The 115343-nt window shown below is 64.1% G+C and carries 102 protein-coding genes, 1 tRNA gene and 1 pseudogene (2 of these 104 only partly in view); 41 read left to right on the forward strand and 63 right to left on the reverse strand.

The genetic code is table 11. The annotated features are described in order from the left end of the window. The 8 genes from NCS67_RS18300 to NCS67_RS18335 form a co-directional block, all read right to left on the reverse strand. Nucleotides 1-759, reverse strand: the 5' portion of a protein-coding gene (locus NCS67_RS18300) for a TadA family conjugal transfer-associated ATPase (protein WP_008352923.1). 666 nt of this gene lie to the left of the window's left edge; the window shows 759 of its 1425 coding nt (coding positions 1-759); it begins with the start codon at nt 757-759; the stop codon falls past the left edge of the window. Beyond that, nucleotides 759-1979 carry a CpaE/TadZ family protein gene (locus tag NCS67_RS18305; protein ID WP_008352922.1) on the reverse strand — a complete coding sequence of 407 codons (1221 nt, stop codon included), beginning with the start codon at nt 1977-1979 and terminating at the stop codon, nt 759-761. Before NCS67_RS18305 ends, NCS67_RS18300 begins: the two co-directional genes overlap by 1 nt. A 20-nt stretch (nt 1980-1999) precedes the next feature. After that, nucleotides 2000-2386, reverse strand: coding sequence for a CpaD family pilus assembly lipoprotein (locus tag NCS67_RS18310; RefSeq protein ID WP_250436027.1), 387 nt, complete (start codon nt 2384-2386; stop codon nt 2000-2002). 10 nt (nt 2387-2396) lie between these two features. Continuing rightward, on the reverse strand, nt 2397-3785 hold the full coding sequence (locus NCS67_RS18315; protein ID WP_502801864.1) for a type II and III secretion system protein family protein: 1389 nt from the start codon (nt 3783-3785) through the stop codon (nt 2397-2399). Between the two features lie 245 nt (nt 3786-4030). After that, entirely contained in the window at nt 4031-4993 is a 963-nt protein-coding gene (gene cpaB, locus NCS67_RS18320; protein WP_008352917.1) for a Flp pilus assembly protein CpaB, read from the reverse strand. A 12-nt stretch (nt 4994-5005) separates the two neighbouring features. Then, nucleotides 5006-5515, reverse strand: a complete 510-nt coding sequence (locus NCS67_RS18325; protein ID WP_008352914.1) for an A24 family peptidase — start codon at nt 5513-5515, stop codon at nt 5006-5008. A 32-nt stretch (nt 5516-5547) separates the two neighbouring features. Then, nucleotides 5548-5733: a Flp family type IVb pilin gene (locus NCS67_RS18330; protein WP_250436030.1), complete on the reverse strand. Its 186-nt coding sequence runs from the start codon at nt 5731-5733 to the stop codon at nt 5548-5550. 473 nt (nt 5734-6206) lie between these two features. After that, complete coding sequence (locus tag NCS67_RS18335; protein ID WP_008352912.1) at nt 6207-6638, reverse strand: low affinity iron permease family protein; 432 nt, start codon at nt 6636-6638, stop codon at nt 6207-6209. Between the two features lie 54 nt (nt 6639-6692). Between NCS67_RS18335 and NCS67_RS18340 the strand changes: the two genes are divergently transcribed. After that, nucleotides 6693-7265 (forward strand): DNA-3-methyladenine glycosylase, encoded by a 573-nt coding sequence (locus NCS67_RS18340; RefSeq protein ID WP_250436031.1) that lies wholly within the window; start codon nt 6693-6695, stop codon nt 7263-7265. Between the two features lie 4 nt (nt 7266-7269). Here NCS67_RS18340 and NCS67_RS18345 read toward each other — a convergent pair whose 3' ends face one another. The 4 genes from NCS67_RS18345 to NCS67_RS18360 are packed head-to-tail and all read right to left on the reverse strand — an operon-like array spanning nt 7270 to nt 11858. Continuing rightward, nucleotides 7270-8460: an ABC transporter substrate-binding protein gene (locus tag NCS67_RS18345; RefSeq protein ID WP_008352910.1), complete on the reverse strand. Its 1191-nt coding sequence runs from the start codon at nt 8458-8460 to the stop codon at nt 7270-7272. A 31-nt stretch (nt 8461-8491) separates the two neighbouring features. After that, nucleotides 8492-9199, reverse strand: a complete 708-nt coding sequence (locus NCS67_RS18350) for an ABC transporter ATP-binding protein (RefSeq protein ID WP_284504114.1) — start codon at nt 9197-9199, stop codon at nt 8492-8494. Next, a complete protein-coding gene (locus NCS67_RS18355; RefSeq protein WP_250436032.1) occupies nt 9196-9981 on the reverse strand; it encodes an ABC transporter ATP-binding protein in 786 nt (261 codons plus the stop codon). The genes NCS67_RS18350 and NCS67_RS18355 overlap by 4 nt, the downstream gene beginning before the upstream one ends. Further along, nucleotides 9978-11858 (reverse strand): ABC transporter permease, encoded by a 1881-nt coding sequence (locus NCS67_RS18360; RefSeq protein WP_250436033.1) that lies wholly within the window; start codon nt 11856-11858, stop codon nt 9978-9980. Before NCS67_RS18360 ends, NCS67_RS18355 begins: the two co-directional genes overlap by 4 nt. A gap of 201 nt (nt 11859-12059) precedes the next feature. On the opposite strand from NCS67_RS18360, the gene NCS67_RS18365 reads away from it, so the two are divergent. From NCS67_RS18365 to NCS67_RS18375, 3 genes are all read left to right on the forward strand, one after another. Continuing rightward, nucleotides 12060-12251, forward strand: coding sequence for a hypothetical protein (locus tag NCS67_RS18365; protein ID WP_008352906.1), 192 nt, complete (start codon nt 12060-12062; stop codon nt 12249-12251). A 147-nt stretch (nt 12252-12398) separates the two neighbouring features. Continuing rightward, nucleotides 12399-13733 carry a glutamine synthetase family protein gene (locus NCS67_RS18370; protein ID WP_008352904.1) on the forward strand — a complete coding sequence of 445 codons (1335 nt, stop codon included), beginning with the start codon at nt 12399-12401 and terminating at the stop codon, nt 13731-13733. A 13-nt stretch (nt 13734-13746) separates the two neighbouring features. After that, nucleotides 13747-15123: an aspartate aminotransferase family protein gene (locus tag NCS67_RS18375; RefSeq protein ID WP_250436034.1), complete on the forward strand. Its 1377-nt coding sequence runs from the start codon at nt 13747-13749 to the stop codon at nt 15121-15123. Here the strand turns inward: NCS67_RS18375 and NCS67_RS18380 are convergent. Together NCS67_RS18380 and NCS67_RS18385 are read right to left on the reverse strand one after the other, a co-directional pair. Beyond that, nucleotides 15107-16003, reverse strand: a complete 897-nt coding sequence (locus tag NCS67_RS18380; RefSeq protein ID WP_250436035.1) for a LysR substrate-binding domain-containing protein — start codon at nt 16001-16003, stop codon at nt 15107-15109. The two genes, NCS67_RS18375 and NCS67_RS18380, sit on opposite strands and share 17 nt — an antisense overlap. Nucleotides 16004-16070: 67 nt before the next feature. Next, nucleotides 16071-17024: a 2-hydroxyacid dehydrogenase gene (locus NCS67_RS18385; RefSeq protein WP_250436036.1), complete on the reverse strand. Its 954-nt coding sequence runs from the start codon at nt 17022-17024 to the stop codon at nt 16071-16073. A 254-nt stretch (nt 17025-17278) separates the two neighbouring features. Here NCS67_RS18385 and NCS67_RS18390 point away from each other — a divergent pair, with 254 nt between their 5' ends. Next, nucleotides 17279-18661 (forward strand): MFS transporter, encoded by a 1383-nt coding sequence (locus tag NCS67_RS18390; protein ID WP_008352897.1) that lies wholly within the window; start codon nt 17279-17281, stop codon nt 18659-18661. 52 nt (nt 18662-18713) lie between these two features. On the opposite strand, the gene NCS67_RS18395 is transcribed toward NCS67_RS18390, so the two are convergent. Further along, complete coding sequence (locus NCS67_RS18395; RefSeq protein ID WP_250436037.1) at nt 18714-19349, reverse strand: TetR/AcrR family transcriptional regulator; 636 nt, start codon at nt 19347-19349, stop codon at nt 18714-18716. A gap of 152 nt (nt 19350-19501) precedes the next feature. On the opposite strand from NCS67_RS18395, the gene NCS67_RS18400 reads away from it, so the two are divergent. From NCS67_RS18400 to folE, 4 genes are all read left to right on the forward strand, one after another. Beyond that, nucleotides 19502-19933, forward strand: a complete 432-nt coding sequence (locus NCS67_RS18400; RefSeq protein ID WP_250436039.1) for a YybH family protein — start codon at nt 19502-19504, stop codon at nt 19931-19933. Nucleotides 19934-19947: 14 nt separating this feature from the next. Further along, the gene (locus NCS67_RS18405; protein WP_008352892.1) at nt 19948-20391 is read left to right on the forward strand and encodes a VOC family protein; all 444 of its coding nucleotides are present in this window, start codon (nt 19948-19950) and stop codon (nt 20389-20391) included. Between the two features lie 72 nt (nt 20392-20463). Further along, entirely contained in the window at nt 20464-20667 is a 204-nt protein-coding gene (locus NCS67_RS18410) for a hypothetical protein (RefSeq protein ID WP_008352891.1), read from the forward strand. A 91-nt stretch (nt 20668-20758) separates the two neighbouring features. Then, the gene (gene folE, locus NCS67_RS18415) at nt 20759-21409 is read left to right on the forward strand and encodes a GTP cyclohydrolase I FolE (protein WP_008352890.1); all 651 of its coding nucleotides are present in this window, start codon (nt 20759-20761) and stop codon (nt 21407-21409) included. 81 nt (nt 21410-21490) lie between these two features. On the opposite strand, the gene epsC is transcribed toward folE, so the two are convergent. Both epsC and NCS67_RS18425 read right to left on the reverse strand, forming a co-directional pair. Further along, nucleotides 21491-22483, reverse strand: coding sequence for a serine O-acetyltransferase EpsC (gene epsC, locus NCS67_RS18420; protein ID WP_239294389.1), 993 nt, complete (start codon nt 22481-22483; stop codon nt 21491-21493). Nucleotides 22484-22594: 111 nt separating this feature from the next. Beyond that, nucleotides 22595-22828 carry a hypothetical protein gene (locus NCS67_RS18425; RefSeq protein WP_008352888.1) on the reverse strand — a complete coding sequence of 78 codons (234 nt, stop codon included), beginning with the start codon at nt 22826-22828 and terminating at the stop codon, nt 22595-22597. 287 nt (nt 22829-23115) lie between these two features. On the opposite strand from NCS67_RS18425, the gene NCS67_RS18430 reads away from it, so the two are divergent. Continuing rightward, a complete protein-coding gene (locus NCS67_RS18430) occupies nt 23116-23730 on the forward strand; it encodes a DUF3005 domain-containing protein (RefSeq protein ID WP_175979519.1) in 615 nt (204 codons plus the stop codon). A gap of 75 nt (nt 23731-23805) precedes the next feature. Here NCS67_RS18430 and NCS67_RS18435 read toward each other — a convergent pair whose 3' ends face one another. After that, a complete protein-coding gene (locus NCS67_RS18435; RefSeq protein ID WP_008352886.1) occupies nt 23806-23958 on the reverse strand; it encodes a hypothetical protein in 153 nt (50 codons plus the stop codon). A 152-nt stretch (nt 23959-24110) separates the two neighbouring features. On the opposite strand from NCS67_RS18435, the gene NCS67_RS18440 reads away from it, so the two are divergent. From NCS67_RS18440 to NCS67_RS18450, 3 genes are all read left to right on the forward strand, one after another. Continuing rightward, a complete protein-coding gene (locus tag NCS67_RS18440) occupies nt 24111-24563 on the forward strand; it encodes a hypothetical protein (protein WP_175979520.1) in 453 nt (150 codons plus the stop codon). A gap of 107 nt (nt 24564-24670) precedes the next feature. After that, entirely contained in the window at nt 24671-25273 is a 603-nt protein-coding gene (locus NCS67_RS18445) for a short chain dehydrogenase (protein ID WP_175979582.1), read from the forward strand. A gap of 82 nt (nt 25274-25355) precedes the next feature. Then, nucleotides 25356-25781 (forward strand): GNAT family N-acetyltransferase, encoded by a 426-nt coding sequence (locus NCS67_RS18450; RefSeq protein WP_250436041.1) that lies wholly within the window; start codon nt 25356-25358, stop codon nt 25779-25781. Here NCS67_RS18450 and NCS67_RS18455 read toward each other — a convergent pair. The 5 genes and pseudogenes from NCS67_RS18455 to NCS67_RS18475 all read right to left on the reverse strand — a co-directional run bounded on the left by NCS67_RS18455 (nt 25778) and on the right by NCS67_RS18475 (nt 31519). Next, nucleotides 25778-26716: an SMP-30/gluconolactonase/LRE family protein gene (locus NCS67_RS18455; protein WP_250436043.1), complete on the reverse strand. Its 939-nt coding sequence runs from the start codon at nt 26714-26716 to the stop codon at nt 25778-25780. The two genes, NCS67_RS18450 and NCS67_RS18455, sit on opposite strands and share 4 nt — an antisense overlap. A gap of 28 nt (nt 26717-26744) precedes the next feature. Next, nucleotides 26745-27798: pseudogene (locus NCS67_RS18460) on the reverse strand (HipA domain-containing protein). Next, a complete protein-coding gene (locus tag NCS67_RS18465) occupies nt 27798-28052 on the reverse strand; it encodes a helix-turn-helix domain-containing protein (RefSeq protein WP_250436095.1) in 255 nt (84 codons plus the stop codon). Before NCS67_RS18465 ends, NCS67_RS18460 begins: the two are co-directional and overlap by 1 nt. A gap of 135 nt (nt 28053-28187) precedes the next feature. Continuing rightward, nucleotides 28188-29765 carry an aldehyde dehydrogenase (NADP(+)) gene (locus NCS67_RS18470; protein WP_008352875.1) on the reverse strand — a complete coding sequence of 526 codons (1578 nt, stop codon included), beginning with the start codon at nt 29763-29765 and terminating at the stop codon, nt 28188-28190. A gap of 224 nt (nt 29766-29989) precedes the next feature. Further along, nucleotides 29990-31519: an MFS transporter gene (locus NCS67_RS18475; protein WP_008352874.1), complete on the reverse strand. Its 1530-nt coding sequence runs from the start codon at nt 31517-31519 to the stop codon at nt 29990-29992. Nucleotides 31520-31857: 338 nt separating this feature from the next. Here NCS67_RS18475 and NCS67_RS18480 point away from each other — a divergent pair, with 338 nt between their 5' ends. Beyond that, complete coding sequence (locus tag NCS67_RS18480) at nt 31858-32577, forward strand: helix-turn-helix domain-containing protein (RefSeq protein WP_008352872.1); 720 nt, start codon at nt 31858-31860, stop codon at nt 32575-32577. Between the two features lie 165 nt (nt 32578-32742). Further along, entirely contained in the window at nt 32743-34041 is a 1299-nt protein-coding gene (locus NCS67_RS18485) for an SUMF1/EgtB/PvdO family nonheme iron enzyme (protein WP_250436045.1), read from the forward strand. An 18-nt stretch (nt 34042-34059) separates the two neighbouring features. Here NCS67_RS18485 and tatA read toward each other — a convergent pair whose 3' ends face one another. From tatA to NCS67_RS18500, 3 genes are all read right to left on the reverse strand, one after another. Further along, entirely contained in the window at nt 34060-34263 is a 204-nt protein-coding gene (gene tatA / locus NCS67_RS18490; protein WP_008352869.1) for a Sec-independent protein translocase subunit TatA, read from the reverse strand. 234 nt (nt 34264-34497) lie between these two features. Continuing rightward, a complete protein-coding gene (locus NCS67_RS18495; protein WP_250436047.1) occupies nt 34498-36714 on the reverse strand; it encodes a TonB-dependent receptor in 2217 nt (738 codons plus the stop codon). 242 nt (nt 36715-36956) lie between these two features. Beyond that, nucleotides 36957-38174: a PepSY-associated TM helix domain-containing protein gene (locus NCS67_RS18500; protein WP_175979524.1), complete on the reverse strand. Its 1218-nt coding sequence runs from the start codon at nt 38172-38174 to the stop codon at nt 36957-36959. A 261-nt stretch (nt 38175-38435) separates the two neighbouring features. Here NCS67_RS18500 and NCS67_RS18505 point away from each other — a divergent pair, with 261 nt between their 5' ends. Beyond that, entirely contained in the window at nt 38436-40601 is a 2166-nt protein-coding gene (locus tag NCS67_RS18505; protein WP_175979525.1) for a TonB-dependent siderophore receptor, read from the forward strand. 170 nt (nt 40602-40771) lie between these two features. Then, nucleotides 40772-41695 carry a sterol desaturase family protein gene (locus tag NCS67_RS18510; RefSeq protein ID WP_008352862.1) on the forward strand — a complete coding sequence of 308 codons (924 nt, stop codon included), beginning with the start codon at nt 40772-40774 and terminating at the stop codon, nt 41693-41695. A gap of 63 nt (nt 41696-41758) precedes the next feature. Here the strand turns inward: NCS67_RS18510 and NCS67_RS18515 are convergent, their stop codons facing one another. Continuing rightward, entirely contained in the window at nt 41759-43321 is a 1563-nt protein-coding gene (locus NCS67_RS18515) for an MFS transporter (RefSeq protein ID WP_250436050.1), read from the reverse strand. A 143-nt stretch (nt 43322-43464) separates the two neighbouring features. On the opposite strand from NCS67_RS18515, the gene NCS67_RS18520 reads away from it, so the two are divergent. After that, on the forward strand, nt 43465-44184 hold the full coding sequence (locus NCS67_RS18520) for a hypothetical protein (protein ID WP_250436052.1): 720 nt from the start codon (nt 43465-43467) through the stop codon (nt 44182-44184). Here NCS67_RS18520 and NCS67_RS18525 read toward each other — a convergent pair. Beyond that, nucleotides 44120-45298, reverse strand: coding sequence for a porin (locus NCS67_RS18525; RefSeq protein WP_250436055.1), 1179 nt, complete (start codon nt 45296-45298; stop codon nt 44120-44122). The two genes, NCS67_RS18520 and NCS67_RS18525, sit on opposite strands and share 65 nt — an antisense overlap. 117 nt (nt 45299-45415) lie before the next feature. Beyond that, nucleotides 45416-45823 (reverse strand): hypothetical protein, encoded by a 408-nt coding sequence (locus NCS67_RS18530; RefSeq protein WP_250436057.1) that lies wholly within the window; start codon nt 45821-45823, stop codon nt 45416-45418. A 267-nt stretch (nt 45824-46090) separates the two neighbouring features. Here NCS67_RS18530 and NCS67_RS18535 point away from each other — a divergent pair, with 267 nt between their 5' ends. Continuing rightward, entirely contained in the window at nt 46091-46348 is a 258-nt protein-coding gene (locus NCS67_RS18535; RefSeq protein WP_033536715.1) for a hypothetical protein, read from the forward strand. A 76-nt stretch (nt 46349-46424) separates the two neighbouring features. Beyond that, nucleotides 46425-48821 carry a phosphoketolase family protein gene (locus NCS67_RS18540; protein WP_250436058.1) on the forward strand — a complete coding sequence of 799 codons (2397 nt, stop codon included), beginning with the start codon at nt 46425-46427 and terminating at the stop codon, nt 48819-48821. A 1-nt stretch (nt 48822) separates the two neighbouring features. Here the strand turns inward: NCS67_RS18540 and NCS67_RS18545 are convergent, their stop codons facing one another. Both NCS67_RS18545 and NCS67_RS18550 read right to left on the reverse strand, forming a co-directional pair. After that, entirely contained in the window at nt 48823-51129 is a 2307-nt protein-coding gene (locus tag NCS67_RS18545) for a mechanosensitive ion channel family protein (RefSeq protein ID WP_250436060.1), read from the reverse strand. Between the two features lie 96 nt (nt 51130-51225). Next, a complete protein-coding gene (locus tag NCS67_RS18550) occupies nt 51226-51849 on the reverse strand; it encodes a TetR/AcrR family transcriptional regulator (RefSeq protein ID WP_008352853.1) in 624 nt (207 codons plus the stop codon). Nucleotides 51850-52121: 272 nt separating this feature from the next. Between NCS67_RS18550 and NCS67_RS18555 the strand changes: the two genes are divergently transcribed. The 3 genes from NCS67_RS18555 to NCS67_RS18565 are packed head-to-tail and all read left to right on the forward strand — an operon-like array spanning nt 52122 to nt 57894. Then, entirely contained in the window at nt 52122-53243 is a 1122-nt protein-coding gene (locus tag NCS67_RS18555; protein WP_250436062.1) for an efflux RND transporter periplasmic adaptor subunit, read from the forward strand. Further along, nucleotides 53240-56362 carry an efflux RND transporter permease subunit gene (locus tag NCS67_RS18560; RefSeq protein WP_250436063.1) on the forward strand — a complete coding sequence of 1041 codons (3123 nt, stop codon included), beginning with the start codon at nt 53240-53242 and terminating at the stop codon, nt 56360-56362. Before NCS67_RS18555 ends, NCS67_RS18560 begins: the two co-directional genes overlap by 4 nt. Beyond that, on the forward strand, nt 56359-57894 hold the full coding sequence (locus tag NCS67_RS18565; RefSeq protein WP_250436064.1) for an efflux transporter outer membrane subunit: 1536 nt from the start codon (nt 56359-56361) through the stop codon (nt 57892-57894). Before NCS67_RS18560 ends, NCS67_RS18565 begins: the two co-directional genes overlap by 4 nt. Here the strand turns inward: NCS67_RS18565 and NCS67_RS18570 are convergent. From NCS67_RS18570 to NCS67_RS18580, 3 genes are all read right to left on the reverse strand, one after another. After that, nucleotides 57819-59111 carry a chloride channel protein gene (locus NCS67_RS18570; protein ID WP_250436065.1) on the reverse strand — a complete coding sequence of 431 codons (1293 nt, stop codon included), beginning with the start codon at nt 59109-59111 and terminating at the stop codon, nt 57819-57821. The two genes, NCS67_RS18565 and NCS67_RS18570, sit on opposite strands and share 76 nt — an antisense overlap. 90 nt (nt 59112-59201) lie before the next feature. Further along, complete coding sequence (locus NCS67_RS18575; protein WP_250436066.1) at nt 59202-60203, reverse strand: sulfate ABC transporter substrate-binding protein; 1002 nt, start codon at nt 60201-60203, stop codon at nt 59202-59204. Nucleotides 60204-60298: 95 nt separating this feature from the next. Then, complete coding sequence (locus tag NCS67_RS18580) at nt 60299-60898, reverse strand: RBBP9/YdeN family alpha/beta hydrolase (protein WP_250436067.1); 600 nt, start codon at nt 60896-60898, stop codon at nt 60299-60301. A gap of 159 nt (nt 60899-61057) precedes the next feature. Between NCS67_RS18580 and NCS67_RS18585 the strand changes: the two genes are divergently transcribed. From NCS67_RS18585 to NCS67_RS18615, 7 genes are all read left to right on the forward strand, one after another. Continuing rightward, nucleotides 61058-61864: a GntR family transcriptional regulator gene (locus tag NCS67_RS18585; protein ID WP_250436068.1), complete on the forward strand. Its 807-nt coding sequence runs from the start codon at nt 61058-61060 to the stop codon at nt 61862-61864. Between the two features lie 68 nt (nt 61865-61932). Then, entirely contained in the window at nt 61933-63669 is a 1737-nt protein-coding gene (locus NCS67_RS18590; RefSeq protein ID WP_250436069.1) for a fumarate reductase/succinate dehydrogenase flavoprotein subunit, read from the forward strand. Nucleotides 63670-63679: 10 nt separating this feature from the next. Next, nucleotides 63680-63925 (forward strand): 4Fe-4S dicluster domain-containing protein, encoded by a 246-nt coding sequence (locus NCS67_RS18595; protein WP_008352838.1) that lies wholly within the window; start codon nt 63680-63682, stop codon nt 63923-63925. Between the two features lie 17 nt (nt 63926-63942). Then, a complete protein-coding gene (locus NCS67_RS18600; RefSeq protein ID WP_008352837.1) occupies nt 63943-65349 on the forward strand; it encodes an ABC transporter substrate-binding protein in 1407 nt (468 codons plus the stop codon). Nucleotides 65350-65353: 4 nt separating this feature from the next. Continuing rightward, on the forward strand, nt 65354-66172 hold the full coding sequence (locus tag NCS67_RS18605; RefSeq protein WP_208456974.1) for an ABC transporter permease: 819 nt from the start codon (nt 65354-65356) through the stop codon (nt 66170-66172). After that, complete coding sequence (locus NCS67_RS18610; RefSeq protein WP_250436070.1) at nt 66169-66999, forward strand: ABC transporter ATP-binding protein; 831 nt, start codon at nt 66169-66171, stop codon at nt 66997-66999. The genes NCS67_RS18605 and NCS67_RS18610 overlap by 4 nt, the downstream gene beginning before the upstream one ends. Then, a complete protein-coding gene (locus tag NCS67_RS18615) occupies nt 66996-67997 on the forward strand; it encodes a HEAT repeat domain-containing protein (protein WP_250436071.1) in 1002 nt (333 codons plus the stop codon). The genes NCS67_RS18610 and NCS67_RS18615 overlap by 4 nt, the downstream gene beginning before the upstream one ends. Here NCS67_RS18615 and NCS67_RS18620 read toward each other — a convergent pair. The 10 genes from NCS67_RS18620 to fdnG form a co-directional block, all read right to left on the reverse strand. Further along, nucleotides 67963-69762: a RecQ family ATP-dependent DNA helicase gene (locus NCS67_RS18620; RefSeq protein WP_250436072.1), complete on the reverse strand. Its 1800-nt coding sequence runs from the start codon at nt 69760-69762 to the stop codon at nt 67963-67965. The genes NCS67_RS18615 and NCS67_RS18620 overlap by 35 nt on opposite strands. Before the next feature lie 70 nt (nt 69763-69832). After that, nucleotides 69833-69928, reverse strand: a tRNA-Sec gene (locus NCS67_RS18625). A gap of 67 nt (nt 69929-69995) precedes the next feature. After that, nucleotides 69996-70613, reverse strand: coding sequence for a DedA family protein (locus NCS67_RS18630; RefSeq protein ID WP_008352832.1), 618 nt, complete (start codon nt 70611-70613; stop codon nt 69996-69998). Between the two features lie 22 nt (nt 70614-70635). Further along, complete coding sequence (locus NCS67_RS18635; protein WP_250436096.1) at nt 70636-72639, reverse strand: VTT domain-containing protein; 2004 nt, start codon at nt 72637-72639, stop codon at nt 70636-70638. Between the two features lie 27 nt (nt 72640-72666). After that, complete coding sequence (gene selB, locus NCS67_RS18640) at nt 72667-74574, reverse strand: selenocysteine-specific translation elongation factor (protein ID WP_250436073.1); 1908 nt, start codon at nt 74572-74574, stop codon at nt 72667-72669. Then, nucleotides 74571-76016: an L-seryl-tRNA(Sec) selenium transferase gene (gene selA, locus NCS67_RS18645; protein WP_250436074.1), complete on the reverse strand. Its 1446-nt coding sequence runs from the start codon at nt 76014-76016 to the stop codon at nt 74571-74573. Before selA ends, selB begins: the two co-directional genes overlap by 4 nt. Further along, nucleotides 76013-76987, reverse strand: a complete 975-nt coding sequence (gene fdhE, locus NCS67_RS18650) for a formate dehydrogenase accessory protein FdhE (RefSeq protein ID WP_250436075.1) — start codon at nt 76985-76987, stop codon at nt 76013-76015. Before fdhE ends, selA begins: the two co-directional genes overlap by 4 nt. A gap of 103 nt (nt 76988-77090) precedes the next feature. Beyond that, nucleotides 77091-77741, reverse strand: coding sequence for a formate dehydrogenase subunit gamma (locus NCS67_RS18655; RefSeq protein WP_008352824.1), 651 nt, complete (start codon nt 77739-77741; stop codon nt 77091-77093). Beyond that, nucleotides 77728-78672, reverse strand: a complete 945-nt coding sequence (fdxH, locus tag NCS67_RS18660; RefSeq protein ID WP_250436076.1) for a formate dehydrogenase subunit beta — start codon at nt 78670-78672, stop codon at nt 77728-77730. Before fdxH ends, NCS67_RS18655 begins: the two co-directional genes overlap by 14 nt. 10 nt (nt 78673-78682) lie before the next feature. Next, nucleotides 78683-81751 (reverse strand): formate dehydrogenase-N subunit alpha, encoded by a 3069-nt coding sequence (fdnG, locus tag NCS67_RS18665; RefSeq protein ID WP_144403755.1) that lies wholly within the window; start codon nt 81749-81751, stop codon nt 78683-78685. 250 nt (nt 81752-82001) lie between these two features. Between fdnG and NCS67_RS18670 the strand changes: the two genes are divergently transcribed. From NCS67_RS18670 to NCS67_RS18680, 3 genes are all read left to right on the forward strand, one after another. Further along, nucleotides 82002-83336, forward strand: coding sequence for a YihY/virulence factor BrkB family protein (locus NCS67_RS18670; RefSeq protein WP_008352820.1), 1335 nt, complete (start codon nt 82002-82004; stop codon nt 83334-83336). A gap of 325 nt (nt 83337-83661) precedes the next feature. After that, complete coding sequence (locus NCS67_RS18675; RefSeq protein ID WP_008352819.1) at nt 83662-84825, forward strand: porin; 1164 nt, start codon at nt 83662-83664, stop codon at nt 84823-84825. Between the two features lie 240 nt (nt 84826-85065). After that, nucleotides 85066-85998 carry a glycerophosphodiester phosphodiesterase family protein gene (locus tag NCS67_RS18680; protein ID WP_008352817.1) on the forward strand — a complete coding sequence of 311 codons (933 nt, stop codon included), beginning with the start codon at nt 85066-85068 and terminating at the stop codon, nt 85996-85998. A 6-nt stretch (nt 85999-86004) separates the two neighbouring features. Here the strand turns inward: NCS67_RS18680 and NCS67_RS18685 are convergent, their stop codons facing one another. From NCS67_RS18685 to NCS67_RS18700, 4 genes are all read right to left on the reverse strand, one after another. Next, on the reverse strand, nt 86005-86871 hold the full coding sequence (locus NCS67_RS18685; protein ID WP_008352816.1) for a proteasome-type protease: 867 nt from the start codon (nt 86869-86871) through the stop codon (nt 86005-86007). Between the two features lie 67 nt (nt 86872-86938). Continuing rightward, the gene (locus NCS67_RS18690) at nt 86939-87718 is read right to left on the reverse strand and encodes a transglutaminase family protein (RefSeq protein ID WP_250436077.1); all 780 of its coding nucleotides are present in this window, start codon (nt 87716-87718) and stop codon (nt 86939-86941) included. A 3-nt stretch (nt 87719-87721) separates the two neighbouring features. Continuing rightward, entirely contained in the window at nt 87722-88675 is a 954-nt protein-coding gene (locus NCS67_RS18695) for an alpha-E domain-containing protein (RefSeq protein ID WP_250436079.1), read from the reverse strand. Between the two features lies 1 nt (nt 88676). Further along, a complete protein-coding gene (locus NCS67_RS18700) occupies nt 88677-90083 on the reverse strand; it encodes a circularly permuted type 2 ATP-grasp protein (RefSeq protein ID WP_033536712.1) in 1407 nt (468 codons plus the stop codon). 139 nt (nt 90084-90222) lie between these two features. Between NCS67_RS18700 and NCS67_RS18705 the strand changes: the two genes are divergently transcribed. Continuing rightward, a complete protein-coding gene (locus NCS67_RS18705) occupies nt 90223-91797 on the forward strand; it encodes a 3'-5' exonuclease family protein (protein ID WP_250436081.1) in 1575 nt (524 codons plus the stop codon). On the opposite strand, the gene NCS67_RS18710 is transcribed toward NCS67_RS18705, so the two are convergent. Continuing rightward, entirely contained in the window at nt 91794-92537 is a 744-nt protein-coding gene (locus tag NCS67_RS18710) for an SDR family oxidoreductase (RefSeq protein ID WP_175979546.1), read from the reverse strand. The genes NCS67_RS18705 and NCS67_RS18710 overlap by 4 nt on opposite strands. Nucleotides 92538-92658: 121 nt before the next feature. On the opposite strand from NCS67_RS18710, the gene NCS67_RS18715 reads away from it, so the two are divergent. Continuing rightward, on the forward strand, nt 92659-93561 hold the full coding sequence (locus tag NCS67_RS18715; protein WP_033536698.1) for a LysR family transcriptional regulator: 903 nt from the start codon (nt 92659-92661) through the stop codon (nt 93559-93561). A gap of 126 nt (nt 93562-93687) precedes the next feature. Here NCS67_RS18715 and NCS67_RS18720 read toward each other — a convergent pair whose 3' ends face one another. The 3 genes from NCS67_RS18720 to NCS67_RS18730 form a co-directional block, all read right to left on the reverse strand. Further along, a complete protein-coding gene (locus NCS67_RS18720) occupies nt 93688-94149 on the reverse strand; it encodes an HU family DNA-binding protein (protein WP_008352802.1) in 462 nt (153 codons plus the stop codon). A 198-nt stretch (nt 94150-94347) separates the two neighbouring features. Further along, complete coding sequence (locus NCS67_RS18725; protein ID WP_008352800.1) at nt 94348-95115, reverse strand: endonuclease/exonuclease/phosphatase family protein; 768 nt, start codon at nt 95113-95115, stop codon at nt 94348-94350. Continuing rightward, on the reverse strand, nt 95112-97397 hold the full coding sequence (locus NCS67_RS18730) for a VTT domain-containing protein (RefSeq protein WP_250436082.1): 2286 nt from the start codon (nt 97395-97397) through the stop codon (nt 95112-95114). The genes NCS67_RS18725 and NCS67_RS18730 overlap by 4 nt, the downstream gene beginning before the upstream one ends. Before the next feature lie 134 nt (nt 97398-97531). On the opposite strand from NCS67_RS18730, the gene clcA reads away from it, so the two are divergent. From clcA to NCS67_RS18755, 5 genes are all read left to right on the forward strand, one after another. Then, on the forward strand, nt 97532-98857 hold the full coding sequence (clcA, locus tag NCS67_RS18735) for a H(+)/Cl(-) exchange transporter ClcA (RefSeq protein ID WP_250436083.1): 1326 nt from the start codon (nt 97532-97534) through the stop codon (nt 98855-98857). 68 nt (nt 98858-98925) lie between these two features. After that, nucleotides 98926-99954: an aldo/keto reductase gene (locus tag NCS67_RS18740; RefSeq protein WP_008352795.1), complete on the forward strand. Its 1029-nt coding sequence runs from the start codon at nt 98926-98928 to the stop codon at nt 99952-99954. 135 nt (nt 99955-100089) lie between these two features. After that, a complete protein-coding gene (locus NCS67_RS18745; protein ID WP_033536710.1) occupies nt 100090-100704 on the forward strand; it encodes a LysE family translocator in 615 nt (204 codons plus the stop codon). A gap of 284 nt (nt 100705-100988) precedes the next feature. Then, complete coding sequence (locus tag NCS67_RS18750) at nt 100989-101156, forward strand: hypothetical protein (RefSeq protein ID WP_160172929.1); 168 nt, start codon at nt 100989-100991, stop codon at nt 101154-101156. Nucleotides 101157-101376: 220 nt separating this feature from the next. Continuing rightward, nucleotides 101377-101538, forward strand: coding sequence for a DUF1328 family protein (locus NCS67_RS18755; protein WP_008352793.1), 162 nt, complete (start codon nt 101377-101379; stop codon nt 101536-101538). A gap of 68 nt (nt 101539-101606) precedes the next feature. Here the strand turns inward: NCS67_RS18755 and NCS67_RS18760 are convergent, their stop codons facing one another. The 8 genes from NCS67_RS18760 to NCS67_RS18795 all read right to left on the reverse strand — a co-directional run bounded on the left by NCS67_RS18760 (nt 101607) and on the right by NCS67_RS18795 (nt 111339). Further along, nucleotides 101607-102725, reverse strand: coding sequence for a diguanylate cyclase (locus NCS67_RS18760; protein WP_284504115.1), 1119 nt, complete (start codon nt 102723-102725; stop codon nt 101607-101609). 36 nt (nt 102726-102761) lie between these two features. Next, nucleotides 102762-103745: a chemotaxis response regulator protein-glutamate methylesterase gene (locus tag NCS67_RS18765; protein ID WP_250436084.1), complete on the reverse strand. Its 984-nt coding sequence runs from the start codon at nt 103743-103745 to the stop codon at nt 102762-102764. Next, nucleotides 103742-105967 carry a hybrid sensor histidine kinase/response regulator gene (locus tag NCS67_RS18770; RefSeq protein WP_250436085.1) on the reverse strand — a complete coding sequence of 742 codons (2226 nt, stop codon included), beginning with the start codon at nt 105965-105967 and terminating at the stop codon, nt 103742-103744. The genes NCS67_RS18765 and NCS67_RS18770 overlap by 4 nt, the downstream gene beginning before the upstream one ends. Continuing rightward, nucleotides 105964-106659 carry a chemotaxis protein CheW gene (locus tag NCS67_RS18775; RefSeq protein WP_250436086.1) on the reverse strand — a complete coding sequence of 232 codons (696 nt, stop codon included), beginning with the start codon at nt 106657-106659 and terminating at the stop codon, nt 105964-105966. The genes NCS67_RS18770 and NCS67_RS18775 overlap by 4 nt, the downstream gene beginning before the upstream one ends. After that, nucleotides 106656-107948, reverse strand: coding sequence for a CheR family methyltransferase (locus tag NCS67_RS18780; RefSeq protein WP_250436087.1), 1293 nt, complete (start codon nt 107946-107948; stop codon nt 106656-106658). The genes NCS67_RS18775 and NCS67_RS18780 overlap by 4 nt, the downstream gene beginning before the upstream one ends. Then, on the reverse strand, nt 107945-108415 hold the full coding sequence (locus NCS67_RS18785) for a chemotaxis protein CheW (protein ID WP_008352785.1): 471 nt from the start codon (nt 108413-108415) through the stop codon (nt 107945-107947). Before NCS67_RS18785 ends, NCS67_RS18780 begins: the two co-directional genes overlap by 4 nt. Nucleotides 108416-108427: 12 nt before the next feature. Beyond that, the gene (locus tag NCS67_RS18790; RefSeq protein ID WP_250436088.1) at nt 108428-110053 is read right to left on the reverse strand and encodes a methyl-accepting chemotaxis protein; all 1626 of its coding nucleotides are present in this window, start codon (nt 110051-110053) and stop codon (nt 108428-108430) included. Between the two features lie 110 nt (nt 110054-110163). Further along, nucleotides 110164-111339 (reverse strand): MBL fold metallo-hydrolase, encoded by a 1176-nt coding sequence (locus tag NCS67_RS18795; RefSeq protein WP_250436089.1) that lies wholly within the window; start codon nt 111337-111339, stop codon nt 110164-110166. Nucleotides 111340-111669: 330 nt separating this feature from the next. On the opposite strand from NCS67_RS18795, the gene NCS67_RS18800 reads away from it, so the two are divergent. Continuing rightward, on the forward strand, nt 111670-111939 hold the full coding sequence (locus tag NCS67_RS18800) for a hypothetical protein (RefSeq protein WP_239294385.1): 270 nt from the start codon (nt 111670-111672) through the stop codon (nt 111937-111939). 27 nt (nt 111940-111966) lie between these two features. Here the strand turns inward: NCS67_RS18800 and xylB are convergent, their stop codons facing one another. The 3 genes from xylB to NCS67_RS18815 all read right to left on the reverse strand — a co-directional run. Continuing rightward, nucleotides 111967-112734, reverse strand: a complete 768-nt coding sequence (xylB, locus tag NCS67_RS18805) for a D-xylose 1-dehydrogenase (protein WP_250436090.1) — start codon at nt 112732-112734, stop codon at nt 111967-111969. Nucleotides 112735-112744: 10 nt separating this feature from the next. Then, complete coding sequence (locus NCS67_RS18810) at nt 112745-114529, reverse strand: IlvD/Edd family dehydratase (RefSeq protein WP_008352778.1); 1785 nt, start codon at nt 114527-114529, stop codon at nt 112745-112747. A 104-nt stretch (nt 114530-114633) separates the two neighbouring features. Then, a protein-coding gene (locus NCS67_RS18815) for a LacI family DNA-binding transcriptional regulator (protein WP_250436091.1) crosses the window boundary here: on the reverse strand, nt 114634-115343 show its 3' portion. Its footprint extends 331 nt past the window's final position; only the last 710 of its 1041 coding nucleotides appear in the window; its start codon lies off the right edge, out of view — the gene reads right to left on this strand; it ends in the stop codon at nt 114634-114636.

Genomic DNA, 115343 nt, shown 5'->3' on the forward strand with positions numbered 1-115343 from the left:
GATGTTGAGGCGGCATGTGCTCGCGAGCTTGAGCACGGTCGCCATTTGCGCGGACAGGTTGCCCTGCGTCGCCATGCGATGCAGCGTGATGTTGCGCTTCGAGAACTTGCGGATGGAGATCGACGCGCCGTGGATCGCGAGCGGCGGCAGCACGACGTTTACCCGGCTGCCGTCGGCGAGACGCGCATCGACCATCGGACTGCTTTCGTCGACACGACGTCCGACGCCCGCCGCGATGCGCTGCGCGACGTTGACGACGTGCGCGTTGTCGCGGAACTTGCAGTTGGTCAGTTCGAGCCGGCCGTGCCGCTCGACCCAGACCTGATCGGGACCGTTGACGAGCACGTCGGTGATGGTTTCATCGGCGAGCAAGGGTTCGATCGGGCCGAGACCGAACATGTCGTTCAGCAGCTCGCCGACGATCTGCACCTGCTCCGCGATCGTGACGTTCAGGCGCTCGCGCTCCGCGACATCGAGCACCAGCGTTTCGACCGCAGGCTTCATCTGCTCGCGCGTCTTGCCGACGGCCGCCGACGGATTCATCGCCGCGAAGACGCCCGCGCGGATCGTCTTGAAGAGATCGGAGCGCACGAGCGCTTCGTTGCCGTCCGGCTGCTGCGAGCGCACGGGCGCAGGCGCGGGCGCGGCGGCCTGCTTCTCGACGAGCGAAAGCGGCGGCGCCTCACCTTGCGGCTGTCCGTTCGCGCCGTCGCGGGAATCGGACGGCGGCTCTGCGCGCACCTGCTTTTGCCCGAACATCACGCCCTCCGGAGCTTGAACTTGCTCAGGAACGAGCGCTCGACCGTCGCGTGCTGGCCGGTGAGGTCATTGGCGATGCGCGCGATAGTCTGCGTGAAGCCGTTCTGCGCGCGCTCGACCGGCGCTTCGCCAAGGTTCTCGGCGGTCGCGAGCGCTTTCGGCTCGAACTGCACTTCGTGCAGCACGGTGCGGCCGATCGCCGTCATGAAATCCGTTTGCTGCACCTTCCCTGCGGCCGCCGCGTTCGGATTGTTGAGCACCACGGAAGTCGGCGGATTGTTGTCGCGATCCTCGATGTAGCGCAGCATGCGGATCGTCTCGCGCGTCGCATGCACCGAGCGGTCCGCGACGAGATACACGCGCGACGCGTGATCGAAGGCTTCGGCGGCGAGCGGGCCGTTCGGATCGCCGATATCGAGAATCACGTAATGGAAGCTGTCGCACAAGAGCTCGACGACGCGGCGCAGCGCGCCCGGCTCGAACTGCTTCGTCGTGCCGTAGTCGATATCCGCCGACAGGATGAACAGGCGGCTGCCGTTCGAGACCAGCGTGCGTTCGACATATTGCGGATCGAGACGATGCACGTTCTGCAGCACGTCGACGAGGCCGTTGTTGCTCTGCGTGCCGAGCATGCTGTTGGCGGCGCCGCCGCACATCTTCAGGTCCACGTACGCCACGCGGCGATGCGTGTCCTCGGCGAGATAACGCGCGAGATTGAGCGCGAGCGTCGTCACGCCGACGCCGCCGCGCGCGCCCGCGAACGCGATGGTCTTGCCGGCGCGCGCGAGCGTCACCGGGCTCACCTTGCCCTCGGAGACGTTGACGGTGCGCTTGAGCAGCTCGACCGTCAGCGGCTTGACGAGATAGTCGCGCACGCCGATCTTGAGCAGGCTGCGGAACAGGCCGACGTCGTTGCGCTCCCCGATCGCGACCACCTGCACCGAGGGCTCGCACACTTCCGCGAGACGGCCGAGGTCGGAGAGCGGCATCACCGATCCTTCCAGATCGACGAGCAGAAAGAGCGGCGATCGCTCGATCTTCGACAGATGCGCGATGGCGTCGTCCACGTTGCCGACGGCGATGTGAACGTGCGGCATCGCCTGTTCGAGCACGAAGCTCTTCAGGACCTGCTCGGTCTTGCGGTCCGCCACGAACGCGATGAAGTCGGCGATCCGGACGCCCTGCTTGCCTTTGAAGAAGCTGATCTCGGTGGTGCTCATGTTCTCGGTCCGTGAAGGCGCTAGTTCGAATCGCGCGTCGACGACTTGTCGAGCTGGAGGACGTGGCCGGTTTCGTAGCGGCGCATCGCGCTGGCGGCGGTCGCGCCGTCGGCGGGGCCGAGCGGCTGCGGCGCGACGATATCGGCCGGATGCGCGAGCTGCGCCGCGAGATTCGTGTAGTTCGCGCAGCCCCATTGCATCGACGGGCGCTGCCTGCCGGCATCGGAGAGAACGGGCGGGCGCGAGAGCGCCGCGCAATCGGGCGGCACGGCGCCGGTGCCGTCATAGCCGATCACCGATTCGTTGGGCATGTTGCGCGGCGGGTGGAAACACCCGGACAGGCCGCACGCGAGCGCGAGCAGCACGGCGAGGGTCGAGACGCGGGTCGGGCGAAGTGCGAGTTTCATGGCTGGGCGCTCAGTAGACGTAGCCCGCCGCGCCGACGAGACGCGGTTCGGATGCGGACGGCTGCGCGCCCGCCTTGCGCTGGAAGCTGTATTCGACGTCGCTCGAAGGCGAGATCAGCGAATCGAGCGGCGAACGCAGCTTCGCGGGATCGGTCGGCTCGACGAGATACGGCGTCACCATGATGACCAGCTCGGTCTTGTTGTTCTGGTAATTCGACGACGAGAACAGCTTGCCGAGCACCGGAATCGAGCCGATGCCGGGAATCTGCGAAACGATGTCGGTGGTATTGCTCTGCAACAGCCCGCCGATCGCGAAGCTCTGGCCGCTCGCCAGCTCGACAGTCGTATCGGCGCGGCGCACCGAGAGGCCCGGCACGGTCACGCCGCCGGTCGTCACGCTCGCGGTCGAATCGATCTGGCTCACTTCCGGGCGCACCTTCAGGCTGATGCGGCGTTCGTTGAGCACGGTCGGCGTGAAGTCGAGCTTGACGCCGAACTGCTTGAATTCGACCGAGATCGCGCCGTTGGTCTGCGAGACGGGAATCGGAAACTCGCCGCCCGCGAGGAAGCTCGCCGTCTGGCCGGACATCGCGACGAGATTCGGCTCGGCGAGCACGGTGAGCAGGCCTTCCTGATTCAGTGCGTCGATGAGCGCGCGAATGTCCGTATTGCCCGCCTTGAAGCCCGCGAGAACGGAGAACGCGTTGTTGGACGGCAGGTTGATCGGATACACGACGCCGCCGTTCGAACCGACGATCGGCTGGCTCAGATTCTGGATCGCGCGGCCCGCGAAGAGCCCGCCGAGCCAGTTGCCCGAATTGCCGAGCGCCTGCCAGTTGATGCCGAGCTGCTGCGTCACGTTGCGGTCCACTTCCGTGATGCGCACGCGCAACTGCACCTGCAGCGGACGGTCCACCGTCAGGCGGTTGATGAGCACTTCCTTGTCGGCGAGAAACGGCGTCAGCGCCTGCACGATCGCATCGGCATCGCTGGAAGTCGGCACCTGGCCGGAGACGAGCAGCGAGCCCTGGCCCGAGCTCGTCTGCAGGTTCAGGTTCGGAAAGCGCGCGGCGAGCATGTTGCGCACCGAGAGCATGTCGCGCGCGACGACCACGGTGCGCTGAAGCAGCGTCTTGTTGCCCGGCCCGAGCACATACAAGGTCGTCGTGCCGTTCTTCTTGCCGAGCACGAACACGGTCTTGGGCGAAGGCACATGCACGTCCGCGATCGACGGGTCGGCCACGAACACCGAAGTCGCATCCTCGGGCAGGCGCAGCATCGTGCCCTTGCCCGCGTCGAGCGTAAGCGGGCCGAGCGTGACGGCGGCGTCCGCCTGGGCGGCGAGCGCGGTCCGCGCAGGCGCCGCGGCGCGCACGCGAGTCTGCTGCGCGAGCTGCATGGCGGGCGCGGCGTCATCGCCCGGCTTCGTGGACATGACCGGCTGCGCCGCCGCTACGGACCCCGCCAGCAGCGCGCCGGCGCACGCGAGCGCGATTCGTGCGTTCCGCACGGTTCGCGCGCTCCGTCTTTCGATGCTGCTGAAGTCCAACTGCGTTCTCATGAGATTCGATCCTGGCACTGTGCTGCCGTGACTTGATGCTGCTGCTCCATATCGGCGCCGCGTTCGGCCGCGGCGGACGATGCTCATCGGGCCGGCACGCTCGGAATCGGCGGCGCGGCGTCCGACGATCCGCCGACCTGCGCGACCGTCGCACCGGCTTCGCCCTTCTCCGATCCGCGATAGATCGTGACCGGACGCGCGGGCGCCGCCACGCGAACCGGCGCGCTGACCTGCGTCTGGCGCGAGCGCGGCAGATCGCGGACGGCGCGCGAGATGTCGCCGGCCCAGATCGGCGCGTGCTGCGCGGACGATGCAGGCGCCGCCGCAGTCGCCGATGCGTTCGGATCGCGCTTGTCGGTCGCGAAGCTGCGCAGCGCGAGCGAAAGGGAACCGAGGCGCGCCGCCACGGCGACGACCTCGCCCATGCGCGGCGTCACTTCGAGCGTCACGGTGCGGGCGCGCGCGATGGGCTCGCTGCTGTCGCCGTTGTTCTTGGGCCGCTTGATCTCCGAGCCGACGGCCAGCACGCGTACGTGCTCGACCACGGTTTCGCTCGATACGGCCATGTCCGGCGAATCGGTGCGGCGCTCCATTTGCTGCGTCAGCAACAGATCGACGTAATCGCCCGGCTGAATCAGACCTGCGTTGCCGGAGACGTCATCGACCGCGACGGACACGGCGCGCATGTCGGGCTTGAGCGTCGCGGCGAGAAAGCCGGGTGCGTTCGGCAAAAAAACATCGGCCGCGGTCAGCACCGCGCCGCTCGCGGCCGGATGGCGCAGCAGCGCGCCCTTGAGGTCGGGCGCGTTCTGCGCGCCCGAAATGATCGCGTTGGGCGGAATCTGGTTGGCGGGCATCGCCTTCCACGCGAGGTCTTCGTCGCGCAGAAGCAGGCCTTGGGGCAGATCAGCGGCGCTCACCTGCACCTTCTCGGTCGTCACGGGCTGATTGGCCGGGCGCGAAGCGCTCGCGACCACGACGCGCACGATGAGCGCGATGAGCAGCGCGCCGATCAGAAGCATGGCGAACTTGATGATGTTGGACATGAGCGCGCCGTCCTATCGGATCGCAAAGAAAGGCATGAGCGCCGGCAGCACGATCACGAGACCGCCGCCGAGCGCGAGGGCCACGCCGTACGGAACGCCGCGCGCGCCGGAGAACATCGCGAGCGCTTTCATGGGCATGAACCGTTGCACGGGGTCCATGTGGCGCGTCGCGAGGCTGATGAGGGACACGACGGTCCCGATTACGGAAATCAGGGTTAAGGCGGGCAAGGACAAAGCGAGTCCGGCCCAGAGAAAAATCACGGAGGCGAGTTTCGCATCGCCTCCGCCCAGCATTTTCGCCGCGAACAGCACGGCGCAGACCAGGAATACGCCAATCGCGAGCAGCAGATGCACGATGACATCGTCGACCGGCATGCGGCGCGCCAGCGCGTCGGCAAAGAAGAGCGCCCCGACGACCAGCACGATTTTGGTCGGCAGGCGTCGGGAGCGCACGTCGATGACCGCGAGCCAGAGCAGCACGCAGAGCACGATCAGGCGGATGGCAAGAGACAAGAGCTGCACGTTGGTCTCGTTGTTGTGTGGGCCGGCGCTTGTTAGTTCGCGCTGCTTTGTGCCGTCGTGACCTTGTCGAACAGGGTCGAGAACATCGAGCTGACACTGTTGCTGAACGTGCTCGCCATCGCGCCGAGCGCCAGCACGACGATGCCGGCCAGGACTGCATACTCCATCGCGCTAACGCCGCGCTCGTCGCGCACGAATGCCTTCATCAGTTTGCGCATTTTTCTTTCCTTCAAGGGTTTAGGTAGGTGTGGGCCCGGCAAAAGGAATACCGGGCAGGACCCATCCTAGCCATTTTGGGAAGGAATAACTTCGCGAATTAAAGCCTGAAATGGCCTCTTTCCGAGGTTTAGAAAAACGATGCGCGCGCCCTTTGTCGGCAACAATCCGAAATACTTTAGAGAGTGGATTTTTTCTTTTTTTATTTTTAACCAATCGACAAGACGGGCGCCCTATCGTTTTAAGCAGATCCCGCAAACTTTAGAGAAACCGTTTACTGATGTCTGGCGAAATGCGCTCGTAAGAAACGGCTCGACAAAACCTGAGCGATCCGGAGCCAGGCGCGCGGCGCAGCGCTGAGCGCGCCGCCGCGAAACCGAAAGATTACCTTTTATTACCTGCTTTTGTCACGCAGTTTGCGCAACTCGCAAGATTATTACCCAAGGCCCCTCTTTCATGCCTTTCCATGCAAGCTTTATCCATCGCGCTTCTCGTCTTGTGGAAAAGAAGGCATGTCGATATCGCTGCTTGCCGAGCGGAAATTATCGCGCGCTTCTTGCGCGAGCTTTTCATAACGCTTGCGAAAAACCGTGAGTTCCTTTTCATCGAGCTCTTCGAGATCGAGCAGCGCGTTATGCGCCTTGTCGATTGCGCGAATCAGTTCGTCGAGCTTGATCTGCATCGCTGCGGTGTCGCGGTTCTGCGTGTTCTGGATCAAGAACACCATCAGGAAAGTGACGATCGTCGTCGACGTATTGATGACGAGCTGCCATGTATCGCTGAAGTGAAAGAGCGGTCCCGAGACGGCCCAGACGATCACGAGCACCACGGCGATGACGAAGGTCGATGCGCGGCCCGCTAATTGCGCGAGCGCATTCGAGAACCTTAGAAACCACGAAGTCTTCATTCGGCGTCTCCTGAGCTTGAGGATCTGCTACGGGGCGCGGCTAGAATACCGCTTGTGAACACGAAGCCCAAACCCATCGATTTCCACGCGCCGTCCGAGATCGTCGCGCAACGCCTGATCGGCGCGATCGTGACCGTCGACGGTATCGGCGGCCGCATCGTCGAAACGGAAGCGTACGACCGCGAAGATCCGGCCTCGCATAGCTTCTCCGGTCCGACGCCGCGCAATGCAGCCATGTTCGGGCCGCCCGCGCATGTCTATGTCTATCGCTCTTATGGCATTCACTGGTGCATGAATTTCGTATGCCGCGAAGCCGGTCATGGCGCGGGCGTGCTGATTCGCGCGATCGAACCGCTCGTCGGCATCGATGAAATGCGCGAGCGGCGCGGCCTTGCGCCGATCAAACTGCTGTGCTCGGGACCGGGCCGCGTCGCGCAGGCGCTCGGCATCACGCACAAGAACAATGGCATGTCGCTGCTCGAAGCGCCGTTTCATATCGAGCCGCCCGAGGAAGAATGCGCGATCGTTCAAGGACCGCGCATCGGCATCAGCAAGGCGATGGACGTGCCGTGGCGTTTCGGGCTTGCCGGTTCGAAATTCGTCAGCAAGCCCTTTCCGAAGGATTGACGCTTCAGTCAGCCGGACGCAGCTTCTTCACTTCATCGTCCGATGGCTGCACGCTCGCGCCATCGACATAACGGAAGGACGTCATCACGCCCTTGCCGTCTTTCAGCCCGGTTACGCCGACATACGCGCCCATCGTCGATTGATTGTCCTCCTTGCGATACGTGATCGGACCGAACGGCGTATCGACAGGCAAGCCCTTGAATGCGGCCGCGAGCTTGTCGGCGTCGGGCGAGCCCGCTTTCTTCAGGCCGTTCGCAATCGACATCATCGCCGTATAGCCGACGACCGAACCGAGGCGCGGATAGTCGTGATACTTAGCCTCGTAAGCGGCGACGAACTTCTTGTTCGCCGGCGTATCGATCGAATACCACGGATAACCCGTCACGATCCAGCCGACCGGCGCTTCCTTGCCGAGCGGATCGAGATAATCCGGCTCGCCCGTCAAAAGCGATACGACCGCGCGATTCTTGAACAGGCCGCGCGTATTGCCTTCACGCACGAACTTGCCGAGGTCCGCGCTGAAGAGCACGTTGAAGATGCCGTCGGGCTTTGCATCGGCGAGCGCTTGCGTGACCGCGCCGGCATCGATGTTGCCGAGCGGCGTCGCCTGCTCCGCGACGAACTCGACATCCGGCTGCGCGGCCTTCAGCAAGCGCTTGAACGTGGCCACCGCCGATTGCCCGTACTCGTAGTTCGGATAGACGAGCGCCCAGCGCTTCTTGCCGAGCTTCGCGGCTTCGGGCACGAGCATCGCGACCTGCATGTAAGTCGAAGGACGCAGCCGATATGTGTACTTGTTGCCGTCCTGCCAGACGATCTTGTCGGTGAGCGGCTCGGCTGCGAGGAAGAAGATGCGCCGTTGCTTGGCGAAGTCCGCGAGCGCGAGACCCGTATTCGACAGATAACCGCCGAACAGCAATTTCACCTGCTCGCGCGCGACGAGCTCTTGCGCGACGCGCACCGTATCGCCGGGATTGCCGTTGTCGTCGCGCGAGACGACTTCGAGCTTGTTGCCGTTGATGCCGCCCGCCGCGTTGATCTCGTCGAGCGCGAGATTCCAGCCGTTCTTGTACGGCATGAGAAACGCGGGCTGCGCCTTATAGCTATTGATCTCGCCGATCTTGATGGTGTCGGCGTGCGCGGCGAACGCCATGCCCGCTGCGATGGCCGCGATAGTGAAGCGCATTGGCGCCATTGAATCTTCTCCTCTCCGTTTGAATGATCGTTTAAACGCCGAGCAACTCGCGGCGCGCGGCATCGTCGCGCGCGAATGCGTGCATCGGGCCTTCATGGCGAATCTGCCCTTTTTCCAGCACATAAACGCGATCGCTGACGAGTTCCGCGAAATGCAGATTCTGTTCCGACAGCAGTATGGCGAGCCCTTCGCGCTTCAGTTCGAGAATCATATCGGCCATTTGTTCGACGATGACAGGCGCGACACCTTCCGATGGCTCATCGAGCAACACGAGGCGCGGATTGCCCATCAGTGTGCGCGATACGGTCAACATCTGCTGCTCGCCGCCGCTCATGCGGCTCGCGCGGCGATTGCGCATTTCGCCGAGATTCGGGAACACGCGAAAGAGCTTTTCGGGCGTCCACGATGGCGCATCTTCGCGCGGCGGCTGCCGGCCCGTGTCGAGGTTCTCCATCACCGTGAGATCGCCGAACACGCGGCGATCTTCGGGCACGTAACCCAGCCCCTTGCGCGCGATGCGATGCGGCGCCATGCCCGCGATGTCTTCGCCCATGAACGACACCGCGCCCGATATGCGCGGCAGAAGACCCATGACGGCTTTCATCGTCGTGGACTTGCCCGCGCCGTTGCGGCCCATCAGCGCGACCACTTCGCCTCGTCCGACTTCGAAGCCGACATCGAACAGTATTTGCGCGCGGCCATGGAACGCATCTAACGCATCGACTTTGAGCAGCGTCATGACGATGCTCCCGCATTCAACGCCGCACGCGGCGCATACGATGCGCCCGTGCCGAGATAGACCTCGCGCACGCGGGCATCGTTGCGGATCGCTTCGGCATCGCCTTGTGCGATGAGACGTCCGCGCGCGAGCACGATCAGCTTGTCCGCATGTGAAAAGACCACGTCCATGCTGTGCTCCGTGAACAGCACGCCGATGTTGCGCTCTTTCGCGAGACGCGCGGTGAGCGTCATCAATTCATTGCGTTCCTGTGGCGCCATGCCAGCGGTCGGTTCGTCCATCAACAAGAGCTTCGGATGATTTGCAAGCGCGATAGCAAGCTCGACGCGCTTCACGTCGCCGTATGCGAGCACCGCGCAACTGCGGCGCGCATGCATCGCCATGCCGACGAGATCGAGCAACGCCATCGCTTCGTCTTCCCTCCACGACTCGACGCGCCCGAACAGCCTGTAGATGCGCCGCTCGCGCGACAGCAATGCCATCTGCACGTTTTCGAGTACGGTCATCGAATTGAAGGTCGCGGCGATCTGAAACGTGCGCGCGACGCCACGCCGCCAGATATCGCGCGGACGCATACCCGCGATATCGTGACCGTCGAAGCGGATCGCGCCGGAAGTCGGCTTGAGCTGACCGTTGATCATGTTGAAGCACGTCGATTTGCCCGCACCGTTCGGACCGATGAGCGCGAGCAATTGACCGGCTTCGAGATCGAATGAAACGTCGTCGACGGCGTCCACACCGTCGAACGACTTCGAGAGATGCGCGACGGATAGCAGGCTCATTGCGCCTCCCTGAAAAAGCGCTCGCGCACGAAACCCGCGATGCCTTGCGGAAACGCGATGACGAGCACGAGGATCGCCGCGCCGAGCAGCGCTTGCCAGTAGTCGGTCTGACGCGCGACGGCATCCTGCAGCCAGGTGAACACGCTCGCGCCGACGATCGGACCGGCAAGCGTCTGGATGCCGCCGAGCAGGACCATCACGAGGCCGTCGACGGAGCGGCCGACGCTGATCGCTTCCGGCGAGATGTTGCCCTTCGAGAACGCATAAAGCGAACCCGCGAGCCCGCACACGAGCGCCGCGACGATGAACGCGGCCCACTGCACGCGCGCGACGTTCACGCCGATCGCTTCGGCGCGCAACGGCGAATCGCGACCGGCGCGCATCGCGAGACCGAGCGGCGAGAAAAGCATGCGCCGCAAAAGCCATACGCCGATGACGGCGAAGAAGAGCGTGAGGTAGTAGAACGCGACGGGAGACGATAGCCACGGTGACGGCCAGATGCCCAATATGCCGTTGCTGCCGCCCGTCACGGCATCCCATTGAAAGACGACGGACCAGACGATCTGCGCGAACGCGAGCGTGAGCATCGCGAGATACACGCCCGATAAGCGCACGCAAAACCAGCCGAACACGATCGCGCCGATGCCCGCAATCAGCGGCCCGAGCACGAGCGCGGCTTCCATTGGTAACGCGAATACCTTGAGAAACAGCGCCGCGCCGTATGCGCCGAGGCCGAAGTACGCCGCATGACCGAACGAGTGCATGCCGCCCGGTCCCATGATGAAGTGCAGGCTCGCGGCGAACAGCACCGCGATCATGATCTCGACGAACAGCACGGGCATGTACGGAAACGCAACGGCGGCGAGCGGCGCGAGGGCAAGCGCGATCACGGCGATGAACGCCGCGATCCTCATGTTTCGCGTGGCGGGTAGCAAAGGCCGGTCGGCGGGCGCGGCGGAACGTGCGATCGTCTGCGGACGGCCGAAGAGTCCCCACGGACGCAGCACGAGCACGACCGCCATTACGACGAACTCGGCGACGAGCGTGAACTTCGACAGCGAGAAGCCGACGCCCATGATCGTTATGTTCCCGATGCCGATGCACATCGCCTTGATTTCGGCGATCAATAGCGCGGCGACGAACGCGCCCGGAATCGAGCCCATGCCGCCGACCACGACGACGACGAACGCATTGCCGATGGTCTCGATATCGAGCGAAAGATTCGCCGACATGCGCGGCACCTGCAGCGCGCCGCCGAGTCCCGCGAGCATCGCGCCGACGAAGAACACGCCGGTAAAGAGCCACGCCTGATTGACGCCGAGCGCGCCGAGCATCTCGCGATCCGCGCTCGCCGCGCGCACGAGCGTGCCCCAGCGCGTGCGCGTGAGCGCATACCAGAGCATGAACAGCACAAGCGGGCCGATGACGATCAGCGCGAGATCATAGGTGGGCAACGCATGACCGAGCAGTTGCACCGCGCCTTCGAGATGCGGTGCGCGCGGGCCGAACAGATCTTCCGGTCCCCAAAGCCACAGCGCCGCATCGCGAATGATGAGCACGAGCGCGAACGTGGCAAGCAGATGAAACAACTCCGGCGCGCGATAGATGCGCCTCAGCACGCTCACTTCTATTACTGCGCCGATCGCGCCGACCAATAGCGCGGCGCCCGCGATCGACGCCCAGAACCCCGCGACGCTTTCGCCGAAGCGGCTCGCCAGGCTGTACGCGACATACACGCCGAGCATATAGAGCGAGCCGTGCGCGAAGTTGACGATGCGCGTGACGCCGAAGATCAGCGACAGTCCCGAAGCGACGAGAAAGAGCGCAGAAGCATCGGCGAGGCCGTTGACGAGTTGAACGAGCAGGTTGGAGAGCATCGGCTCTGTGAGCATTTCGGCGGAAAGAGCCGACATTATCGATGAATTGCGCAACCTTCTCGTGGCGCGACAGAAACATCCCGCGTGAAAACCACTGGAAAAAACGTATTGACGGCGTTTATGTCTCGTATATGCTCGCCGAAGGGCAATTGTCGGCATGGGCAATCGCTCTGCAAATCCACTCGACCAACGAGTCTTATCGTGAAAGTCCAAAGCCCTCTGGCACGCAGGAGCCATCACTCCCGCGCCGATCGCTGCGGCAAGCTTCCCGATCGCCGCTTCCTGTCGGTTCTGACCGTCCTCTCCCGCCGCTGCGTGCGGCGTCGCAACGCGATTTCCGCGCGCGCGTTCATCGCGGTGCATTGCGTCGGCGCGGCTTCGCTGCTGCCGTAGCGCCTCCTCTCGTTTTCTCCTCGAGCTGCTGTTGGTCCGCGCGCGTGCGCCCGCACGCGTGAACGCGCGCGTCCTGCTTCTTCGCGCATTCGCGATGCATCGCGAAGGCCGTGGACGCGTGCGCCCTATCGAAACGTGAGAACGAACATGGAACGCATCGACGAATTCCTGCGAAAACATCGCATCACCGAAGTTGAAGCGATCATTCCCGACATGGCCGGCACCGCGCGCGGCAAGATCATTCCGCGCAGCAAGTTCGAATCGGGCGAAGCGATGCGCCTGCCGCAAGCCGTGATGATCCAGACCGTGACGGGCGACTATCCCGTCGATGGCAGCTTCACCGGCGTCACCGATCCCGACATGGTCTGCGTGCCCGATCCCGCGACGATCCGCCTGATTCCGTGGGCCACCGATCCGACCGCGCAAGTCATCCACGATTGCGTGCATTTCGACGGCACGCCTGTCGCCATTTCGCCGCGTCGCGTGCTGCGCGAAGTGCTTCATAAATTCGCCGCCAAGGGCTGGCGGCCTGTCGTCGCGCCCGAACTCGAGTTCTTTCTCGTCGATATGAATCGCGATCCCGATCTGCCATTGCAACCGCCGGTGGGCAGAACCGGGCGCGCGGAAACGGGGCGTCAGGCGTACTCGATCGATGCCGTCAACGAGTTCGATCCGCTTTTCGAAGACATCTATGAATACTGCGAGATGCAGGAGCTCGAAGTGGATACGCTGATTCACGAAGTGGGCGCGGCGCAGATGGAAATCAACTTTCTGCATGGCGATCCGCTCAATCTCGCGGACCGCGTGTTTCTTTTCAAACGCACGGTGCGCGAGGCCGCGCTGCGCCACAAGATGTACGCGACCTTCATGGCGAAGCCGATGGAAAACGAACCCGGTTCGGCGATGCATGTGCATCAGAGCCTCGTCGATGACGAGACCGGCCGCAATCTCTTCACCAATCGCGAAGGCGAACCGACGGGACTCTTCTATAGCTACATCGCGGGCTTGCAGAAATACACGCCCGCGCTCATGCCGATCTTCGCGCCGTATATCAACTCTTATCGCAGGCTATCGCGCTTCATGGCCGCGCCGATCAACGTGCAATGGGGCTATGACAACCGCACCGTCGGCTTTCGCGTGCCGCACTCGTCGCCGCAGGCACGACGCATCGAGAATCGCATTCCGGGCGTCGATTGCAATCCGTATCTCGCGATTGCCGCCACGCTCGCCGCGGGTTATCTCGGCATGACGCAACATCTCGAACCGACCGAACCGCTCGCGAGCGATGGTTATCGCCAGCCTTATCAATTGCCGCGCAATCTCGACGAAGGCCTCACGCTGATGGGCGCTTGCGAGCCGCTTGCCGAAATGTTCGGCGAGAAGTTCGTGCGCGCCTATCTCGCGCTGAAGGAAACCGAATACGAAGCGTTCTTCCGCGTGATCAGTTCGTGGGAACGCAAGCATCTGCTATTGCACGTTTGAAGGAGCCGACAACATGAACGATCGAATCGATTCGACGGCGCATTACCGCGCGCTCGACGCCGCGCATCATCTGCATCCGTTCTCCGATATGGGCGCGCTCAATCGCGCGGGCAGCCGCGTGATCGTGAAGGCCGAAGGCGTGTATCTGTGGGATTCGGAGGGAAAGCGCATTATCGACGGCATGGCGGGCTTGTGGTGCGTGAACGTCGGCTATGGACGCCGCGAACTCGCCGATGCCGCACTGAAACAGATGCAGGAACTGCCTTACTACAACACCTTCTTCAAGACGACGCATCCGCCGATCATCGAGTTATCGGCGATGCTTGCCGATGTCGCGCCCGCGAAGTTCAATCGCTTTCTTTATTGCAACAGCGGATCGGAGGCCAACGATACGGCGCTGCGCGCCGTGCATCGCTATTGGGCCGTGCAAGGACAAACGAAAAAACGCTATGTCATCGCGCGTGCGAATGCGTATCACGGCTCGACGATCGCGGGCGCAACGCTCGGCGGCATGAGCTATATGCACGAGCAGATGCCATCGAAGATGGAGCATGTCGCGCATATCGATCAGCCATACTGGTTCGGTGAAGGCGGCGCGATGAACGAAGAGGAATTCGGCATTGCGCGTGCGCGTCAGCTCGAAGATATGATCGTCGAACTCGGCGCGGAGAACGTCGCCGCTTTTATCGGCGAGCCGTTTCAGGGCGCGGGCGGCGTGATCTTTCCGCCATCGAGTTATTGGCCGGAGATCGCGCGCATCTGCCGCAAGCATGACGTGCTCTTGATCGCCGATGAAGTGATCGGCGGCTTCGGCCGCACAGGCGAGTGGTTCGCGCACGAGCACTTCAACTTCGAGCCGGATGTCATCACGATCGCAAAAGGTCTTACGAGCGGCTATGTGCCGATGGGCGCCGTCGCGCTATCGGATCGCATCGCGAATGCAATCGTGAATGGCGGCGAATTCAATCACGGCTTCACGTATTCGGGGCATCCGGTCGCGGCTGCGGTGGCCGTGGCTAACCTTAAGTTGCTGCGAGACGAAGGCATCGTCGCGCGCGTAAAGCACGATGCGGGGCCGTACTTTCAAAAGCGATTGCGCGAAGCGTTAAGCGATCATGCGATCGTCGGTGAAATTGCGGGCACGGGGCTCGTCGCCGGCATTCAGCTTGCCGAAGACCGCGCGACGAAAAAGCGCTTTGCCAATGGCGACGACATCGGCACGATATGCCGCGACTTCTGTTTCGCGGGCAATCTCGTGATGCGCGCGAGTCACGATCGCATGTTGCTTTCGCCGCCGCTCGTCGTCACGCATGACGAGATCGACGAAATCGTCGATAAAGCTCGCGCCGCCATCGATGCGACCGCGCGCGCGATCACGCACGCCGCGTAGCGAAGTAGTCCGCCGCCATGTGCCTAAACGCCGTGACGGCGGGATTGTCTTGATCGGCACGCCACGCCATGCTCATTTCGGCCTGAACGGCGTTGCCCGCAATTTCCCTGAACTCGACACTGTCGTAATGAAACCGTTGCGACGATGCGGGCAGAATCGATACGCCCAGCCCTGCACGCACGAGCGAAAGAATGGTCGGCGTCTGATCGATGTATTGCGTGAAGTGCGGCTTCACTTCATCGGCGACGAGCATGCTCATGATGCGGTCGTAGAAGTATTTGCCGTGCGAGGGCGAATGCATGATGAAGGGCTGCTCGTGCAACTGCGTGAGTTCGAGCCGGTCGAAACGGCGCAGCGCGTGTCCCGCAGGCAATGCGACGATCATCGGCTCGCGGTCGACGAGAAGAAACTCCACTTTCTGCCGCGAAGGCAGCGGCCGCATGAAGCCGAGATCGATCGCGTTTGCCTCGAAGGCTTCGATCTGCGCGACGGAAATCATCTCGAGCAGCACGACGTCGATATCGGGCAAATCGCGCTTCGCAGCGACGAGCAGTTCGGGTATCAGCTCATAGCCCGCCGCGCCCGTGAAGCCAATGCGTACGCGCCCCGTCTTGCCCTTGCTCGCGCGCCTCACGGTGCTTTCGGCTTGCTCGGAAAGATTGAGCAGGCGCGTTGCATCGGCGAGAAACACGCGCCCTTCGGTCGTCAGCTTGACCGTGCGCCCGACGCGCTCGAACAGCTTCACGCCGAGGTTTTCTTCGAGCAGATGAATCTGTCTGGAAAGCGGCGGCTGCGTCATGTTGAGCAGCGCGGCCGCGCGCCTGAAGTTCAGTTCCGTCGCGGCCGCAACGAAGCAACGTACTTGTCCGAGATCGAGCATTCGTAATCGACGTTGAGGTGATGGCCGATCATTATATGTTCGCCCCGGACGCGTTCATGCGCGTGCGTCAGGTCGTGAGGCTGCCTTCGGGGCGCTGTCCCGCAAGAGCCTGAGCGAGACTCGCGAGCACCATCTCGCCCATCGCCGTGCGCGATTCGACCGTTGCGCTCGCGCGATGCGCCTGCAGCACGACGCGATCCATGCCGAACAATTCGGCCGGCACATTCGGCTCATCGACGAAAACATCCAGGCCCGCGCCCGCGATCACGCCACGCGACAGCGCTTCGACGAGATCGCTTTCCTCGACGAGCTTGCCGCGCGCGATGTTGATGAGATAACCGTCCTTGCCCAACGCATCGAGCACGGCCGCATTAACGATGCCCTTCGCTTTATCGGCTGCCGCGGCGAGCACGAGAATGTCGCTCTCGCGCGCAAGCGACAGCAGATCGGGCACGAAGCGATAGTCGATATCGTCCATCGCGCGTACATCGGTATAAGCGATCGGACAACCGAACGCGGCGGCGCGTTGCGCAATCGCGCGGCCCACCTTGCCGAGGCCCACGATGCCCACGCGCTTGCCGCTGAATCGGCGCGACAACGGAATCGCGCTCGGGCTCGGGTTGTTCACCCACTTGCCGGTCTTCACGAAATCGTTGCCGGGGCAGATCTCGCGCAGCGTGGTCAGGATGAGACCGATGGCGAGATCGGCAACATCTTCGGTCAACGCGCCGAACGTACCCGTCACCGGCAAACCGCGCGAGCGCGCGAATTCGAGGTCGACGGCATCGGTGCCGACGCCGTTCACCGCGATCACCTGCAACGCAGGCAAGCGTTCGATGAGATCGTTGGCGATGCCCGTATGTCCGCCGGTAATCACGCCGCGAATCGAAGCGCCGTGTTCGCGGATATACGCGTCCTTGTCTTCCTGCTCGAACAGCCGATGCATCGTATAAAGCGCATTCAGCTTTTCATTGATGGCCGGTACGAGGATGGGATTGAGTTGCAGAATGCTCGGCTTCAATTCGCGTGCTCCATGGTGTTCGTTGCGATGTGGAGCGGATCATGTCTGCTTTCGGCGATAACGTCCAATCCCAAAACGCTATCAATTGATCCACGAATCGACGCATTGCATGCCGCGCTTCGATCGATTCAATCCGGGAATCAGGTAATAGCAATAAAAGATTGGACGCTCTTGCCCACGCTCCCCACAATTCGAAGCATCGGAAGGCACATCGACAATAAAGCCTTGCACATAACATCGGAGACAACAGCGCAATGAACAACGCTGACGGCATCGTCGCTTCCTCGAAAGCGGAACCTGTTGCGGAGAAACACACGAAACACCGCTGGGTCGTGATGGGACTGATCTTCTGCATCTGGGCGATCGCGTGCGCGGATCGCGCCAACTTCGGCATCGCGCTGCCGTATCTGAAGAGGGAATATCACATCACCAATACCGAGGCCGGTCTCATCGTGAGCCTGTTCTCCTTCGCTTATGGCTTCGTGCAGATTCCCGTCGGCCTCCTCTACAAGCGACTCAGCGAAAAGACCACCGGCCTGCTGTTTTCCGTCTTCATGATTCTCACGTCGGTATTCACCGGATTGATGGGCACGACATCGTCGGTGTTTCTGCTGATGGCGTATCGCGTGGGTCTCGGCTTGTCGGAAGGACCGCTCGGCATCGGCTGCACCAACGTCATCAACCGATGGTTCCCCGCAAAGGAAAAAGGGACGGCCACCGGCCTGTGGATCGCCGCATCGAAGCTCGGGCCGCTGATCGTGCCGTCGGTGTGCATCATCGTGATCCAGTTGTGGGGATGGCGCGAGATCTTCTATGTGTTCGCGGTGCCGGGCATTCTGCTCGCCGTCGTATGGATGTTCTTCGTGACGAACTCGCCCAGCGAGAATCGCTTCTGCTCGCCCGCCGAGCGCCGCTACATCGCCGATGAAACGACCGTCGGCAGCAACGGCGGCAAGTCGCTGTCGCGCGCGCGCATGACGCCGATGCCCCGGCTCGACGCTATCAATCGCACGAAGCGCGTGCCGCAGCTCGAAACGATTCGCCAGGTCTTCGGCTCGTGGAATATCTTCGGCATCGCGCTGGGCTATGGCTGCATGATCGGCATCAGCAACATCTTCATCTCGTGGATTCCCACTTATCTCGTGACAGTGAAGGGCTTCGCTTCGGTGAAGATGGGCTTCCTTGCATCGGCGCCTTTCATCGGCGCGGTGACGGGCAACATGCTCGGCGGCATCATCTCCGATCGTCTGCTTGGCGGACGCCGCAAACCGATGATGATGCTCGGCGCGCTCGGCACCATGGTGATGACCTTCCTGCTGATCGATGCGCCCGACAGCGTCGCCTATCTCGGCGCGGCGCTGATGCTCGCGGGCCTGATGCTCGGCATCGGCTTCGCAGGCTACTCCGCGTATCCGATGGGTCTCGCAACCAAGGCCACCTATCCGACGGCGTTCGGCATCGTGAACTCGGTCGGACAAATCGGCGGCGCCTGCGCTCCGCTCGCGGTCGGCCTGCTGCTCGACAGCTATAACTGGACCGCGGTCTTCCTGTACATGGTCGGGACCGCGACGCTGTGCCTGCTCTTGTTGCTCAGCGTGGTCGAACCGATAACCGACTCATCGGAACCGGCGAAATGAAATTCAGTTGATTCGATGATGCTTCGCGCCGCTCCGTGCGGCGCGATTTCTTTCAGAGACCGCCCTCGACCATATCGAGAAGCCGCTCGGCAAGCGGTTCGATCTGCGTGCGCTTCAGCCGCTGCAAAGGGCCTTCGATCAGCAAGAGCGCGAAGCCGTGCACCGCGCTCCATGCTAGATATTCCGCTTCGGGCCGGCGTTTCGCTTCGAGCGCGCCCGCCTCGACCATGTCGTCCAGCGCGCGGCTCAGCAACTCGAACGGATCGAGACCGCCCGGCCCCGCGCCATAGGTTTCCTCGTGTTCCGTCCATTCCGTTTGCGGCGCCGCGAACGCCGTGCGAAACAATCCCGCTTCCTTTTGCGCAAAACGAAGATATCCCGTGCCGATGGCGCGCAAACCCGCGCGCGCCGCATCGGCACGGCGGCGCTTCTTCGGGCGCGACGCGAGTTCCTCTTCCATTGCTTGCGCGACGAATGACAGCGCCGCCGAGCGTACCGCCGATAGCAATTCCTGACGGCTCCCGAAGTGACGATAGGCCGCGTTCGGGACGACGCCCGCCCGGCGCGTGGCTTCCCGCAAGACGATCGCGTCGGGGCCGCCTTCGCGCGCGAGTTCGATTCCCGCATCGATCAGCGCGCGTCGCAAATCGCCATGTCGATAGGTGCTGCGCGGCTTGCCATTTGTCATTTTGATTCGTGTGACTTCGATTATGTGGACACTGTCCATTATCTCTGCTACTTTTTGTGGACGGTGTACACAACACAAAAAAATAGTTCTGCATCGGTGTTTGCCGTTGCATTGTCACGACGCGGCGGCATCGTATGCGAAAGGAGGTTCGCATGGCGAATACAAATGATCGTACGGATCCGCATGACGATATCGCGCGCATGCGCGAAATGATCGAGGCGTGGCGGCAGGCAGTGCTGGCGAAAGACGTCGATACGCTCGTCAGCCACTACGCGCCGGATGTCGTCGTGTTCGACGTCGTGCCGCCCGCGTCGATCAGGGGCATCGAGCACTATCGCGAGAACTGGCGGCGCTGGTTCGACAGCATAAAAGCCCCGCTCTCATTCGAAATGCGGGAAGTGGAAGTCGCCGCGAGCGGCGATCTGGCTTACGCGCACTCCGTCAACCGCGTCGCCGTGGGCGAACAGGAGGACATCGTGCGCGCGACCGTGTGCTTCAGAAAGATCGATGGCGACTGGCGTGTCGTGCACGAGCACGCATCGGTGCCGCTCATGATGGATATGGACCCTGACGAAACGTCATAACTCAAGGAGCAGTCATGCAAGTGCAACCCTATTTGTTTTTCGAAGGCCGCTGCGAGGAAGCGATCACGTTCTATCGCGAGAACCTGGGCGCGCAAGTCGTCATGATGATGCGCTTCAGCGAAAACCCCGACGCCGGCAAGGCCGAAGCCGCGAGCGGTTGCGGCGTGCCGTCGGGATCGGAAAACAAGATCATGCATGCGGCATTCACCATCGGCGATTCAATGGTGATGGGCTCCGACGGCATGTGCAGCGGCAACACCGAATTCAAGGGCGTATCGCTTTCGCTCACGGCCGATGACGAACAGCAGGCGGAAAAATACTTCAACGCGCTATCGAACGGCGGCCAGGTGCAGATGCCGATGACGCAAACCTTCTTCGCCAAGCGCTTCGGCATGGTGACGGACAAATTCGGCGTCAACTGGATGGTGCTCGGCGGCGTCGAAGGTCAGCCGCAATAAGCATGCGACGACCGTCCGGCTGGAACGCGGCTTGCGCGCCTTTCATCGCATCGATTCGAAAGGAGGCGCACCATGAGCAACTACGCCGGACGTTCTCAGGAAGACCGTATCGCGCAACGCAAGGGCAATAAGCAGACAGCGCAGGAACAGCCGGGCGGGAACATGGCCGAACCCGGCACGGAGCCCAACAAGGACCATAGCAGCGGCGTGCTGACGGAAGAAGGCAAGCAGGTGTGGCGCACGGGTTCGGGCATCGACGGTGGGGGAAAGACCTGACATCCGTATCGGCCTTCTGAAACGTGAAACAATGGCGGGGTGCCAAAAATAACGCATGTACTATTTGCACCTTGACTCATAGGAGCTTTCGATGAGCGCCCCGCGCAAAAACAATCTTTCAGGTTCGGACATGCCTGCTGATGGAGCCGATCGTCCGACCCGCGAGGAAGCCGAAGCCGCTGTCCGTGTTCTGTTGCGCTGGGCGGGCGACGATCCGCGCCGCGAAGGCCTGCTCGATACACCGGGCCGCGTCGTGCGCGCATATGAAGAGTTTTTTGCGGGCTATACGCAGAATCCGCATGACATCCTCGCTCGCACGTTCTCGGAAGTGCAAGGCTATGACGAAATGATCGTCCTGAAGGACATTCGTTTTGAGAGCTATTGCGAGCACCACATGGTGCCGATCATCGGCCGCGCGCATGTCGCTTATCTGCCGAACAAACGCGTCGTCGGCATTTCGAAGCTCGCGCGTCTCGTCGACGCCTTCGCGAAGCGTCTGCAGATTCAGGAGAAGATGACCGCGCAGATCGCCGATACGCTGAACGAAGTGCTGCAGCCGCTTGGCGTCGGTGTCATTCTGGAAGCCGCGCATCAATGCATGTCGACGCGAGGCGTGCACAAGGCGGGCGTGTCGATGGTCACCTCGCGCATGCTCGGCTCATTCCGCGACGATCCATCGACGCGTCGCGAGTTTCTTGCCATCGTCGGCAATCAGAACGCGTTCAGCGTGTCGAATACGTAAGGCCGCCGCAAGCAAAGCGCACGCGCGAACGCAAACGCAAGCAAACGCAAGCAAACAAAAAAGGGCCTCGCGGCCCTTTTTTCATGCGCCGAATCCGTTGCCCGGCGTGCCCGGTCCCGAACCTTCGCGAATCTTGCCCTGCGATACGTTGCTGCCCGGCGGCACGCTATGCGTGAGCCACACATTGCCGCCGATGACCGAGCCTTTGCCGATGGTCACGCGGCCGAGAATTGTCGCGCCCGCGTAGATGACGACATCGTCCTCCACGATCGGATGCCGTGCGTTGCCTTTGACGAGCGCGCCATCGCTCGTCGAAGGAAAGCTCTTCGCGCCGAGCGTCACGGCTTGATAGACGCGCACATGCTGGCCGATCACCGCCGTCTCGCCGATCACGACGCCCGTGCCGTGATCGATGAAAAAGCTCGGCCCGATGGTCGCGCCCGGGTGAATGTCGATGCCCGTCAGCGAATGCGCGATCTCGTTGATAAAGCGCGCGAGCAAGGGCACGCCGAGCTTGTGCAACGCATGCGCGAGACGATGATGCGTCATCGCCCAGACGCCCGGATAACACAGCAGGATCTCGGTGATGTGCTGCGCCGCCGGATCGCCGGTGAAAGCAGCTTGTATGTCGCTTACGAGCAGCGCGCGGATATGCGGCAACTGCGCGCCGAACTCGCGCGCGATCGCGAAGGCTTGCGCGGAGAGATCGGCTTCGCTCGTATCGCGATGTTCGGGCAGGAAGCGCAGCGCGCGGCGAATCTGTTCGCGCAACAGACGCAAGTTGGTTTCGAGCGTTTGCCCGACATAGTAGTCGACGCTTTCGTCGGTCAGATCGGGCGCGCCGTAATGCGTGGGAAAGAGCGCCGAGCGCAGGCCGTTGACGATCCCGACGATGGCCTCGCGTGAAGGCAGTTCACGTATGCCGAGCGGATGCCGCGTGCGATGAAGCTCTTCGCGCGACTGGCGCAAGTCCGCGACGATGCGGGCGAGGCCCCATTCCTGAGGCGTGTCGAGCGCGGTGTCGCGGGATGTTTCGAGCGGCGGTACTGCGCCGAACGTGGGCATGTTCTGCATGTCGGGCAAGAAGCGAGGGACGGATTAAACGACAAGCGTAACCGGTTTTGCGAAAGCCTGCCGTCCGGCCGATCGCGCACCCGCGTCCCCGATGCTCGCGCGGAACATCGCTCAGGCTGTGACGTTGCTTGCGTCGATCCAGCGCACGGCCCAGTCGCGCGCGTGCGCGATGGCTTCGCCTTCGTTGCGGAATCGCAGCTCCGAAGGAAAGAATCGGTTCGCGACGAGCTCGCCATCGCTCGATCGCGAGATCACCACGTACGGCTGGTAGCTGCCATCTCCGGCCCGGGCGGGCGCGCAGTTTAGAAGGTAGCCTCGATGTGAAAAGGCTGCATCGTGTTGCATGAGTCACCTGTGTGAAAGTGCCCTGCTCGTTCGAATCGCATTGCTCTTTTTCGACGGCAAGGTAACGCGCCCTCCTGATTGCTCGAGTTTCGCGTATTGCGCTTTGCCGCCGACAGGTTCCAAATAATACTTGCAGGAAATCGGCTTGGGGTCGAAAAAAGGCCTGAAATTTTAGGTATCCGCGAAGGCGCTCTCCGGCAAGGCTCGCGGTTCCGTCGCCAAATATCCGGAACGAGTCTTGCGTGAGGGCTTGGTCAATTCAGGTCCAACTGCAACGGAGCAATGCGATGAACAACGCTGAATCAAACGATCCGCAGAACAAGCAGAAGGAGCAGGTCGCCGACAGTCCGATCAAGACGCCCGGCGCGGAAACCGCTCACGTGAAGATGAGCGATGCGAACAAGGCCGCAGCGGGCGGCGAAGCGCACGCGGGCGCGGGCGCCGGTGCGAAGACGGAGACGACGAAGGCAGGCATGCATGTCGGCCCGCAAGGTCTCTATGAGAAGCCGCCGCGCGGCGTCGATGTCGCCAACGACGACGGACTCGACGACACCGTCGATGCCGACGCGAAGAGCATTCATGCGCGACGCGAAGCGGAAATGCTCGCGCGCGAGCCGGATTCCGTCATCACTTCGAATGCGACGACCGTGAACTTCGTACCCGAACCGGGCGACGGTCTCGGCGGCTTCGACAGCCGTCCCGGCCGCAATGGCGTGTTGCTTGCGCTGGAGCGGGGCTATCGCCTGATCGATCGCGGCATGGTCGCGCCGACGGTCCCCGAGGTCGAAGACAAGGTGCGTTTCGAAGGACGCGACCCGCACGGCCACACCTTGCGCGGACGCAAGCACTACGCGCTGAATCATCTGCGTCCGTCGCGGCTCTTCGAGCTCGAACGGAAATGAGCACGACCGCCGTCGCGCATAAGCAAAGAGCCGCATGGACTATGCGGCTCTTTTTACTTGCGTGGGCTTCGCGCGTTACTTTTTTTCTTCCTTCTCGTCATCGGTTTCGATGCGCGTCACGCCGCCCGTTGCAGGCGGATCGCTCGCGGGGAACGTGTCTTCGACTGCCTTGTCGAGATCTTCGTCGTCACGTTCCGAATGCGGATTCTGTTCCTTCAGATTGCCCATCGTCTGCTCCTTTGCTCGTTGCTGATCGACGTAATGCGAAGCAACGCGCGTTCCTTGAGCGTGGCACGGCGTATGCTCAGGGACACGGCGAACGAAGCGCCGCAGCGCAACATACATCGCCGGCGCACGAGAGTCGATAAAGGGGAAACCACATGACGACCCACGCATACGACGGTTACACGCAAGAGACCGAAGAGACCACGCAACTTGAACCGGCTACGCGCCACGCCGTTACGCCCGAGCAGCGCTTTACATCGGCGATCGCGTGTCTCGGCGCGGCCTGGGCGCTGTCATGGGCCGAGTTCGCATTGACGCTCGCCATCGGGCTTCCAGGCGATGCATCGAGCCATCCGCTCGCCGCGATGGTCGCGTCGCGGGTGCTCGTCGGCCTGCTCTATGTGTGCGTTGCATCACGCCTGCAATGGGCGCGCTGGCTGACCGTCGTGCTCGGATTCGTGTCGGTCGCCCTCGTCGCGCCGACCCTTGCGCTGCAATGGCATATCTTTCCGGCGGCCGCGTTCGTCTGCGGCGTCGGACTCGTCTGCAAGTTCGCGGCGTCGCTCTATCTTCTTTCGCCGATGCCAGGACGCCTCGCGACGCACTAGCCATTCGTAACTCGCGGTTTGCAATCCTTGAAGCGGACGCGGCTTTTTCGCGCGTCCGTCCGCTCGCACAATGCATGACCACCTTCAACGTCATCCATGCGAGCCCGATCATGAAAATCGCTGTCATTGGTGCAACCGGCACGGTCGGCCAGGCGGTCGTCGCCGAATTGAAAGCCCGTCACGAAGTCATCGAAATCGGTGCGACGCGCGGGGCGCATCGCGTCGATCTGCTCGATCTCGACAGCATCAGAAAGCTCTTCGAAACCATCGGCAAAGTGGATGCGATCGTCGCGACCGCCGGTCATGTGCACTTCGGCCCGCTCGTGAAGATGACGCCGGAGCAATTCCGTCTCGGTCTCAACGACAAGCTGATGGGCCAGGTCAATCTCGTGCTCACCGCGCGCGATTACCTGAACGACGGCGGCTCGTTCACGTTGACGAGCGGCATCGTCGGCGCGGAGCCGATTCGCGAGGGCGCGAGCGCGGCGGCGGTCAACGGCGCGATCGAAGGCTTCGTGCGCGGCGCGGCGATCGAACTGCCCCGCGGCCTGCGCATCAACGTCGTGAGTCCGACGATGCTCGAAGAGGCGCGCGAAAGCTTCGGCCCGTATTTTCGCGGTTTCGAGGCCGCGAGCGGCGCGCGCGTGGCGCTGGCGTACAGCCGCAGTGTCGAGGGCGCGGAGACGGGGCGCATCTATACCGTCCACTGACACTTGCGCGCGCGAAGTGTGCATGGAGCGCGACGCATCGATCGCTTATGCTCGGCGCTTCGAAAAACTCATGGAGCGCGCGATGCAATGGACCCGGGACGGCTATCGGCTGAGCACGGACATCGACGAATTCGACTTCGATGTCGTGCATCGCTATTTGAGCGAAGTGGCGTACTGGTCGCCGGGCATCGCGCGAGAAAAGGTCGAGCGCGCCGCGCGTCATTCGCTCGCGTTCGGGCTCTTTTACGGCAACGCGCAGATCGGCTATGCGCGCATGATTACCGACACGACGACATTCGCCTATCTCGCGGATGTGTTCGTGCTGCCCGAGCATCAAGGCGCGGGCCTCGGCACATGGATGATCCAATGCGTGATGGCGCATCCCGATCTTCAGGGGCTGCGCCGAATGATGCTCGTCACGTCCGACGCGCACGGGCTCTACGCGCGCTTCGGCTTCGCGGCGAGCCAGCATCCCGAGCGCATCATGGAGAAGATCGGCAAGGCTTAACCGCCTTTCACGCCTTGCGTATTGACGTAAAGCGCATAGAGCCCGTGACTCGCCGCCATGAACAACCGGTTGCGATGCCGTCCGCCGAAGCACACGTTCGCGCAACGCTCGGGCAAGTCGATGTGGCCGATCGCTTCGCCTTGCGGCGTGAAGACGCGCACGCCGTCGAGTTCGGCGTCGCCCATGCCCCAGCCGCACCACAGGTTGCCGTGAATATCGACGCGAAAGCCATCGGGGGTGCCGGGGCCCGCATCGATGAGCGGGCGCGCCTCGCCTAGCCTGCGGCCGCCGTCGAGCACGTCGAACGCGTAAATCTTGCGCGGCGTCGCGCGCGATTCCACCACATACAGCACCGATTCGTCCGGCGAGAACGCGAGACCGTTCGGGCCCACGAAGGCGTCGATCATCATCGTGATTTCGCCGCCCTGGCCATCGACGCGATAGACGCAGGGCTTCAGTTGCGCCTCGTTCTTTTCGCCTTCGTAGAAACCGTCGATGCCGAAGGTCGGATCGGTGAACCAGATCGAGCCGTCCGACTTCACGACGACATCGTTCGGCGAATTGAGCGGCTTGCCGGCGTAGCGATCGGCGATGACGGTGATCGATCCGTCGTATTCGGTGCGCGTCACGCGCCGCGTCAGATGCTCGCAGCTTACGAGCCGGCCTTCGCGATCGCGCGTGTTGCCGTTCGCGTTGTTCGACGGCTTGCGAAACACGCCGACTTCGCCGCTCTCTTCGTCCCAGCGCAGGATGCGATTGTTCGGGATGTCGCTCCAGAGCAGATAGCGGCCGTCGCCGAACCAGACCGGCCCTTCGGACCAGCGCGCGCCCTGATACAGACATTCCACCGACGCCGATGCGATGCGCAGTGCATTGAAACGCGGGTCCAGCACGCGCACGGCGGGGTCGGGATAGCGGCGGTCGGGGTGGGTCATCTTTCTTGTCTCCGGTTGGGGGTTGTCTTCACGGTTCGCCGGCGGCCACGCCGGTCAACTCGGCGATCGATCTGTTCAGGCCATCGAAGATACGCTCGGCGACCCGAGGCGGAAAATCGCCGGGCAATTGCGCTGTCACTTCGTCGATGACCGTCGGCGCGGGTTCGACGATGTGCCGGATGATCGGCTCCGCGCTGTCGCCGAAACCGCATCTCTGCGCCATCGCGTCGAAGTGCCGGCGCTTGATCTCGCGAAACGCGTAGCGCCTGCTCGCACCGGGGATGGCCATCGCCAGCTTCGCCTTGTCCCACGACCATTGGTTGGCGCCGTCGCCTTCCCCTGGCCAGATCGACATGACGTCATAGAGCGGCGTGAGGCGGTATTGTCCGCCCCTCGCCAGAAGAATGCTGAAGTTCTTCGCGTGACCGTCGGGCGCGGCCAGCAGCCAGAACAGGATCTGCGCGCTCACGAGCGTTTGCACGTCACGGCGCGCTTCGGTCGACTGTTGCAGCACGCGCGCGAGATCGCGTCGGCGTCGCGCCATGGGGCTTGAGCCATCGTCCGCCGTGCCGCAGCAGCGCGGTCTTTTCCTGCGCGCCCGCGAGCGAAATGCGGAAGTCGTCGTCATGGTCGGTGCCCAAGGGCATGCCGCCGGCCACCTGATTCAGCAGGCTTTCGACGTCATCGTCGCTGAACGGCGTTCCTTCGATGCTTTCGATGTCTTTCGGCGCTTCGTCGTCGGCAAGCAGTTGCACGGCACCGACACAATCGCGACCGATGGCCCGCAGCAAGTCGAACGCATCGGCGCTGTCGGTCTGAAAGCGCTGCGCGATGCGGCGGCGAATCGGCTCGCTGTCGGGCAGAAGATTGTCGACGTAGTTGAGCACGGCGTCGCCTTTCAGCGGCGCGCCGTCGAGACCGATCGGCAGCGACAGCGAGAGCGGACGTGCCTCGTCCGAGCGAATCCACTCGGTGTCGTATATGAGTTCCGCCGGTCCGCGCGTAGGCAGATTCCACGTTGCCACGCGCTTTCCGTTGGCCCATACGAACAACGCGCGGGAACGAAGCCGACGCCCGGCCATTACCAGTCGGCCTCGTTTGCTTCGATCAGCGACGTGTCGGGCCGGGCCTGCACCAGCAACTGGAGGCCGTAGACGCCGAACATCGCGAGGAGTTGATCGAGCGTCAGCGAGCTTGAATCGCGCTCCAGGGTAGAAAGCCGGCTTTGGCTGATGCCGAGGCGCGCCGCCGCCTGCGTCTGCGTCAGTCCGGCCTGCTTGCGGCCGGCCGCGAGCACATGGCCCATCTGCGCGACTGTTACGATAACTTGTTGCATGGCGCGAAATATCTGTGTGGCGAATAAAAGCAGTTTATTCGCCACACAGATAATCGGTCACCTACAAATCAGAGCGAGTATCTGCGAGAAGAATAAATGCCGTTTATTCGTCCCGCAGATATTCGATGCCGGCGCTCAGTTCGGCCCCAGCTCTCCATCCCTCAGACGCCACAAGTTCAATGGATTGTCGTCCGCCAGCGCAGCCGGCAACAGCGCCGCCGGCAGATCCTGATAGCACACCGGGCGCAGGAAGCGCTCGATCGCCATCGCGCCGACCGACGTGGAACGGCTGTCCGATGTGGCCGGGAACGGCCCGCCGTGCACCATCGCGTAGGACACTTCGACGCCCGTCGGAAAACCGTTCGCGAGAATCCGGCCCGCCTTGCGCTCGAGCACCGGCAACAAGCGCCGCGCAAGCTCGACGTCGCCCTTTTCCATCAGCAGCGTCGCGGTGAGTTGGCCTTCGAGATGGCGCGCGACGGCGATCATCTCGTCCTCGTCGCGGCAAATGACGATCACCGACGTCGGTCCGAAAATCTCGCCCGACAGTTGCGGCTTGGCCAGAAATTCCTCCGCATTCACGCGATACAGCACCGGCAGCGCGCCGCTCGATGCGTCGCCCTTCACGCCGGTCGCGATATTGCGCGCGCCGGACGCGTCGCGTTCCTGGATCCCGCTCGCGTAGGCCGCGGCGATCTGCGCGGTGAGCATTGTCTGCGTTTCCTTCTTCATGATCGCGGTGGCGGCAAGATCGATGAAGTCGTCGAGATCCGGCCCCTCCAGCGCGATCACGAGGCCCGGATTCGTGCAGAACTGGCCGACGCCGAGCGTCACCGAATCGATGTAAGCCGCCGCCAGCGTGTCGCCGCGCGCTTCCAGCGCGCCCGGCAACGCGAAAACCGGGTTCACGCTGCTCATTTCGGCGAAGACGGGAATCGGCACCGGGCGTTTCGCCGCGATATCGACGAGCGCGAGCCCGCCGCGCCGCGAGCCGGTAAAGCCGACGGCCTGAATCGCCGGATGCGCGACGAGCGCCTCGCCGATCGCATTGCCCGCGCCGACGACGAGCGAAAACGTGCCCTCGGGCAAGCCGTTGTCGGCGACCGCCTTCTGCACCGCGCGGCCGACGAGTTCGGACGTGCCGAGATGCGCCGGATGCGATTTCACGACCACCGGACAGCCCGCCGCGAACGCCGAGGCGGTATCGCCGCCCGCCACCGAAAACGCCAGCGGAAAATTGCTTGCGCCGAACACGGCGACCGGGCCGAGCGGAATCTTTTGCAAACGCAGGTCGGATCGCGGCAGCGGTTTTCTGTCCGGCTGCGCGGAATCGAGCGTCGCCGAGAGCCAGCGGCCCTCGCGCACGAGCGATGCGAAGAGCCGCAACTGCCCGACCGTGCGGGCGCGCTCGCCTTCGAGACGCGCCTTCGGCAGCGCGGATTCGGCCATCGCGCGCTCGATCAGCGTATCGCCGAGCGCGATGATGTTGTCCGCGATCGCTTCGAGAAACTGCGCGCGCGTTTCGAACGGCGCGTGGCGATAGTCGTCGAACGCCGCTTCGGCCAGCTCGCACGCGCGCGCGACTTCCGCCGCGCCGCCGCCGCCGAACTCGGGTTCGAGATCGGCGTTGCGCGCGGGGTCGAACGCGCGGAGCGTGGCATCGGTGCCCCGCACGGCCGATGCCCCGATCAGCATCTCTCCGGTGATCTTCATTTCAGCTCCTCATCTCTTGTTGGCGATGGGCGGCGAGCGCTAGGCGCGGCCGCCCGCTAAAGCGAGTGACCCGCGCCCCGCGCAAGCGTTCCGCGCGAGGCGTGCGAGTGGTCATCGAGAGCGGTGAAGCAAATGCGGTGCGCGGTCGAAGCCGAAGCGAAAACCGGTCTTGCGTTGACGCCAGAAACTATAGGCGCGACGCACCACTTGCGAAAGGAAGCGCCTCAGGTTTTGGCGACGGGCGTCGCGGACTTCCTGAACGTGATGTGCGCGATGCGCCGCACCAGCAGCGCCGCCACGAGCGCGGCGACGGCCGTCAGCAGCACGCCGATGTGGATCGACTGCACGAGCGCGTCGCGGGCGGCATCGAAGAGCGCGGGCCCGTCGAGACCGGCCGCGCCCAGTTCGGCAAGGATGCGCTCGCGCAACGCTTCATCGACGAGAATGCGCGGATCCGACAGCCGCGGCAGCCACTGCGCCGACACCGACGGCCCGAGCACGCTCACCGTGCGCGCCACGACGCTCGCATAGTGATGCGCGACGATCGTCCCGACGATGCTCGTGCCCATCATCCCGCCGACCATGCGCGTCGATTGCAGGAGCGCCGTCGTGATGCCGAAGCGCTCGCGGCCCGCGATCTCCTGCCCGAAGATATTCATGTTGTTGAGGATGAAGCCGAGGCCGATGCCGGTCGCGGCCATCGGCAATTCGATCCACACGTGCGGCGTCGATTCGCGCGCGAACGCGAGTCCGACCGACGCGATCAAGAGCAGCGTGAAGCCGATCGACAGGATATTCACCGGCTTCTTCATGTGAATCACGATGCGCGTGTTGATGAAGCTGCCGAGCGCGATGCACGCGGCGATGGGCGTCGCGAGCAGACCCGCGGCCTGCGGCGACAGGCCGAAGCCGCCTTGCAGCAGGAGCGGCGCGAAGAAGATCAGCGAGAACATCACGAAGCCCGCGAGAAACGAGAGCGTGAAGAGCGTGTTCATCTGCGCGTCGCGGAAAATGTCGAGCGGGATGATCGGATGCGTCGCGCGCCGCTCGCAGATCAGGAGCGCCACCGCGCACACCGCTACGCCGATGCCGAGCGCGACATTGGCGGCCGTCAGCCCGTCCTGCGGCAGCGCCTCGATCAGCGCCTGAAAGCCGCCGAGCACCAGCGCGACGAGCGCCGCGCCCGTCCAGTCGATCTTCACGCCGCCCTCGCGCGGCCGATGCAGGTTCGGCAGATGCGCCCAGATGAAATACAGCGCCGCCGCGCCGACCGGCAGATTGACGAGAAACGTCGAGCGCCAGCCCCAGTGCTGGCTCATCCAGCCGCCGAGCGACGGCCCGGCCGCCGTGCCGATGCCGTAAGCCGCCGCGAGCACGACCTGCCAACGCACGCGGGCGCGCGGATCGGGGAACAGATCGGGAATCGACGCGAACGCGGTGCCGACCATCATCCCGCCGCCGACGCCCTGCAGCCCGCGCGCGAGCACGAGGAACAACATGCTGGGCGCGAGGCCGCACAGCACCGACGCGACCGTGAACGTAATCACCGCGGCGATCACGAAGCGCTTGCGGCCGAAGTAGTCGCCGAGCCGCCCGAACACCGGCACCGTCACGACCGACGCCAGCAGATACGCGCTCGCGATCCACGCGTAGAACTCGAAGCCGTGCAGCTCCGCCACGATCGACGGCAGCGCGGTGCTGACCACCGTCTGATCGAGCGCGACGAGCATGTTGACGAGGCCGATGCCGAGCATCGCGTAGAGAGCGGTTCTGAACGGTAAAGCAGGCGGCGATTGAGTCACGGTCGGGCGGGCGGGATGGAGAAGTGCTAAAAAGAGATCGCGCCGCCGTTTGTTAAGCGGACGCTGATGTAGAAGAACCACGAATTGTACGGCCTGCCTTGCGCCAGATCGACCTATCGCAAAAAAGCATCGGCGCTGATTCGGTCGACCATTGGCGATCTCGGTAAAAAAGCAACCCAGGAAGGTAAAAAAGTTTGACCGATGCCGTGCCCGCGTCAATTTTTCACGCGGGCCAATGGTTGCCCTATGGGAGAATCGTTTTGTCATTCATCAACAAAACGAAGCCCAAAATGTCCGTCGTGTCCGAACTTTCCCGTGCGCGCCGCAATTCGGCGCACTGCTCCACGTGCGCGATGCGTCATCTGTGCATGCCCGAAGGCCTGTGCGCGAACGACATCGCCAAGCTGGAGAACATCATTTCGGTGACGCGCAAGGTCAAGCGCGGCGACGCGCTCTTTCGCGCGGGCGACCGCTTCGATGCCCTGTTCGCCGTGCGCTCCGGGTCGATCAAGACGGTCATCACGCACGACGGCGGCCGCGAGCAGGTGACGGGGCTGCTGCTCGCGGGCGATGCGCTCGGTTTCGAAGGCATCGAGGAAGGCGAGCATACGTGCGATGCGATCGCGCTCGAAGACAGCTCCGTCTGCGTCGTGCCGTATTCGCTTTTCGAGCGCATGTGCCGCGAAACCGACGCGCTGCAAAAGCGCCTGCATCGCATGATGAGTCACGCGGTGAACCGCGAGGCGAATCACGTCGTGCGGCTCGGCATGCTGCGGGCCGACGAGCGCGTCGCGCGGCTGCTGCTCGATCTTTCGTCGCGGCTGTCGAAGCGCGGTTACGCGTCGTCGGAATTCACGCTGCGTATGACGCGCGACGACATGGGCAGCTATCTCGGCATGACGCTCGAAACCGTGAGCCGCACCCTGTCGCGTTTCGACAAGGCGGGCCTTATCGAGACGCAGGGCAAGTTCATCCGCATTCGCGACTTCGACGCGCTGCGCGCCGTCTGACGGGACATCGTCTGCGATTATTGCGTCGGCCCGAATAATCGCCGCCTATTTTTCTGTTGGCATGCGCTTCGCTACGGTTTAGTCTTTTCGATTCGACCGACGCGCGCTACGGCGCGCGTTTTGGTCGATTGCGAAGCCACTGGCCAGCCACGGAGATTGGGCGACATGAACCGCGAACCTTCCCTGCGTCATCCGCTGCTCGAGCGCCTCGCCGAAGCGCGCCGCGTCACCGACGAGCTTTTCAATGTCGTCAAGCCCGAGCACCTTTACGACAGGCCGATCGCCGAGCGGCATCGCATCGTTTTCTATATCGGGCATCTCGAAGCCTTCGACCGCAATCTGCTCGATCAGCGGCTCTTCGATCTGCCGAGCCCGAATCCCGCCTACGACCAGCTTTTCGCTTTCGGCATCGATCCGGTGGACGGCGGCCTGCCGACCGATCAACCGTCCGACTGGCCTTCGCTCGACGAAGTGCGCGCGTATCGCGACACGGTTCGCGCCGAGATCGACGCGCATTTCGATCCGATCAGGATCGCCGCGGCGCCGCTTTCGGCAGACGAGCCGCCCGCGAAGCTGCTCGAAGTGGCGATCGAGCATCGGCTGATGCACGCGGAAACGCTCGCGTACATGCTGCATCAATTGCCGGTCGATAGAAAAATCGCGCCATCGAATGCGTTTTCGGAACGTTCGTCGGATCGCGATCTGTCACACGAAAGCGTGCGCGTGCCGGCGGGCAGCACGACGCTCGGGCTGACGCGGGAAAGCGGCCTGTTCGGCTGGGACAACGAGTTCGGCGAGGAACGCATCGAGGTGCCCGCGTTCGAGATAGACCGCCATATGGTCACGAACGGCGACTATCTGCGTTTCATCGATGCAGGCGGTTACTGGAATCGCGATTACTGGGACGACGCCGACTGGGTGTGGAAGGAAGAGCAGCGCATCGCGCACCCGGCGTTCTGGATTCCCGGCGACGACGCGAACGCATGGCAGCTACGCACGATGTTCGACGAAATCGCGCTGCCGCCCGACTGGCCCGTCTACGTGAGCTACGCCGAAGCGAAGGCGTACGCGCGCTGGGCGGGCAAGTCGTTACCGACCGAGGCGCAATGGCAGCGCGCCGCATCGGGCGCGCCGCATGTCGCGGAAGGCAACTTCGATTTCCGCCGATGGGACCCGGCGCCGGTGCAGGCGCATCCGGAGAATCGCAGCGAGTTCGGCGTCGAAGGGCAATTCGGCAACGGCTGGGAATGGACGTCGACGGAATTCGGCCCGCTGAACGGCTTCGAGCCGTTTCCGTTTTATCTCGGCTATTCGGCGAATTTCTTCGACGGCAAGCATTTCGTGATAAAGGGCGGCTCGGCCCGCACGGCGGCGTGCATGTTGCGGCCGAGCTTCCGCAACTGGTTCCAGGGGCATTACCAGTACGTCTATGCGGGATTTCGCTGCGTGAAGAACATTGATTGAGCGATCACCGCGCGCAACTTATCGTGCGGTCACATCCTTGGCCGGGACGTCGATGGTCGCCGTTGCATTGGCGGCCGGCGTCGCGCTTTCGCCCACGCCATCCTTGAAAGCCTTGACCGCGCCGCCGAGATCGGAACCGACGCTACGCAGCTTTTTGGTGCCGAAAACGAGCGCGACGATAGCCAAGACGATGAGCCAATGCCCGATGCTGAGACTTCCCATATCACCTAACCTCACAGAGATAAACGTTGAAACCGGGCGGAATGCGCAAGATTTACTCGACGCCCCGCTCGCACTTTGCGTATTCTGTCATAAAAATCAACAACTTATGTGACCCCGTTTTGAACTGCGCTCGGTAAACGGCCGGCTCCCGAGTATTTATTGCCTCTGGCCCCAAAATGGAAACGCCGCGCGTCCTCACGAACGCGCGGCGTTTTTCGCTTGCTATCGACGAGATCAGAAATCCGTCGTCACCGACAGCAGCACCGTGCGCGGCGCGCCTTGCGTCAGATAACCGCCGATCGTCGAAGCCCAATACGACTTGTTCGCGACGTTGAGCACGCTCGCGCGGAACGTCGTCGGCTTGCCATAGATCACGGTCGCGTAACGCGCGCCAAGGTCGAAGCGGTTCCAGTGCGGAATCGACAGCGTGTTGGTCGTGTTGAGATACTGCGACCCGGTATAGATCCAGCGCGCCGTCAGCGTGAGGCCGTTGAGCATCGGCACGTCGTACTCCGCGTTCACGTTGAACATGAACGTCGGCACGCCGATCGGCTTATTGCCGTCCAGGGAGGCGTCGCCGAGACCGTATTGCGTCGCGTGGATATACGTCGCGCCCGCGATCAGGCGCACGCCGCGCACCGGCTCGCCGAACACCGACGCCTCGATACCCCGATGGCGCTGCGTGCCGTCCGAGACAAAAACGTTCGACGTGTTCGTGTAGGTCAACGGCTTTTCGATCTGGAACGCCGCGATCGACGCGCCGTACTGACCGTTGTCATACTTTGCGCCGACTTCCCATTGCTTCGACTTCTCCGGCGGCAGCAGTTGCCCGGTGTTGACCGCGGTTGACGGCGCCGCCTCGCCTATCGTCAGCGCTTCGCTATGGTTCGCGAAGAACGACACGTTCTGCCACGGCTTCACGACGAGACCGAACAGCGGCGTCGTCACCGAGTCGTTGTAGGCCTCGGTCTGAACGCCCGTGTAGTCGAAGTTGTTCGCGTGGATGTCCTGATGACGCACGCCGACCGTGAACAGCACGCGGTCGTTGAGGAAGCCGAGCGTGTCGGAGATCGAGACGCTGCGCAGCAGGCTGAGCGACGTGGTTTGCGGATCGGCGAGATTGCCCGCCTGCCCGATCGTCGCCGGATACGGAACCTGCGGCGTGTCGTAGATGCTCGACGCCCAAGAGCCGCTGTACGTGTACGCCGACCTCGAATCGACGCGCACGATCGACGCGCCCGCCGTCACGAAGTGCGACACCGGGCCGGTGTTGAAGTGACCGCGCACGCCGGCTTCGGCGGAAGTGCCGTCTTCCTTGTGCGGCACGCCGAGACGCGATTGCGTGACGCCCGTCGTATTGATGCTCGGCGACGAATACTCGCCGTGCTCGTCCGTATGACGCACGCCGCCCGTCACGTAAGCCGTCCAGCCGGGCAGGAAATCGTATTCGGCGCGCAGGATGCCGACCGTGTCTTCGATCGAACTGTAGTTCCACGACTGCCCGTAGTTGTACGACGCCGACGGCGGTTCGGGAATGTAGTTGGCGTAGTCGTAGACCGTCGAGCGGCCGCCGTTCACGCGCTGGCGCTGATACAGGAAATCGGCGTACAGACGCAGTTTGTCGCCGCGCCAGTCGAGCGCCACGGCGGTCGTGTTATCCCGCCGATGTTCGTTGTCGATCGACGTCTCGCCGTCGTGATTCGCCTGATTCACGCGGATGCCGAACTGCCCTTCGCTGCCGAATCGGCGGCCGACATCGACATGCGCGCCGATCGTACCGGACGTCTCGCCATCGATCGTCACGCGCGTGAGCGGCTTGTCGTCGGCGCGCTTGAGTTGCAGATTCAGCCCGCCGCCCACCGCCGAGCCGTTCGGCGATGCGCCGTTCAGAAACGCGTTCGCGCCCTTGAATACATCGACGCGTTCGAGCGCATCCGTCGAGACGAGCTGACGCGGCGTGATGCCGTAGAGACCGTTGAGCGAGACGTCATCGCCTTGCAGCTCGAACCCGCGAATGATGTACACCTCGGAGAAGTTGCCGAAGCCGAACGCCGTACGCACCGCCGGATCGTTCGCGAGCACGTCCGAAAGCGTGCGCGCCTGCTGGTCCTCGATCAGCTTCGACGTGTACGTCGTCATGCTGAACGGCACGTCGATCATCTTTTGCTGGCCGAGCACCCCGAAATCCGCGCCGCGCGCGACCTGGCCCCCAGCGTAGGTCGGCGCGAGATCGCCGGGCAACTGTTCCTTCGACGCCTGAACCTTGACGGCCGGCAGCGTGCTCTCGGCGGGCGAATTCGCGCCTTCAGCGTTGCTTGCGCCGGACGATTGCGCGTGAGCGGACAAGGAAAACACCGCCGCGACAGCCGCGACGATGGCTACGCTCGACGCGCGACGGACGAGCGCCTTCGCAGGCGTGGCCTGCAAGGTGGAAACACGGGAAACGGGCATGAATCAGAGGAGGAACGTCGAAGTTGGTCGGTCTTCCGTCCCGGGGCGCGAATGGAATCCGGGCGGCATTGTTCTGAGCGTCGAAGCAAGCCGCGCAAGCGCGCGGCAGCCCGAGGCCGTTGTGCGCCGCATTATATTGCAAATAAGAGTCGTTATCATTCCGATAACGAGAGATTTGTCGGAACGCAACGTCTGACGCGCGTCAGGCTTTTGAATCGCGCTTTATGCGAGGGTCTTCGGATTTACGAAGTCATTGAACGTGCCGACCGCGCATCGGCGACGGCGGCCGAATGACGGCGCGCCGCGCGCTTCCTGAACCAGATGATGAGCCCCGTCGCGCTGAGCACCGCGACCGCGATGCCCACGGCGCTCACGAGAATCCGTCCGCCGAGGCCGACGATGCGCCCCGAGTGCAGCGGAAACTGCGCCTGCATGAAGATGTCGCCGGCCGAGCCGCGGCCCGGAATCGTCGATCCCGCGAGCGCGCCCGTCTGGGCGTTGTAGTACAGCCAGGCGTTGCCGAGACCAACGTCGCCGTGATCGTGCCCCGGCGCGAAGAAACCGACGCCGTAAGCCTTGAACATCGGCGCGTAGTAGAGCGCGCCCGGCGGTTCGGTCAGGTTCTCGCGTTTCGCGTCGCGGGCGGCCATCTCCAGAATCTGCTCGCGCGTCGCTGGCGCCTTGCCCGGCGGGCCGGCGCGCACGAGTTCGGGGTTGTCGAGGAAAGAAGGCGAAAGCTTCGAGAACATCGATACGACCGGGCGCATCACGGGTTCGGAAAGATTCATCGAGATCGAGGTGAGCGCCATGACGAGCAGAAGGCCCCAGATCCACACGCCGCCGGAGCGATGCAGGTCGAACGTCAGCGCGTAGCCGCCGCGCTTCACGCGGAACGCGAACGACTTGCGCCACGCCTTCACGCTCGGAAACGACAGAATCAGCGCGATGCCGCTATCGAAGAACCAGAGAATGCCCACGATGCCGATGAGCCACGTGCCGATATCGAAGCCGCCGACGACCGGCAAATGCAGCGTGTAGTGCAGCTTGTAGAGGAACGGCATCAGATCGATGCGCGCGAGCGACACCGCGCCCCACATGCGCTGCGCCTGCACCTGCCCCGTCGCGGGATCGACGGCGATCTGGTTGTACGGCACGTCGAACGGCGCGTTCGTCGCCGGATTCGTGCGCGGCATCACCATCATCTGCGCGGTGTGCCCCGGCTCGATGCCGAGCGGCAGGTACGTCACCTCGACGCGCGGATCGGCCGCTTCGACGCGCCGCGCGAGTTCGAGCGGCGGAAGCGCGGGCGCATCGGTGCGCGCGTTGAAGAACGACGGATTCAGCAGCGCGTCGATCTCGTGATCCCACGCGATGATCGCGCCGGTCAGACCCGAGACGAAGAGAAAGAGCGCGGTCGCGACGCCGAGCCAGCGATGCAGGCGAACCAGAACCGGCCTCATGCCCGCGAGTCCTCGGAGCGATAGTCGTGCGCGACGGCGATCATCTTTTCGACGTGATGTAAATAGGAATTGTTCGCAATTCTATCGACGACTGATCGGCCACACAAGCTTCTCGTAAGCTGCTTACCGATTTTTTGTCGCGAACCCGTGCCGACAGTGGAGCAAAAGTTTACAAGCTCGCGATGTTCAGGGCAGAATGCCGTCGCCCGATAATGCGAACGATTCGCATTTAAAACAACTTCAAACGACGAAGGACAGACCATGAAATCAGCGACGCGCTCGCGCGCATTCCCGGCCACATCGACGATGCGGCCTTCGACCCTCGCCGCCCTGCTGCTCTTCGCGATGAGCCAGTCCGCGATGGCGCAAGGCAGCGACGGCGCGCAAGCCGCCGATCAACCCCACGAGGCGTCGCTGCCGGCGGTGTCCGTCACCGCGTCGCAGGACACGCTGCAGCATCTGCGCGACGACGTGTCGAGCGGCGCGCTCGGCTCGCGCACGCAACTGGAGACGCCCTTCTCGACGACGATCGTCACCGGCGAGGAGCTCGCCGACCGGCAGGCCAACAAGCTCGGCGACGTCTTCGCGCAGGACGCGTCCGTGTCGGACAACAGCAATCCGTACAACGCGTGGGCGAGCTACATCACCGTGCGCGGCATGCAGCTCGACTGGCAGAACGGCTTCAAGCTCGACGGCCAGCCGTACAACGGCTACGGCATCACGATGCCTTACGAGCAGCTCGAAAGCGTCGAACTGCTGAAAGGGCTGTCGGGCTTCATGTACGGCTTCGGCGCGCCGGGTGGCGTCGTGAACTACGTGACGAAAAAGCCGCCCGCGACCGACAGGCAGATCGCGAGCGTCGATGTCGGCTATCGCTCGACGTCGGTCTGGACCGAGCATCTGGATCTCGGCGGGCGCGTCGGCCCGGACAGCGTGGTCGGCTACCGCTTCAACGCGACGCACGAGGAAGGCAAGACGTACAACGACGGCAACGTGCGGCGCGATTCCTTCTCGCTCGCCGCCGACGCGCGCCTGACCCGCGATCTCACCGCGACCTTCGGCGCGCTGTATCAGGAGCGGCATGCGTCCGGCATCACGACGGCGATTTCGACCGCGCGATATACCGGCACGTCGCTGCCGGCGACGCTGTCCGGCGGGAGCAGCACGCTGCAGACGCCCGATCAGCATCTGAACACCAACCTGCAGATCTACACCGCCGGCCTGCAGTACAACCTGAGCCCGGACTGGACGCTCTCGGCGACGTACAGCTTCAGCAAGAGCACGCGCTATCGCAACGAAGGCACCTGGTATCTGCTCGATCAGGCAGGCGATTACGACGACTATCGCTTCGAAGGCAAGGAAGGGCATCAGCTGAACACGTTCCGCGTGATGGCCGAAGGTCTCGTGAAGACGGGACCGCTCAGGCATCAGCTCGTGTTCGGCGCTGATTACCAGAAGCAGACGACCGACTACGGCGCGAACTCCTTCTATGCGCAGCTCGGCACGGGCAACCTCTATCAGCCGAACGTGAATCGTTACGACAGCTCCGGCTTCTACACCTATCGCGCCGCCGACGTCACGCAGAAGGCGCTGTTCGCGAGCGACACGATCGCGCTGACCGAGCGCTGGTCCGTGCTCGGCGGCCTGCGCTACACGAACTACGAGCAGCACGGTTACGGCCTCGACGGCAGCACGTCGTCGACGTACACGCAAAACGGCGTGCTCACGCCAACCGTCGCGCTGATGTACAAACTCACGCCGGGCACGACGCTCTATGCGAGCTATGTCGAATCGCTCGAAGCGGGCAACGTCGTCGGCGACACCTATGCGAACGCCGGGCAATTGCTCAAGCCGCTGCGCAGCAAGCAATACGAAGTCGGCGTGAAGAGCCAGAACGCACGCTGGAGCGCGACGGCCGCGCTGTTCCGCATCGAGCGCGGCGCGCAGTATGCCAACAGCGACAACGTCTTCGTCGAGGACGGCGAGTCGATCTTTCAGGGTGCCGAAGCGGGCGCGGACGTGCGTCTCGGCCGGGACTGGACCGTCGGCGCCGATCTGATGTGGATCGCGACGCACTACGAGAAAGGCTCGACCAACAACGGCAATCGCGTCGCGGGCGCGCCGGGATTCGTCGCGGCGGCGCACGTGAATTACGCGGTGCCCGTCGTTCCGGGCCTGACGCTCGGCGCCGATGCGAAATTCACCGGCAACACGAGCCTCAGTCCGTCCGGCGACATCAAGGTGCCGGGCTATCTGGTGATGAACCTCGGCGCGACCTACACGACGCGCATCGCCGGACATAACGTCGGGCTGCGCGCGGCCATCGACAATCTGACGAATCGCCGTTACTGGGAATTCCAGTATGCCGATTACATCCAGCCGGGCGAGCCGCGCACGCTCTCGCTCAACGCGCGCGTCGAATTCTGAGCCTTGCCGCGCGACATGCCTTGAAATAACTGGTCCGAGAGGCCCGCCCCTTGTGCCGCAAGGCTTGGCGGGCGGGCCGTGACATTCCGTGAAATAGTTTGCGCGTGGTTTTTAACCGGGCCGATCGCCACAATGGGTTCATTCGCAACCACCCACCAAGGCGAACAATCATGGAACTGGAACTGCTCGGAAAAATCTCGATGTACGTGATGGGCATCGTCCTCACCGCGTCGCTGCTCGAGGCCGTCGTCCTGCATTTCAAGTACAAGGGCACCGACAAGGCGTTCGACTGGCACGAGACCTGGATCTCGCTCGTCGATCTCGTCGGCCGCAAGCTCCTCGCGTTCCTGCCGCTCTCGCTCGCGACGCCCGTCTTCAACTTCGCGTGGGAGCATCGCATCCACACGGTCACGACGAACACGGCGCTCACGCTGTTCCTGCTCTTCATCGGACAGGAGTTCTGCTACTACTGGTATCACCGCGCGTCGCACACGATCCGCTTCTTCTGGGCGAATCACGCGGTGCATCATTCGCCGAACCAGTTGACGCTGTCGTCGGCGTATCGGTTGGGCTGGACCACCAAGATCGCGGGCTCGGCCATCTTCTTCACTCCGCTCGTGTGGTTCGGCGTGAAGCCCGACGTGGTGCTCGCGGTCGTGTCGATCAACCTCCTCTATCAGTTCTGGCTGCACGCAACTTGGATTCCGAAGCTCGGCTGGCTCGAATATGTGTTCAACACGCCGTCGGCGCATCGTGTGCACCATGCATCGAACGCGACATATCTCGATGCGAACTTCGGCGGCGTGCTCGTCATCTTCGATCGCCTGTTCGGAACGTACGTGGAAGAGCGCGCCGATGAGCCGTGTGTCTACGGCCTGACGACGCCGGTGACGTCGCATAACCCGATCGTCGTCGAGATGCAGCACTGGGTCAGCCTCGCGAAGGACATGTACAACGCGAAGAGCGTGTCGGATGCGGTCGGCTTCCTGCTGCGTCCTCCGGGCTGGCTGCCGAACGGCGAAGGCGACACCACCGAAGAATTGCAGAAGCGCGCCAAGTCGATCGAACAACAACCGGCCCACGCGGGCCGATAACGAAAGCCTCCCAGCGGTACTTTCGAATCCCGATGTCCGGTTCAGCGCCGGCATCGGGTTTTTTCATTTGCGGCGCTGGATCGTCGCAGCCGCCGCGCCCGCCGCCGCAAACGCGCACGCGGCGGAGAGCGCGGCGACGGCGCGCAACGCATCGGCGATGGCATCGGCTTGCGCGCGGGCGAGCGGCGCCGATGACGCTTCGGACGTCGGCTGGGCGTCCAGCGCGCGCATGCTGTCGCGCGGTACATGCAGCCGATCGAGCCGCGCCCACAAAGCCGCGTCGTGCGACCACACGAACACGATGCCGAGCACCGCGATCGCGAGCAGGCTCGCCACGCGCGCGACCGCGTTGTTGATGCCCGACGCGATGCCCGCGCGCTCGCTTCCCGCCGATGCCATCACGGTCGTCGTCAGCGGCGCGACGGTGATCGTCATGCCGAGCCCGAGCACGACGAGCGCTGGCAGAAAGCCCATCCAGTAGCTGCCCGCGACGAACGGCAGCGCGAGCATCGCGAAGCCCAGACCCGCCACGCACGGACCGGCGATCAGGAGCGCACGCGCGCCGAAGCGGCTCGTCAGCCCGCCCGTGAAACGCGACAGCAAACCGATGATGAGCGGCATCGGCAACACCGCCGCGCCCGCTTCCGTCGCGGTGAAACCGTATGCGCGAATCAGCGTGTACGGCAGGAAAAACAGCACGCCGCCGAGCCCGAAGTACAGCAGCAGCGTGACGATATTCGCGCCGCTGAAATCGCGCGAACGGAAGATGTCGAGCGGGACCATCGGATCGCGCGATTTGGCTTCGATCGCGATGAACGCGGCGAGCAGCACGATGCCCGCGCCGATCATCCCGAGCACGAGCGGATAGGCGAAACCGCGCGACGGCGCTTCCGTGAGACCGTAGGTCAGCATCGCGAGGCCCGCTGCCGTGCTCGCCGCGCCGGGCCAGTCGAGGGTTGGCGGCGCGTCGGCGTCGTGGCTGTCGGGCACGGAAGCCATCGCCAGCGCGATCGTCGCGGCCGCGAGCGGCACGTTGAGGAAAAAAATCGCGCGCCACGAAAATGCATCGACGAGCCAGCCGCCCGCCGCCGGACCGACCGACGACGTGATCGCGCCGACGCCCGCCCACGTGCCGATCGCGCGCCCGCGCGCCTCGCCGTCGAACACCGCGCCGATGATCGCAAGGCTGCCCGGCACGAGCAGCGCCGCGCCGATGCCCTGCAATGCGCGCGCCGCGATCAGCCAGCCCGTGCCCGGCGCGAAGCCGCACGCCGCCGACGCGACCGTGAAGATTGCGACGCCCGCGGCGAACACTTTGCGCCGTCCGAGCTTGTCGCCCATCGCGCCGCCGACCAGCACGAGCGCGCCCAGAAGCAGCAGATACGCGTTGACGACCCACTGCATCGCCGCAATGCTCGCGCCGAGCTCGCTCTGGATCGACGGCAGCGCGACGTTGACGACCGAGCCGTCGATGAACGCCATGCTCGATCCGAGAATCGTCGCGGACAGCGCGAGGCGCTTGCGATGGCACGGCTGATCGGCGGCGACGGGTTGCGCGCGGATCGCGAGTTCGTCGCAAGGACTCGCGGGCGAGGCGACGGCGTGCACGCGTTGCGGGTTGTTCAATGGCGCTCCTGGTCGACGAATCCGCGGATAGAAGAGGCTAACCGGTTCTGCATTTTCACGCCCGCGACGTGGTTGGCACGCTCGCGCGCACGCCCCGGCCCGGCGGGTTAAGCTAATTGCTTCACTCGCATCGGGATGCCGCCATGAGTCGAACAGACGGAGTCGCGCAAAGCCGATGGCTCGTGGATGCGCGCGAGGAAATCGCCGCCGCGCTTCGGACTTCCGACGAAGCCTGGCTTCACGACATGAGCATGCGCTGGGGTTGCCGTCTCGCGATGCTCGTCGCGGATTTCGGCGTGCGCGTGATGCTGCGTGAGGAAGGCGTCGTCATGAAGCTCGAGCCGCCGCCGGAGGTCGACAGCGCGCTCATCGAGTTCTGCGAAGGGAAGGCCGATTCGCTCGCGCGCGCCGCGTGGATCAAGCTGTCGAAGTTCGAAGAGCACGCGATCGCCGTGCTCGAAGCGAGCGCGCTCATTCAGGGCGATGCGCAATGCACCGCCTGCCGCGAAACGATTCTCGCGTGGCGTCAGATGCTCATCGCCGCGAACGAGTGGCCGCGCGAGGAAGCCGATCCGTACATCAGCCACGCCTGCCGGCCGATATTGAAGCAGTTCATGAATCTCGCGTCGTGCGCGACGGACGGGCATCAGTTCGAGCTCGCGCGCGCAGGCGATTACGAAGAGACATGGCGCGAGTTCGAGAACTTCTGTTCCGATGAAGTTGCGCCGCCCGTGACCGGCTGGGGCCGCAAGTATCGGCATCGGGCAAACGCATTGCCGATGCCTCGTGCGTTCCAAGTCAGAACCGATGCCGCAAGCCGACCGTCGCTTCGACCTGATTGCTCGTCGACGATGGCGCCGTGAGGCCGTTGATCCACGCCACACCCAATGGCGAATTGGCGCTGGCGCTCACGCCTTGCCATACGCCCTGGATGTAGACATCGGTGCGCCGCGAGAAGGCATAGCCGGCCATCGCGCTGACCTGATTCCAGTGCGGATTGCCCGCGCCCGCGAGCCCGCCCGCGCGCGAATACGTGTACGCGGCCGAAAGTTCGACGGCGGGCGTCAGCGCGTAGCGCACGTTGCCTTCGAAGTTCTGGACATGCGTCGAAGAGCCGGTCTGGAACAGCTCCGTCAGATTCGTCTGCGTATAGACGAGGCCCGCCACCGCCAGGCCGATCGCGTAGCTCACGCCCGCGCCCCACGTCTGCTGACGGCCCGCCAGCGCGCCTAGCGGAACGGCCGTCGTCGTGAGCACGCCCTGTAGCGAAGAGCCGGTCGTATCGGTGACGGCGCCGTTGGTGTTCAGCTGCCCCGGCGTCGCGGCGTCGCTGTTCAATTGCAGGAAGCCCGCGCCGAAACTAAGCGGTCCCCACATATACGACATGCCGAAGCTATACGCACGATTGTTCGAAAATCCGCCGGCCTGGTTCGAGAAACCATATAACGCACCGAGCTTGAATCCCGCGAAATCCGGGCTCTGATACTTCACGGCGTTGTTGATCTGGAACGAATCGTTGAGGTTATCGATATCGAATGGATGTGCGAAATGCGTGCCGCCATACTCCGTGCCCGTCAATGATAGTGGCGCGACGAAATCGACCATGTCGTCAGTCTGACGGCCGAACGTGATAACGCCGTAATCGCGGCTCGACAAGCCGACATACGCCTGCCGGTTGAAGAGGCGGTTATTCACCGACGATTGTCCATTGTTCAGATTGAAGCCGCTTTCCAGATTGAAGATAGCTTTCAATCCCCCGCCGAGATCTTCAGCGCCGCGCAAGCCCCATCGGCTGTATTGGACTGGGCCGCTTTTAAGTTCCCAATTGCTGTGGCCGCCGCCGGTCGGCGTGATCTGATTGTTCGAATACGTGATGCCGGCGTCGATGAGGCCGTAGAGCGTCACGCTGCTTTGCGCGTGGGCCGCGCCCGCGCAAGCGATCATCGTGGCCGCACCGCTCATAAGCAACTTTTTCATTTGCCGAGGCTCCATCGATGTCGGGTAAAGACACGCATGCCTCATCCACTTTATGCGACCGAAACGATAACCGGCAACCTGAAAATATCGCGCGCGAGCACGGGCTCGGGCGTTCGCTTAAAAGTCGTGGCGCACCGAGAATGTCATGCCCTTTTCATGCTCGTGATTCACGCCGAGCTGCGGATTGGCAGAGAAATGCCAATCGTCCGTGTCGTTCGTGATGTCGTCGCGCGGCTGCACCCGAACGGGCGCCGAATTGGGCGATAGCGGCAAGGGATAAGCCCGCGCGAGCTGGCTCAGATCGGGATGAACATTTCTTTCGTACTTCGACAATGCGATGGCGTCGAGCGCGTCCATCGTGCCCTTGAATGCATATCGCGGATGACGAGGCCCGACGCGAGACACGCTTTCGGTCGAGACAATGGCTGGCGCGGGAAAGAACAGCACATTCGCCGCCACGCGCTGATTGGGAATCAGGCGAGCCTGTTCGCTGGCTGATGCGAAGCTGCCGACAACGAAAACCATGATGCCGGCGACCCAATACCTTCGGATAAGACGTGTCATCGAATGCCCGAAAGACGCTACGGTCGAATGAAATTCAGCGCTCTTAAATCATTTTAATTCATTTGGCGGTGCGTTTCCTGACGATGACGCCATCGAATCGTAATCACGAATTGTGCAACGAATCGAAATGTGATTCTCGAATTGCATGACGGGTTTCACAACTCTGCGCGCAGCATCTATCTTGAAGAGCGGATCGACTCCGTTCACGCATCTTCCGGAGACCACATCATGTTTGCGCGCAAGCTCCGACTCATTGCCTTGTCCACTGCAATACTCGTCTGCGCCATACCGAATGCCTCTTTCGCAACGGAACAGGCACAACAACGCCGCGCGGGACGCGACGTCCGCCAGGACACGCGACAGCACGCACGCCATACGAAACAGGATTGCCGCGCGGCGAATCAGCAATCGAACGCGAGTTGCCGTCACGACAAACGCGACACGAAGCAACAGGGACGACAGGCAGCACGCAATATCAAGTATTGATGTGCGGGACAGGTTGTTTCCTGTCTATCGCATTCCCGCAATCGCCGATGAACGTTCAATGAAAGGAGACCTCGTGATGAGCAAGCACTCCAGAAATGGCGCGTCGCATTCTTCTGCTCTCGAAGGCGATGAACTTCGCCTCGTCGATGCGTGGTGGCGCGCGTGCAATTATCTTTCGGCAGGCATGATCTTTCTCGCCGATAACCCGCTGCTACGCGAACCGCTGAAGGCCGAACACGTCAAACACCGGCTGCTCGGGCACTGGGGCGCGAGTCCCGCACTGTCGTTCGTATGGGCGCATCTGAACCGCGTCATCAGGCGCGACGACATCGACGTGATCTTCATGGCCGGCCCCGGTCACGGCGCGCCCGGCGTGCTCGGTCCCGCGTATCTCGAAGGCACGTATTCGGAGGTCTATCCGGACAAGAGCGAAGATGCCGAAGGCATGCAGAAGTTCTTCAAGCAGTTTTCCTTTCCGGGGCATATCGGCTCGCATGTGACGCCCGAAACGCCGGGATCGATCCATGAAGGCGGCGAACTCGGCTATAGCCTTTCGCACGCTTATGGCGCGGCACTGGACAATCCGGAGTTGATCGTCGCGTGCGTCGTCGGCGACGGCGAAGCGGAAACCGGTCCGCTCGCAACGGCGTGGCACTCGAACAAGTTCATCAATCCCGCGCGCGATGGCGGGGTGCTGCCGATCCTCAATCTCAACGGCTATAAGATCGCGAATCCGACGATCCTCGCGCGCATCGGTCATGACGAGCTGGAGGCCTTGTTCGTCGGTTATGGTTATCGGCCTTATTTCGTCGAGGGATCGGATCACAACGAGATGCATAAGAAGATGGCGGAAACGCTCGATGCCGCGACCGCCGACATCCGCGCGATCTGGGACAAGGCGCGCAACGATGGCCATGTGAAACGGCCGCGCTGGCCGATGATCGTTCTGCGCACGCCGAAAGGCTGGACCGGTCCGAAGGAAATCAACGGACATAAGGTCGAAGGTTCATGGCGCGCCCATCAGGTGCCGTTCTCCGACGTGCATAACAATCCCGCAAATCTCGCCGTGCTCGAACGCTGGATGCAAAGCTATAAGCCCGAAGAACTCTTCGATGAAACCGGCCGCCTGCGTGAAGAGATCAGATCGATAGCGCCCGTTGGCACACGGCGCATGAGCGCGAATCCGCATGCGAATGGCGGCACGTTGCGCAAGGAACTCAAGCTGCCCGATTTCCGCGACTATGCCGTCGATGTCGGTCAGGCCGGCAAGCTCCTGCACGAAAATACCCGTCCGCTCGGCGCATTCCTGCGCGACGTCATGCGCTGCAACATGGACCGGTTCCGCGTGTTCGGCCCCGATGAAACGGCCTCGAATCGGCTTCAGGCGATCTATGAAGTCAGCAAGAAAGTCTGGATGGCCGACCTTCTGCCCGAAGACGAAGACGGCGGGGAGTTGTCCCGCGACGGCCGCGTGATGGAAATGCTTTCCGAGCACACATTGCTCGGCTGGCTCGAAGGTTATCTGCTTTCAGGGCGGCACGGTTTCTTCCACACGTACGAAGCGTTCGCGCATGTCATCGATTCGATGTTCAATCAACATGCGAAGTGGCTCGACATCTGCAAGAACCATGTGCCCTGGCGCGCATCGGTTTCGTCGGAAACGATTCTGCTTTCATCGACGGTATGGCGGCAGGATCACAACGGCTTCTCGCATCAGGACCCGGGCTTCATCGATCTCGTCACGAACAAGAGCCCTTCGGTCACGCGCGTGTATCTGCCGCCCGATGCCAACACACTGCTCGTCGTGGCCGATCAATGTCTGCGCTCGACCGACTGCATCAACATCATCGTCGCGGACAAGCAGAAGCATCTGCAATTCGCGACCATCGACGAGGCGATCGTTCATTGCGCCAAAGGCATCGGCATATGGCGGCGCGCGAGCACCGATGAAGGCGAGGAGCCCGACGTCGTGCTCGCCTCTTGCGGCGATGTCGCGACGCAAGAAGCGCTAGCCGCCGCGGCGATCCTGCGCGAGCAGTTGCCCGAATTGAAATTGCGCTTCGTGAACGTAGTCGATCTCTTCAAGATGCAGCCCGACACCGAGCATCCGCACGGATCGAGCGCGCGTGAATTCGATAGCCTCTTCACGCTCGACAAGCCTGTGATCTTCAACTTCCACGGTTATCCGTGGCTGATTCACAAGCTCGCTTATCGCTTTCACAATCACGAGAATCTGCACGTTCGCGGCTATAAGGAAAAAGGCAACATCAACACGCCGCTCGAACTGGCGATACTCAATCAGGTCGATCGTTTCAATCTCGTCATCGATGTGCTCGATCGCGTGCCGCGCCTCCAGGCAAGGACCGCGCACTTGAGGGAGGACATGAAGAACGCGATCATCCGTCACCTCGATTACGCGCATACGCACGGCACCGACAAGCCGGAAATCGCCGACTGGGTATGGCCCTTCTGAATCACGGAGATTCCTTGAGCACGCGAAGTTCCGGCTGCACGGCGCCATCCGCTGCATGCCGGGTCTGAGCCTGCGAGCGTTCGTCGCTCTCCTTCGATGTCTGGATGTGCATCTGCGGCAACATCATCTCGATGCCCGCTTCATCCATCTTGAGTTTGAGCCTCGCATTGAAGGCGCGCGCGACGCTCCATTGCTGGAGCGGTTTCGTCTTGATCTGCCCTTTCACGACGATGCAGTTCGACTCGAAGCGATCGAGTCCCCACACTTCGACCGGCCCGATTATTTCGTTGCGAAAGCGAAAGTCGGCCATCATGTCGGCGCCCACTTCGTTGATCATGCGCGTGATGTCGTCGAGCTTCGCCGAGAACGGCACGCGCACTTCGAACACGGCATTCGCGAAATCGCGCGACAGGTTCTTCACGATCTTGATCTGCGAAAACGGAATCGTGTGAACCGCGCCTTGTCCGTCGCGCAGGCGCACCGTGCGGATCGTCAGGTCCATCACGGTGCCCGCGTGTCCGCCGTCTATGTCGATCCAGTCGCCGACCGAAATCGTCTCCTCGACGATGATGAACAGCCCCGTGATCAGATCGGTGACGAGCGATTTCGCGCCGAAGCCGACCGCCAGGCCGATCACGCCGGCGCCCGCGAGCAGCGGCGTCAGGTTGATGCCGAGACTCGCGCACGCGACGATGGCCGCGAGGCTCGCGACCGTCACGAAGATGCCATTGCGCACGAGCGGCAACATCGTGCGGGCGCGCACGCCGGGACTCAGCGCCTTGTTGCGCGAACTGTTCTGGCCGAGCGCTTCGAGTATCACGGTATCGAGCACGATCCAGATGAACCACGCGCCGAACACCGTCGCGACGACCGCGATCAGCGCGTGCCTGAAGCCGGGCGTCATCGCGCTGTGCCTGATGAGCCGCGCGATCGGTCCGCTCCATAGCTCGAGCTCGAAGCGCAGATAAGCCAGCCAGATCAACAATACGATCAGCGTGCATCCGAAGCGCAACAGGCGCGTGAGATGCGGCGCGCGGCGCTGCGCGCGCGTGTCGCGCCGGCGCGTCAAATGCAGCAGCAGCGCGGACGCGAACAGCGTAAGCACGAGCAGCGCCGCGCTCAATAACGACGGCCGCAGCACGTCGCCTTCCGCGCCGCGCCCGTCGATGATCGCGACCACCGATGCCACCGCGATCAGCAGTATCGGGATATGCCATAGCGACGCGAGGATATCGAGCGCTTCCGTCGCGAACTGATGATCGCGCCTGCGCGCATACGGCCGATTGCGGATCAGATGCGTCACGGGCCGCCGGTAAGCGAGCGCGAAATAGCCGCACAGCAACGCGGCGGCGAGCCCCGCGAAGGTCGAGATGATGCCCGCGAGATTGGGGCCGAGCTGCCGCGTGACATCGGCGTTGGCGGTGGCATCGCCGAGCGCGCCGCATGCGCCGATCGCAAAGAGCGGCCAGAGCGTGCGCGTCAGCAGTTGCTGCACGGCCACGCGCCGATGCGCCGTGCTGAACACCGAAAACACGATCATGCAGATGGCAGAGAAGATCGAGCCCGCGACAATCGCATAAGCAATGACGAGCCCGAGCGTGCGGCCTAGCGCATCGGGCATCGCGCGCACGAAGAGCAGCACCGCGATGAACGCGACGACCCACGGCCCCGTCTGACGCAGCGCGAACGCGAGCAATTGCGTCGATGTCGGATTCGGCGCGAGCGCGACGTCGCGGCCATAGCGCGCGAAGATGCGCCGCTGCACGCGGATCAGCAAGAACGCGCACAGGCCCCATCCCGCGAGCGTCGCGCCCATGCCGCTGACGATCCTGCCGAACGATTCGCCTTTCGCGCCCGTGACGACGGCCTGCAATTCGCCCGCGGCCGCACTGCCGCGCGCGGTCCAAAAACGCATCGGCGTGAGCCCTTCGCTGAGATTCGTTTCGACCGATGCAATGCCCGATGCGATCGCGCCAAGAAGATCGGCATTGGCGGGCGCGGGCGTGGCGGGCGCGGCGCTCTGAGTCGCATCGCGTAACGCTTTCAATTGCGTGACGAGCGCGCTGCGTTGCGCGTCGTTGTCGAGCGTGCCGATGAGGCTGTTCAGCGAACGCACCATTTCGGCCTGACTCGCGGACGACGGCGCGGACGCCGCGGTCGCATCGGCGGGCGTCTGCGGCGCGATGAACTTCTGCATCGCACCGGTCAGCGGCGCGGCCATCGCCGGAAACACGCACGCACATCCGATCAAGACACCGAGTGCCATCAGGACACGCCTCGCATCGATGCGCCGCGTGAATGCGCTCATGGAGTCGCCCTCCAGGATCATCGCCGTTGCGCGAGATCGCGAACGGCTCTCGCGCAAAGATTAGCGTATCGAATTCAGGCGTGCCATCAGGCTGTCCTATTCGGCGGCGCCGCTCAGCACGACACGCCGGAAGAATTGCGCGAGGACGTCCTCGGCGAATTGCGCCGGCACCGACTGCGGGTCCGACGAATAGAAGAACTGCACGCCGTCGCACAGCGCGATGAGGCCGAGCGCCATCTGTTCGGGCGGCATGGTGAGCGGCGTGCCCACGCGTTCGGAAAAAGCGCGGATGTAATCGGTCGTGGTCTGACGCAGTTCGCGCATCAGCGCATTGAAGCTCGCGCGGAACCTCGCGTCGCGGCTCGCGTGCAGCTTCGCTTCGACCCACAGAAGAAAGCACGCGTTGTTCTGATAGCACTCGCTGTAGTACTGCAGCACGCGCGCTTCCATGTCGGCGCGCGACGCCTCGCCATCTTCGAAAATCGTGGAGAGGCGCTGCATGATCGTGTCGTGATCGCGCTTGAGCACTTCGAGCAGCAACTCGGCCTTGCTAGAAAAGTTCGAATAGAACGCACCGCGCGTGTAGCCCGCGTCGGCGGCTACATCTTCGACGCTCGATGCGCCGAATCCTTTCTTCGTGAAAACCGCTTGCGCAGCGTCGAGCAGACGCTGGCGCGTCTGGTCACGGCTCTGCTCGCGGGTGAGACGGACTGGTTTCATGCGCGCAGTGTAGCACCGCAGGGCTTACGAATCCGTCTTTGCATTCAGATACAAGTGTGTATTAGAATTCACTTCGTATCTGCGTCCGGGTCGTCGAAACCCTTGCCGGACGGGGCTTTCAGGTCGATGCATCAATCCGCCCCATTCAGGCTCGTTTCTCGAAATTGCTGCCGGACAGCCCCGGACAACCCATTTCCCCTGCTTTGCCCACGAGCGGCGCGTCACGTCTTCGCGGCGCGCGGCACCATGCCCTTGCGGGCGCCGAGGTTCCTGTGAAGCTCTTGCACTCACCCGCGTCGGTCGTGGCGCGCGCGGCATTCGTCCCGATCGTCTGTGTTGCGCTCGTCGCCTGCAAGCGGCATGAAGCGCCTGCGCCCGCACCGCGTCCGGTCGTCGCCGTCGCGGCACAAGCCGACGGCCACGCGACCGCGTCGAGCCTGCCCGGTCAGGTGCAATCGCGTTATTCGACGCCGCTCTCGTTTCGCATCAACGGCAAGATTCTCGAACGGCGCGTGCGCCTCGGCGATAGCGTGAAGGCGGAGCAAGTCGTCGCCCGGCTCGATCCCGCCGATGCCGAGAAGAACAGCGCCAGCGCCCGCGCGCAGCTCGATGCGGCCGAGCATCAGCTCGTCTATGCAAAGCAGCAACTCGATCGCGATCGCGCGCAGGCCGCCGAAAATCTCATCGCGCCCGCGCAGCTCGAACAGACGCAGAACGCGTATGCGTCGGCGCTCGCGCAGCGCAATCAGGCGCAGCAGCAAGCGGGGCTCTCCGCCGATCAACTGCGCTACGCGACGCTCGCCGCCGATCACGCGGGCGTCATCACCGCAGAGCAAGCCGACACCGGCCAGAACGTCACGGCAGGCCAGGCCGTTTATACGCTTGCATGGAGCGGCGATATCGACGTGATCTGCGACGTGCCCGAAGCCGCGCTCGCCGCGTTCGCCGTCGGACGCGAAGCGAACGTGAAGCTCGCGGCACTGCCCGGCAAGACCTTCAAGGCGCGCGTGCGCGAACTGTCGCCCGCCGCCGACACGCAAAGCCGCACCTGGCGCGCGAAGCTCACGCTCGAAGCGCCGACGCCCGATGTGCGGCTCGGCATGACGGCGGACATCGCGTTCGCGGCAGCCAGCGACGCGAAAGGCGCGTTCACGATTCCATCGACGGCGCTCTTTCACGACAACGGCCATCCCGCCGTGTGGATCGTGAAGCAACCGGGCGATGCGCTCGAACTGCGGCGCGTCGAAGTCGCGCGCTATGGCGAGCGCACGGTGACGCTCGCGGGCGGCATCGCGGCGGGCGAGCGCATCGTGTGGCAAGGCGTGCATACGGTGTCCGCGGGCGAGAAAGTGCGCGTCGTCGCGCCGCTGCATCCCGAGGACTTCGCGTCATGAGCGATACACGCGAAGACAACGACGCCTATCGCCACGAAGAAGGCCGCTTCAATCTCTCCGCGTGGGCGCTGCGGCATCGCGCGCTCGTCGTGTTTCTCATCGCGATGGCGACGATCTTCGGCATCCTCGCGTACACGCGGCTCGCGCAGTCGGAAGACCCGCCTTTCACGTTCCGCGTGATGGTGATCCGCACGTTCTGGCCCGGCGCGACCGCGCGACAGGTGCAGGAGGAAGTGACCGACCGCATCGCGCGCAAGCTGCAGGAAACGCCCTACACGGATTTCATGCGCAGCTATTCGCGTCCCGGCGAATCGCTGATCTTCTTTCAGATGAAAGATTCCGCGCCCGCGAAAGACGTGCCCGAGGAGTGGTATCAGATCCGCAAGAAAGTGGGCGATATCGCCGCGACCTTGCCGCCCGGCACCCAAGGCCCTTTCTTCAACGACGAGTTCGGCGATGTCTACACCAACATCTACGCGCTCGAAGGCGACGGCTTCTCGCCCGCGCAACTGCACGATTACGCCGATTCGCTGCGCACGGTTCTGTTGCGCGTGCCGGGCGTCGCGAAAGTCGATTACTTCAGCGATCAGGAAGAGCGCATCTATGTCGAGATCCCCAATACGACGCTCACGCGTCTGAACATCTCGCCGCAGCAGATCGCGCAGGCCATCGACGGACAGAACGCCGTGTCGAGCGCGGGCGTGCTGACCACGCCGAACGATCGCGTATTCGTGCGTCCGAGCGGCCAGTTCAAGAGCGTGGACGCGCTCGCCGATACGCTCATCAACGTGAACGGGCGTTCGTTCCGGCTCGGCGATATCGCGACGGTCAAGCGCGGCTACATCGATCCGCCCGTCACGCAGATGCGTTCGGCGGGCGTGCCCGTGCTCGGCATCGGCATCACGATGCAGCCGGGCGAAGACGTCGTGCGTCTCGGCAAATCGCTCGATGAAACGATGATCAAGTTGCGTGCGCAACTACCCGCGGGTTTGAAGCTGACGGAGGTGTCGAGCATGCCGCGAGCGGTCTCGCATTCCGTCGACGACTTTCTCGAAGCGGTCGCCGAAGCGGTCATCATCGTGCTGATCGTGAGCCTCGTATCGCTCGGCGTGCGAACGGGCATGGTCGTCGTGATCTCGATTCCCATCGTGCTCGCCGTCACCGCGCTCTTCATGTATTTCTTCGATATCGGCTTGCACAAGGTTTCGCTCGGCACGCTGATTCTCGCATTGGGTCTGCTCGTCGACGACGCGATCATCGCCGTCGAGATGATGGCCGTGAAGCTCGAACAAGGCTGGAACCGCACGCGCGCCGCCGCGTTCGCCTACACGAGCACGGCGTTTCCCATGCTGACCGGCACGCTCGTCACCGTCGCGGGCTTTCTGCCGATCGCGCTCGCGAAGTCGAGTACCGGCGAGTACACGCGTTCGATCTTCGAAGTATCGGCGATCGCGTTGATCGCATCGTGGCTCGCGGCGGTCGTGCTGATTCCGCTGCTCGGCTACAAGCTGCTTCCCGAGCGCAAGAAAGAAGCGCATCTGCCCGACGATCACGAACACGATATCTACGACACGAAGTTCTACGGGCGCCTGCGCCGATGGGTCGGCTGGTGCGTGAAGCGGCGCTTCGTCGTGCTCGCAGTCACGGTCGTGCTCTTCGTCATCGCGATGGCCGGCTTCACGCTCGTGCCGCAGCAGTTCTTCCCGAGCTCGGATCGACCCGAACTTCTGATCGACGTGAGATTGCAGGAAGGCGCATCGTTCGAAGCGACCTTGCGCGAAGCGAAGCGTCTCGAAGAAGCGTTGAAGGGCCGCGATGAAATCGATCATGTGGTGAGCTTCGTCGGCACCGGCGCGCCGCGTTTTTATCTGCCGCTCGATCAGCAATTGCCGACGCCCAACTTCGCGCAGTTCGTCGTCACCGCGAAGTCGGTCGAAGCGCGCGAGCAGCTCGCGCGCTGGCTCGATCCGATGTTGCGCGAGCGCTTCCCCGCCGTGCGTACGCGCCTGTCGCGTCTGGAGAATGGTCCGCCTGTCGGCTATCCGGTGCAGTTTCGCGTGAGCGGCGACGATATCGGCACGGTGCGTCATATCGCGGAACAAGTAGCCGCCGACATGCGCGCCGACTCCCGCACGACGAATGTGCAGTTCGACTGGGACGAGCCATCGGAGCGCTCGGTGCGCTTCGAGATCGATCAACAGAAGGCGCGCGATGCGGGCGTCACGTCGCAGGACATATCGAGCTTTCTCGCGATGACGCTGACCGGCACGACCGTCACGCAGTATCGCGAGCGCGACAAGCTCATCAGCGTCGACTTGCGCGCGCCGCGCGCCGAGCGTGTGGATCCTTCGCGGCTCGCGACGATCGCGATGCCGACGCCGCACGGACCGGTGCCGCTGGGGGCGCTCGGCCGCGTCGTCGATACGCTCGAATACGGCGTGATCTGGGAACGCGACCGCCAGCCGACCATCACCGTGCAATCGGATGTGAAGGGCGACGCGCAAGGCATCGACGTGACGCACGCCATCGACGAGAAGCTCGACGAGATTCGCCGCGCGTTGCCCGTGGGTTATCGCGTGGAAGTGGGCGGATCGGTGGAGGAAAGCGGCAAGGGTCAGGCGTCGATCAACGCGCAGATGCCGGTGATGGTGATCGTGGTGCTCACGCTGCTGATGATTCAATTGCAGAGCTTCTCGCGCGTGATGATGGTCGTGCTCACCGCGCCGCTCGGACTCATCGGCGTGGTCGTCACGCTGCTCGCATTCGGCAAGCCGTTCGGCTTCGTCGCGATGCTCGGCGTCATAGCGATGTTCGGCATAATCATGCGCAACTCGGTGATTCTCGTCGATCAGATCGAGCAGGACATCGCGTCGGGGCACAAGCGATTCGATGCGATCATCGGCGCGACGGTGCGGCGCTTCCGCCCTATCACGCTGACCGCAGCCGCCGCCGTGCTCGCGCTGATTCCGCTTCTGCGCAGCAACTTCTTCGGCCCGATGGCCACCGCGCTCATGGGCGGCATCACGAGCGCGACCGTGCTCACGCTTTTCTATCTGCCCGCGCTCTATGCCGCGTGGTTTCGCGTGAAGCTCGACGAACGCGAAGGAGCATCGTCATGAATCGCCGGCTATTGATGACTTGCGCGTGCGTCGCGTTGAATGCGTGCGCGCTCGGCCCCGATGGCAAGCCCCCCGCGATGCCGCAGCCCGCGCATTACGGCGCCGAAACGCAAGTGCAGGCGAGCGTGAGCGCAGAAGGCGCGTCACAACGTTTCGATGTGGGCGCGAAGCCCGTGCCCGAATGGTGGAAGCGCTATCGGTCGGATACGCTGAATGCACTCGTCGATGAAGGCTTGCGCGCGAGCCCGAATCTCGCGGCAGCCGACAAGAGCCTCGTCGCGGCGCGCGAACAGTTGCGCGCGCAAGTGGGTTCGTCGCTGTTGCCGCAGATCGATGCGGGCGGACAAGCGACGCGGCAACGCGGCTTCGGCATTCCGCAGGGCGGCCCGCCGACCGTGCTCTACAACTTCTTCGTCGGGCAGATTCAGGCGCAATACACGTTCGATCTCTTCGGCGCGGCGCGCTATGCGAATGCATCGCTTGCCGCGCAGGTCGACCAACAGGCCTTTGAACTCGATGCCGCGCGCCGTGCGCTTGCTGCGAACATCGTGACGGGTGCGATCGGCGCGGCCGCGTTGCATGCGCAGATCGACGTGACGACGCGTCTCGTCGCGCTAGCCAACGACGACGCGCACGATGCCGAACGCCGCTACGCGCTCGGCTCCGCATCGCGCGCCGACATGCTCGCCGCACAGCAGAACGCGGCGTCGCTCGCATCGCAATTGCCGGGCTTGCGCGCGCAATGGCTTGCGACCCGCCACGCGCTCGCCGTCCTGCTCGGACGCACGCCCGATCAGGCGCCCGACGATCTCGATCTCGCGAGCCTCGCCGTGCCGTCCGATGTGCCGGTCGTGCTGCCGTCGGAATTGCTGCAGACGCGCCCCGATATCCAGGCCGCCGATTCGGCGTTGAAGGCGTCGGCGGCGCAAGTCGGCGTCGCAACGGCGCAGTTGTTTCCGAGCTTGTCGATATCGGCATCGATGGGCAAAGGCGGCTTCGACTGGCCGACCGCGCTCTCGGGCGCGGGCGCGTTGTGGAGCGTGGGCGCATCCCTGTCGCAGCCGATCTTTCATGGCGGCGCGCTGCTCGCGCAACGGCGCGCGGCCATCGCCACGTATGAGGCCGCCGTCGCGCAGTACAAGCAGACCGTGCTCGCGGCGTTTCAGAACGTCGCGAACACGCTGGCGTCGCTCGAAACCGACAGCGAAACGCTCGCCTTCGCGGATCGCGCGAGCAACGCGGCACGCGATGCATCGGCGGATGCGGCTGCGCGCGTGCGTCTCGGCGCGATCCCGCCTCGCGCGGCGCGCGGCAGCGAGCAGCAGTATCTCAACGCGCGGCTTGCGACGATCCGCGCGAGCAGCGCGCGTCTGAGCGATACCGCCGCGCTCTTTCAGGCGATGGGTTCGCCGGTTGCGCCGGAAGCATCGGTCGTGCAAACGCGATGTTCGGACGATCAGTCGGAGAGACCTCGCAACGTTTGCTGCGGCGCGGCCGAAGGCGCGGGCGAACGTTGCGCGAGCCAGCGATAGGTGAGCGTCGCGCCCGCTATCGCAATCGCCGACGGAATCAGGAAGTCGTGATCGAAACGCGTGAATTCGAGCATCAGCACGAGCGCGGTCAGCGGCATCTGCATCGCCGCGCCGAGAAACGCACCCGCGCCGATGACCGCGAACGCGCCGAGCGGCGTGCCCGGCCAGATGCCGTTCCACAGACTGCCGAGCACGATGGCGAGCAGCGCGCCGTTGGTGAGGCCCGGCGTGAGCAGGCCGCCTTGCGCGCCCGCGCGCAGCGAGCTCACTTCGATCGTTACCTTCAGGACGAGCAGCACGCCCGCGAGCGCGAAGCTCACGTGATCTTCGAAGGAAAGACCGGCCGGACCTTTGCCGTTTCCCGCGAGCTGCGGGTAATACATGACCAGCGCGCCGACTAGCGCGAAATTCGCGATCGTCAGCACAGGCAACGTCTTGCCGCGTGGCGCGTTTTCGCGTGCGGCGCTCGTGAGCTTCGCGAAAAGACGCGCGGCCGCCCCGAAAACCGGCGCCATGACAACGGCCCACGCGAGCAGTTGCGCGTTCAGCGTGAAGTCTGGCAGATGGTACTGATGCCCGTCGCCGAGCCCGATCCACGCGACCATTGCCGCGATCGACGACGTCACGAACGCCGCCGCGATGATCGCGCCATCGAACGTGCAGAGCAGCACTTCCAGCACGAACACGGCGCCGCCGAGCGGCACGTTATAGACGGCGGCAAGCCCCGCGCCTGCGCCGCACGCGACCATGATGCGCGATTGCGCGGGCGTGAGTCCCGCGTAGTGCGCGAGCCAGCCGGACCATAACGCGCCGATTTCACGCGGCGCGACTTCGCGGCCGAGCGGCGAGCCCATCGCGACCGTGAAGATCTGCAGGAGCGCATGCGCGATCGTGCTGCCGGGCGGCATGCGCGGATCGTCGGCCTTGACGGCCTTCGCGATGCTGACGAGCGGTTTGCCGAAGCGATGCACGCACCACCAGCCGACGCCCGCGACGACACCGCAAAGCGTCAGCACGATGAAGCGCCGCGCGGGCGACGCAGCCGATATGCCTTCGAGAAAGCTTTCGCCGCTGGTGAACGCATCGAGGCTGTAGCCGAACGCGACGTGCTGGATCAGATGCAGCAAGAGCGCCAGCGACATGCCGCCGAGACCCGCGCCCAGACCGACGAGCACGGTAACGACGATGAGCTTCGCGCTTGCGTTCGACGAGGGCATCGCAGTCACCGTTGGGGAAAACGTACAGCTTAATCCCAACTTCGCCCGTTGCTCTTCGCGCTGCGCACGCAGTTTCGAATACGAACGATGCTAGTTCTTGTCCGCCACGACCTGATCGAACGTGCCGCCATCGGCGAAATGCGTCTGCTGCGCCTTCTGCCAGCTTCCGAACATCTGCTCGACGGTGAAGGTTTTCAGCGGCTTGAACTCGCTCGCGTGTTTTGCAAGCACGTCGGCGTTGCGCGGACGCAGATGATGCTGCGCGATGATTTCCTGCGCGGCAGGCGTGAACAGAAAGTCGAGATACGCCTGCGCTTCCTTGCGCGTGCCGCGCTTGTCCACGACCTTGTCGACGATCGACACAGGCGGTTCCGCGAGCAGACTCACCGACGGATACACCGCCTCGAAGTCCTTCGCGCCCGGTCCCGCGCTCATCAGGCCGACTTCGTTCTCGAAGGTGACGAGCACATCGCCGATGCCGCGCTGCGTGAAGGTCGTCGTCGCGCCGCGCCCGCCCGTATCGAGCACGGGCACGTTCTTGAAGACGGCTTTCTCGAAGTCTTGCGCCTGCGCGTCGCTTGCGCCTTGCTGCTTCTTGAAGCCCCATGCCGCGAGATACGCATAGCGTCCGTTGCCCGATGTCTTCGGATTCGCAATCACCACTTGCACGCCGGGCCGCGCGAGATCGCTCCAGTCCTTGATGTTCTTCGGATTGCCCTTGTGGACGAGGAAAACCATCGTCGTCGTGTAGGGCGCGCTCGCGTCCGGCAGACGGCTGCGCCAGTTCGCGGGCACGAGCTGACCGCGCTCCGCGAGCAAGTCGATGTCGTTGGGTTGATTCATCGTGACGACATCGGCCTGCAAACCTTGCGTCACCGACAACGCCTGCGCGCTCGATGCGCCATGCGACTGCCGCACCGATACCGTCGCGTCCGACTTCTTTTTGTAGTCCGCGACGAAGGCCGCGTCGATATCCTTGTACAGCTCGCGCGTCACGTCATACGAGACGTTGAGCAGCGTCGTGTCCGCATGCGCGATGCTCGCCGCGATGCCGAGTGCAACCGTAACGATCAGCTTCTTGTGAACTGCCATTTTCTCTCCAGAGACAAGGGGGTTGTCTACCGCACAACAGACAAAGGCCGCCCGAGGGCGGCCATGCATACATTGAACGAATTCAGACAGCGGGGTCAACCATACGCGCGCTGTTCCTCCTCTTCGTATTCGGGCGACGCGCGGCGGGCGAGCGTTTCGACGAAATGCTTCGCGAGCGGCCACGGCCCGAATCCCGCCGATGTATTGATATGCCCCGCATCGCCGAGATTGACGAACGCGCTGTTCCAGCGCTGCGCGAGCGTGCGCGCGTCGTCGAGCGGCATCCACGGATCGGTCTCGCTGCCGACGACGAGCGACAGCGTATCGAGCCTGCGCGCATTGAACGCGCCCGCGAAACGGAACTTCGCCGGGCTCGCGGGCGCGACGAACAGCACGCCCTTCACGTTCGGCAAGTATGCGTGACTCAGCGCATGTCCCGTGGCAAGACAGCCGAAGCTATGCGCCGCGATGACGACAGGACCGTCGATGCCCGCGAGGACGTCGAGGACGGCATCGCTCCAGATCGCGAGATTCGGCGTGCTCCAGTCGCGTTGCTCGACGCGCCGCGTGCCGGGCATCTCGCGTTCGAGCCAACTCTGCCAGTGCGCGTCCTCGCTGCCGTGCAAGCCGGGCACCGTGACGAGCGTGACCGCGTTTCCTGCGTTTCGTGCATCGGGCGCGTTACGATGATTCATCTTCGATCCTCGCTGGACTCGAACTGGACAGGTTCCATTCTCGTGCAGCGCGCAGCGGGCGCTAACCAATATTTCGTCATTTGTTTATGGCGATGCCGCCGGGCCGCGCCGCTATAATCGCAGCTCGAAGCGCCCGCCTTCCTTCCCCTTCCCGCTCTCATGCCGACCCGTCGCCCTTCCGTTTCGCTCGATTCGCACGTACCGCTCTACACGCAGATCAAGGACGTGCTGCGCTCCGGCATTCTCGATGGCCGCTATCCGCCGATGAGCCGCATGCCCTCGGAAAGCGAGCTGATGACGATGTTCGACGTGAGCCGCATCACGATCCGCCAGGCGCTCGGCGACCTGCAAAAGGAAGGGTTGATCTTCAAGGTCCACGGCAAGGGCTCGTTCGTATCGCAACCGAAGGCGTTCCAGAACGTGACGTCGCTGCAGGGTTTCGCCGAGGCGATGTCGGAGAGCGGACACGAGATCATCAATCGCGTCGTGCAGATGCGCGTCGTGGCCGCGCCGCCCGAAGTCGCCGCGCAACTCGCGCTTGCCGAAGGCAGCAGCGTCGCCGAGATTCATCGCGTGCGCCTGCTCAATCGCGCGCCCGTTTCGTACGAAGTGACGTTCCTGCCCGAAGCCATCGGCAAACGCCTGAAGCGCGCGGAGCTCGCCACGCGCGATATCTTCCTGATGCTCGAAAACGACTGCGCCGTGCCGCTCGGTCACGCCGATCTGGCGATCGACGCCATCGCCGCCGCGCCCGACATCGCGGATGCGCTCGACGTGAAAAAAGGCGCACCGCTTCTGCGCATCGAGCGCCTCACGCACGATGCCGGCGGCAAGCCCATCGACTTCGAATACCTCTATTTCCGAGGCGATACGTTCCAGTATCGGCTGCGCATCGATCGCGAACGGACCTCGCCCGCCGCATCGCGCGTTATTCGAAGCAGGCACAAGCAAAGCAAAAACAATTGATTCCCTCGCGGTTCGCGCACTTCTAGAATCTGGTCCTGACTTGTCATAACAAGCGGCGAAATCAGATCATGCAGACCCACGAACTCGAATACGACATCGTCGTCGTTGGCGGCGGCACGGCTGGGCCGATGGCCGCCGTCAAGGCGAAACAGCGCGACCCGAATCTGCGCGTGCTGCTCATCGACAAGGCGCACGTGAAGCGCAGCGGCGCGATCTCGATGGGCATGGACGGCCTGAACAACGCGATCATTCCCGGCCACGCGACGCCCGAGCAGTACACGAAGGAAATCACCGTGGCCAACGACGGCATCGTCAATCAGGCCACGATTTATGCGTATGCGCGCCACAGCTTCACGACCATCGAGGAGCTCGATCGCTGGGGCGTGAAGTTCGAGAAGGACCATACCGGCGACTATGCCGTGCGCAAGGTGCATCACATGGGCGCGTATGTCTTGCCGATGCCCGAAGGTCACGACGTAAAGAAGGTGCTGTACCGGCAATTGAAGCGTGCGCGCGTGGAGATCACGAATCGCGTCGTCGCCACGCGTCTTTTGAATGGCCCGAATGGCGAGATCGCGGGCGTCATGGGCTTCGATTGCCGCACCGCCGACTTCTACGTGATCCGCGCGAAAGCGGTCATTCTCTGCTGCGGCGCGGCCGGCAGATTGGGCCTGCCCGCATCGGGCTATCTGATGGGCACGTACGAGAATCCGACCAACGCCGGCGACGGTTACGCGATGGCGTACCACGCAGGCGCGGAACTCGCCAATCTCGAATGCTTCCAGATCAATCCGCTCATCAAGGATTACAACGGCCCGGCATGCGCGTATGTGACGGGACCGCTCGGCGGTTATACGGCGAACGGCAAGGGCGAGCGCTTCATCGAATGCGATTACTGGAGCGGGCAAATGATGTGGGAGTTCTATCAGGAACTCCAGAGCGGCAACGGGCCGGTGTTTCTCAAGCTCGATCATCTCGCGGAAGAAACGATTCAAACGATCGAAACGATCCTGCACACCAACGAGCGGCCGAGCCGTGGGCGCTTTCATGCGCGGCGCGGTAACGACTATCGCTCGCGCATGATCGAGATGCACATCTCGGAGATCGGCTTGTGCAGCGGACACAGCGCATCGGGCGTATGGGTCGACGAGCACGCGCGCACTTCGGTGCAAGGGCTTTACGCGGCGGGCGACATGGCCGCCGTGCCGCACAACTACATGCTCGGCGCGTTCACTTACGGATGGTTCGCCGGTGAAGATGCCGCCGCGCATGTCGCCGGCCGCGCGCTGCCCGCGCTCGACGCATCGCAGATCGAACATGAGCGTGCCCGCATCTTTGCGCCGCTGTCGCGCGAACATGGCCTGCCGCCCGCGCAAGTCGAATACAAGCTGCGCCGCTTCGTGAACGACTATCTACAGCCGCCGAAAGTCACGCGTCGCATGGAGATCGGCCTGCAACGCTTCGCGGAGATTCGCGAGGACATCGAGCGTCTCGGCGCCGCCGATCCACACGAGCTGATGCGCGCCGCTGAAGTCGCCGCGATCCTCGATTGCGCGGAAATGGCCGCGCGCGCGTCGCTGTATCGCACGGAGAGCCGCTGGGGCCTTTATCACCATCGCGTCGATTTTCCTGAGCGCAACGATGACGAATGGTTCTGCCACGCGCATCTGAAGAAGGACGCATCGGGACGCATGACGTCCTTCAAGAAACCCGTGGAACCGTACGTGGTTCCCGTCGACGAGTCCGAGCGCGGCGCGTATTCGCGTCTGCGCGTGGCTCGCACGTCGCAGCCCGTCGCTGCATAGGAGAGAGAACATGGCACTCGTGCCCCGCGAAGCGCGCCAGCGCTCGAGCCTTCCCGTGATGATCGACGAAGACAAGTGCATCGCCGACAAGGGTTGCACGGTCTGCATCGATGTCTGTCCGATGGACCTGCTCGCAATCGATCCCGACACCGGCAAAGCCTTCATGAAGTTCGACGAATGCTGGTACTGCATGCCCTGCGAACGCGATTGCCCGACCAATGCCGTGCATGTCGACATTCCCTATCTTCTTCGATGATGACGAGGACTCGCTTCATGAAACGAACGCTATCCATCGCGCTTGCAGTCGCCTTGTTCGCGGGCGCTGCGCATGCGGAAACGATCCGCGTCGCTATCGGCACGCAGGACACGACGATCAATACCGCGGCCGGCGGCGCATTGATCCGCGAACTGCATCTGCTCGAAAAGTACTTGCCGCACGATGGCAAATACAAGGACGCGCAATACGACGTTCAATGGAAGAACTTCACGAGCGGCGCGCCGATCACGAACGAGATGGTCGCGGGCAAGCTCGATTTCGGCTCGATGGCGGATTTCCCCGGCGTGTTGAACGGCGTCGCGAATCAGAAGGCCGGCAAGAGCAGCATCTTCATCAGCGTGTTGTCGGGCAGCGTGCGCGGCAGCGGCAACGGCATCGTCGTGCCGACGGATTCGCCCGCGCAGTCCATCGCCGATCTGAAGGGCAAGACGATCACCGTTCCGTTCGCATCGACCGCGCACGGCATGTTGCTGCGCGCGGTCGCGGCGCAAGGATGGGACCCGGAGCGCGATGTGAATATCGTCACGCAGGCGCCCGAAGTCGCCGGACCCGCATTGCAGACGCGCAAGATCGACGCGCACGCGGACTTCGTGCCCTTCGCGGAGCTGTTTCCGTATCGCGGCTTCGCGCGCAAGATCTACGACGGCTCGCAGGCGGGATCGCCTACGCTGCACGGCACGCTCGTCGAAAAGGACTATGCGCAGAAGTATCCGGAGATTGTCGTCGCGTACTTGCGTGCCGCGATCGAAGCGAATCGTCTGCTCACGGCGGAACCCGAGAAGTACAGCGAGCTGATCGCGAAGGTGACGGGCATCGAGCCTGAAGTCGACTATCTCTTTCACGGTCCGCTCGGCTTGCAGACGCGCGATCTCACATGGAAGCCCGAGTATCGCAAGGCCGTGCAGACATCGTTCGATACGCTCAAGCTGCTCAAGCGTGCCGACGGCGATCTGAACGCCAATAGCTTCATCGACGATAGTTACTTGCGCGCCGCATTCAAGGCCGAGCATCTCGACTACGAAGCGGCACTGAAGAACTATGCGCCGACGCCGCTCGTCGCGAACGATGCGCTGACGGGCAAGCCCATCGCAAAGACGGATCGCGTCGCGCAGATCTGGGTGCGCGGCGAGCCGAAGGTGCGCAGCTATGCGTCGCCGGAAGAAGCGGTGCGCGAGCTCGGCACGCTCGAACGCGATGGCAAACAGGTGCGCGCGTTCTATGCGCAGGATCGTGAGAGCGGCATCAAGCTGCTCGGCAATCAGGCATGGTTCGCGAAGACAGGCGACGGCCAGTTGAACGCGTTCCTGCTGAAGGATCGCGCCGAGGCCTGGGCGAACGCGCACGGCGGACAAGTGCTCGACTTCGCCGCCGCGCGCCAGCCGACCGCGCTCGCCAACCGATGAGGCCATGATGGCGACGCTCGCATACTCCGCTCCTTCGTTGCTGCGTTCACGCGGCGCGCGCGCCGGCGTGCAGTGGGCGTCGCTCGCGCTGTGCATCGCGTTATGGCATCTGGCGACGACGCATCGCTGGAACCTCGGCATCGTCACGTTCGAGAATGTGCCGACGCCCGCCGATACGCTCGCGGCCATCATCGATCTCGCGCATTCGCCCAAGCTCGTGGCCGATCTCGCGAGCAGCGTGAGACGCATCGCGGCGGGTTATGTCGCGGCGGCGGCGAGCGGCGTGGTGCTCGGAATCGCCATCGGCCGCTCGCAATGGTCGCGCCTCGCGTTGCTCACGCCGCTCGAAGTATTGCGGCCGATTCCCGCCGTCGCGTGGATTCCGCTCGCGATCCTGATGTTTCCTTCCTCCGAAATGTCGATGATCTTCATCACCTTCACCGGCGCGTTCTTTCCGATCCTGCTCGGCACGATACACGGCGTCGAAGGCGTGGAGCCACGGCTCGTGTCGTCGGCGCGCAGTCTCGGCGCGGGCAATCGCGTGATCCTGCGCGAAGTGATCCTGCCGGGCGCGGCGCCCGCGATCGTCACCGGCCTTGCCATCGGCATGGGCACGTCGTGGTTCTGCCTCGTCACCGCCGAGATGATCTCGGGGCAATACGGCATCGGCTATTACACATGGCAGTCGTACACGGTGCAGCGTTATCCCGATGTCGTCGTCGGCATGTTGCTGATCGGCCTGCTCGGCATGGGCAGCAGCGCGCTCGTGCGCGTCGCGGGCACGCGGCTCACGCCGTGGCTCGCCGCAGGGAGGATTCGATGAGCGCGGGCCGCATCCAACTCGAAGCGCTCGGCATTGCGTTAGGCGACGGCGCGAGCGCATTCACCGCCGTGCGCGATGTGAACGCGGTCATCGAGCCGGGCGAATTCGTCTGCATACTCGGGCCGTCGGGCTGCGGCAAGTCGACCTTGCTTGCCGCGCTCGCGGGACATGTCGCGCCGAACGCGGGCCGCGCGACGCTCGATGGCAAGCTCATCGAAGGACCGCATCCCGAGCGCGGCATGGTGTTTCAGCAACACACGCTGCTGCCGTGGCGCAAGACGCTCGATAACGTCGCGTTCGGACTGAAGATGCGCGGCGTGAAGAAACGCGAGCGGCATCTGCGCGCGCGGGCGTTGCTCGATCGCGTCGGGCTGGGCGCGTTCGCGGAGCGCTATCCCGCGCAGCTTTCGGGCGGCATGCAGCAACGCGCGGAGATCGCGCGCGCGATGCTCAACGAGCCGCGCGTGCTGCTGATGGACGAACCCTTCGGCGCGCTCGATGCACAAACGCGCGCATCGATGCAGGCGCTTCTGCTCGATGTATGGAGCGAGCGCCGTCCGACGGTCGTGTTCGTCACGCACGACATCGACGAAGCGCTCTTTCTCGCTGATCGCGTTCTCGTGATGAGCCATAGCCCGGGCACGGTGCTCGAAGAACTGCGCGTGCCGTTTGCGCGTCCGCGTGAACGCGAGCTCGTCACGGAAGCCGGATTCGTCGCGTTGAAGCGTCGTTGTCTCGCGTTGCTTCGTTATCCGCTTGCGAGTCCGATGGCCGCATCGAACGACGCGCCCGCGCGCATCGACATATCACACTCCGTTCTCTCATGACGCACACCAATCCACTTTTCGATACCGTCACCGACGCCGCCCTCGCCGCGCGCTTCAACGATGCCGATGCCGCCGTGCGCCGTCTCGCCGTGCTCGAAGCCGCCGACCTCGAAGACGAAGCCTGGCTGCCCCTGCTCGCCGATGCCTTGCGCCACGACACGGATGCCGACGTGCGTCGCACCGCGGCGCAACGTCTCGGCGCGTGGGAAACGGACGAAGCAGTCGATGCGCTATGCGCCGCGCTCGACGACGCCGATACCGATACGCGCGAAGCCGCCGCCGACAGTCTCGCTGCGTTGAAAGATCCCGTCGCGGGCGAACGCCTGCTGCCGCATCTCGCCGATGCCGATACCGATGCCGACGCGTTCAAGCGCGCGGCCCTTTTGCGCGCGTTGCGCGAATTGCGCTTGCCGAGCGCGGCCGGACCTGCGCTTGCGGCGCTAGCGAATGCGTCGCCGTTCGTGAGGCGCGAGGCCATCGGCGTGCTGGGCTGGCTGCGTCATGTGGATGCGCTGCCGCAGTTGAAGCACATCGCGCGCACCGATGCTTCGACGGAAGTGCGTCACGCTGCCGTCGGCGCATTGGGCTTCGCCACCGACGACGGCGTGATCGAAACGTTGATCCAAGCGCTCTCCGATCGAGCGTGGCGCGTGCGTGAGGAAGCCGCCGCGACGCTCGGCAAGCTGCGTCTCGTCGCCGCGCGCAATGCATTGGAAAACGCCCTCTCCGACGACTATTGGCAAGTCACGTTGCAGGCGACACGCGCGCTCGGACGTTTGCGCGATGTCGCAAGCACGCACGCCGTGTCGGAACTGCTGACGTTTCCGATCAGCAACGTGCGCAAGGAGGCCGCGCTTTCACTGGGCGAACTCGGCGATACGCATGCGCTCGCCGTGCTCGAAGCCGCACTCGACGACGGCGATCCGGAAGTGCGCAAGGCCGCGCGCATCGCGATTGCGCAGATCAGCGAGCGGCACGCTTCACATAGCGCGCGATGAAGGTGCGCGTCTCGTCATCGGGAAAGCGCACGGCGACGCGCTCGCCGCTGATCATTTCGACAATGCCTTCGCCATAACGACGCACTTTCACGCGCTCGCCCGGCGCGAACGCCTTCGTCTTGCGATCGGCTTGCTCTTCTTCTTTCGCGCGCATCTGTTCGCGCACTTCGCGCGGACTCTCGATCACCTCCGGCGGATGCACGCAGTTATCGCACACGCCGCAGTGGCCGCCGTCGAGTTCGTCGTCGGGCGCGCGGTAATGCACATCGCTCGCGCGCAGCGGCGCGGACGTGCGCGCGTCGTTCATGTCGTCGGCGAAGTAGTCGAGCAGCATGCGCCAGCGGCACTGCGCGCTCTGCGCATACGCGATCATGCGCTCGAGCACCGCGCGATCGCGTTCGCTGCGCGCCGCGTATTCCTGCGACGCCCCTTCGAGCTTCGCGATGGCCGCATCGTCGTCGACGAGCTTCATGCCGCCGCGCCGCGTGCGACGCGTCACGCCGAGATCGTTGAGCAGCGCCGCCGCCACGCGCAGCTTGTTCGCGCCGATGTTCGGCAACGCTTCGCGCAGACGCGCAAGCGGCTTGTCGAGCGTGCGGGCGGCATCGTCGCTCGCGAGTTCGCGCACTTTCTCCGCGACGCGCGCAATCATCTCCGCGCTCGGATATCGGCCGCTCATGAAGAACTGCTGCACCTGCTTGTCCTTCATTTCGAACAACAGCGTGCAACGCGCGGTCTCGCCGTCGCGGCCGGCGCGCCCCGCTTCCTGATAGTACGCATCGAGACTGCCGGGCATCTGCGCGTGAATGACGAAGCGGATGTCGGGCTTGTCGATGCCCATGCCGAACGCATTGGTCGCGACCATCACGCGCGCGCGGTTCTCCATGAACGCGTCCTGCGATGACGAGCGCGCGCCCGACGACAGCTTGCCGTGATAGCGCTCGGCCTCGACACCCGCATCGACGAGCGCGGCATGCAGCGCCTCGCATTCCGCGACCGTCGCGCAATAGACGATGCCGCTCCCCGCTTCGCCCGTCGCGATCTCGATCGCGCGCCGGCGCCGGTCATCCGGGTTCGTGAGTTGTTCGACGCTGAAATGCAGGTTGTCGCGAAAGACGCCCGTATGGATGACGTTCGCGCGCTTCATCTCCAGTTCGCGCACGATATCGACGATGACGGCGGGCGTCGCCGTCGCGGTGAGCGCGAGCACGGGCGGACGGCCGAGCGTCTTGATCGCGTGGATCAGTTCGACATATGCCGGCCGGAAATCGTGGCCCCATTGCGATATGCAATGCGCCTCGTCGATGACGGCAAGCGCGATCGGCGGCATGTCCTTCGCGGTGAGTTCGGCGGTGAATTCGGCATCGACGAGACGCTCGGGCGTGACGAAGAGCATGCGGATTTCGTGTCGCGCGATGGCCTGCATCGCGTCGCGCTGTTCACTCGCGGAGAGCGTGCTGTTGAGCATGGCGGTCGCAATGCCCGCTTCGACCAGCTTCGTGAGCTGATCGCGCATCAGCGAAATCAGCGGCGATACGATGACCGTCATGCCATCGAATTGCAGCGCGGGCAATTGATAGCACAGCGACTTGCCCGCGCCGGTGGGCATGACGGCGAGCGTGTCGTTGCCGTCGAGCACGCTGCGAATCACGTCTTCTTGTCCGGGACGCAAGTTCGGAAAGCCGAAGACTTTGCGCAGCGCGGTTTCGAGTTCGCGATCGAGCGGCTTGCGCGATTGCGTGTGGATGTCGGCTCTGTCGTTCATTCGAAGGTAACGCGGATCGTGGATGCGCAATGGCATCCGCAATTGGCGTTCCTTGCGAGACAGGCTTGCTTGGCGGAAGGCAGCCGGAGTCGAACCGACCTGGGAATGTCTGACATCCCCAACCGGGTTTGAAGCCCGGCCGCACCACCGGATACGGATGCCTTCCTTTGAAAACCACGGCGCTGCACGTCCGATCGAATTTCGACCGGGCGTCCGATTATAACGGCGCGTTCTCAGCCGTTGCCATCGCGCGAGCGCGGCTGTCGCCGCCGCATCAGCCGATAAACGCAATAGACGAGCGCCGCCGCGACGAGCACATCCACCACCGTCGCGCCATGCGATTCCAGTTCGAGCACGGCGACATGCAGTTGCCGCTCGAAAAGCGCGCCGCCCAATACCCAGAACGACGCCCACGCGGCTATTCCAGCCGTATCCCAGAAGAAGAACGCGAGCGCGGCGATGTGCGTCGTGCCCATCAGCGGCGGCGTGACGAGACCGAGACCCGGCACGAACTTCGATACCGCGACGATCGGCGCGCCATGACGCTCGAACAGTTCGCCGGTCGTGCGCATCCCGCTGTCGACCGCATACGATCTGCGCGAGAGCGCCGCGACGAGCCGACGTCCGTAGATGCGCCCCGCCGAGAACCACACGCTGTCGCCGAGCAACGCGCCGCACAGCGCCGCGAACAGCACATGCGCGAACGAGAGGCGTCCGCTCGCCACGGCCGAGCCCGCGAACACGAGCAAAGGCGCGGACGGCAGCGGCACGCCGAGGCGCGTCAGCAGAACGTTCGCGAAGACGGCAGCGCCGCCCCATTGCACGATCGCCGACGGAGGAATCTGGATCAACCGGCACCTCTCGATCGCAACATCATTCGGACCTCGACTCGACGAGCATCACCGGCACGTTGCCGCACCCCGCGCTGCTCGCAATTTCGATACCGCGCCAGGGCGTGCCCTCGCCATGATCGAAGGCCATCGGATCGACGCGCCGGTCCGGGCGCAGCACGTTGAACGGCCACGACGGACGGCGCAGGCGCTCGTGCACGACCGAGCCGAGCCAGATCGGCGCGGGCGGCGCGCCTGCGTCCTGGCGCACTTCGTAATGCGTGGGCCAGAAGCGCAGCACGTCGCGCTCGTCGGCGCCGCGCACGGAACGCGCGAACACGAGCTTCGACGGCTCGCCGTTGTTCAGGCGCGGCAACGCGGGCAACGCGATGGCGGGCGCATTCGGCAACACCACCGACATCACGCTCTTCAGGCTCACGTGCGACACCTCCGTCCAGCCGCGCGATGCCAGTTGCGCGCGAATCTGCTCGGGCGTCGCCGCCCATTGCACGGTGATCGGCTCGCGACGATCGCCCTCCATGCTCGCTCGATAACAGGAAAACGTGCGCCATACCGAATCGGTCCACTGAATCGGCGTAATGACGACGGTCGATGGCACGACGCTGTGCGCCTCCGTTTCATCGCTCGTTTGCAGCGCGACGCTCGCGCAGATCACGGCAAGCACGGCGACCGGCATCAGCGGCCGCGGCGGCGGCTTGCCGGGATTGCGCCATACCGCCGTGAGCGCGATCAGGAAGACCCAGACGGCGGCGAGCGCCGCGCTGCCGAGCGCATCGGAGATGGTGAAGCGGCCAAAGTACAGCCCCGCCAGACCGACCGCCGTCACGATGGCCGAGGTCGCCGTCGCGATGAACACGCCCGTCAGGATGCCCACGCGCCGCAGCAGCAGGAACGCGAGAAAGCCGTAGATCACGACCGTCGCCGCGACGTCGCTGTTCGGAAAGCGATGCTCCGACGGCGCGAACGAAACGAGCGCCGGCTCGTGCGCGGTGAAGCGGATCGCCGCGACGAGCAATTGCGAAAACGCCACGGCCACGACCCAGTATGTGACCGTGCGCCAACGCCGTTCGAAGCTCATCCACACGATGACCGTCGCGCCGAGCGCGAGCAGCGTCTGCGTGCTGCCGAGCGTCGCGGCGACATCGAGGATCGAATCGGTCCAGGTCGACTGGAACGATTGCAGCAGCCGGTAAATCGACACATCGACCTGAACGATCGACGCGCCGCGCGCCACGTTCGCGAGCACCGAGAAAAAGAGGATCGCGGACGCGAGCAGCAGCACCGAGATCATGACGATGAGGCCCGTCGCCGGATTGCCCGGATCGAGCGCGCGCGAGACGAGCCGCGTGGGCAGGCCGTTGCCCTTCCGCGCCCAGGAGAGCAGCGCGTCGCGCGACGCGATGGTCCAGCGCATCGCGTGCGAAACGATCACGCGCGCGAGATTGAACACGATCCACGCTAGCGCCGCGACGAGAATCAGAATCACGACGAGCCGGATCGACACCGCGCCCGCCAGTTCGATCGACGCGCCGAACACGACGCCCGGCAGGATATGCGTCGGCGCCCAGATGAGCGCGCTCAGTATGTTGACGACGAGAAAGCGCGCCGGCGTCATGCCGGTCACGCCCGCGACGACCGGCACGACCGCGCGCATCGGCGCGACGAAGCGCGCGAGCACGACGCTCTTCGCGCCGTGCTTGTCGAAATACTTCTTGCCGGCGACGAGCGCGCCCGGATGCGAGCGGAACGGCCACATCTGCGCGATGCGGTCCGCGTAGTGCTGGCCGAACCAGAAACTCGCGGCGTCTCCGGCAATGGCGCCCGCGATCGCGCAGACGAATACCCAGCCGAGATTCAGCGCGCCCGCGCCGACGAGCGCGCCCGCGATGAACATGGCCGTGCTGCCCGGCACGAACGTGCCGATGAACGCGACCGATTCGAGAAACGACGCGAGCAGCACGACCGCGAGCGCCCACTCGGGGTGGCTCGACATGACATGCAGCAGCCTGAAGTAGAGATGCTCCATCGTGATGGAAGGACGAGCGCGCAATCGTCAGACGGACTCGTGCCAGCGGCTATCGGCGCGCAAGAGGTGCAGGTCGCGGTGGAATCGAGTGTACCCAACCCGGTCGAAGAACTCCAAAATCTGTATCGCGCGCTTGCGGCCGAGCGCGCTCGCATCGCGGAAAGCGGCCGCACCGACCGCGCCGCCCTGCGTTTGCGCCGATTGCGCGACGAGTTGCGCCAGCGCGCCGATCGACGCGCGGCAATAAAACAGATCGCGCACCACCTGATACACGTCGCCGCGGCGCGCGAGCTTCCTGAGCAGCCTGCGCATCTCGTCCTCGCCGACGCCCTGCGCCTTCGCCAGATCACGCACCCAGGGCGGATCGAAACGCCCTTCTTCGAGCGATGCGAGCACCGCGCGAGCGAGCGCTTCCTCGTTGTCGTCGAGCGTCACCGCATGCGACGGCAGATGCAGCCACGGCCCGCTCTTCGCGATCGCGCAGATCGTCACCGCATCGTCGACGAGCGCGCGCCACAGCGCGTCCGGCGCGAGCGGCGCGGCCATGCGGCGCAGACGCGCGGCGTCGGGGCCTTGCTCGTCGGGAAAGCGTTCGTGGAAAGCGGCTAGCGCATCGAGCAGGCGCGCCTTGAGCGTATCCCAGTGACGCGCCGCGATGTAGAGCATGTCATCGTGCGTGGGCACGGCGCGCACGCCTTCGGGCGACAGGCCGCGTCCGTACAAATGCTCGACAAGCGAGCGCGGCAAGCCATACGGCGCTTCGTCGAAAAGCGCATCGGCGCGACCGGTATCCAGCATCGCGACGAGCGCATCGAGCCACGCGCGGCGCGCCGGCGTGCGGCGCTTGCGCGCGGGCGCGAACGGATCGAGCACGCGCCCGCCGCCGACCGTCCGGTTCGCCTGCGCGTTGCGCACGATGAAGCGATCGCCGGGCAGCGCGCAAACGGGTTGATCGAAGACGAGCTGCACGCGCGCCGTGTTTCCCCCAGCGAGCGTATCCGCTTCGAGCAGCGCCACATGCGCGACGCGATGCGTCGTGCCGAGATGCACATGCAGGGGCGCCCAATGTGTGAGCGTGAGTTGCGCATCGGCGAGCAAGCTCAGTTCGACATCGAGCCGTTCGGATGCCCGCGCGAGCCGCGCATCCACGATCCAGTCGCCGCGTGCGAGCGCATCCTTGTCGATGCCCGCGAGATTGAGCGCGCAGCGCTCGCCCGCACGGCCCGTCTCTGCGGCGCGATTCTGCGCGTGAATGCTGCGCGCGCGCACGGGCTCGCCGCCGGATTCGCGCGGCGCGAGCGCCAGCATGTCGCCGACGTTCACGCGGCCCGCGAACACCGTGCCCGTCGCGATCGTGCCCTGCCCCGTCAGCGTGAACACGCGATCGACCGCGAGCCGGAAGAAGCCATCGTCGCGGCGCGTGCGCCAGTGCGCGGCGGCATCGTGAAGATACGCTCGCAACGAAGCGACGCCCGCGTCATCGTCTTGAGTCGCATCGGTGTCGAACAAGGGCGCACCGTGCAACGGGCCGCGCGCGAGCAACGCCGCGATTTCGGCATGCACGTCGCGCACGCGCGATGCCTCCACGCGATCGCACTTCGTCACCGCGACCGCGCCGCGCGTCACGCCGAGCAGTTCGAGGATCGCGAGATGTTCGCGCGTTTGCGGCATCACGCCGTCGTCGGCGGCGATCACGAGCAAGGCGAAGTCGATGCCGCACGCGCCCGCCGCCATCGTGTGCACGAGTTTCTCGTGTCCGGGCACGTCGATGAAGCCGAGCACGCCGCCGTCGTCCAAAGGCACGTACGCGTAGCCGAGTTCGATCGAGATGCCGCGCGCCTTCTCTTCCTTCAGCCGGTCGGTGTCCACGCCCGAGAGCGCGCGCACGAGCGTCGTCTTGCCATGATCGATATGCCCCGCCGTGCCGACGATCATTCGCGTGCGTCCTCGCCTGCATCCAACTGCGCGATGAACGCGGCTTCATCGGCTTCTTCGAGACAGCGCAGATCGAGACGCAGCGCGCCATCCGCGATGCGCCCGATGACCGGACGCGGCAACTCGCGCAGCCGCTTCTCGATGCGATTGAGTTGCCCGCCCGCGCGTTTGCCGCTCGCGAGGCGCACCGCGAGGCCGTAGCTCGGCAGCACGTCGACGGGCAATGCGCCGCTGCCGATCTGGCTGAACATCGGTTCGGCGCTGACCGTGAAGGCATCGCCGATCATGCGCTGCAACGCAGGTTCGATGCGTTCGGCGGCGAGGCGCATTGCGTCGGCGGGACGCGTGAGCAGGCGCAATGTCGTGAGACGCTCGGCCAGCGTTTCAGGCGCGCGATAGAGACGCAGCACGGCTTCGAGCGCCGCGAGCGTGAGCTTGCCGACGCGCAATGCGCGCTTGAGCGGATGCTTCTTGATCTTCGCGATGAGATCCGCGCGCCCGACGATCAGGCCCGCTTGCGGCCCGCCCAATAGCTTGTCGCCGCTGAACGTGACGAGATCCGCGCCTGCCGCGACCGTCTCGCGCACGGTCGCTTCGCGCGGCAAGCCCCATTGCGCGAGATCGACGAGCGTGCCGCTGCCGAGATCGACCGCGACCGGCAAGTTCCGCGCTTTCGCGAGCGGCGCGAGTTCGGCGAGCGCGACTTCCTTCGTGAAGCCGCTCACGGCGTAGTTGCTGCAATGCACCTTCATCAGGAGCGCGGTCTTCGCGTTGATCGCTTCGTCGTAGTCTTTCAGATGCGTGCGATTCGTCGTGCCGACTTCGCGCAGCTTCGCGCCCGCACGATTCATGATGTCGGGAATGCGGAACGCGCCGCCGATCTCGACGAGTTCGCCGCGCGACACGATCACTTCCTTGCGCGAAGCGAGCGCGGAAAGCGTCAGCAGCACAGCGGCCGCGTTGTTGTTGACGACGGTCGCGGCTTCGGCGCCCGTCAGCTCGCAGATGAGGCCGTTGATGAGATCGTCGCGATCGCCGCGCGCGCCGGTGTCGAGATCGAACTCGAGATTCGCCGGACGCGTGAGCACTTCGGCGACCGCGCGCACCGCTTCGTCGGGCAGCAGCGCGCGGCCGAGATTCGTATGCAGCACCGTGCCCGTCAGGTTGAAGACGCTGCGCACGTTGCTGCGCGCGCGTTTCGCGAGCCGCGCGTCGACGGCGAGCGCGAGTTGCGCATCGCTCAGTGCATCGACGGACGCGCGGCCCGCTTGCGCATCGGCGCGCCATGCATCGAGCGTCGCGCGCAATGCGGCGAGCGCCTGCGTGCGGCCGTACGTGGCGATCACCGCCTCGAACTCCGCCGATGCCAGCACGCGCTCGACCGATGGCACGCGAGCCATCAATGCGCGCAACTCGCCGCCGTCGCCTGTGACATCGCTCATCGATCGCCTTCCTGTTGTTCGGGCCAGAGCCACGGATGCGGCGCCGCGCGCCGAAAACCCGCATCGCCCATCAGGAGATCGAGCGTGAGGCTCGCGAGATCGTCGGCGTAAGGTTCGAAGTCGTAAGCCTTCTCCTGATAGCCGATCTTGCGATACGTGCCGCATTCGTCGCACGATTCCGCCTTGAGCGGCGCGCTTGTCGCCTTCGCCGTTTTTTCTTCCTCGGGTTCGTCGCCCGTACCCATCACGTGATACGCGATGCCTTTGGTCGAATCGCAGTTCGTGCATTTCGCGCGGACTACGTGAAGCTCCGTCGCGCACAGTCCGCATTGCACGTAGCGATAACCTTCATACGCGCCGCCCACGCGCACGATGCTCGCGACCGGCACCGAGCCGCAGACGGGACATACGCCGGGCGTGTCGAGATACGGCACGTCCCGCATGTCGATGCGGCTGGCGAGATCGGTCCACACGACTTGCAGCGCGGCCGCGATGAGGGGCGCGGCGGCCGGATCGATTTCGGCGAAGCGCAGCGCGAGAATCGCGTCGGCTTGGTCGTCGAGCGCGGCGGCGTCGAGCGCGCGCAGACGGGCGACGAGTTGCGCGAGCGCGGGCGTTAGCGCGCCGGCGGCTTCGATGCCGTCGAGCAGCATGAAGAGTACGTCGCGCCAGGCGGGATCGCGGTCATCCGTGAGCGCGGGAACGATCGGCATCGAATGACGCTGATTCAGTTCGATGGACTCGCGCGAGGGCATCGGCGCATTGAAATGCGCGAGCACGCGCTGCTGGGCGTCGGCGAGCGCGGCCATCAGGCGCAGATAACCGGAGATGGGATTGCTTGCGTCGGCGAGTTGCCGAAGACGTGCGGCGCGCGTGGCGAATATCGTCGCGCGCTCCGGCATGCGCAAACGCGGAATGGCCGACGGATCGAGCGATTCGATTCGCGAGGCTTCGACTATGCGTTGGACCACGGAAGGTTTCCTCGCGGGGTGAACGGTCGACCGAGCATATCAGCAAAACGGATATGAAATGGACCGCACCCCGCACGTATTGGCCCAACGTCGCGCCGGATTTCTACTTCCCGATCATCTCCCTGAACCACCGCGGATGATGCTTGCGCGCCCATCCATACGTGACAGTGCCGCGCGTCATCGCGCCGATCGAACCCTTCACCCAAAGCGCCGCATAGATATGCACGATGATCGACACGATCAGCACGAACGCCGTCGCCGCGTGCACGACGGATGCAAGACGAATCACGGTAATCGGGAAATAGAACGCGAAGTATCTGCGCCAGATCACGATGCCGCTCACGAGCAGCAACACGAGACTCGCCACCATCACGAAGAACAACAGCTTTTGCCCGGCGTTGTACTTGCCGATCTCAGGCAGGCGATCCTCGCGATTGGTGAGCACGTCGTTCATCTGCTTCATCCACTGGACGTCGTTCTTGTCCAGATAGTTGTGATGCCAGAAGCGCAGCGCAAGGATCATGAAGGAGATGAACATCACGCAGCCGACGAACGGATGCAGGATGCGCGTCCATTGCCCGCCGCCGAACACGGCATAGAGCCATGCCATCGACGGATGAAACATCGCGAGTCCGGACAGCGCGAGCAGCACGAAGGTGATCGCGGTGATCCAGTGATTCGTGCGCTCGTTCGGCGTGTAGCGCACGATCAGCCGATGGCCCTTCACGTCACGCAGTTCGCTATCGTGTTTCATCTGTACGCTCCTGTCCGCCTTCACGCCGACGCTGCACTTCTTCCGCTTCGCGATGCGCTTCGAGTTCGTCTTCCTCGCTGACTTCGTTCGGCCCGACGCGCGTGTAATGGAAGAAGCCCGCAAACGCCGCCAACGCGATGCCGATCATCGCGAGCGGCTTCGTCACGCCCTTCCATATCGACACGAGCGGACTGATGTGCGGATCCTTCGCGAGCCCGTGATACAGCTCCGGCTGATCCGCGTGATGCAGCACGTACATCACATGCGTGCCACCCACGCCCGCCGGATCGTAGAGGCCCGCGTTAGCAAAGCCGCGCTCCTTCAGATCCTCGACGCGATCGGCCGCCTGCTGCTGCATGTCGACCTTGGTGCCGAACATGATCGCGCCGGTCGGGCACGTCTTCACGCACGCGGGCTCCTGCCCGACCGCGACGCGATCCGAACATAGCGTGCACTTGTACACGCGATGATCTTCCTTCGAAAGCCGCGGAATATTGAACGGGCAGCCGGTAATGCAATAGCCGCAGCCGATGCAGTTCTCCTCGTGAAAATCCACGATGCCGTTCGTGTACTGAATGATCGCGCCCGGCGAAGGACACGCCTTCAGGCAACCCGGATCCTCGCAATGCATGCAGCCGTCCTTGCGGATCAGCCATTCGAGGTCGCCCTTCGGATTTTCGTATTCGGTGAAGCGCATCACCGTCCACGAATGCTCCGTCAGGTCGCGCGGATTGTCGTAGATGCCGATCGTGTGACCGATATCGTCGCGCAGGTCGTTCCACTCCATGCACGCCGTCTGACACGCCTTGCAGCCGATGCACTTCGACACGTCGATGAGCTTCGCCACCGTGCCCGTCACCGGCTCGCGTATTTGCGTCTGCGGCACGGTCGTCGCGGAGAGACGCTTGATATCGAGCGATTGCAGAGCCATCTCGTCCTCCCTATGCCTTCTCGACCTTCACGAGGAACGACTTGAACTCGGGTGTCTGCGAGTTCCCGTCGCCCACGGAAGGCGTGAGCGTGTTGACGAGATAGCCCGGCTGCGTGAGGCCCTTGAAGCCCCAGTGCAGCGGCAGGCCGACGGTGTGCACCTTCTTGCCCTCCACAGTCAGTGGTTTGATGCGCTTCGTGACGAGCGCCACCGCGACGACATGCCCGCGATTGCTCGACACCTTCACGCGATCCCCCGCGACGACGCCGACTTCCTTCGCATGCTCCTCGCCGATCTCCACGAACTGCTGCGGCTGCACGATCGCGTTGAGCCGCGCGTGCTTGGTCCAGTAGTGGAAGTGCTCGGTGAGGCGATACGTGGTCGCGGTGTCCGGGAACTTGTCGGCGGTGCCGAACGCGGCGCGATCGTCGGGGAAGACGCGCGCGGCCGGATTGCTCGTCACCGCCTTGTTGTCGGGGAAGAACGGGTTATGGCCGAGCGGCGTCTCGAACGGCTCATAGTGCGCGGGGAACGGGCCTTCGTTCATGCCGTCGCGTGCGAAGAATCGCGCCACGCCCTCCGGATTCATGATGAACGGACTCATGCCCTTGTCCGGCGGTTCGTCGACCTTGAAGTCGGGGACATCCGGACCGCCCCACGCGCGCCCGTTCCACGCGACGAGCTTTCTCGACGGATCGAACGGCTTGCCGTTCACATCGCACGATGCGCGGTTGTACAGCACACGCCGATTCGCCGGCCACGCCCACGCCCAGCCGAGCGTCTGCCCGATGCCCGTCGGATCGGAGTTGTCGCGCCGGCCCATCTGGTTGCCCGCCTGCGTCCACGATCCGCAGAAGATCCAGCATCCGCTGGCGGTCGAGCCGTCGTCGCGCAGTTGCGCGAAGCTCGCCAGTTGTTCGCCGCGTTTGGCGAGGACCTTCGTCTGATCGGTCGGATCGGTGACGTCGGCGAGCGCGCGGCCGTTGAACTCCATCGCGATTTCTTCCGGCGTCGGGCTTTCCGGGTCCGCGTACGGCCACGTCATCTTCAGGATCGGATCGGGATATTTGCCGCCCTTCTCCTGATATGCCTTGCGCATGCGCAGCCACAATCCCGACATGATCTCGAGATCGCTTCGCGCTTCGCCCGGCGGCGTCGTGCCCTGCCAGTGCCATTGCAATACGCGCGACGAACTGACGAGCGAGCCGCGCTCTTCGGCGAAGCAACTCGTCGGCAGACGGAACACTTCGGTCTGAATCTTCGACGAATCGACATCGTTGAATTCGCCGTGATTCTTCCAAAACTCCGACGTCTCGGTCGCGAGCGGATCCATGATGACGAGCCATTTCAGCTTCGACAGGCCGAGCCCGATCTTCGCCTTGTTCGGCGCCGCCGCAAGCGGATTGAAGCCCTGGCAGATGTAGCCGTTCATCTTGCCCTGCGCCATCAGCTCGAAGACCTGCAGCATGTCGTAGGACTTGTCGAGCTTCGGCAGCATGTCATAGCCGAAGTTGTTGTCGGCCGTCGCGTTATCGCCCCACCACGACTTCATGAAGCTCACGTAAAACGCGCGATAGTTCTTCCAGTAGCTCAGTTGATTCGGCCGCAGCGGCTGCGACGCGCGCTTCTTGATGTAGTCCTCGTATTCCTGCTCGCCTTCCATCGGCAAGGTCATGTAGCCGGGCAGCAGATTCGACATCAGGCCGAGATCGGTCAGGCCTTGAATGTTCGAGTGCCCGCGCAGCGCATTCATGCCGCCGCCCGCGATGCCGATATTGCCGAGCAGAAGCTGCACCATCGCGCCCGTGCGAATCATCTGCGCGCCGACCGAGTGATGCGTCCAGCCGAGCGCATAGAGAATCGTGCCGGCGCGATTCGGCGCCGCGGTCGTCGCGAGCATCTCGCAGACCTTGAGGAACTTGTCGGTCGGCGTGCCGCAAACCTTCGTCACCATTTCCGGCGTGTAGGCGGCGTAGTGCTGCTTCAACAGGTTGTAGACGCAGCGCGGATGTTGCAAGGTCGGATCGGTCTTCACATAGCCGTCGTCGCCGCGCTCGTAATCCCAGCTCGTCTTGTCGTACTTGCGATGTTCCGCGTCATAGCCCGAGAACACGCCGTCCTTGAACGCGAAGTCCTCGCGCACGATGAACGACATGTCCGTGTAGTTCTTCACGTACTCGTGCTGGATCTTGTCGTTCGTGAGCAGATAGTTGATGACGCCGCCGAGGAACGCGATGTCCGTGCCGGTGCGAATCGGCGCGTAGAAATCCGCGACCGATGCCGTGCGCGTGAAGCGCGGGTCCACGACGATGAGACGCGCGCGCCGATGCGCCTTCGCCTCCGTCACCCACTTGAAGCCGCACGGATGCGCCTCGGCTGCATTGCCGCCCATCACGAGAATCAGGTCCGTGTTCTTGATGTCGACCCAATGGTTCGTCATCGCTCCACGGCCAAACGTCGGGGCAAGACCTGCCACCGTCGGGCCATGTCAGACACGCGCCTGATTATCGAATGCGAGCATTCCCCAACTGCGCACCGTCTTGTGCGTCAGATAGCCAACTTCGTTGCTTCCCGCCGACGCCGCCAGAAAGCCCGAAGTCAGCCATCGATTGACCGTCTTGCCGTCGGGCGTCTTCTCGACGAAATTCGCATCGCGATCTTCCTTCAACAACTCGGCGATGCGATCGAGCGCCTCTTCCCACGAGATGCGTTTCCACTCGTTCGACCCCGGCGCGCGATGCTCGGGATACGTCAGCCGGCTCGGGCTATGTATGAAGTCGATGAGCGATGCGCCTTTCGGGCAGAGCGTGCCGCGATTGACCGGATGATCCGGATCGCCTTCGATGTGGATGATGCTCGATTTTGCGTTCTTGGCGTTGTCGCCGAGACCGTACATGAGGATGCCGCACCCGACTGAACAGTACGGACAGGTGTTGCGCGTTTCCGTGGTGCGCGACAGTTTGTATTGCCGGACTTCGGCGAGCGCGGGAGCCGGAGAGAAGCCCATTGCCGCCAGGCTCGAACCGGCGAGCGTGCTCGCAGAGACCTTGAGGAACTGTCGCCGTGACATTTGGAGCATGATTGCCCTCGGCGCGTCGTAATGTGGGTTACTGGGTTACTAAAGTATATGGTGCCCGATTACATCCCGCAGACAGGTTGACACGGTATTTGCACCAATCACAGGTCTTGCGCGCGTTGCATGCAACGAATACTTCATACGCAACCTTGTCGCTTTAGCAAGCGCCGCGCCTGGCCACGCATGTTCTGGAATGGAACGTGCTCGACGAGGTGAAACATTCGCGCTCCATTCATCGAACCGAGAGGTCGCCATGAGTTCCGTCTCAACCCAGAAGATCGAAGCGGTGGTGAAGAAAGACGCTTCGTGGGCGCTCGGCGCGCTGAAGCAGTTCTCGGAAGACCGCTGCGCCGCGATGGCCGCGAGCATCGCGTTCTACTCGGCGTTCTCGCTCGCGCCGACGCTCGTCATGGTGATCGCCGTCGCGGGCTGGATCTTCGGACCGGAGGCGGCGCGCGGGCAACTTTTTCATCAAGTGAACGGACTCATCGGCGATCAGGCCGCGGCGGGCGTGCAGAGCATCGTCGAGAACGCGCATCGCAGCAGCGGGACCGGCATCGCCGCGATCATCTCGTTCGTGCTGCTCGCGGTCGGTGCATCGGCGACGTTTTCATCGCTCAACACGGCGCTCAACATCGTCTGGCCGATGAGCGGCGAGCAGCGCTCCAGCATCATGACGCTGGTGCGCGTGCGGCTCGTGTCGTTCGGGCTCGTGCTCGGCGTCGCGTTTCTGCTGATCGTCTCGCTCGTGCTCGATACCGCGATTCAGGCGGTCGGCATGTGGCTGTGGGCAAATTCGCCGTTCGTGATCGTCGGCGATGTCGTGCAGCTCGTGGTCGGGCTCGCGATTCTCACCGCCGCGTTCGGCGCATTGATGAAGTTCCTCCCCGATGCGCCCGTGCAATGGCGTGATGCGCTCGTCGGCGGGCTCGTCTCCGCGCTGCTTTTCTCGGCGGGCAAGAAGCTGTTCGCCTTGTATCTGACCCACGCGGGCACCGCGAGCGCGTTCGGCGCGGCGGGTTCGCTCGCCGTGCTGCTGATGTGGCTGTACTTCTCCGCCGCCGTGCTCCTGCTGGGCGCGGAATTTTCGGCGGCGCGCGCGCGAATGCACGATCCGCGCGGCGCATGGGGACAGCAGAACAATGGCCGCGTGCCGCCGGGCAGCCGCGCGAAGATTGGCTCGCTGCTCGCGGCCTCGACGCGCACGGCTGTACCGGTCGCCGGCGCCGCATCCGCCGCCGCGCCGCTCACGCCGGCAAGCGCTCCTGACGATGCCCCCGCCACCGCGAGCGCGCGCCGCGCGATCGGCGCCCGCGCACAACACGCGCAACAACTGACGGGACAGGCGCGCAAGAAGGTATCCGCCGTCGCGCGGGCGCTGGCGTTGTCGCGCAAGCTCGCGCGCGCCGAATCGACGGCCACGCGCGCCACCGCGCTCGCGATGGTCGGCGCTGGCCGCAAGGCATCGCATGCGAATGCTGCGGTGCGGCGGCATCCGTGGCGCGCGGTGCTCGTGGCGGCAGGCGCGGGAATGGCGCTCGCATTGCTTTCGCGTCGCGATGCCGCGCGTGAAAACGACCGAGGCTGAGGCGCTTGCGCGCTATGTCGCGCGGCTGTCCGTCGAATCCGAAAGATCGCGCGCCGGGAAAGCGATTTGTTATTTGAAAAGCAAGTAATCGAATATCGGCGTCCGGAAAATCCGATTCAAATGTCCGATTGCGCGCGGAACTTTTCCGCGATAGCCCTGTCTCCCAAAATTCCCCTTGCGACTGCCTGAGAACCTTGACAGGCGGGCTTCACGCCCAAGTGTGTGTTTTTCGAGACAGTCAATATTTTTTCGTTTCTGAAGTTACGAAACGTTGCGTTATTCTCTGCGCCGGCAACAACGATTAATCATTCGCGTGGAGAATTCGATGAAACGAATCGCACTGACGTCCCTCTCGCTGGCGCTGCTCGGCGCAGCAGGCGCGGCGCAAGCACAAACGAGCGTGACGCTCTATGGCGTGATCGATACCGGTCTCGCATATGTGAGCCACGCCAACGAAAACGGCGACCATCTGTTCGGCATGGTCAACGGCACGCTGTCCGGCCCGCGTTGGGGCTTGAAGGGTCAGGAAGACCTCGGTGGCGGCCTCAAGGCAATCTTCCAGTTGGAAAGCGGCTTCGATCCGGGCACGGGTCAGTCGAACCAGGGTGGTCGTCTGTTCGGCCGTCAAGCGTTCGTCGGTTTGAGCGGCAACCAGTGGGGTACGGTCACGTTGGGTCGTCAGTATGACCCGTCGGTCGACATGGTTCAGGGCCTCACGGCCGACAACTACTGGGGCGCTGCCTTCGCAACGCCGGGCGACGTCGACAACTACGACAACAGCCTGCGCGTGAGCAACGCCGTCAAGTACGTGTCGCCGGTGTTCTCCGGCTTCCAGTTCGAAGGCATCTACGGCTTCAGCAACCTCGCGGGCGCTACCGGCCAGGGCCAGACCTGGGGTGCCGCTGCAACGTACGGCAACGGTCCGTTCTCGTTGGCCGCCAGCTACCTGTACGTGAACAACCCGACGGCTGGCCGCACGACCGGCACCACCGGCTGGAACAGCCCGTCGTCGGATTCGCTGTTCAACACGGTGATCAACGTCGGCTACCAGACGGCCCACGCAGTCGCCATCGCGCGCGGCGCAGGCCAGTACGTGTTCGGTCCGTTCACGGCCGGCGCTTCGTACAGCTTCGCTCAGTACAAGAACGACGGCAGCTCGACGTTCACGGAACAAGAGAAGTTCAACGTCGCCAACGCGTACCTGAACTTCCAGCTGACGCCGGCAACGCTGCTCGGCCTGGGCTACACGTACACGCACGGCAGCGGCGACACGTCGGCGAACTACCACCAGGTTTCGATCGGCGCGGACTACTCGCTGTCGAAGCGCACGGACGTCTACGCTGTCGGCGCGTATCAGCACGCAAGCGGCACGCAGCGCAACGCGGACGGCTCGACGCAAGAAGCGCAAGCTTCGATCAGCGACTTCGGTTTCGCAAGCGGCCGCAGCCACCAGGAACTGGTGCTCATCGGCCTGCGCCACAAGTTCTAAGAACAACCGACTGGCGTGGCACGCGAGTGCCGCGCCGGAAGGACTGCAGCATCCTCGAACAGCCATCGGTTTTCCGATGGCTGTTTTTTTTCGCGTCCGAAAGCGGCAAGCGCAACAAAGTGTTGAATCAACCGCGTGCGCGTCATCCCGCCCGGACAACGGCGGCAGAATCGGCCGAATCTCAATGCCCCGGGGGTTCGCTGAATGCCGCTTCGCTCAAGACTTCTGGCTCCGCTTGCAATGGCGGCGTGCATCGCCGCAACCGCCTGCACGACAGCCGCGCATCGGTCCGATACTGCGCACGCGTCCGCCTTGCCGATGATCATCGCGCATCGCGGCGGCGCAGCCGATTACCCGGAGAACACGCTGATCGCCATCCAGGGCGCGCTGCACAATCGCGCCGATGCGATCTGGCTCACAGTGCAACTCACCCGCGATGGCGTGCCGGTGCTCTATCGCCCGGCCGATCTCTCGACCAACACGGATGGCAACGGAACGGTCGCGGACCACGACTTCGGCGCGCTGCAACATCTCGACGCCGGACGGAACTTCGCCCTCGCCGATGGAAACGGCGTGACGCGCTATCCGTATCGCGATCACGCGCTGCGTATTCCATCGCTCGCGCAGGCGTTGCGCGTGATTCCGCCCGACGTACCCGTGATGCTCGACATGAAGGCATTGCCCGCCGGACCTCAGACGGCGGCGGTCGCGCGCGTGCTGGACGAGGAAAACGCGTGGTCACGCGTGCTGATCTATTCGACCGATGCCGCCTATCAACGGGCCTTCTCGGCCTATCCGCAGGCACGTTCGCGGCTGTTCGAGTCGCGCGATGCGACACGCGCCCGCCTCGCCTACGTGGCGCTCGAATCCACGTGCAAGGACGCACCGTCGCCCGGAAGATGGACCGCGTTCGAGTATGCGAGAAAGATGGAATTGGTCGAAACGTTCACGCTCGGGGAAGCGCGCTCGGCGGTGACGTCGAGACTCTGGACGCCCGCAGCGGTGCAGTGCTTTCGCACCAGAGGCGAGACCCCGATCCTCGCGATCGGCATCGACAACGCCGACGATTATCGCGCCGCCGCCTGTATCGGCATGACGGCCGTGCTCACCGATTCGCCGCGAAAGATGCAAGCGGTCAGGTCGGGCATTGCGCTGCCGCTGCCGTGCCCCTGAAGCCGCTCACTGATGCGGCGCGTTGCCGTTCGATTCGACGTCTTGCGCGAGCGTCTGCGCGGGCGCGCCCGGGCACGGCAGATCGCCGATGACGAGCCGCGGCACCGTGCTGCGCGTCTCGCGCGGACGCAGCGGAACATTGTCGAGCTCGGTCCACGAAGGGTTCGGAATCTCGCCGAAAAGCTGCCTCAGACGCTCGCCCCAGGTCTTGTTGATCATCTGGTAGTACGCGCTGTTGTTGTCGAGCGTGGCGAAGCGCGTGACGCGCAGCGAGTCCTTCTCGTAGACCAGCAGATCGAGCGGCAGACCGACCGAGAGATTCGAGCGCAGCGTCGAATCCATCGAAATGAGCGCGCATTTGGCGGCTTCGTCGAGCGGCGACGACGGCGTGATCACGCGATCGATGATCGGCTTGCCGTACTTCGATTCGCCGATCTGGAAATACGGCGACACACGCGTCGATTCGATGAAATTGCCCGCCGCGTAGATCATGAAGAGTCGCGGCGGCTGGCCGAAGATCTGTCCGCCGAGGATGAAGCTGCAATTGAAGTCGACGCTGAATTCAGCGAGCGACAGCGCGTCGCGCCGATGCACCTCGCGCACCGCATCGCCGACGATGCGCGCGGCTTCCGCCATCGTCTGGACGCTATACAGCGTGGGCGCGTTCGGATCGGAGGGCTCCACGAGCAGATGCGTCACCGCCTGCGTCAAGGCGAGATTGCCCGCCGCGAGCAGGACGAGTACGCGCTCTCCCGGCTGTTCGAAAACAGCCATCTTGCGCGCGGCGCTCACGTGGTCCACGCCGGCGTTGGTGCGCGTGTCGGACAGGAACACGAGTCCCTCGTCCACGCACATGCCCACGCAATAAGTCATGTCGATCCGTCCTGAAACAAGCAAACCCACATTGTACTGAGCGCGAACGCGCGTCGCATCGATGCGTTCACTGATCCGGCTGTGTATCGATGCTCACATGCACCGTCAGCGTTTCCTCCTTCCCGCCGACGCGCGAGCCGCGCACCGGCGCCGCCGATTCGTAATCGCGCGCGACGGCAAGGCGGCAATGACGCTCGCCCGCGAACGCCGCACGGGTCGCATCGATCGACACCCAGCCGTGCTCGATCCACACGTCGGTCCAGGCGTGCACGTCGGCATCCAGATAGCCGCTCACGCAGCGCGCCGGCACGCCCCGCGCGCGGCAGCACGCGAGCATCAGATGCGCGAGATCGCGCGCATCGCCGAAGCCGCTCGCGAGCGCCTGCGCCGCCGTGCCCGCCGCATACGCCGGCTCCGTGCGATACCGCACGCGCTCGCCGATACGCTCCGTCAGCGCGATGAGCGACGCGGGCGTATCGAGCGCGTCGACGCCGTGCGCGAGCTCGCGGATCGCGGCATCGGGCGCGGTAAGCCGCGTGGGACAGGTGAAATGTTCGAGCGGAATCGGACCGGCTTCATCGAAGAGACGGCCATCGGATAAAGCCTCCGTTTCGATCTCGCCCGCCACGCTCACATGAATCTCGCTGTGCGGCTTCGTCAGCACGAGCGTGTGCAGCGCGTTGCCGTAGGCGTCGCGCGTGAGGTCGAGCTTGCCCGGCGCTTCGACATGCCAGTGCCGCACGATCTGCGACGCGCCGCTCGCCGGACTCACGCGAAACTGCTGGATCGAATACGTGACCGGCGTGGCGTAGCGATAGCGGATGTCGTGGCGAATGGTCAGCAGCATGATTCACGCGATCGGCAACATGAGGAAGGTGTGCATCACGCGCAGGCCGAGTTCGTCGACACGCTTGAGAAACTGCGTCAGCCACGCGTGCACGCCCGTTTCGAGTATCTGGCGGATGTCGGCATACAGCACATCGGCGCGCAGCTTGCCCGCGAAACGCTCGCATTCCTTCGACGCGTCCGTGCGCAATTTCGCGAGCGTGTCGCAGACGCCGTCGAGCGATGCCAGCAGCGAACGCGGCATCTGCTCGTTGAGGATCAGCAGTTCGACGACGCGCGCGGGCGTCACGACATCGCGATACACCTTGCGATAAATCTCCAGCGCCGACACGGAACTCAGTATCGACGTCCAGTAGTAGAAGTCATCGAGCTGCCGCGCGGCTTCGCGCGAGTTCGGCGTGGCATCGGCGAAACGGACATCGAGAATGCGCGCCGTGTTGTCCGCGCGTTCGAGATACGCGCCGAGCTGCATGAAGAAAAACGCGTCGTCGCGCAGCGCGGTGCCCTGCATCACGCCGCGGCACAGATTCGAGCGGTACTTGACCCATTCGAACAGTGCATCCGGGCTCGTTTGCAGTTCCATGTTCGCGAGGCGCTGAGTGAATTCGAGCCAGGTGAAGTTGATCGTTTCCCAGCCGTCGGTGGTGAGCGTGCCGCGCACCGCGCGCGCATTTTCGCGCGTCGCCTGCAGGCACGAGAGGATGCTCGACGGATTGCGCGCATCGGCGACCATGAAGTGCAGCATGTCCTCGCGCGAGCGCGATCCCGGATGACGCGCGTCGAACATGTCTTCCAGCTCGGATATCTTCAGCACCGAACGCTGCGCGCGCGCTTCCTGCTCGGGCGTTTGCGGCAGGAGCGCGCCTTCCATGTTGATGTCGAGCATGCGCGCGGTGTTCTCGGCGCGCTCCATGTAACGCGCCATCCAGAACAGGTGATCGGCGGTTCGGCTCAGCATGTCATTCGACCATCCACGTATCTTTGGTCCCGCCGCCTTGCGACGAATTGACGACGAGCGAGCCTTCGCGCAGCGCGACGCGCGTGAGGCCGCCCGCGCACATCGACACTTCGCGGCCCGACAGCACGAACGGCCGCAAATCGATATGACGCGGCGCGATGCCCGCCTCGACGAAGGTCGGGCACGCGGAGAGCGCGAGCGTCGGCTGCGCGATATAGCCTTCGGGCCGCGCGAGCAGCAACGCGCGAAAGGTTTCGATCTCCTCTTGCGTCGATGCCGGCCCGACGAGCATGCCGTAGCCGCCCGCGCCGTGCACTTCCTTCACGACGAGCTCCGGCAGATGCGCGAGCGTGTACGCGAGATCGTCGGGCTTGCGGCACTGAAACGTCGGCACGTTGTTCAGGATCGGCTTCTCGCCGAGATAGAACTCGATCATGTCGGGCACGAAGGGATAGATCGATTTGTCGTCGGCGATGCCGGTGCCCATCGCGTTCGCGAGCGTCACGCGCCCCGCGCGATACGACGTCAGCAAGCCCGGAATGCCGAGCGCCGAATCGGCACGAAACGCGAGCGGATCGAGAAAGTCGTCGTCCACGCGGCGATAGATCACGTCGACGCGGCGCGGGCCGTGCGTCGTCCGCATGAAGACATAGTTGTCGTCGACGAAAAGATCCTTGCCCTCGACGAGTTCCACGCCCATCTGCTGCGCGAGGAAGGTGTGCTCGAAGTACGCCGAGTTGTACATGCCGGGCGTCAGCACGACGACCGCCGGATCGTCGACGCCTTCAGGCGCGATCGAACGCAATGTTTCCAGCAGCAGGTCTGGATAATGCGCGACCGGCGCGACGCGGTTCTGCACGAAGAGTTCGGGAAAGAGCCGCATCATCATCTTGCGGTTTTCGAGCATGTACGACACGCCCGACGGCACGCGCAAATTGTCTTCGAGCACGTAGAACTCGCCCGCCGCGCCCGCGCGCACCACATCGACGCCCGCGATATGCGCGTAGACGTCGAGCGGCACGTCGACGCCCTGCATTTCCGGCCGATATTGCGCGTTCGTGTAGACCTGTTCGGCCGGAACGCGCCCGGCGAGCACGATGTCGCCGTCGTGGTAGATATCGTGCAGAAAGAGATTGAGCGCCTGCACGCGCTGCCGCAAACCGGCTTCGAGCACGCGCCATTCGTCGCCGGGAATGATGCGCGGAATCATGTCGAAGGGAATGAGCCGCTCGGTGCCGGACAGATCGCCATTCACCGCGAACGTGATGCCGACGCGCCGGAACAGCACGTCCGCTTCGGCGCGCTTTCTCGCGATGGTTTCGGGGCGCTGCTGCGCGAGCCAGCGTGAAAACCGCGCGTAGTGACTGCGCACGGTGTCGTCCTGACGCATTTCATCGTAGATCTGCATCATTGCGTCCTTCGTTTTTTTACCGCATTTCCTTGCAGTATCGGACGAAAGTGCGCGACGTGCGCCACTTTTTTAGCGCGCGTTCATGGTGCACGGCCGTTTCGCGCTAGACTGCCCGCTCAACGCTCAACGTTTCATCATGTCCGACGCTTTCGAAGACGAAGCCGATTCCCTCGCCGATGCCCTTCTCGCAGGACTCGCGCGACCGATCGTTTTCGTCGATCTGGAAACCACCGGCTCGAACGCGACCGAGGACCGCATCACCGAAATCGGCGTCGTTGAAGCGAGCACGGCGGGCATCGAGCGCTGGAGCGTGCTCGTCGATCCGGGCGTGCCGGTCCCGCCGTTCATCGCGCGCCTGACCGGCATCGACGACGCCATGCTGCGCGGCCAGCCCACCTTCGAATCGCTCGCGCCCGCGCTCGCCGAGCGGCTGCACGGCAAGCTCTTCGTCGCGCACAACGCGCGCTTCGATTACGGCTTCCTCAAGAACGCCTTTCGCCGCGCGGGCATCGCGTTTCGCGCGGATACGCTGTGCACGGTGCGGCTGTCGCGCGCGCTCTTTCCATCGGTCGAAAGACATGGTCTCGATGCGCTCATCGCGCGGCTGAACCTCGCGCCCGAAGGACGCCATCGCGCGCTCGCCGACGCCGACCTGCTCTGGCAGTTCTGGCAGAAGATTCACGCGCTCTATTCGCAGGATCTCGTCGACGCAGCCATCAAAACGCTCGTGCGCCGCGCGAGCTTGCCCGCCGCGCTGCCCGAAGGCGCGCTCGATGCGTTGCCGTCGGCGCCCGGCGTCTATCTCTTTCACGGCGACGACGACGTGCCGCTCTATGTCGGCAAGAGCATCAACCTGAAACAACGCGTTGCGGCGCATTTTTCGGGCGATCACAGGCTTCAGAAGGACTTGTCGATCTCGCAGGCGATCCGTCGCATCGAATGCCGCGAGACGGTCGGAGAGCTCGGCGCGCTGCTGCTCGAAGCGAAGCTCGTGAAGGAGCTGAAGCCGACGCACAATCGCTTGCTCAAAGGCGCATCGGCAACGTGTGCGTGGCAGTGGCTACCGGGCGCGCACGCGCCGACGCTCGTGAAGGCGAACAACCGCGATCTGTCGCGCGAGGAACATCTCTTCGGCGTGTTCGCGTCGCGCGCGAAAGCGCATGCGTTCATGCGCCATCTGGCGGATGAACACAATCTCTGTCACGCGACGCTCGGCCTCGAAAAAGCGCCGCTTTCGCCGGGGCGCGGCTGCTTCGGCTATCAGGTGAAACGCTGCCTCGGGTCGTGTGCGGGAATCGAAACGCTCGCGGATCACGCCTCGCGTGCGCTCGATGCGCTCGAAGGCGCGCGCCTCGTGAAATGGCCGCACGAAGGGCCGATCGCCGTCTGCGAGCGCGATGAAGCATCGGGTCGCGAAGCGTGGCACGTAATCGATCGATGGTGCTATATCGGCACATGCGCGACACGCGACGGCATCGCGCCGTTGCTCGCCGACGCACCCGACCTACGCCCGTTCGACTCCGATGTGTACAGCCTGATCGCGAAGCGCCTCGCGCCGGAACAACTGCAATGGATCGCATGCGATGCGCGGCCTGCGTTCCAACTCGTCGTACAGGACGCGCCCGCGCGCGCCGCCGTCACACAGCAGACGAAACGCGCGACGACGAAGCGCCGCGCACCCGCCGACGACCAGTTCGCGCTGATGCTTTAAGCGATGCCGCCGTTCGCGCGCAGCACCTGGCCGTTGACCCAGCCCGCATCGGGCCCGACGAGAAACGCGACGATCGAGGCGATATCGTCCGGCTGACCGAGACGTTCGAGTGGCGGCATCTTCGAGAACGTGGCGATCTGCTCGTCGGTCTTGCCCTCGAGGAACAGCGACGTCGCCACCGGTCCGGGCGCGACCGCATTCACCGTGATGCCGCGTCCGCGCAACTCCTTCGCGAACACATGCGTGAACGATTCGACCGCCGACTTCGTCGCGTTGTAGATCGCGTAGCCCGGCATGTTGAGCGCGAGCGTCGTGCTCGAAAAGTTCACGATGCGCCCGCCGCCCTTCATGCGCGCCGCCGCTTCGCGCAGCGTGTTGAACGTGCCGCGCACGTTGATATCGAACGTCTGGTCGTAAAGCGCATCGCTCGTGTCGGCGAGCGGCGCGGTCTTCAGAACGCCCGCGTTGTTGACGAGCGCATCGACTTTGCCGAGCTGCGCTTCGACGGTCTCGAACATGTCGCGCACGTCGTCGGCTTTGGCGACATCCGCTTTTACCGCGATCGCCGTGCTTCCCGCTTCGCGCAATTGCACGACGAGCGCATCCGCTTCCTTCGCGCTCGACGCATAGTTCACCGCGACCGCGAAGCCGTCGCGTGCAAGACGCCGCGCGATCTCGGCGCCGATGCCGCGCGACGCGCCCGTGACGATCGCCACGCGTTTCGATTGGGTCTGACTCATGATGGGCTCCTCAAAGTGGCTGTTCGATGAGCAGCATGATGAATCATTCCGTTTTCGCGATCATCGTGCGTGGATTAGTATCATCGTTCCAGTAGCTTTAACAATTCACCGCCCATTCGCCATGGATCGATTCCAGGAAATGCAGGTCTTCGTGCGTATCGCGGAGCGGCACAGCTTCACGCAAGCGGCCGACGATCTGCAGATACCGCGCGCCACCGTCACTAATCTGATGAAGCGCATGGAAGAGCGGCTCGGCGCGCGCCTGCTCGAACGCACGACGCGCACGGTGCGCCTCACGCCCGATGGCGAAGAGCACTATCGGCGTTGCGTGCGTCTCATCGCCGATCTGGAAGAAGCGGAAGGCTCGTTCAAGCACGCGGAGCCGAAGGGTTTGTTGCGCGTGAATCTGCAAGGCACGCTCGCGCGGCATTTCATCATGCCGGGACTGCCCGCGTTTCTCGAGCGTCATGCGCAGATCGAACTGCATATCGGCGAGGACGACAGGCTCGTCGATCTCGTGCGCGAAGGCGTCGATTGCGTGCTGCGCGCGGGCATGTTGCAGGATTCGTCGATGATCGGCCGGCGCGTCGCGCTGCTCGAACAAGTCACCGTGGCGAGTCCCGCGTATCTCGCGCGTGAAGGCACGCCGGATGATCTCGAAGCGCTTGCATCGCATCGCGCGGTGAACTTCGTATCGAGCGCGACGGGTCGCGCATTGCCGCTGGAGTTCAGCGTCGACGGGCGTATCGAGACCATCGAATTGCAGGCGTCGGTTTCGGTGTCGGGCGTCGAACTCTATACGCAAGCCGCACTCGCCGGACTCGGCATCGTGCAGGTGCCGCGCTATCACGTCGACGATGCTTTGAACAATGGCCGTCTGCGACTCGTGCTTCCCAACCTTCCGCCACCACCGATGCCGATCTCCGTGCTGTATCCGCATAACCGGCAGCTCTCCGCGCGCGTACGGGTTTTCGCGGATTGGTTGAGCGAGATCTTCGCGCCTTTCAACGCGCGCGCGTCATAAGGAAAGCAAAAGCAAGGAACGCAAAAGCAAAAGAGGCCAGCATCCCGATGAAGGGAAGCTGGCCTCTTGTTCGACGCGCTTCGATTTCGCCAACGAAACCGAAGCCGTGATGCCGGCGAAAGAGACTTAAGCCGCTGCGTCCTTCAGCTTCTTCAGCGCGCGCGCCTTGATGCGAACGCTTGCCGGCTTGGCCGGGAACCAGCGCTCCTCGCCCGTGAACGGGTCCTTGCCGAAGCGCTTCTTCTTCGCGGCCACGGCTTGCGCGGTGATCTTCAGCAGGCCCGACAGCGTGAATTCGCCAGCGCCCTTCTTGTGGATCGAACCGAGGATGGTGTCTTCCAGCGCGACCAGCACGGCCTTCACCGCTTTCACGTCGACAGCGGCGCGATCTGCGAGATGCGTTGCGAGCGATGCCTTCGTGAACGTGTCCTTGATCGGCGTGGGAGCGCCGCTCGTGGTCTTCTTCGCGGCTACTTTCTTCGCGGCAACTTTCGGTGCTGCTGCTTTCTTCACCGGTGCGGCAGCGGTCTTCGCCGTGGCCTTCTTGGCCGGGGCTTTCTTGGCAGCGGTTTTAGCGGAAGTCGGCATGTTTCTCCTACCTGTTTTTGGTCAGTGATATTCGAATACGTTCGCACCGATGCGTTCGTATCACGCCGGATTCTACATAGGCCAAGCGAGTTCGTGCGAGTCTTTTGCGCTTTTATATCGTTTTTATAGGGGTTTTTCGTGGCGTCGCGCTGACACGCAAGTCATGGAGCCGCGTTTACATCGCATACGTCGCGCGCTTTATCGCTGCATCGACGATGCAAATGCGCGATGCGCGATATGCGCGATGAGCGGATAGTGATCCGATGCGATACGCGAAAGCGGCGTGCGATGCACATCGACACGCATGAGACGTTCGCCCGGATGCACCCAGATGCGATCGAGCGCGAAGAGCGGATAGCGCGTCGGAAAGGTGCGCAACGCACTCGCGCGATGAAAGTGCGTGACGAGCCGCCGCAACGTGCGGCCATAGACGAACCATTCGTTCAGATCGCCGAGCAGGATCACGGGCAGCGCGGGCGTATCGAAGCTTTGCAGCACTTGCTCCACTTGCGCGCGCCTTTCGCTCGATGCAAGCCCGAGATGCGTCGCGACCACACGCCAGAGTTCGCCGCCGCAATCGATATCGGCATCGAGCGCGCCGCGCGGCTCGCGGCTCCTGAACGAAAGATCGAGCGTGCGGACCGCGCGCACCGGATAGCGCGTGAGCACTGCGTTGCCGTAACGCCGTTCGGGCGTGTCGAGCGTCGGGCCCGCGACCGCGTTCAGGTTCGTCATGCGTTGCAGCACGTCGAGCACATCGGGCGCGCCGCTGCCGCCGAGCGGCACTTCCTGCAGCGCGAAGATGTCCGCATCGATCTCGGCGAGCACTGCGCCGATGCGTTCCGGCGCGAACTTGCCGTCGATGCCTATCGCGCCATGCAAGTTGTATGTGGCGATGCGCAGCTCGCGTGCGCGCGCGTCCTTCATATATTCGCGTTCGATGACGGTCTCGTGCATCAGCGTCATGAGTTGACCTCGTCGGGGCGCTCGTTTTTCGTCGACGATTCGCGCGGCATCGTGCCGTTCTCGCGCAGTTCGCTCGCGCGTTTGGCTTCGTCGCTGGCGCGCGATTTGTCCGCATCGCTCGGTGCGCCTTCGTGCGCGTCGTGACGATTCTTGCCGCCGAGAAAGCGCTGCAGCAGCAGCGACGCGCCGATCAGCGCCGCGCCGATGCCGATCAGCACCGCGAACGAGCCGACCGTCGGCCGATGCAGCGACGCGACGAACTGATGCGCGAACGCGACCGTCAGAAAGATGCCGGGGCCCATGCCGAGCATCGTGCCGATCATGAAGTCGCGCATGCGGATATGCGATGCGCCCGCCACGAGATTGACGATCGCAAATGGTGCAACGGGCAAGATCCGCAACACGACGACCGCGACGATGCCGCGCTTCGCCACGCGTTCGGACAGCCGGTTGACGCGCGCGCCCGCGAGCTTGCGGACCGCGTCACGGCCGAGCCAATTGCCAAGGGAATACGATATCGCCGCTGCAATCGTCGTGCCGATGAACGCATAAGCCGCGCCCCAGGACGCGCCGAAAACGATGCCCGTCGTCGCGATCAGCAACGTGATCGGCACGGCCATGACGGCCGCGATGACATAGCCGAGCACGATCCAGACCGGCGCGAGCGGCAGCGAATCGATATGGCGCGTCGCGTTCGTGAGCGACTTCAGGTTCACGTAATCGCCGAGCGGCGTCCAGTGCCACAGACCCGCGACGACCACGACCATCAGCGCGAACATGCCGAGCAGCGCGAAGCGGCCGATGAGCGGACGCGTCTTTTCCGCAGGCACGAACTGATCGACGAGTTCGTCGGCGGCGATCGGCGTTTCGGGATCGATCAGCGCCTCGGGCGGAATCAGCTGGTCGAGCTCCGTCGACACTTGCGGATCGAGCGGCACCATCGTGCGATGTTCGTCGCGGTCGCGCAACAGCGCCTGAATTCCCGCATTCGTGCCGTTGCGCGCCTCTCGTTCGCGCACCACATCCGCGATATCGCAACCGAGATGCTCGGCGAGCAGCGTGTCGCGCATCGTCGCGATCGCGCGGCGGATACGCGCATCCGCGCCCGCATCGATCGAGACGTTGCATTCGCTGTCGAGGACCATCGAGCGATTGTTCAGATTGGCCGAACCGACGATCAGCAATTCGTCGTCGACGATCATCAGCTTGCTGTGCACGTTGACGATCGCGTCGCCGAGCTTCGGCACGCTCGGGCACAGCAGCCGATAACGTCCATGCGCGTCGGCGTTTTTCAGAAGCCTGTGCAGGCGCGCGCGCAGCACGCCCATCGTCACTTCCTGAAGCCAGCCGCTCTGATTGCGCGGCACGACGATCGTGAGATCGGGTCCGTCCTCGCGAGCGAGCGAATCCGCGAGCGCCGCGCCGATCGTCCCCGAAGTGAAGTACTGGTTCTCGATATAGATGCTGCGCCGCGCCCGCGCGATGGCGTCGAGATACTGCGTGCGAATCTGCTGCACCGGTTCGCGGCCGAGATAATCCGGCTCGGTGAGCGAGATGGCGATATCGACATCTTCGAGATCGACGCGTCGCGAAGGCGGCCACGGATCGTTCTGCAGCGTCGCGCGATGCGCGCGAATCGCGAGGCGCTTGCCGCATGCGCGGGCCCATCGTTCGCGTGCGAGCTGGCCGATTTCGCGCGCGGCGTCGCCATCGAACATCGTGTGGACGTCGTGAAACGGCTGATATGCCGCGCCGTTCGCATCGCGGCGCAGCGGCTCGTCGGGCGCGTGCGCGGACGTGTCCCAGCGCGAGCGCGTGAGATCGAGTCCGCCGACGAATGCCACGCGATCATCGATCACGACGATCTTCTGATGCTGCGATCCGCCGAGCGGATGCTTGCCGTCCATCTGGAACGCGATGCGCCGGTGCGTGCGCCAGCCCATCTTGTAGACGGGCAGCCATTCGCGCTCGAATGCGTAGAGCATCGCGAAATCCCAAGCGAGAATGTAGATGCGCAACCGCCGCTTGTCGCCCGCGAGCGCGTGCAGAAAATCGCCGAGCGCTTCGGGATAGCCGTCGTCCGCGCCTTCGGGCGTGAGCTTCATGCGGCTATCGATATCCCAGCCGAGGATGAACACCGTGCGCTCCGCGCGCGTGAGCGCCTCGCGCAGCACGCGGAAATAATCGGCGCCATCGATGAGCAGACTGAAGCGATCTGCGTGACGCACGCTCGCGCAATTGCGCCCTGGCTGAAAAAACGGCTCGTCGTTTGCGTGGTTCATGTGCCTCTGTGTGCCTCTGCATACCCCGCGACGGGCTTCGCGGCGAAATAACTTTCGTTTTGCAAGCCCCATGCCCGCCGCGCCGCGCGATGTTACGCTTCGTTGCACATGCCGATTCCGGAGCGACATGCGCGATGAACGATAACGAAGTCACCAATCAGGACGATGAGCGCGCAGGACTCGTTCCGCTCGCGGCGGCATCGGTGGTCGTGGGGGCGGCGACGGGCGCGATCGGCGTGCTCTTTCGCTTCGCGCTCGAACGCGGCGATATCTGGCGCAACGCGTTCGTCGCGTGGGCGCACGCGGGCCACGATGCGGCGATCGTGCTCGTCGTGCTCGCGGCGACGGCGGCATCCGCGCTCGCCGCATGGCTCGTCGCGCGTTTCGCGCCGATGGCGAGCGGCAGCGGCATTCCACACGTCGAAGCGGTGCTGCGCGGCAGCGTGCCGCCCGCGCCGCTCGTGCTCATCCCGATCAAGTTCGTGGGCGGCGTGCTCGCCATCGGCGCGGGGCTCGCGCTCGGCCGCGAAGGTCCGACCGTGCAGATGGGTGCATCGATCGCACATGCCATCGGCACGTCTTTCAGGCGCAATGCCGGCGATTGCCGTGTACTGCTCGCGGCCGGCGCGGGCGCGGGGCTCGCCACGGCGTTCAATGCGCCGATCGCGGGCGCAGTGTTCGTGCTCGAAGAACTGATGCGCCGTTTCGATACCCGCACGGCGGTCGCGGCGCTCGGCGCATCGGCGAGCGCGATCGCGATGGCGCGTCTGCTGCATGGCGATCTGCCCGACTTTCATCTGCCCGCGCAGCCGTTTCCCGGCTTCGAGATGACCGGCGCGCATCTCGTGCTCGGCCTGTTGCTGGGGCTGCTCGGCGCGCTGTACAGCCGCGTGATTCTCTGGACGCTCGATGTCGCCGACTCGATCGCGCCGCCCGCATCGGTGAAACATGCGACGGCGCGCGCCGCCGTGGTCGGCGCGGCGGTCGGCCTGCTCGCGTGGTTCGCGCCGGCTCTCGCCGGCGGCGGCGATGCGCTCACCGAGCGCGCGCTGCTCGGCGCGGGAACCGTCGCGAGCGTGACGGCGATGTTCGCGTTGCGCTTCGTGCTCGGCCCGGTGTCGTATGCGGCGGGCACGCCAGGCGGCCTTTTCGCGCCGATGCTCGCGCTCGGCGCGCAGACGGGCCTCGTGTTCGGCCGCGTGTGTCTCGACTGGTTTCCCGGCATGGCGAGCCCCGCCGGCGACACCGCCACGTTCGCGGTGGTCGGCATGGCGGCGTTCTTCGTCGCGGTGGTGCGCGCGCCGGTGACGGGCATCGTGCTCGTCACGGAAATGACGGCGAGCTTCACGCTGCTTCTGCCGATGCTCACCGCCTGCTTCACCGCGATGATCGTGCCGATGCTCCTGCGCGTGCCGCCGATCTACGATTCGCTCGGCGAACGCGCGGCGCGGCATCGCTGACGCGGACGCTGCATGCGTCGAGCCGTTGCGGTAGTCTCGTCGATGGACTTCATCCACGAGGACACGCAATGGAATATCGACATCTCGGTGCTTCGGGCTTCAAGGTTCCCGTCCTGAGCTTCGGCACCGGCACTTTCGGCGGCAAGGGCGAACTCTTTCAGGCGTGGGGCGAGACCGACGTGAGCGAAGCGCGCAAGCTCGTCGACATCTGCCTCGACGCGGGCGTGACGATGTTCGACACCGCCGACATCTACTCGCGCGGCACGTCGGAATCGATACTCGGCGAGGCGCTCAAGGGCCGGCGCGACAAGGTCATCGTCTCGACCAAGGCGACCTTCCGCTTCGACGACAACGACCCGAACGCCGTCGGTTCGTCGCGCTTTCATCTCATCAAGGCCGTGAACGGGGCACTGGAACGCCTGCAAACGGATTACATCGACGTGTTCCAGTTGCATGGCTTCGATGCGAAAACGCCCGTCGAAGAGACGCTTTCCACGCTCGACGATCTCGTGCGCGCCGGAAAAATCCGCTATACGGGCGTGTCGAATTTCTCGGGCTGGCATTTGCAGAAATCGCTCGATGTGGCCGACCGTTACGGCTATCCGCGCTATGTCGCGAATCAGACTTACTACTCGCTGATCGGCCGCGATTACGAATGGGAGCTGATGCCGCTCGGCATCGATCAGGGCGTCGGCGCGATCGTCTGGAGCCCGCTCGGCTGGGGACGCCTCACCGGCAAGATTCGGCGCGGCCAGCCGCTGCCCGCGACGAGCCGTCTGCACAAAACCGCCGACATGGGGCCGCCGGTGCCGGACGAATATCTGTACCGCGTCGTCGATGCGCTCGACGCCATCGCCGAGGAAACCGGCAAGACCGTGCCGCAGATCGCGCTCAACTGGCTGCTGCAGCGCCCCACGGTCGCGACCGTGCTGATCGGCGCGCGCAACGAGGAGCAACTGCGGCAGAACCTCGGCGCGGTCGGCTGGAACCTCACGGCGGAACAGGTGAAGAAGCTCGATGAGGCGAGCGCGGTGCGGCCCGCGTATCCGTACTGGCATCAACAGGGATTCGCGGAACGCAATCCGTTCCCCGTGTAAGGAGGTTGGGCTGGGCGCGACGGCGCGTCGCGTCCGGACACCGTACAGGAAGTCACCTGACAATCTGTACCGGTACTGTACCGGACACCTTCCGTACACTTGGCGCTCATCGAATCCTTCATTGCGGAGCGCGCCATGCCCACCGAACTTCTGAACGCCCTTCCAGCCGCCGCGCTGTTCGCGCTGGTGACGACCATCACGCCCGGTCCCAACAACACGATGCTGCTCGCCTCGGGCGTCAATTTCGGGTTGAGGCGCACGCTGCCGCACATGCTCGGCATCAGCGCGGGCATGGCGATCCTGATGATCGCGGTCGGCCTCGGGCTCGCGCAGGCGTTCGAGCGTCTGCCGATCCTCTATACGGTGCTGGAAGCGGCGAGCGTCGCGTATCTGCTGTATCTGGCGTGGAAGATCGGCACGTCGTCGTCGGTGCAGATGCGCGACAGCAAGGCGCGCCCGATGCGCTTTCACGAAGCGATCGCGTTCCAGTGGATCAATCCCAAAGCGTGGATGATGGTGCTCACCGCCGCGAGCACGATCCACCTGCACGCGAGTCTTTCGCTGAACGCCGCGCTGATGGCCGTCGTGCTCGTCGTGATCGGCTTGCCGTGCATCACGATGTGGGCCGCGTTCGGCACGTCGCTGCGCCGCTTTCTCGCGGATCCGCGCCGGTTGCGCATGTTCAACATCACGATGGCCGTCTTGCTCGTGTTGTCGCTGTATCCGATCGTCGCCCATTTTTTCGCTTGATGCGCGATCCGAAACATGCGCGTCGTCTTTGCCTCGACGCGCGTCCCGGTGCATACTGGCCTTACGCGCCGGCACGCAAAATCTGCCGTCCTGCTTGCAAGATTGGGACTGCGTTTCTTTATCGTCAGCACGGTCTGTTCACCTTTCCGCCCGAACGATCCTCAACTGATCCTTAAGCGATCCTTTAAGGCGGACTATTCAGCCCGGCGCGTACAAGCCTTGCTAGTCCGTTGGTTCGCGCCGAATCGTCGGCGCGGCTTTGAAATCTGTTCAAGGAGTACGCCATGTCTGGAGCCAATCGCCCGTCCGGTCCCGCCACGCGCAAATCCCTCGACCTAGCCGATCAGATCGAACGCGATGAACTGGAGAACAACCTGCCGGATGCGCTCAACAGCGTCGACGACGAAGACGACGACGATGAAACCGACTCCGATCGCACACTAGGCCGTTAGCCTCGACAGCCGGACACATCGCGCGAAGGCAAGCGCGATCCGCGACGCCGCAATGTTCCTTTCATTGCGGCGTTTTTGCATCTCCGGCACGCGGGCGATGCGCTGGGCACGTCCGTTGCTTTGAACGATGCGCGGGAAAACCGATGAGCGAAAGCGGCGGCATCGATCCGCCTGCATATCGACCGATCAACCGATCATCCGATCCACCAAGGAGGGCAACATGCTCCGTTACGCTGTCATCTTCTTCATCATCGCGATCATCGCGGCCGTCTTCGGCTTCGGCGGAATCGCAACGGGCGCGGCGGAAATCGCCAAGATCCTGTTCTTCATCTTTATCGTGATCTTTCTGGCGACCTTGCTGCTCGGCGTGTTCAGGCGATGACGCCATTCACGCAGCACACGCCGTAAAGCAAAACGCGCGGGCTTCGACGAAGGCCGCGCGTTTTTTCGTCAGGTGACGATCACCCGGTTCTTCCCGTCTCTCTTCGCGCGATACAGCGCGAGATCGGCGGCTTCGACGAGCTGCTTCGACGCATCGTCGTGCATCGCCATCTGTATCGCGCCGCCGACGCTGATCGTCACGCGCCCGCTCGACGAACCCGCATGCGGCACGTCCAGCGCCTCGACCGCGATGCGTATTTTCTCGCCGAGCAGACGCAAGCCCGGCGCCGATGTCGAGAGCAGCACGACCGCGAATTCCTCGCCGCCGAAGCGCGCGGCGAGATCGGTCGGACTGGCTAGACTCGATTCGATCGTATGCGCGACGAGCTTCAGCACATCGTCGCCGGCGACGTGGCCATACGTGTCGTTGTACGACTTGAAGTTATCGACATCGATCATCAGAAAGCCGATGGACGCATGCTCGCGAGCGGCGCGCCGCCATTCCGCGTTCAGATAATCGTCGAGACGGCGGCGATTCGACAAACCCGTCAGCCCGTCCGAATGCGTCAGGCGCTGCAATTCCAGATTCGTTTCGAGCAGCTTCTGCTGCGACTGACGCAGCGCGCGATACGCTTCGTCGCGTTGCAGCAGGTTCTGATACGAACGCGAGTGATAGCGCACGCGCGCGACGAGCTCGATGGTATCGGGCAGCTTCACGAGATAGTCGTTCGCGCCCGCCGCGAATGCCGCGCTCTTGATGCGCGGCTCTTCCTTCGTCGAGAGCACGATGATCGGGATATCGCGCGTCGCCGGATGCTCGCGGTACTGACGCACGAGCGTCAGGCCATCGACGCCGGGCATCACGAGATCCTGCAGGATCACCGTCGGCCGCGTTTCCTGCGCGGTGCGCAACGCCTCTTCCGGATTCGCGCAGTAATGCAGATCGACGTTGCGCTCTTCGGCGAGCGCGCGGCGCAACGCTTCCGCGATGATCCCCTGATCGTCGACGAGCAGCACCATCACCGGCAACTCGGCGGCGGGCGGCGCGTTCAATGCGGCGGCGAGCAGATCGGACACGGCGCGCTCGTCCGCGATTGCACGCGAGCCCGCGCGCTCGATGCTCGCCGACGCGGCGGCCGCGGCCCGTTTCGCGCGCTCGGCCAGCGGATCGGGATGAGGAGTTTTCATGAAACGTGTGTCCTTGGTTGATGTGCTTCGCTGAGCTCAGTCGAACGCCTTGGCGATCGCATCCGCGATGCGCGGCAGCGGCAGTATCGACGCCGCCGCGTTGAGCGCGGCCGCCGCCTTCGGCATGCCGTACACCGCGCTCGTCGCCTCGTCCTGCGCAATGGTGTGATAACCCTTCGCGCGCATCGCCTTCAGTCCGATCGCGCCGTCGCGGCCCATGCCGGTCAGCAGCACGCCGACCGCGCGTCCGGTCCAGCGCTCGGTCACGCTCTGAAAGAACACGTCGACGGACGGGCGATACGGCAATTGCTCCGGATGCGCGGTGTAGCCTAGGCGCGTGGCGTCGGCGAAATGCAGATGATCGTTGGTCGCGGCGAGCAGTACTTCGCCGGGCGCGGGCCTGTCGCCTTCACGCGCGATACGCACGGGTAGCGCCGATTGCGCATCGAGCCATTGCGCCATGCCTTCGGCGAACGCGCGATCGACGTGCTGCACGATGACGAGCGCCGCCGCCAAATGCTTCGGCAACGCGCCGAGCAGTGTCGCGAGCGCGGACGGTCCGCCCGCCGATGCGCCTATCGCGACGAGACGATCGCCGCTCTTCATGGCGGGCAAAACGCTCGACGATGCGAGCCGCGCGCCGATCTGATCGATCTTCGCGATCAGCGCCGCCGCACCGCGACGCGCATCGGCGCCGGCGAGCGCGGGCGTATCGACGGCATCGAGCGCGCCCGCGCCCATCGCTTCATAGACGCGCCATGCGTTCGCGCCGACATCGACCGTGACGACGAGAATCGCGCACGGCGAACGCGCCATGATGGTCCGCGACGCCTGCACGCCATCGACATTCGGCATCACGAGATCCATCAGCACGACATCGGGCGTGTGCGCCGCGCAATAGTCGATCGCCTGCTGGCCGTCGTGCGCGATCCACGCGATCTCCAAGTCGGGCCGCGACGCGAGCGCGCGACGCAACGCTTCCACCGCGAGTGCAACATCGTTGACGATGCCGATCTTCATGTCTTCGCCTCGCCGATGAGATCGCGCACGGCATCGATCAACGCCTGATCGTGAAAGCTGCCTTTCGCGAGGTAATAGTCCGCGCCCGCGTCGAGGCCGCGCTGACGATCTTCCGCGCGATCCTTGTACGACACGATCATCACCGGCAGGGCGGCGAGTTGCGCATCGCGCTTGATGAGCGTGACGAGCTCGATGCCATCGAGCCGCGGCATGTCGATATCGGTGATGACGAGATCGAAGTCCGCGCCGCGCACCGCGTTCCAGGCGTCCATGCCATCGACCGCGACGGACACGTCGTAGCCGCGCGACGCGAGCAGCTTGCGTTCGAGTTCGCGCACGGTGAGCGAATCGTCGACGACGAGCACGCGCTTCGCGCTCGCCACGCGCGCACGCGAAGCGCCGGCACCGACGCGCCCGAGCTCGCCGCTGCCGACGAGCTTCTCGACGGAACGCAGCCAGTCGTCGAGATCGGCGATGAGCAGCGGATCGCCGTTCTCCATCAGCGCGCCCGCCGCGATGTTGCGCACCTTGCCGAGGCGCTTGTCGAGCGGTTGCACCACGAGCATCCGCTCGCCGAGAAAGCGATCGACGACGATGCCGTAACTCGCCGCGCCTTGTCCGATGACGACGACGCTGAGCCTTTCGCTCGCGGCTTCGAACGCGGCGGTTTCGAGAATCTGATGCGCGGTGACGAGGCCGATGCGCTTGCCGTCGAAGGAAAAATGCTGCTGGCCTTCGAGCATGTCGATGGCGCTCGCGGGCAGCACCAGCGTGCGCGCGACATGCGCGAGCGGCAGTCCGTAGGGCTCGCCCGCCACTTCGACGATCAGGCTGCGGATCACCGACAACGTCAGCGGCAATTGCAGCGCGATGCGCGTGCCCACATGCGTTTCCTGCGTCACGCGCACGCTGCCGCGCACTTGCCGCACGATGTCCTGCACCGCATCGAGGCCGACGCCGCGGCCGGATACATCGGTGACGGCATCGCGCATCGAAAAGCCGGGCAGCAGCAAAAATTCGAGCAGTTCCGCTTCGGTGAGGCGCGCGGCTGTGTCTTCGCTCGCGAGACGCTTGCGCACGACCGCGCGGCGAAGCGCATCGAGATCGACGCCCGCGCCGTCGTCGGACACGCTGATGAAAAGCGAGCCCGCGCTATGGCGCGCTTCGAGCGTGATCGTGCCGGTTTCGGGCTTGCCGAGCGCGCGGCGCAATGAGGGCGGCTCGATGCCGTGATCGACCGCGTTGCGCAACAGATGCCCGAGCGGCGCGTCGAGCAGATCGAGAATGTCGCGATCGACCTGCGTCGATTCGCCCGCGATGACGAGACGCACGTCGCGGCCGAGTCCGCGCGCGACATCGCGCACCATGCGCGCGAAGCCGCCCGTTGCATCGACGAAGGGACGCATGCGGCACGCGAGCGCTTCGTCGTAGATCTGCTGGGCGAGATGCGTCGAACGCCGGTCGTAGTTTTCCAGTTCAGCCAGACGCTCGCTCAACTGACGATGCGCTTCCGCCGTCAAACGACGCGCTTCGTCGAGCGCGGCGTGTGCGCGTGCATCGAGTTGCGCGGCGTTCGAATCGGTCAGCGATTCGTGCAGGCGTTCGAGCGCGCGGCTCGCATCGTGCTGAACGCGCTTCACGCGCAGCATCGATTGCGAAAACGGCTTCAGCCAGCGCGATTCGACGAGCGATTCGCCCGAATGACTCAGCAGGCGATCGAGCGTGTCCGCGCGCATGCGCAACATGCGAGCTTCGTTCGTGCGCGATGGTGCCTGAATTGGCTCGGACGGTTTCGTCGGTGTAAGTTCGCGTTGGGATGTTGCGCCGTCCATATGCGCGCTGAGGCCATCCACGAACGCATCGACTTCGCGTTCGAGCGCGGTCTGTGCATCGATATCGCGCGCCTCGCCGATCTGCACGATCAGATCGACACCGCGCAACAGCATGTCGATGTAACCCGCATCGAGCACGATGCGCCCTTCCTGCGCTGCGACGAAACAATCTTCCATCACATGCGCGAGCGTCACGCCGACCGGCACGCCAACGACACGCGCCGCGCCCTTCAGCGAATGCGCGGCGCGCATGCTCGCTTCGAGCGTGACGGGATCGCGCGGCGCACGTTCGAGCGCGATGAGGCCATCGGAAAGAATCTGCGCCTGCCCGCGCGCTTCTTCCTGAAAGAGGTCGAGCAGCGACGAACCTCCCGCATCGATGCTCGTCATGTGAGACTCCGGTTCAGGCTGTCGATGAGTCGATCGGCGTCGAGCAGGCCGACGGTTGCGTGCCTGAACGCGGCCACCGCATGCGCGTTCGACGACAGGCGCTGGGCGAGCGTCGCGGGCACCGGCTGAAGCTGCGCCTGCGTGAAGCGATGCACGCCGTCGACGGCATCGACGGGAAAAGCGAACGGTCCTTCGTGATCGCCATTGCCGCACTGCATGACGATGAGACGCCCGAGTTCGCGGGCATCGAGCGATACGTTTTTTGCAGCGCTTTCGTCCGCTTCGATGCCGAACAGCCGCGCCAGCGAAGCGCACACGATCAATCTGCCGCGCACGTTCACGACGCCCAGCACCGCGCGATTGCGCCGATGCGGCAGCGAGTGCACCGGGCGCAATTGCGCCACTTGCGCGCAGAGGTTCGTCGGCAAGCCGAGCCATTCGCCGCCGATGCGAAACACGAGACATGAGAGCGTATCGGTTTGCTTGTCGCCTCGTTCGACGACCGCCGAAGCGACGATCGACGTACGCGCTTCCACGCGATCCAGCACGCGCGCTGCCGCTTCATCGTGAACCGGGCAATTGCGGCAATGCACGTAGCGTTCGAGCTTCGGGCATGACGCATCGCCGCGCACGCCGATGCGGTTCCAGCAATCGTCGATATCGTTCGTGACGCCGATGTCGCGTGCGTTCATCGCGCGCGCTCCGTCACGCGTTGCGCACGCGCGAGCAGCAGACGCGCGCCGCTTTCATCGCCGTCGAGCGAGAGACACGCGGCGAGATGCGTGAGCGCCTCGCGATGCGCGGGATCGAGATACAACGCACGACGATAATGCCCGCGCGATGCCTGATGCTCGCCACGCGCATCGGCGATCACGCCAAGCAGATAGTACGCATCCGCGTTCGACGGATGCGCGTCGAGATACGCGTGCGCGGCATTCGCCGCGGTGTCGAGCTGGCCGGCATCGGCGAGTTGACGCGCGTGCGCAAGACTTGCCGGCGGCGCGGGTTCGGCGGGCGGCTTCGCAACCGGCATCGCACGAACGACGGTCGGCGCACTCGCCCATGCGGGCAACACGAACGCGGGCTTCATCGGCTTCGCGATGATCTGCGGACTCGGCCATGCACCATCGAACACGTTCGCGCGCTCGCGCTCGGGCCGATTGAACGCGAAGGCGAGCGGAATGTTCGCGGAACTCATGCCCTCGCGCATCAGAAGACCCGTCTCCGCCGGACCGACGAACAGCGTGCCGCCTTCTGCGAGCAAGCCATCGAGCACGCGCAGAACGGCGCGCTGCGTATCGCGATCGAAATAGATCAGCACGTTGCGGCACAGAATGAAATCGAAGCGCTCGAACGCATGCGTATCGAGTTGCAGCAGATTCGCTTGCGAGAAGCGCACGCTCTGTGCGACGGCGGGATCGAGCTGCCAGCCGCCATCGGTCGCGCGGAAATGACGGTCGCGAAAACCGAGCGCGCGTCCGCGAAACGCGTTGCGCCCGTAATGCGCGCGGCGCGCCATGGCGAGCGCGCGTTCGCTCACGTCGATCGCGTCGATGGTGAAGCGCTCCGCAGCGATGCCCGCTTCGATCAGCGCCATCGCGACGGTATAGGCTTCCTCGCCGGTCGAGCACGGCGCGCTCAGCACGCGCAGCGGCTTCGCGGGCCGTTCATGCAGACGCACGCGCGCAAGTCGCGCGAGGGCGGCGAACGCTTCGGGATCGCGGAAGAACCACGTCTCCGGCACGACCACCGCTTCGATCAACTCCTGCATGCGCGCGCCGTCCTGCATCACCGCGCGATAGTAATCGTCGAGCGTGCCGCCTTGCTCGTCGCGCCACAGGTGGAAGCGTTCGCGCACCGCGCGCGATACGGCGTTCGCGCCGATCGATTCGGCATCGAGGCCGATCGTGCGATGCAACAGCTCAATGAAGCGGCCGACGCCGAATGCTTCGTCCGCGAAGGCGCTCGGCAGCGCGCTCATGCTTCGCTCCCGGCGAAGAGCAGCGTCTGCACGTCATCGGGCAACAGATGCTCGATGCGAACCCATTGCAGCAGGCCTCGCTCGTCACGCGCGAGCGGACCGAGATAGCGCGCGTGCGGCGTGTCGATGCCCGCATCGGTGAACGAAGCGGCATCGAAGGTGACGGTGCGCGTCGCCTGTTCGAGCAGAAGACCGAGCCGATGATGCTTTATCGCGCCGTCGTCGCCGCAACGCGGATACGCGACGAGCGCGAGCCGCGTCGACACTCTCTCGTGCGAGGCACGCGCGAGCGCGAGCGCCGCGAGATCGATAACGGGCACGTTGGCGCCTTCGCAGTCGAGCACGCCCGCGACCCATGCGGGCGCGCCCGGCAGCGTCTTCAGCGGCGCGAGCGGCAGCATGCGCTCGACCTGCGCGCTGTCGAGAAGATAGCGGTCGGCGTCGAGCGTGAACTGGACGAAGAGCATCGCGGCGCGCCTTTAAGCGGCGATTCTGAAGCGCGACACACCCGTGCGCAGACCGTTCGCGACGTGCGTGAGATCGTCGATTGCCTGCGACGACTGGCGCAGCGACTCGGCCGTCTGTTGCGCGGCCTCGGAGAGTTGCGAGAGCGCCTGCGAAATCTGGTCCGCGCCGGTCGCCTGCGTCTGCATGCCTTCGTTGATCATCGAGAAGCGCGGCGCGAGCGTCTGCACCTGATGGATGATCTGCGAAAGCTGTCCGCCTACCTGCTGCACGTCGAGCATGCCGCGGCGCACTTCCTCCGAGAACTTGTCCATGCCCATCACGCCCGCCGCGACCGCCGATTGAATCTCCTTCACCATCTGCTCGATGTCGAACGTCGCGACCGCCGTCTGATCGGCGAGGCGGCGGATTTCCGTCGCGACGACCGCGAAGCCGCGCCCGTACTCGCCCGCCTTTTCCGCTTCGATCGCCGCGTTCAGCGAAAGCAGATTGGTTTGATCCGCAACTTTCGTGATGGTCGCGACGACCTGATTGATGTTGCCCGCCTTCTCGTTGAGGATCGCGAGCTTGCCGTTCACCGAGCCTGCCGCTTGCATCACGAGGCGCATGGTTTCCTCCATGCGCGTAAGCCCCGCCTGACCGGTGCCCGCGAGCGCCGCCGATTGCTCCGCCACGCCCGAGACTTCGTTCATCGTGCGGACGAGATCGCGCGCGGTCGCGAAAATTTCCCGCGACGTCGCGCCGATTTCCGTCGTCGTCGCGGCCGTTTCGCTCGCCGTGGCCTGCTGCTCGCGCGCGGTCGCGGCGATCTCCGATACCGACGTCGTCACCTGCACGGCCGATTTCTGCGCCTGGCCGACGAGGCCCGTGAGTTCATCGGTCATGCGGTTGAAGCCCGCCTCCAGCGTGCCGAACTCGTCGCGGCGCGCGAGCGCGAGGCGCTGCGTGAGATCGCCGGTACGCATCTTGTCGACGACGTCGACCATGCGCAGCATCGGCACCGTCAGCGCCTTCATCAGCATGAAGCCGAGCACCGCCGCCGCCCCGATCGCCACGACCATGATGACGATCAGCGTCGTTTCCGATTTCTGCACCGAGCCGCGAATGCTTTGCACCGATTTCGCGTTGAAGACTTCGTTATGCTCGACGAGCGCGCGCGTCGCGGCCTGACCCGCTTCCCACGCCGGCGTGAGACGCGTATTGAAGGTCGCGACGGCCGCGTCCTTCGCACTCGCGAGCTCTCGCAGCGTCTGATCCTGTACCGGAAGGTAGAGGTCGCGCTGGCGCTTGAATTCGTTGAAGAGGCGACGGTCGTCTTCTTCGAAGATGGTCGGCGCGTACGTTTCCAGCAGCTTGTCGATGCTCGCCCGCGTTTCGGCGAGATGCTGCGTGTCGCGGCGTATCTGCTCTTCGTCGCGGTCGATGAAGACGAGCCGCTGCGTCAGCGTGTAGTTCTCGATCCAGGCCGCGCGCAGGTCGTTGGAGACCGAGAAGCCGATCATCGAATCGTCTTCGAGGCTCTTTGCTTCGCGATCGATTCCGCCGAGCAGCGTGTATGACAATGCGGCCATGACGAGCATCAGGGTAAGGATGATGCCGAAGCTCGCCAGAATGCGATGCCGGATGGACAGTTGCTTCACGCGTTTGAGCCCTATAACTGGAAAAGGACGACCGCGCGCCGCGCGAGAAACGCGAGGCGTCGCGGATGCAGATGGATTTCCGCGCGTGAAAGACGCGCTGCCACACCGTGTTAACGGCCGATTGTGGCTGCGCTTGAATCCGGTGTGTCGAGATGAATCATTTCACCGTGTTTCAGCACGGTGAACGCGTCCGCGGGCAGGCCGGCGCGGCGCACGGCTTCGGCCAGACGGCGCGGCGGCTCGTCGAGCGGTTCGTCGGTCAGCTCGAACGAACCCCAGTGAATGCCGATCGCCTTTTTCGCATGTACGTCCTGGAAGATGCGCACGGCTTCTTCGGGATCGACGTGCTGCGCCTGCATGAACCAGCGCGGATCGTACGCGCCGATCGGAATGAGCGCGAGATCGAAGCCGCCGAAACGCGCGGCGATATCGCGGAAGTCCGGCGAGTAGCCCGTATCGCCCGCGAAGTAAAACGAATACGGACGCGCCGCGCCTGCCGGCGTTTTCACCACCCAGCCGCCCCACAGCGTTTCCGCGCGGTCGAATGGCGTGCGCGCGGACCAGTGCTGGCTCGGCACGAACCAGATATCGAGGCCGGCCGCGTGCGTTTCGTCGCTCCAATCGAGCTCTTCCACATTCGTTATGCCGATATCGTTCATCCACTGTTCGATGCCGAGCGGCACGAGAAAGCGCGGCGGCCCGCCCGCCTGACGGTTGAGCGCTTCGACGCTCGGCTTGTCGAGGTGATCGTAGTGATTGTGCGAGATCAGCACGATGTCGATATGCGGCAGCTCGTCGAGCGTAAGGCCGGGCGGCGTCTTGCGCTTCGGGCCGATGAACGAGAACGGCGACGCGCGTTCCGAGAACACCGGATCGGTGAGGATGTTCACGCCGTCGATCTGCACGAGCGCGCTTGCATGACCGATCCAGGTGAGCGTGTCGGCGGTGCGGTTGGCCTTGAGCCACGCGATGTCGGGATGCGCCATCGGAAAGTGATAGCCGTTCGCCGGTGGCTTCGGCAAGCCTTGCTTAAAGCGCTCCCAGCGCCACTTCAGGAACGATTCGCGCGGCAAGGTTCCATAGTTGTTCTCGTAGCCCGACGAAGTGCGTTTTGCGTGATGCAGCGGCTGCGGCTCGTGCGATGCAGCTTCCTGGCTGCGCGCCGGCGTGCCTGACGCGCAACCCGCGAGCAACGCGAGCGCGCACAACGCGACATGAGGACGTCGCGCGAACACATCGGACCAAAAAGCGAAGAAGAGATGCATGTTTTGACGCAGTGCGCGCATCGCGGGCAGTCGATTGTACGGAATGCATGGAGAGCACGCTGTGCGCGCTCTGGTCAGATCATCGGAAAATTGCGTTGCGCCTCGTCCCGCAAGGCCGGGCCAGATAATTCATCGCTAGAAGCCGGAGTCGGCCCGCTTCTTGCGTTCAACTGCCCCAGCGCCGAAACAAGGCGTTTTCGAAATCCAATCGCGGCGCGTGCTGCTTTTTCGATGCGGACATCGCATCCCAGCACGCAGCAGGCCGGTGCCAGAGACGGGGGCGTCATGAGTGGCAGTCAAAGAAGAAACGCAACAAACACGTTCAACCCGCAATTGCATACGATGCACGCCATGCTGGTGTCCCGCGCGGCATCGCACATCGCGAGCGCGATGCGGCCCGAAGGCCGCGACGAAGCGCTCGCGGAGGGCATTACTGAAGTCATCGCCCATTGTGGAAACGCGGGGCTCGGCCTCTTTCTCGCTGCGGTCTGGCATTGGCTCGATGAACGCGACTACCACGAAGCCGCCGACGCCGTGCAGCACTACATCGAAAGCGGCACGATGCCGACGGTCAAGCCAACGCCGAAAGTGGTGCGGCGTCGCGACGTGCGCGTGACGTAACCATCAGGTAACGCATCGGGTGACGCGTCAGGTGCCGAACCATCCGGCATCGACGTAATAGTCGCGCGCGGTGCAGCGCGCCGCATCGTCGGATGCGAGGAACAGCACCATGCGCGCGATGTGTTCCGGGTCGATCCGCTCATGCAGACATTGCTGCGCAAGCAGCTGCGCCTCGCTCTCCGGCGACTGCCACAACTTCATCTGGCGCGGCGTACGCACCGCGCCGGGAATCACCGTGTTCACGCGAATGCCATGCTCGCCGAGTTCGCGCGCAAGGCCGCGCGTGAGCCCTTCGATCGCGGCCTTCGCGGTCATGTAAAGCGTGAGATCGGGCAGCGCGAGATGCCATGAGATCGAGCCCATGTTCACGATCGCGCCTTGCTTCTGCGCGCGCATGCGCTTCGCGGCCGCCTGCGCGCAGAAGAACTGATGCCGCAGATTCACGGCCATGCGCTCGTCCCAGTACGCAGCGCTCACATCGTCCCAATGATGGCGGTCGTCGCTCGCGGCATTGTTGATCAGCACGTCGATGGAACCGGCTTCGCTCGCAATGGCGTCGAAGGCTTGCTCGATCGCGCCGGCATCGCGCAAATCGCAACGAAGGAACTTCGGCGCATGCCGCTCGCTCGCGAGCGTCTGTTCGAGTTGACGCGAATCGGCCTCGGCGACATCGATGAAAAACACGCGCGCGCCCTGCTGCGCGAACGCCTCGACGATCGCCGCGCCGATGCCGCTGCCGCCGCCCGTCACGACAACACGCTTGCCCGCAAGACTCGGATAGATGGCGTAGGACATGGCGGCTCGCTCAATGTGAATGACGCGGATTGCCGCGCGTTTCGATGACCTTCAGATACAGCGTCGCGGGTTCGAGGCATCCGCCCGTCGACAACTGTCCGACCGTCTGCCGATACAACTCCTGCCACGGCGTCTGCGCAACCGGCGCGGCGAACGACGATTGCGCGCGACGGCTTTCGAGTTCGGCTTCGTCGAGCAGCACGTTCACGCTGCGGGCGTTCAGATCGACACGAATCCGGTCGTTCGTGCGCAGCATCGCAAGACCGCCGCCGATTGCCGCTTCCGGCGACATGTTCAGAATCGACGGACTCGCGGACGTGCCGCTTTGCCGGCCGTCGCCCATGCAGGGCAGCGAATCGATGCCGCGCTTGATGAGCTCGGCGGGCGGCGCCATGTTCACGACCTCCGCACTGCCGGGATACGCAACGGTGCCGCAGCCGCGAATCACGAGAATGCAGTGCTCGTCGATCTCGAGCGACGGATCGTTGATGCGCGCGTGGTAATCCTCGGGACCGTCGAAGACGATCGCGCGCGCTTCGAACGTGTTCTCCGCGCCCGGCTCGCTCAGATAGGTCTTTCTGAACGCATCGCCGACGACCGACATCTTCATGATGGCGCTATCGAAGAAATTGCCCGACAGGACCATGAAACCCGCGCCGTGTTTCAGCGGATCGTCCGCCGTGCGGATGACCTCGTTGTCGGCGGCGGGCGCATCGCTCGCGATCTCGCCGATCGTGCGGCCCGACACCGTCAGACAATCGCGCGCGATGAGTCCGGCCTCGTCGAGTTGCCTAAGGACCGCAGGCACTCCGCCCGAGCGATGAAAACTCTCGCCGAGATACTCACCCGCGGGCATGCAGTTCACGATGAGCGGCACTTGCTCGCCGTGGCGCTGCCAGTCGTCGAGACTCAGTTCGATGCCCATGTGCCGCGCGATCGCGATCAAGTGCGGCGGGCAATTCGTCGATGCACCCAACGCGGATGCAACGACGATCGCGTTAATGAACGCCTCGCGCGTCATGATCTTCGACGGCCTCAACTCTTCACGCACCATGTCGACGATGCGCTTGCCCGTGGCATACGCCATCTGTCCGCGCTCGCGATACGCGGCGGGAATGCTCGCGCACGTCGGCAAGGACATGCCGAGTGCTTCGGCGAGACTGTTCATCGAGAGCGCGGTGCCCATCGTGTTGCAATGTCCGATCGACGGCGACGATGCGGTCGTCAGGCGCATGAAACCTTCGTAATCGATCTCGCCCGCCGCGAGCAGATTGCGCGCGTGCCAGATCACCGTGCCCGAACCGACCCGCTTGCCTTCGTACCAGCCATCGAGCATCGGACCGCCCGAGAGGACGATCGCGGGCATGTCGACGGTGGCGGCCGCCATCAGACATGCGGGCGTGGTCTTGTCGCATCCGGTGGTGAGCACGACGCCATCGAGCGGAAAGCCGTGCAGGATTTCGACGAGACCGAGATATGCGAGATTGCGATCCAGCGCGGCGGTCGGACGCCTGCTCTGCTCCGCGAGCGGATGCACGGGGAACTCCATCGGGATGCCGCCGGCATCGCGAATGCCCGCCTTCGTGCGCGCGGCCAGTTCGATGTGATGGCGATTGCAGGGCGCGAGATCGCTGCCGGTCTGCGCAATGCCGATGATCGGGCGGCCCGATTGCAATTCCTCGCGCGTCAGGCCGTAATTCATGAAGCGCTCGACGTATAGCGCGGTCATGTCGGCGTGCGAGGGATCGTCGAACCACTCCTGGCTGCGCAGGCGCTTGGGATTCTGTTGGGGCATGAGGTGTCTCTCCATCATTCACAGTCGTTCGACGCTGTGTTCATAGTGGTGTTACCGGTAACATCGCGATCAATGTTAGCACGCAATCGCGTTACTGCTTCGGCTTAAGCGCTTTCGCGCGCTATCACGGAATAGGCCACGCGCACGCGCTTGGCCGGCGGTGCAGCAACGCCCTGATCGCGCGCTTCGAGCGCCGCGAGCAAGGTCTCTCCGGTGCGCAGGCCGATGCCGTATGCGTCGACGGAAACCGTCGTGATCGATGGCGTGCAGCATGCGGCAACCTCGAAATTGCCGAAGCCCGCGACGGCGATATCGTCCGGTACGGTGAGGCCGCGCCGGTGACATTCCATTATCGCGCCGAACGCGGACATGTCGCTCACGCACATCACGGCCTGCGTGTCGGGCCATGCTTCGAGCAGTGCGGCCATCGCCGGGCCGCCGTGACTCATCGTGATGGGCGAATCGCCGAGACGGATGATGCGTCGATCGTCGAGGCCGAGCGCCTTCATCTGCGCACGAAAGCCTTTCAGACGATCGAGACCGCGACGGTCGAGCTCGCTCGCCCCGCCCAGGAAGCCGATGCGTTGGTAGCCTGCGTCCGCCAGATACCGCACCATTGCGCGCGCGGCGCTGACGTTGGAAAAACCGACGGCGGCATCGATCGGATCGGAAGGCGAATCCCACATCTCCACGACAGGAACGCCCGAGCGGCGCAACAGCGTGCGCGTCGCTTCGGTGTGACGCGAGCCCGTCAACGCGATGCAGCGCGGCTGATGACGCAGCATCGAGCGCACGAGCCGTTCCTCGCGATCCA

Source organism: Caballeronia sp. ATUFL_F2_KS9A (assembly GCF_023630765.1).
GTDB classification, from domain to species: domain Bacteria; phylum Pseudomonadota; class Gammaproteobacteria; order Burkholderiales; family Burkholderiaceae; genus Caballeronia; species Caballeronia zhejiangensis.

Excerpts from the sequence above, each read along its gene's own strand:
- NCS67_RS18305 (WP_008352922.1), bottom strand. The coding sequence starts at position 1,979 with ATGAGCACCACCGAGATCAGCTTCTTCAAAGGCAAGCAGGGCGTCCGG.
- NCS67_RS18310 (WP_250436027.1), bottom strand. The coding sequence starts at position 2,386 with ATGAAACTCGCACTTCGCCCGACCCGCGTCTCGACCCTCGCCGTGCTG.
- NCS67_RS18315 (WP_502801864.1), bottom strand. The coding sequence starts at position 3,785 with ATGCAGCTCGCGCAGCAGACTCGCGTGCGCGCCGCGGCGCCTGCGCGG.
- cpaB (WP_008352917.1), bottom strand. The coding sequence starts at position 4,993 with ATGTCCAACATCATCAAGTTCGCCATGCTTCTGATCGGCGCGCTGCTC.
- NCS67_RS18330 (WP_250436030.1), bottom strand. The coding sequence starts at position 5,733 with ATGCGCAAACTGATGAAGGCATTCGTGCGCGACGAGCGCGGCGTTAGC.
- NCS67_RS18335 (WP_008352912.1), bottom strand. The coding sequence starts at position 6,638 with ATGAAGACTTCGTGGTTTCTAAGGTTCTCGAATGCGCTCGCGCAATTA.
- NCS67_RS18345 (WP_008352910.1), bottom strand. The coding sequence starts at position 8,460 with ATGGCGCCAATGCGCTTCACTATCGCGGCCATCGCAGCGGGCATGGCG.
- NCS67_RS18350 (WP_284504114.1), bottom strand. The coding sequence starts at position 9,199 with ATGACGCTGCTCAAAGTCGATGCGTTAGATGCGTTCCATGGCCGCGCG.
- NCS67_RS18355 (WP_250436032.1), bottom strand. The coding sequence starts at position 9,981 with ATGAGCCTGCTATCCGTCGCGCATCTCTCGAAGTCGTTCGACGGTGTG.
- NCS67_RS18360 (WP_250436033.1), bottom strand. The coding sequence starts at position 11,858 with ATGCTCTCCAACCTGCTCGTTCAACTCGTCAACGGCCTCGCCGATGCT.
- NCS67_RS18370 (WP_008352904.1), top strand. The coding sequence starts at position 12,399 with ATGGAACGCATCGACGAATTCCTGCGAAAACATCGCATCACCGAAGTT.
- NCS67_RS18375 (WP_250436034.1), top strand. The coding sequence starts at position 13,747 with ATGAACGATCGAATCGATTCGACGGCGCATTACCGCGCGCTCGACGCC.
- NCS67_RS18380 (WP_250436035.1), bottom strand. The coding sequence starts at position 16,003 with ATGCTCGATCTCGGACAAGTACGTTGCTTCGTTGCGGCCGCGACGGAA.
- NCS67_RS18390 (WP_008352897.1), top strand. The coding sequence starts at position 17,279 with ATGAACAACGCTGACGGCATCGTCGCTTCCTCGAAAGCGGAACCTGTT.
- NCS67_RS18395 (WP_250436037.1), bottom strand. The coding sequence starts at position 19,349 with ATGACAAATGGCAAGCCGCGCAGCACCTATCGACATGGCGATTTGCGA.
- NCS67_RS18400 (WP_250436039.1), top strand. The coding sequence starts at position 19,502 with ATGGCGAATACAAATGATCGTACGGATCCGCATGACGATATCGCGCGC.
- NCS67_RS18405 (WP_008352892.1), top strand. The coding sequence starts at position 19,948 with ATGCAAGTGCAACCCTATTTGTTTTTCGAAGGCCGCTGCGAGGAAGCG.
- NCS67_RS18410 (WP_008352891.1), top strand. The coding sequence starts at position 20,464 with ATGAGCAACTACGCCGGACGTTCTCAGGAAGACCGTATCGCGCAACGC.
- folE (WP_008352890.1), top strand. The coding sequence starts at position 20,759 with ATGAGCGCCCCGCGCAAAAACAATCTTTCAGGTTCGGACATGCCTGCT.
- epsC (WP_239294389.1), bottom strand. The coding sequence starts at position 22,483 with ATGCAGAACATGCCCACGTTCGGCGCAGTACCGCCGCTCGAAACATCC.
- NCS67_RS18425 (WP_008352888.1), bottom strand. The coding sequence starts at position 22,828 with ATGCAACACGATGCAGCCTTTTCACATCGAGGCTACCTTCTAAACTGC.
- NCS67_RS18430 (WP_175979519.1), top strand. The coding sequence starts at position 23,116 with ATGAACAACGCTGAATCAAACGATCCGCAGAACAAGCAGAAGGAGCAG.
- NCS67_RS18435 (WP_008352886.1), bottom strand. The coding sequence starts at position 23,958 with ATGGGCAATCTGAAGGAACAGAATCCGCATTCGGAACGTGACGACGAA.
- NCS67_RS18440 (WP_175979520.1), top strand. The coding sequence starts at position 24,111 with ATGACGACCCACGCATACGACGGTTACACGCAAGAGACCGAAGAGACC.
- NCS67_RS18450 (WP_250436041.1), top strand. The coding sequence starts at position 25,356 with ATGCAATGGACCCGGGACGGCTATCGGCTGAGCACGGACATCGACGAA.
- NCS67_RS18455 (WP_250436043.1), bottom strand. The coding sequence starts at position 26,716 with ATGACCCACCCCGACCGCCGCTATCCCGACCCCGCCGTGCGCGTGCTG.
- NCS67_RS18465 (WP_250436095.1), bottom strand. The coding sequence starts at position 28,052 with ATGCAACAAGTTATCGTAACAGTCGCGCAGATGGGCCATGTGCTCGCG.
- NCS67_RS18470 (WP_008352875.1), bottom strand. The coding sequence starts at position 29,765 with ATGAAGATCACCGGAGAGATGCTGATCGGGGCATCGGCCGTGCGGGGC.
- NCS67_RS18475 (WP_008352874.1), bottom strand. The coding sequence starts at position 31,519 with ATGCTCGGCATCGGCCTCGTCAACATGCTCGTCGCGCTCGATCAGACG.
- NCS67_RS18480 (WP_008352872.1), top strand. The coding sequence starts at position 31,858 with ATGTCCGTCGTGTCCGAACTTTCCCGTGCGCGCCGCAATTCGGCGCAC.
- NCS67_RS18485 (WP_250436045.1), top strand. The coding sequence starts at position 32,743 with ATGAACCGCGAACCTTCCCTGCGTCATCCGCTGCTCGAGCGCCTCGCC.
- tatA (WP_008352869.1), bottom strand. The coding sequence starts at position 34,263 with ATGGGAAGTCTCAGCATCGGGCATTGGCTCATCGTCTTGGCTATCGTC.
- NCS67_RS18495 (WP_250436047.1), bottom strand. The coding sequence starts at position 36,714 with ATGCCCGTTTCCCGTGTTTCCACCTTGCAGGCCACGCCTGCGAAGGCG.
- NCS67_RS18500 (WP_175979524.1), bottom strand. The coding sequence starts at position 38,174 with ATGAGGCCGGTTCTGGTTCGCCTGCATCGCTGGCTCGGCGTCGCGACC.
- NCS67_RS18505 (WP_175979525.1), top strand. The coding sequence starts at position 38,436 with ATGAAATCAGCGACGCGCTCGCGCGCATTCCCGGCCACATCGACGATG.
- NCS67_RS18510 (WP_008352862.1), top strand. The coding sequence starts at position 40,772 with ATGGAACTGGAACTGCTCGGAAAAATCTCGATGTACGTGATGGGCATC.
- NCS67_RS18520 (WP_250436052.1), top strand. The coding sequence starts at position 43,465 with ATGAGTCGAACAGACGGAGTCGCGCAAAGCCGATGGCTCGTGGATGCG.
- NCS67_RS18525 (WP_250436055.1), bottom strand. The coding sequence starts at position 45,298 with ATGAAAAAGTTGCTTATGAGCGGTGCGGCCACGATGATCGCTTGCGCG.
- NCS67_RS18530 (WP_250436057.1), bottom strand. The coding sequence starts at position 45,823 with ATGGTTTTCGTTGTCGGCAGCTTCGCATCAGCCAGCGAACAGGCTCGC.
- NCS67_RS18535 (WP_033536715.1), top strand. The coding sequence starts at position 46,091 with ATGTTTGCGCGCAAGCTCCGACTCATTGCCTTGTCCACTGCAATACTC.
- NCS67_RS18540 (WP_250436058.1), top strand. The coding sequence starts at position 46,425 with ATGAGCAAGCACTCCAGAAATGGCGCGTCGCATTCTTCTGCTCTCGAA.
- NCS67_RS18545 (WP_250436060.1), bottom strand. The coding sequence starts at position 51,129 with ATGAGCGCATTCACGCGGCGCATCGATGCGAGGCGTGTCCTGATGGCA.
- NCS67_RS18550 (WP_008352853.1), bottom strand. The coding sequence starts at position 51,849 with ATGAAACCAGTCCGTCTCACCCGCGAGCAGAGCCGTGACCAGACGCGC.
- NCS67_RS18560 (WP_250436063.1), top strand. The coding sequence starts at position 53,240 with ATGAGCGATACACGCGAAGACAACGACGCCTATCGCCACGAAGAAGGC.
- NCS67_RS18565 (WP_250436064.1), top strand. The coding sequence starts at position 56,359 with ATGAATCGCCGGCTATTGATGACTTGCGCGTGCGTCGCGTTGAATGCG.
- NCS67_RS18570 (WP_250436065.1), bottom strand. The coding sequence starts at position 59,111 with ATGCCCTCGTCGAACGCAAGCGCGAAGCTCATCGTCGTTACCGTGCTC.
- NCS67_RS18575 (WP_250436066.1), bottom strand. The coding sequence starts at position 60,203 with ATGGCAGTTCACAAGAAGCTGATCGTTACGGTTGCACTCGGCATCGCG.
- NCS67_RS18580 (WP_250436067.1), bottom strand. The coding sequence starts at position 60,898 with ATGAATCATCGTAACGCGCCCGATGCACGAAACGCAGGAAACGCGGTC.
- NCS67_RS18585 (WP_250436068.1), top strand. The coding sequence starts at position 61,058 with ATGCCGACCCGTCGCCCTTCCGTTTCGCTCGATTCGCACGTACCGCTC.
- NCS67_RS18590 (WP_250436069.1), top strand. The coding sequence starts at position 61,933 with ATGCAGACCCACGAACTCGAATACGACATCGTCGTCGTTGGCGGCGGC.
- NCS67_RS18595 (WP_008352838.1), top strand. The coding sequence starts at position 63,680 with ATGGCACTCGTGCCCCGCGAAGCGCGCCAGCGCTCGAGCCTTCCCGTG.
- NCS67_RS18600 (WP_008352837.1), top strand. The coding sequence starts at position 63,943 with ATGAAACGAACGCTATCCATCGCGCTTGCAGTCGCCTTGTTCGCGGGC.
- NCS67_RS18605 (WP_208456974.1), top strand. The coding sequence starts at position 65,354 with ATGATGGCGACGCTCGCATACTCCGCTCCTTCGTTGCTGCGTTCACGC.
- NCS67_RS18610 (WP_250436070.1), top strand. The coding sequence starts at position 66,169 with ATGAGCGCGGGCCGCATCCAACTCGAAGCGCTCGGCATTGCGTTAGGC.
- NCS67_RS18615 (WP_250436071.1), top strand. The coding sequence starts at position 66,996 with ATGACGCACACCAATCCACTTTTCGATACCGTCACCGACGCCGCCCTC.
- NCS67_RS18620 (WP_250436072.1), bottom strand. The coding sequence starts at position 69,762 with ATGAACGACAGAGCCGACATCCACACGCAATCGCGCAAGCCGCTCGAT.
- NCS67_RS18635 (WP_250436096.1), bottom strand. The coding sequence starts at position 72,639 with ATGGAGCATCTCTACTTCAGGCTGCTGCATGTCATGTCGAGCCACCCC.
- selB (WP_250436073.1), bottom strand. The coding sequence starts at position 74,574 with ATGATCGTCGGCACGGCGGGGCATATCGATCATGGCAAGACGACGCTC.
- selA (WP_250436074.1), bottom strand. The coding sequence starts at position 76,016 with ATGAGCGATGTCACAGGCGACGGCGGCGAGTTGCGCGCATTGATGGCT.
- NCS67_RS18655 (WP_008352824.1), bottom strand. The coding sequence starts at position 77,741 with ATGAAACACGATAGCGAACTGCGTGACGTGAAGGGCCATCGGCTGATC.
- fdxH (WP_250436076.1), bottom strand. The coding sequence starts at position 78,672 with ATGGCTCTGCAATCGCTCGATATCAAGCGTCTCTCCGCGACGACCGTG.
- NCS67_RS18670 (WP_008352820.1), top strand. The coding sequence starts at position 82,002 with ATGAGTTCCGTCTCAACCCAGAAGATCGAAGCGGTGGTGAAGAAAGAC.
- NCS67_RS18675 (WP_008352819.1), top strand. The coding sequence starts at position 83,662 with ATGAAACGAATCGCACTGACGTCCCTCTCGCTGGCGCTGCTCGGCGCA.
- NCS67_RS18680 (WP_008352817.1), top strand. The coding sequence starts at position 85,066 with ATGGCGGCGTGCATCGCCGCAACCGCCTGCACGACAGCCGCGCATCGG.
- NCS67_RS18685 (WP_008352816.1), bottom strand. The coding sequence starts at position 86,871 with ATGACTTATTGCGTGGGCATGTGCGTGGACGAGGGACTCGTGTTCCTG.
- NCS67_RS18690 (WP_250436077.1), bottom strand. The coding sequence starts at position 87,718 with ATGCTGCTGACCATTCGCCACGACATCCGCTATCGCTACGCCACGCCG.
- NCS67_RS18695 (WP_250436079.1), bottom strand. The coding sequence starts at position 88,675 with ATGCTGAGCCGAACCGCCGATCACCTGTTCTGGATGGCGCGTTACATG.
- NCS67_RS18700 (WP_033536712.1), bottom strand. The coding sequence starts at position 90,083 with ATGCAGATCTACGATGAAATGCGTCAGGACGACACCGTGCGCAGTCAC.
- NCS67_RS18705 (WP_250436081.1), top strand. The coding sequence starts at position 90,223 with ATGTCCGACGCTTTCGAAGACGAAGCCGATTCCCTCGCCGATGCCCTT.
- NCS67_RS18710 (WP_175979546.1), bottom strand. The coding sequence starts at position 92,537 with ATGAGTCAGACCCAATCGAAACGCGTGGCGATCGTCACGGGCGCGTCG.
- NCS67_RS18715 (WP_033536698.1), top strand. The coding sequence starts at position 92,659 with ATGGATCGATTCCAGGAAATGCAGGTCTTCGTGCGTATCGCGGAGCGG.
- NCS67_RS18720 (WP_008352802.1), bottom strand. The coding sequence starts at position 94,149 with ATGCCGACTTCCGCTAAAACCGCTGCCAAGAAAGCCCCGGCCAAGAAG.
- NCS67_RS18725 (WP_008352800.1), bottom strand. The coding sequence starts at position 95,115 with ATGACGCTGATGCACGAGACCGTCATCGAACGCGAATATATGAAGGAC.
- NCS67_RS18730 (WP_250436082.1), bottom strand. The coding sequence starts at position 97,397 with ATGAACCACGCAAACGACGAGCCGTTTTTTCAGCCAGGGCGCAATTGC.
- clcA (WP_250436083.1), top strand. The coding sequence starts at position 97,532 with ATGAACGATAACGAAGTCACCAATCAGGACGATGAGCGCGCAGGACTC.
- NCS67_RS18740 (WP_008352795.1), top strand. The coding sequence starts at position 98,926 with ATGGAATATCGACATCTCGGTGCTTCGGGCTTCAAGGTTCCCGTCCTG.
- NCS67_RS18745 (WP_033536710.1), top strand. The coding sequence starts at position 100,090 with ATGCCCACCGAACTTCTGAACGCCCTTCCAGCCGCCGCGCTGTTCGCG.
- NCS67_RS18750 (WP_160172929.1), top strand. The coding sequence starts at position 100,989 with ATGTCTGGAGCCAATCGCCCGTCCGGTCCCGCCACGCGCAAATCCCTC.
- NCS67_RS18755 (WP_008352793.1), top strand. The coding sequence starts at position 101,377 with ATGCTCCGTTACGCTGTCATCTTCTTCATCATCGCGATCATCGCGGCC.
- NCS67_RS18760 (WP_284504115.1), bottom strand. The coding sequence starts at position 102,725 with ATGAAAACTCCTCATCCCGATCCGCTGGCCGAGCGCGCGAAACGGGCC.
- NCS67_RS18765 (WP_250436084.1), bottom strand. The coding sequence starts at position 103,745 with ATGAAGATCGGCATCGTCAACGATGTTGCACTCGCGGTGGAAGCGTTG.
- NCS67_RS18770 (WP_250436085.1), bottom strand. The coding sequence starts at position 105,967 with ATGACGAGCATCGATGCGGGAGGTTCGTCGCTGCTCGACCTCTTTCAG.
- NCS67_RS18775 (WP_250436086.1), bottom strand. The coding sequence starts at position 106,659 with ATGAACGCACGCGACATCGGCGTCACGAACGATATCGACGATTGCTGG.
- NCS67_RS18780 (WP_250436087.1), bottom strand. The coding sequence starts at position 107,948 with ATGAGCGCGCTGCCGAGCGCCTTCGCGGACGAAGCATTCGGCGTCGGC.
- NCS67_RS18785 (WP_008352785.1), bottom strand. The coding sequence starts at position 108,415 with ATGCTCTTCGTCCAGTTCACGCTCGACGCCGACCGCTATCTTCTCGAC.
- NCS67_RS18795 (WP_250436089.1), bottom strand. The coding sequence starts at position 111,339 with ATGCGCGCACTGCGTCAAAACATGCATCTCTTCTTCGCTTTTTGGTCC.
- NCS67_RS18800 (WP_239294385.1), top strand. The coding sequence starts at position 111,670 with ATGCTGGTGTCCCGCGCGGCATCGCACATCGCGAGCGCGATGCGGCCC.
- xylB (WP_250436090.1), bottom strand. The coding sequence starts at position 112,734 with ATGTCCTACGCCATCTATCCGAGTCTTGCGGGCAAGCGTGTTGTCGTG.
- NCS67_RS18810 (WP_008352778.1), bottom strand. The coding sequence starts at position 114,529 with ATGCCCCAACAGAATCCCAAGCGCCTGCGCAGCCAGGAGTGGTTCGAC.